This window comes from Albidovulum aestuarii (assembly GCF_029961185.1).
Classification (GTDB): Bacteria; Pseudomonadota; Alphaproteobacteria; order Rhodobacterales; family Rhodobacteraceae; genus Albidovulum; species Albidovulum aestuarii.
The window spans coordinates 163,660-277,709 of sequence record NZ_JASBQQ010000003.1 but is presented as its reverse complement, the minus strand read 5'-3'; the positions used below and the strand labels follow the sequence as shown (position 1 = coordinate 277,709).

The window sequence follows — 114,050 nt, the reverse complement described above, 5'->3', positions numbered from 1 at the left end:
CGGCATGTATGACATGTCCTCCTTCGGCAAGATCCGGGTCGAGGGGCGTGATGCCGAGGCCTATCTGAACCACATCTCGGGCGCCGATATGTCGGTGGCGCCCGGCAAGATCGTCTATACCCAGTTCTTGAACAGGACGGGCGGGATCGAGGCCGACGTGACCGTCACGCGGCTTTCGGAAACCGCCTATCTGGTCGTCACTCCCGCCGTGACCCGGCCCAAGGATCAAGCCTGGATGCGCCGACATATCGGCGAGTTCAGCGTCGTCCTGACCGATGTGACGGCTGGCGAAGGCGTGCTGGCGGTGATGGGCCCGAATGCCCGCAAACTGATGCAGGCCGTGAGCCCCAACGACTTCTCGAACGAGGTGAACCCCTTCGGCACGGCGCAGGAGATCGAGCTTGGCATGGGCCTCGCCCGCGTACATCGCGTGTCCTATGTCGGCGAGCTGGGTTGGGAGATCTATGTCTCTGCCGACATGTGCGGTCATGCGTTCGAGACGCTCTGGGAAGCGGGGCAAGGCATGGGTCTGAAGCTCTGCGGCATGCACATGATGGATAGCTGCCGGATCGAGAAGGCGTTCCGCCATTTCGGCCATGACATCACCTGCGAGGATCATGTTCTGGAGGCGGGGCTTGGTTTTGCAGTGAAGACCGCGAAACCCGATTTCATCGGCCGCGACGCGGTGCTGCGGAAGAAGGAGGCGGGGTTTGAAAAGCGTCTGGTGCAGTTCCGGCTCACCGAACCCGGCGTGATGGTCTATCACAACGAACCTCTGATCCGCGATGGCAAGATCGTGAGTTGCCTCTCGTCGGGTGCCTATGGCCATCATCTGGGGGCCGCCATCGGCATGGGTTATGTGCCGTGCAAGGGCGAAAGTGCAGCCGATGTGCTGGCATCGAGCTATGAGGTCGAGGTGGCGGGCCGCCGGGTAAAGGCGGAAGCCTCGCTGGCGCCGATGTACGACCCGAAATCCGAACGCGTGCGGATGTGAATGAGCGGCCGGGGGTTTTCCACCCCCGGACCCCCGGAGAGTATTTCTGAACAGAAGAAGCCAATGGCTTTTAGGGAGAGCGGCAATGTCGGATGAGGCCATGAATTGCGAGCCGCGGCGCGCGGCACGGGCAGGCGGACGCGAGGCGCGGCGGGCGGCACGGGCAGCACCGCTGTCGGATGCGATCCGCCCGGTGCGGGCGGGTATGTCGGGCGGCCAGTACAAGCCGCTGACCGAGGCCGGGGTGGAGAAGATCCATCAGGCGGCTTTGGAGGCGCTGGAGGTGATCGGCCTGTCACAGGCCCCGGAATCGGGCGTGAAGGCAATGACCGAAGCAGGCGCCATTCAGGGCGATGACGGCCGCCTGCGGTTCCCCCGTGCGCTGGTGGAGGACATGCTGGCGGTCGCGGCGCGCGACATCACGCTGCATGCTCGCGATCCGAAACATGACCTGCATCTGTCGGGTTCCAAGGTGCACTACGGCACTGCGGGAGCGGCCGTGCATATCGTCGACCCGGTGACGCTGGACTATCGCGAGTCGACCGCGCAGGACCTTTACGACGCGGCGCGGCTGGTGGACAATCTCGACAACATCCATTTCTACCAGCGGACCATGGTCTGCCGCGATGTGGTCGACAATCAGGAGATGGACCTTAACACGCTTTACGGCTCGCTCGCGGGCACGAAGAAGCATGTCGGCACCTCCTTCAGCGATCCTTCCCATGTCGCCAAGTGTTTCGACCTCATTCACATGGTCGCGGGCGGCGAGGAGAAGTGGTTGGAGCGGCCCTTCGTCAGTAACTCCAACTGTTTCGTCGTGCCGCCGATGAAGTTTGCCGAGGAAAGCTGCGTGGTGATGGAGGATTGCATCCGTCGCGGCATGCCGGTGCTGCTGCTCTCGGCCGGTCAGGCCGGCGCCACGGCCCCTGCCCCAATCGCGCTGACCATCGTGCAAGCGGTGGCCGAATGCCTTGCCGGTGTGGTCTACGTCAATGCCGTGAAGAAGGGGGCGCCCGCGATCTTCGGCACCTGGCCCTTCGTTTCCGACTTGCGCACCGGTGCCATGTCGGGCGGATCGGCGGAACAGGCGCTGCTGACGGCTGGCTGCGCGCAGATGCATCGGTTCTACAACCTGCCGGGGGGCGCGGCCTCGGGCATCTCGGATTCGAAACTGCCGGACATGCAGGCAGGCTGGGAACAGGGCATCACCAACTCGCTCGCCGGCCTTGCCGGGCTCAATATGTGTTACGAGGCGGTGGGCATGCATGCCTCGCTTCTGGGCTTCTGCCTCGAAAGCCTGATCCTTGGCGACGACCTTCTGGGGCAGGCCATGCGGCTCGTGCGCGGGATCGATGTGACCGAGGATTCGACCTCCATCGAGGCGATGAAACAGGTCTGCATGGGCGGGCCGGGTCACTACCTAGGCTCGGATCAGACGCTGCAACTGATGCAGACCGAATACATCTACCCGACCGTCGCCAACCGGATGAGCCCGAAGGAATGGAACGAGGCGGGAAAGCCGCTGTTGCTGGACGCGGCGATTGCCCGGAAGAACGAGATCCTGTCCAAGGCGGGGAATGTGATCGATCCCGAAATCGACCGGGCGATCCGGGCGAAATACAACATCTACTTCCGGTAGGACGATGAAAATTCTGGAACGTCTGGGCCAGTTTTACATTGGCGGCGAATGGGTTTTGCCCGGCGCCGGGGCAACCCGGCTGGCGGTGGAGAACCCCGCGATAGAGGAAATTCTGGGTGAGGTCGCCATCGGCTCGGCCATGGATGCCGACCGGGCGATCATGGCGGCGCGGGCGGCTTTTCCGGCCTTCTCGGCCCTGCCTGCCGCCGACCGCATCGCGCTTCTGAAGCGGGTGCATGAGGTTTATCTTGCCCGCGCTGAAGACCTCGCGCAGGCGATGTCGGCCGAGATGGGCGCACCTATCGGCTTTGCCCGCGCGGCACAGGTCTGGGCGGGCGACGTGCATCTGGCCGCGACCATCGAGGCCGCTGATCGCTTCCACTGGGAAGAGAAACGCGGCACGACGCTGATTCAGCGCGAGGCCATCGGCGTGGTGGGCCTCATCACGCCCTGGAACTGGCCAATGAACCAGATCGTCTGCAAGGTGGCGCCCGCTTTGGTTGCTGGCTGCACCATGGTCCTGAAGCCCTCGGAAATTGCGCCCCTTTCAGGTCTGGTCTTCGCCGAGATCATGAACGAGGCAGGCGTGCCCGCCGGGGTCTTCAACCTAGTGAACGGCGACGGGCCGGGCGTGGGGTCGCGGCTTTCCTCGCACCCGGAGGTCGACATGGTATCCTTCACCGGTTCCACGCGGGCCGGGATCATGGTCGCTGAGGCGGCGGCGCCGACGGTCAAGCGCGTGGCGCAGGAACTGGGCGGCAAGTCGGCCAATATAATCCTCGCTTCCGCCGATCTTAAAGCGGCGGTCGAGGGCGGCGTTGACGCGTGCATGTCGAACACAGGCCAAAGCTGTGACGCGCCGACTCGGATGTTCGTGCCACGCGCGGTCGAGAAAGAAGCCTTGGCGATCGCAAAGGCCAAGTGCGAGAGCCTGCGCGTCGGCGACCCGGCCGATCCGGAAACCGCGATCGGGCCGGTCGTCAGCCGGGCGCAATACAAGAAGATTCAGGGGCTGATGGAGACCGGCATTGACGAGGGCGCGATTCTGGTCGCCGGTGGGACGGGGCGGCCAGACGGTATGAACCGGGGCCATTACGTGCGCCCCACGATCTTTGGCGGCGTCACCCCGGACATGGCCATCGCGCGCGAGGAAATCTTTGGCCCGGTTCTGGCGATCCTGCCCTATGACAGCGTCGACGAGGCCGTCGCGATGGCCAATGACAGTGTCTACGGCCTCGGCGGCTATGTGCAGGGCGAGCTGACCGAGGCCCGCGCGGTGGCGCGGCGTCTGCGCACCGGACAGGTGCAGATCAACTACCCCGACTGGGACACGTTCGCCCCCTTCGGCGGCTACAAACAATCTGGCAATGGCCGTGAATATGCCGACTGGGGCATACACGACTTCTGCGAGGTCAAGGGCATCATCGGATACGGCGCCTGAGGCGCTTACGGAGGAACAAACATGCATTACGGATATATCGGCCTCGGCAATCTCGGAGCGGCCTGCGCGGGCTGCCTGCTGAAGGCGGGCTTCAAGGTCACGGTCACCGACCTGAAGAAGGAACTGGCCGAACCCCTGATCGCGGCAGGCGCGACATGGGCCGACAGCGCGGCCGAGGTCGCGGCGAATGTCGATCACGTCATCACCTGTCTGCCCTCTCCGGCCGTCACCGAAAAGGTGCTGGCGCAGATCCTGCCCAAGATGAAGAAGGGGGCGACCTGGATCGAGATGTCCACGCTCGGTCGCGACGACGTGCTGGCCTTCGCGAAAGTGGCCGAAGCGCATGGCATCAAAATGCTGGAACTGCCCGTCACCGGCGGCGTCCACCTCGCCTATCGCGGCGAGATCACCATGCTGCCGGGCGGCGACAAGGAGACCGTCGATATGCACTGGAAGGCGTTCGAGGCGATGGGCAATCGGGTCTTCCACATGGGACCCTTGGGGTCGTCCTCGATCATCAAGGTCATCACCAACATGCTGGCCTTCATCCACCTCAAGGCCTGCGGCGAGGCGCTTATGTTGGCCAAGCGCGGCGGGCTCGATCTCGGGCAGGCCTGGCATGCCATCGCGGCGTCGTCGGGCAATTCCTTTGTCCATGAGACCGAGGGCGCGCTGATCCTCAACGGCTCCTACGACATCGCCTTCAACATCGACCTCGCGCTGAAGGACCTTGGCTTTGCGCTCGGCTTCGGCAAGGAGTTCGGCGTTCCGCTGGAACTGGCCAGCATGACCAACCAGACCTATATCGCCGCCAAGGCGGCCTATGGCGGTGAGGCGCAATCGCCGATGATCGCGAAATTGCTCGAAGATCAGTTGGGCACCGATCTGCGCGCGCCGGGCTTCCCCGCACGGCTGGAATGACCGCAAAACGACATTGACCCGTCGCGGAACGGGATGAACACAGACCCCGCCTGAGGCATCAGGGCGGGGTGCTTTGCATGAGGAGAGCATGGACGGGTTTGACTATATCATCGTCGGCGCGGGTTCGGCGGGCTCAGTACTGGCCGAGCGGCTGTCAGCGAACGGGCGGCACCGGGTTCTGGTGCTTGAGGCGGGAGGCACCGACCGGCGGTTCTACGTCCATCTGCCCCTTGGCTACGGCAAGCTCTTCTTCGATCCGGCCGTGAACTGGATGTACCGGACGGAACCCGATCCCGGTCTTGCAGGCAATCAGGATTTCTGGCCGCGCGGCAAGATCCTTGGCGGGTCGTCGTCGATCAACGCGATGGTCTGGATAAGGGGCCATCAGAGCGACTATGACGACTGGTCAGACGCCGCCGGGTCCGGCTGGGGCTGGGAGGCCGCGCGCGCGGCCTACCGCGCGATCGAGGACAACGAGGCAGGCGGTAATGACGTTCGCGGCACGGGCGGCCCCTTGTTCATCTCGGCCAATCGCACGGACCTGCATCCGCTGGTCGAAAGCTATATCGGCGCGGCCGAGGCCGCTGGTCTGCCCCGCAACGCCGATTTCAACGGCGCGGAACAGGAAGGCGTCGGCGTCTACCAGATGACGATCCACAAAGCACGGCGCAACTCTGCCGCACGCGCCTTCCTGCGCCCCGCAATGAAGCGCCCGAATGTAACGGTCCTTACCCATGCCCATGTCGCCCGCGTCCTCTTCGAAGGGCGTCGGGCTGTCGGAGTCGAGTACCGCAAAGGCGGGAAGCTGCATCAGGCCCGTGCCGGGCGCGAGGTGATCCTGTCGGGCGGCGCAATCAACTCGCCGCAGCTTCTGATGCTTTCGGGTGTCGGTCCGGCTGCGCATCTGAAGGATCACGGGATTGAGGTAATCGCCGACAACGCCCAGATCGGCCAGAACCTGAACGATCATCAGGGCATTAACTACACCTGGCGGATGAATGTTCCGACCTATAACGACATCCTGCGGCCCTGGTGGGGCAAGATGCTGGTGGGCATGAAGTATTTCATGGGCGGCAGGGGACCGCTCGCGAAGTCGATCAACCATGCGGGCGGGTTCTTCCGTACCTCGCCCGACCTGTCGCGCCCGAATATGCAACTATACTTTCAGGCGTTTTCCACCCTCATCCCCCGGGTGGGGGAACGGCCCCTGCTGACGCCCGACCCGTTTTCGGGTCTCTCCATCGGGCTGTCGAACTGCCGCCCGACCAGCCGGGGCGAGATCACGCTCAACTCCTCCGATCCCTTTGCGGCCCCGAAGATCGTCGCCAATGCGTTCTCGACCAACCACGACGTCGAAGAGATGCTCCTGGCGGTGAAGTACCTTCGGAAGATCGCCGATCAGGAACCGATGCGTTCACTCATCGCCGAGGAATTACGGCCGGGGCCCGAGGTCATGACCGACGAAGACCTCATCGCCGATTTCCGCGCCCGGTCGGGAACGGTGTTCCACCCCTCCTGCACGGTGCGGATGGGCAGCGATCCGGCGACCTCAGCTGTAGACCCGGATCTGAAGGTGCGGGGCGTCGAGGGGCTGCGCGTCTGCGACGCTTCGGTCTTTCCAACGCTCATCGGCGGCAATACCAATGCGCCGTCGATTCTGACCGGCTGGATGGGGTCCGACCGCATCCTGAAGGGCGCAAGCTAGGGGAAACGCATGACCTATCTTCTCGGCGTCGATACCGGCGGCACTTACACCGACGCGGTGATCCTGAATGAGGGCGAGGATCGCGTCATCGCCTCGGCGAAATCGCTGACCACCCGGCCCGACCTGTCGCTGGGCGTCGGTCGTGCGATTGATGCCGCGATCGAGAAGGCGGGCGTGAAGGCCACCGAAATCGCCATGGTCTCGCTCTCTACCACTTTGGCCACCAATGCGTTGGTCGAGGGTCAGGGCGGGCGCGTGGCGCTGGTGTTCATCGGCTTCGAGGAAAGCGAGCTTGCCCGCGCCGGGCTGACCGACTCCCTGAAGGGCGATCCGGTGATCCGGCTTGCGGGTGGCCACAACCACGGCGGCGGCGAAGTTGCGCCGCTTGACCTTGCAGCACTTGAGGCCGGGCTGGACGCGCTCGGCCCCGACATAACCGGCTTTGCGGTCGCCTCCAGTTTCGCAACCCGCAACCCGGCGCATGAAACCGCCGCCCGCGACCTGATCCGCGAAAAGACCGGCAAGCCTGTCACCTGTTCGAACGAGCTTTCCGCCGGGCTGAACGGGCCCCGCCGGGCCCTTACGGCGGTGCTGAACGCCCGCCTCATCGGCATGATCGACCGGCTGATCTCGGCCTGCGAGGCGCATATGGCAAGCCTTGGCATCGACGCGCCCCTGATGGTCGTGCGCGGCGACGGGGCGTTGGTATCGGCCGGCCTCGCCCGCGATCGGCCGATCGAGACCATCCTGTCCGGCCCCGCCGCCTCCATCGCCGGGGCAAGCTGGCTGACCGGCGAAACCGATGCCTTGGTTTCGGATATAGGCGGCACCACGACCGATGTCTGCCTTCTGAAAGATGGCAAGCCGATGATCGACCCGATGGGCGCACGGGTGGGTGAGTTCCGCACCATGGTCGAGGCGGTGGCGATGCGGACAACGGGCCTTGGCGGCGACAGCGAGGTCCACCTGATCGAGGGTCTGCAAACCAGCCTGCGCCTGGGCCCCCGGCGTCTGGTTCCCGTGGCGCTCGCCGCCCGCGATTATCCCGAACTGGTCCATGAGGCGCTCGATACATGGCTGTCGATGGATGCGGTCGGAGAACATGACGGGCGCTTCGCCCTCCCGATGTGGCGCGACACCCCGCCCGAGGGGCTTTCGGGGCGCGAGGCGGCGGTGGTGGAGCGGCTGCTGGCCGGTCCGCGCCGCATCGCCGATTGCGTGCGCACAAGGCTGGAACTTCCGGCACTCACCCGCCTTGTTCAGCGCGGCCATGTGATGCTGTCGGGGGTAACGCCTTCTGATGCCGCCCATGTGCTGGGTCGCCTTGACAGCTGGGACGCGACCGCCGCGCGCAAGGCCGTCACCCTTTTCGCCCGCCGCCGTAACGGACGCGGCGACCGCATCGCGGCGGGGCCAGAGGATCTGGCGCAGGCGATCATCGACCAGCTTACCGCGCAGACCGTCGATTGCCTCTTGGAGGCTGCCTTTGCCGAGGACAGCCGCGACTGGAACGAGGCGCCAGAGATCCTTGCCCGTCATCCGCTGATGAAGGCGGGGCTCGATGGCCATTCCGGAATCGTGAAGGTGCAGACAAGCCTCGGCGTTCCAGTGATCGGGCTCGGCGCCTCGGCACCATCCTACTATGGCGCGGTGGGCGACCGCATCGGCAGCCGCATGGTCCTGCCCGAACATGCGGGCGTGGCGAACGCCATCGGCGCAGTTGTCGGCCAGATCGCCATGCATGCCGAAGGCATCGTCACCAGCCCCGGTCCCGGCCTCTTTTCCGCCCACCTGCCCGATGGTCCGCAGCGTTTCAACGACCGCGACAAGGCCATCGCCGTGCTGGAGGCAGCGCTCGTCGGGGATGCCGAATCCCGCGCACGGCAGGCCGGGGTGGAAAAAGTCCGCCTGACCGTCGACCGGAACATTTCCGAAATCGAGATCGAAGGCCAGCCAATGTTCATCGAAGCCCGCCTGCGGGTGACCGCGCAGGGCCGCCCGAGGATCGCCACTGGTTAACCCCCGGTGATGTCTCCGGCTTCACAATCGATTGGTTGGTGCAGTCAACGCACGCAGAACAGTGTCAGGTGAACGCCATCGCCGTCACTCGATCAACCGTTCCGCTGCCTCGATATAAGTCAGTTCGTGATCGAACCGACCCTTCGCCAGAAACTCCAGTACCTCGGCGATCACCATTGGATTGTTCATCATGAACGTGTGGGTGACCGGCAGGACGATATGGTCGTTCATCCCGCCAATGCGTGTGCTGTCGACGCTGACCTTGCCATCATCCTCTCCCGCGATCAGCGCCGAATAGATCGGGTTCAGCGACGTGTTCCCGGCAATCACCCCAAGGTCGAACTGCACTGCGGGCAGAGCATTGGGAACGCTTGCAGGCCCGGTCCCCAATTCCAGCCCTGCCGGACCATTGATCCACTGGAAAGGGCCGAGATCGCCGAAGGTGTCTACCAGTTCGGACCCGTGATTGGGCGGCGCCATCATTACCACCCGCCCCATATCGCCGGGCCGGTGGTCCGCCAGCCACGCCCGGACCAGAATTCCGCCCATCGAATGGGTCACAAAATGAACCCTTTCGTCACCACACTCTGCCACTGCCGGACCGACATAGGCGTCCACCAGCGTTTCAATCGGTGCCTCGGTCGAGGGGTAGTCGACATTGAGCACCCGATATCCGGCCCGTCCGAGCGCGCCCTCCATCACAGCAAGCGAGGTGTCGCTGCGGGCAAGACCATGCAACAGGACCACGCAATCGGCCCGCGCGGCATGCGGGACGAGGGTCAGGCAGGCGAGAATGAGGTATCTCAACATGAACCAGACATAGGAAATCGCCGCGCCCGATGCGAGAGGCCTTGCCCCAAAGCCGACGTCGCGTCACTCTGCGCCGGATGAAAGCTCGTTCGCCCCGTCTCGCAACCCGTGCCATCATCCTGCATGAGGGCCGACTTCTGCTCGTCAACGCCTATGCCGGGCGGCGCTCCGACCTCTGGTGTGCACCGGGCGGCGGGGTCGAACCGGGCAGTTCTCTGCCCGAAAATCTCGTCCGCGAGGTTCATGAGGAATGCGGGCTGACCATCGCGGTCGGCCCTCTGGCGCTGGTCAATGAGTTCCACGATCCGCGCACCGGCTTTCACCAAGTCGACCTCTTTTTTCGGTGCAATGTGATCAGCGGTCAGATCGACCCGGGCTGGTCCGATCCGTCGCGCGTCGTCCATACCCGCCGCTTCTTCGCCCCCGCCGAACTGGCCTCGATCCGGTTGAAACCCGACAGCCTGCCGCGCATCGCCTTTGGTCCGGTTGGTCCTGCAGAATACGATCCGCTGGAAGTGATCGTGGCATAGGCTGCGTTATCGCAACGTGTGACAGCTCCATGCCTGGTCGGCTGCATTCGTCGAAACTGTGCTATGCCTTACGCGCTGCAATGGCGACCCCACCCAGCACCATAAGCGCGGAAATCGCGAAACGCAGGGTCAAAACCTCATCCAGAAAAACTATACCGCCCAGAAGCGCGAGCACCGGCACGGTCAGTTGCGCCACCGCCCCGCGCGTCGCGCCAAGCAGGGGCAGAACGCGGTACCAGAGCGCATAACCAAGCCCCGAGGTGATCGCGCCGGAAATGATCGCCAGAACGATCCCATTGAAGCTGGTCACGGTTGTTCCGACCGGCAAGACCGGCATCAGGGCAAGTGCCACCGGAACCGCGAGAAGAAAGTTCCACGCCGTCGCGCCAAGCGGATCGTCTGATCCACGCGCCGAGAGCGAATAGAGCCCCCAGCCGATCCCCGCGGCCGCCATAAGACCCGAATGCATTATGCTGGAATTGGCCCCCGATCCCGGAGCGAGAAGATATAGCAAGCCAAGGAAGGCCAGCCCTGCCCCGATCCAGCGCCTTAGTGGAACCCTTTCCCGCGCAACCAGCGCGCCAACGAACATCGTCACCTGCACCATCCCGAACAGGATTAACGCCCCGGCTCCGGCATCGAGCGCGCCATAGGCGAGCGAGAAGCCGAAAAGATAGAGAAGCAGCGACAAGGCCCCGGCCACACGCCCCTGCCAGCCCGGCCACAGCGCACGGCCACCGCCGGCCTGGCGCAGCCCGATCATCACCGCGAGGATCGTCGCACCCGCCACGAGCCGGACAACGGCAAAAAGCACCGGGTCGATCAGCCCCGACCCGACCCCCATCCGGTTCAGCACCGAATTCGCGGCAAAGGCGGTCATCGTCAGGAAGGTCAGGAAGAACAGGGACATACGCATGGCTACACCACGGCGATCCGGCCGCCAACTCCCTTCCTTCGGCGTGGGACATTTCGTTCGACAGCGGCCTGAAACAAAACCGCGCAAGTGCTGCGGCAAGGCAAAAAAGGCCAGGTGAAATCGAGCCGTGACAGGATCTAGTCTGGCAAAGAAAAGGGGCCCCGCATTGGGGCCCCTTCGATGTTCCGTATGGGAACGGCGTAATTACATCATGCCGCCCATGCCGCCCATGCCGCCCATATCGGGCATGCCGCCGCCAGCGCCCTTCGGCTCCGGCTTGTCGGCGACCATGGCTTCGGTGGTGATCAGGAGGCCGGCGATCGAAGCCGCGTCTTCCAGTGCCGTCCGGGTAACCTTGGCCGGGTCGATCACGCCGAACTTGAACATGTCGCCATATTCTTCGGTCTGAGCGTTGAAGCCAAAGTTCTTGTCCTTCGACTCGCGCACCTTGCCGGCCACGACAGCGCCATCGACACCGGCGTTTTCAGCGATCTGGCGCAGCGGCGCTTCCAGTGCGCGGCGGACGATCACAATGCCCGCATCCTGATCGGCATTCGCGCCCTTCAGGCCGTCAAGCGACTTGCCAGCCTGCACGAGTGCAACGCCGCCACCGACGATCACGCCTTCCTGAACGGCCGCACGGGTCGCGTTCAGCGCGTCATCGACGCGGTCCTTGCGCTCTTTCACTTCGACCTCGGTCATGCCGCCGACGCGGATTACAGCGACGCCACCGGCGAGCTTGGCAACACGCTCCTGCAGCTTCTCGCGATCGTAATCAGAGGTGGTTTCCTCGATCTGGGTGCGGATCTGGCTGACGCGGGCTTCAATCTCGGCCTTCTCACCGGCGCCATCGACGATGGTGGTGTTGTCCTTCGAGATCGAGACCTTCTTGGCGCGGCCGAGCATGTCCATGCCGACATTTTCAAGCTTCATGCCGAGGTCTTCCGAGATGACCTGACCGCCGGTCAGGATCGCGATGTCTTGCAGCATGGCCTTGCGGCGATCGCCGAAACCCGGCGCCTTGACGGCGGCGATCTTCAGGCCGCCACGCAGCTTGTTGACGACGAGCGTGGCGAGGGCTTCACCTTCCACGTCTTCCGCGATGATCAGAAGAGGCTTCTGCGACTGGATCACCTGCTCAAGCAGCGGAACCATCGGCTGAAGCGAGGACAGCTTCTTCTCGTGCAGCAGGATCATGCAGTCTTCGAGATCTGCAATCATCTTGTCCGGGTTGGTCACGAAGTAGGGCGACAGGTAGCCGCGGTCGAACTGCATGCCTTCGACGACTTCGGTTTCGGTCTCAAGACCCTTGTTCTCTTCGACGGTGATGACACCCTCGTTGCCGACCTTCTGCATCGCATCGGCGATCTGGCGGCCGATTTCGGCTTCGCCGTTGGCCGAGATGGTGCCGACCTGAGCGACTTCAGCCGAGTCCGAAACCGGACGGGCGGCAGCCTTGATCGCCTCGACGACCTTGGCGGTGGCGAGGTCGATGCCGCGCTTGAGGTCCATCGGGTTCATGCCGGCGGCAACCGATTTCATGCCTTCACGGACGATGGCCTGGGCCAGAACCGTGGCGGTGGTGGTGCCGTCACCGGCCTCGTCATTGGTGCGCGAAGCGACTTCCTTCACCATCTGCGCGCCCATGTTCTCGAACTTGTCCGAAAGCTCGATTTCCTTGGCGACGGTCACGCCGTCCTTGGTGATGCGGGGCGCACCGAAGGATTTGTCGATCACGACGTTGCGGCCTTTCGGGCCCAGCGTCACCTTCACCGCATCGGCGAGGATGTTGACGCCGCGCAGCATACGGTCGCGGGCATCGGTGTTGAACTTGACGTCCTTAGCAGCCATTTTGCTTGCTCCTGGTTGTCTGAGTGGATTTCGAAGTCAGCGGTGGTCTCAGGCGATGATGCCGAGAATGTCGCTTTCCTTCATGATCAGCATTTCGGTGCCGTCGACGGTCACTTCCGTGCCCGACCACTTGCCGAAAAGGATGCGGTCGCCGGCCTTGACCGACGGTGCGATCAGCTCGCCCGAATCCTTGCGCGCGCCTTCGCCAACGGCGACGACTTCGCCTTCGGCCGGTTTTTCCTTCGCGCTGTCGGGGATGATCAGACCGCCCTTGGTCTTTTCGTCGCTTTCCACGCGCTTGACCAGCACGCGGTCATGAAGCGGTTTGAATGCCATCTGGTAACTCTCCCTATGGGTTCCAGGTTTGAACAGGATTAGCACTCGCCTGAAGTGAGTGCTAACGGAGTGTAGTTAGGTCCCGTCCCGCCCCGAGTCAACTCCCGCATTGCGTAAAAATGCCACCCCGTCGGCATGGCTTTGCCTCAGGTGCCGTGCAAAGATGCCCGAACACTGGCCATTGAACCGCGCAAAGTGACAAGCACATGACACGAACCGCCATTTTCTGCTTCCTTTTGGTTTTTTCGGGCACCGCCGTCCATGCCGAATGCTCCGGCACCAGCCTTTTCCGGACCATGCCGCCGGAGGACCGGGCGGCGTTGGACGCTCGCGTGGCCGACCTGCCCTATGCACGCGGCAATTCCTGGATTGCCAGCCGTGGCGACGAGAGTGTCCGGCTCGTCGGCACCTATCATCTTGACGATCCGCGCCATGACGCGGTTTTCGACCGGTTGACGACGGATATCGACCGGGCGTCAGTCGTACTGGTCGAGGCAGGGCCAGAAGAAGAGGCACATCTGAAGTCTGAAATGACGAGTAATCCAGCCCTGCTGTTCAGGACCGAGGGCCCGACTTTGCCCGAGCAATTGCCCGAGGCGGATTGGCAGGCGCTCAATGTTGCAATGAACGCCCGCGGCGTTCCCGGTTTTCTCGTGGCCAAGATGCAGCCCTGGTACGTGTCGATGATGCTTGGCATCCCACCTTGCGCGATGGAAGAGGTCAATTCCGGCAAGAAAGGGCTCGATGCCCGCATCATTGACCACGCCGCGGAGAAAGGCATTCCGGTCCGGGCGCTCGAACCCTATGACACGATCTTCCATCTGTTCGCAGGAATGAGCGAGGATGCGAAGCTGGAGATGATCCGCGCCGGCCTTGCCATGGACGCACAGGCCGAAGACTACGGCGCGACGCTCTCGGAAGCGTATTTCGCCGAGGACGTGCGCCTGACATGGGAAATTGGTCGGCTCGCCTCATACAAACTGCCGGGCCAGACCCCGGAACAGGTGGATGCCGACATGGCCGAGATGGAAGAGGCCCTGATGTTCAGCCGCAACCGCGCCTGGATACCGGTGATCGAGGCCGCAGCGCAGGAGGGTCCGGTCTTTGCGGCCTTCGGCGCGCTGCACCTGTCGGGCGACGACGGCGTTCTGGCGCTTCTGGAACGCGAGGGGTTTACCATCGAGCGGGTGCCATTCTGAACCCGGCGCGATTCATCGGAGAGCCCCGCCCCGCGACCCGATGCCTCTGGTTCGTCCCCGTGACAAGCGCGGAAACAGCGCCTATAAGGCGCGCGATTTCAATTTCCCTGACGGATGACGCACATGATCAAGGTCTTCGGCCACAAATCCCCCGACACCGATTCCACCGGTTCGCCCATCATCTGGGCCTGGTACCTGACCGAGGTGAAGGGCACCCCCGCGACCCCAGTCCTGCTCGGCGAACCGAACACCGAAGCCGCCTTCGTGCTGAAGCACTGGGACCTGCCGAAGCCCGCGATCATCGCCGATGTTTCGGCGGGCGAGGATTGCGTGGTTGTGGACACCAACAATCCAGCCGAATTGCCCGGCTCGATCAATGACGCCAATGTTATCCAGATCATCGACCACCACCTTCTGGCCGGTGGCCTGAAGACCAAGGGACCGATCGACATCACCATCCGTCCGCTGGCCTGCACCGCGACGATCATGTTCGACTTGATGGGTGCGGATGCGGCGAAGATGCCCGAGAAGATCAAGGGTGCGATGCTGTCCTGCATCCTCTCCGACACGCTTGAATTCCGCTCGCCCACCACCACGCCGCATGACCGGGCAGTCGCCGAGACATTGGCAGGCGAGTTGGGGGTGTCGATTGCGGATTATGCCGCCGAACTTTTCGCCGCGAAATCCGATGTCTCCGCCTTCTCCGACGCCGAACTCCTTCGCATGGATTCGAAAGAATATAACGTCGCCGGCAAGGAACTGCGCGTTTCGGTGCTGGAGACGACCGCACCCAAGGTCGTTCTTGACCGCAAGGACAGCCTGATGGCCTCGATGGTCGATGTCGCGAAAGAGGATGGCGCCGATCAGGTGCTGCTGTTTGTTGTCGACATCCTGAAAGAGGAAGCGACGCTGCTGGTGCCGAACGATCTGGTGAAGCAGATGGCCGAAGCCTCCTTCGGCGCCAGCGTCAGCGGCGACACGGTCGTCCTGCCCGGCATCATGAGCCGCAAGAAACAGATCATCCCGGCGCTGAAACTTTAAGTGACCGGCAAACGTTGTGTTGGGGCGCCTCCGGGCGCCCTTACTTTTTCCGACCCCGGTCTGTAACAAGGCCCAAAGCAGAGGAGACGCCAATGGCCCGCATCGTCCAATCCCTTTCCGAAATCGGTGCCCAGTATGACGCGCTCTTTTGTGACCTCTGGGGCTGCGTGCATGACGGTCTGAGGCCCTTCCCCGCTGCAGTCGCGGCGCTTCAGGCCTACCGCGCGCAGGGCGGCAAGGTGGTTCTGGTCACCAACTCTCCCCGCCCTCGCGCCGGGGTGGCTGTGCAACTCGACCAGATCGGTGTGCCGCGCGACGCATGGGACACCATCGCCACGTCGGGCGATTCAGCCCGGTCGGCCATGTTTCGCGGCGTCGTCGGCCACAAGGTCCACTTCATCGGCAATCCCGAAACCGACAGTGGCTTTTTCGAGCCGCTGAGAATCCTCGACAATCCCGAGAAGATCGAGATCGTGCCGCTCGAAGAGGCCGAGGGCATCGTCTGCACCGGCCCGCGCGACCCGCTGGCTGATCCGTCCGTCTACCGGCCGGAGTTTCTTTACGCCAAGACCAAGGGGCTGAAACTCCTTTGCGCCAATCCCGACATCGTTGTCGACCGGGGTGAGCGCCGGGAGTGGTGTGCCGGGGCCCTGGCGCAACTTTACACCGAGATGGGCGGTGAGAGCCTTTACTTTGGCAAACCCCATCCGCCGATCTACGACCTCGCCCGACGGCGGCTGACAGCGCTGGACGGCAGGGTGATCGACGACAGCCGCATCCTCGCCGTCGGCGACGGAATCGGTACCGATATTAAGGGTGGAATGGGCGAAGGCATCGACACGCTCTTCATCACAGGCGGTCTTGAAGCGGCGCGTTTCGGTACGGATGTGGAAAGCCCCGATCCTGCAATGCTGGACGACTGGCTGCAGGGGGTGGAGATGGAACCGACCTACAATATCGGCCGCCTGCGATAGATTATGACCAGACAGCAACAATCTTTCGATCCAGAGCCGAAAACAGTTAAATAATTACCGACCGACATTGCGTGAGGGCCGCGCTTGTCTTATGCTGCACTGCAACATGAGCTTTCAGGATTCGGGATGATGCTGGATAACCAACCGCGCGGAACGATCTGTATCGAGGATCTGGAGATCGGGATGACCCGTTATCTTCAGAAGACGATCACCGACCGCGATATCGAGATGTTCGCCGAGGTCTCGACCGACCACAATCCGGTGCATCTGGACGACGATTATGCCCGCGATACGATCTTCGAGGGCCGCATCGCCCATGGCATGCTGACGGCGGGGCTTATTTCGGCGGTGATCGGCGAACAGCTTCCCGGCCATGGCACCGTCTATCTGGGTCAGAGCCTCAAATTCATGGCGCCCGTCCGCCCCGGAGACACGGTCTATGCCGAGGTCAAGGTTCTGGCCATTGATCACGCCCGTCGCCGCGTGACCCTTGAAACCCATTGCGCGGTGGGCGATACGGTCGTTCTGAAGGGCGAGGCGCTGGTACTGGCGCCAAGCCGCAAGTTCGACTGAAGCGGCGGGCGCTCCCGCCCGACGGGGGCCGATGCAGAGGCATTTCCACTGGACAGGATTGACGGATGCCGACCGGGGCGCTTCGGTCGCGATGGGCAATTTCGACGGCGTTCACCTTGGCCATCAGGCCGTGATCGGTCAGGCGCGCCGTCCCGGCGCATCCCTTGGCATCGTCACCTTCGAACCCCATCCACGCCAGTACTTCGCGCCAACTGCCCCTGCCTTCCGGCTAATGAACGCCGAGGCGCGGACCCACCGGCTGGAAAAGCTGGGCGTCGATCAGCTTTACGAACTGCCTTTTGACGAAGTCCTGTCGGGTATGACGGCAGAAGAATTCGTCAGCGATGTTCTGGTCGCCGGGCTTGGCGTCTCCCACGTCACGGTCGGGGCTGATTTCTGCTTCGGCAAGGGCCGCAAGGGCAATATCGACACATTGCGCCGCGCAGGTCAGGAACACGGGTTCAGCGTTACCATCGCCGAACTTGTGGCCTTCGAGGGTGTCGAGGTGTCCTCCACAGCGATCCGCACGGCTTTGGCCGAGGGTCGCCCGCGCGATGCCGCAGCAATGCTCGGCCACTGGCACCGGATCGAGGGCGAGGTGCTGCATGGCGACAAACGGGGCCGCGATCTGGGATTTCCGACCGCAAATATGGGTGTCGCCGGCCTACACCTGCCAAAGCTTGGTGTCTACGCGGTCAAGATCGACATTCTCACCGGCCCGCATCAGGGAACCTATGATGGCGCGGCGAGCCTTGGTGTGCGGCCCATGTTCGGGGAAAACACGCCCAATCTCGAAAGCTTCCTCTTCGATTTCGAAGGCGACCTCTACGGCGAACACCTGTCCGTCGCGCTGGTTGACTATCTGCGGCCCGAGATGAAATTCGACGGGTTGGACGCGCTGGTCACGCAGATGCAGGCCGACTGCGACAGGGCGCGGGAGATACTTGCTACAACCTGACACCGATTGACACATCGGCGCAAAGAAGAGAACGTATGGGGAACAAAAGGAAACCGATGCCTAATTCGACCGCCGTTTTCGCGCCGCTAACACACGACCTCGTGGCCGATTTCATACGGCTCTTTGGTCCGCAGGGGGCCTGTTACGGCTGCTGGTGCACGTATTTCCGGCTGCGCCCAAAAGAGCGGGCCGAGATGGTCGGGGACGACAAGCGCGCATTCATGGAGGCGCGCATCAGACGCGGCCCGCCGCCTGGGCTTCTCGCGTATCTCGACAGCGAACCTGTTGGCTGGATGCAGATCGGCCCACGCGCCGATGTGCCGGAGTGGAACAATCCGCGCCGCTCGACCACCCCGCTGCCGGACGGCCCCGCCGACGATCACGCAGTCTGGGCAATCTCGTGTTTCTTCTACGCGCGCCGCGTGCGCGGACAGGGCCTGTCACGGGCCTTCGTCGCCGAAGGCATCCGCTACGCAAAGGAAAACGGCGCGCGGATGCTGGAGGCGAGTCCCATCGATCAGGCCAAACACTCCAAGTCGGTCGGACTCTTCGTCGGCTCCACCTCCACCTTTCGCCATGCCGGGTTCGAGAAGGTCGCGCGCACCAAACCCGGGCGGCCGCTGATGCGGTTGATACTCTGACCCCTTCCCTTTTGCCTGCCGCTCCGCCAAAGTCGCGCGCCATGAAACACGACATCCCCCGCGACGGCCTCAGGCCCGAATTCTGGAAGCGCCCGCTTTCCTCGCTGACCCCGCGGGAGTGGGAGGCATTGTGCGACGGCTGCGGAAAATGCTGCCTGAACAAGCTGGAGGATGCCGATACCGGCGAGGTCTATTTCACCCGAATCTCGTGCCGCCTGCTTGACGATCAGACCTGCCGTTGCGGCCAGTACGAGAACCGCAAGACATTCGTCCCGGAATGCGTCGTGCTGACACCGAAGACGATCGGCAAGGTCGCCTACTGGATGCCGTCGACCTGCGCCTACCGGCTGCTTTATGAGGGCAAGGACCTTCCCGAATGGCATCCGCTGATCTCCGGCGACGCCGAGAGCGTCCATGAGGCCGGCCAGTCGATCCGGGGCTGGACCCTGCCGGAATTCGAAGTCCCCGAAGAGGACTGGGAAGACCATATCATCGAGGATCTGTGATGGAATTCGCCTCTGACAACGCCTCGGGCGCCGCGCCCGAGATCATCGACGCCGTGAGCCGGATCAATGCAGGCTATGCACCGTCATATGGCACCGATCCGGCGATGGAGCGTGTGCGCGGACTGATCCGCGAGACTTTCGAAGCGCCTCAGGCCGCCGTCCATCTGGTCGCCACTGGCACCACGGCCAATTCGCTGTCGCTCGCCTGCCTCTGCCCGCCCTGGGGCGCCGTCTATGCCCATGCCGAGGCGCATGTGGAGATGGACGAATGCGGCGCGCCGGAATTCTATATCGGTGGCGGCAAGATCGCCCGCATCGGCGGCAGGGATGGAAAGCTTGCCCCGGCCGACCTGCGTCGCGCGATCGAGAAGACTCCGCACGGCTTTGTCCATTCGGTTCAGCGCGGCGCGGTAACGCTGACCAATACGACCGAGGCAGGCACGGTTTACACAGCTGCCGAAATCGCCGCCCTGACCGCGGTCGCAAAGGAATATGGCCTGCCAACCCATCTCGACGGCGCGCGCTTTGCCAATGCGGTCGTTGCGACCGGGGCGACCCCTGCCGAGATGACGTGGAAAGCCGGCGTCGACATTCTGTCGTTCGGCGGCACCAAGAATGGCTGTCTCGGCGTCGAGGCGGTGGTGATCTTCGATCCAGCCAAGGCCTGGGAGTTCGAGTTGCGTCGCAAACGCGGCGGGCATCTCTTTTCCAAGCATCGCTATCTTTCGGCACAAATGGAGGCCTATCTGACCGACGGCTTGTGGCTGAAACTCGCGCAAACGGCGAACGTCCGCGCGGCGGCGCTGGAACAGGCGGTTCTGAAGATCCCCGGTGCCCGCCTGATGCATCCGCGCGAGGCGAATATCCTCTTCGCCTACCTGCCGCGCAGCATACATCGGCGCGCGATGGACGCCGGCGCGCGTTATTATCTCTGGCCGTTCGACCAATCACTGGAGGGGCCTGACGACAGTCCCGTCAGCGCCAGATTTGTCGCATCATGGTGCACGACCGAGGCAGAGATCGAGACCTTCGCGAGGCTTCTTGCCCGCTGAGTGCAGTGCCATCAAAGTGACCGAACACTTGGCAGTACTGGTCCTGATGGCCAATAAATCACCCTAGCGTCTTGCAGACTTGATCGCGTTCAGAACGGCAACGATCTCGCGGTCACGTTGGGCGGCCATCTCCTCGAAATGCCGCCCGGCAGCAATTTCATTGCAGCCATCCACCATGCGGTTGCGCAACTCCTGCGTCAGTTCGGGCGCTTCCAGCCGGGTCCAGGGCCATTTCAGTGCCGGTCCGAACTGGTCGAGATTGGTGGCCATGCCGCCCTCGCCGCAGGCGACATGAAAAGCCATGCACTGACCCTGCACCGCCATACGGGGTGCGGGACCGTTCATCAGGGCATTGTCGATATCCTCAGGCGTTGCCTCGCCATTGGCGACCATGTGAAGTGCTTCACGCCAAAGCGCCTCTTGCAGCCGGGTCGCGACAAAGCCAGGGATTTCCTTTTTCATGATCAGCGGCGCCTTGCCCGCGATCCGGTAGAATTCTGCCGCCCATTGGACTGCGGCTGGATCGGTCTGCTTGCCGCCAATGATCTCTACCAAAGGCAGCAGGTATGGCGGGTTGAACGGATGGCCGATAACGGTCCGTTCGGGCGTCGGGCAGTCCTTCTGGATATCCGTCATCATCAGGCCCGAAGTAGATGAGGCGATGACGCAGTCTTTTGGCGCGACCTCCCCCAGCCGACGGTAGAGCGCCTGTTTCAGATCCAGACGCTCCGGCGCGCTTTCCTGAATGAATTGGGCGTCCCGGACAGCGGCATCCAGATCGGTCGTCACTGTCAGCCGGTCCCGCGATGCGCCTTTGGCCAGACCCAGAGCCTCAAGGCTGATCCAGCCGGTGTCGATCACAGCCATGAGCGCCGCGCGCTCGGCGTCACCATGGATATAGGCGGTGACATCGTACCCGCGCGCCAGGAAATGTGCGGCCCAGCCGCCACCGATGGGCCCGGCGCCAAGCGTTGTGATGCGCGTTACGGAGGAGGGATCGGGATACATCTATTTCCCCTTGAATACGGGATCGCGACGTTCGACGAAGGCGGCGACACCTTCCTTGGCGTCTTCCGATGTCAGCATCTTGCGGTAGGTCGGCAAATCACCTGTCCGCATATGGGCGAAGGCGGCCTCAAGCGGCTTGCACTCAATCTCGCGCTGCACTTCCTTGACTGACTGCATAGCCAGCGGGGCCGACCACGCAATCTGGTCCGCCCATTCGCGGGCGGCGTCCATCAACTGGTCCTTCGGCACAACCTTGTTGATCAGTCCGTAATGGGCGGCCTCGTCGGCCTTCATGCGGCGGCCAAGAAGGAACATCTCCATCGCGATGTTGTGGGGGATGCGGCGCGGCAGGCGTTGCAGGGCACCGGCATCGGGGACGATGCCCAATGGCATCTCGGGCAGGCCAAATTCGACGTGCTCGGCGGCGATGATCAGGTCGCAGGACAGCGCGATCTCAAAACCCCCGCCGATGGCGAGGCCGTTCAGGGCGCAGATGACCGGCTTGTTCAGTTTCCAGTTCTCGGTCAGCCCGGCAAAGCCGCCATCGCCGTAATCCTCCTCCCACCAGTTATCGAGCTCCATCTCGCCCTTGTTCAGCGCCTTCAGGTCCCAGCCGGCGGAGAAGATCTTTTCACCAGCCCCGGTCAGGATCGCACACCAGAGCTCGGGGTCATCGCGCAGTTCGGCAAAGGCGCGGCCCATATCCTTGCTCATCTCGATATCGATGGCATTGACCTTGGGCTTGTTCAGCGTGACTTCCAAGACCCGCCCCCTGCGGGTGGTTTCGACATGGGACATGGGGTTTCCTTACGAGAATGCGGGGATGACTTCGTTGATGAACAGCTCAAGCGAGCGTTTCTGTTCCGGCAGGCCGAGGCCGAGGCTGGCGTAGTAGATGAACTCATCCACTCCGATTGCCTCATATTGCTTGAGCTTGGCGATCACCTCGTCGGGCGTGCCGAACATCAGGTTATTGTGCAGCATCTTCGGGTCGTATTCGGCGCGGTTGCCGAGGTCTTCGAAGGGGATCTGTTTCGGGAAACCGTCCTTCACATCGCCGAGATTCTTGAACAGGTTCTCGAACTGGCCAAGCTGACGCTGGGCGGCGCGGACCGGGACCATCCAGTCCTCTTTCCGGTCATAAAGGGCCGTGTGGCGCATCATCGCCATCACCGGGCGCTTGGCGCCGGGATGGGCCGCCATCGCATCGTTGAGGCGCCCCATATAGGTCTCGGCCTCGTCCATTCCCCGCGTCAGCGGCCAGGACATGATGTTGCAGCCCTCGCGCACCGCGTAATCATAGGTGATGGGGGCCCGGGCGGCGACCCAGACGGGCACCTCTTTCTGAACCGGCTTTGGCACGGCGGTGGAGGTCGGGAAGGACCAGAACTCGCCCTTGTGTTCGTAATCGCCTTTCCAGAGTTCCCGCACACAGGGCAGCATCTCCTGCATGTAGCGCCAGGCGTCGGACTGTTTCAGCCCCGGCGCCATGCGGTCAAACTCGCGCTGATAGGCGCCCGAGCCGATGCCAAACTCCAGCCGCCCGCCCGAGATGAGGTCGACGAAACCGGCCTCGCCGGCCAGCTTGATCGGGTGCCAGTAAGCGGCGACGGCAACGGCGGTGCCCAGGCGGATGTCATTTGTATGCTCGGCCCACCAGGCGAGGATCGAGAAGGGGTTGGGGGCGATGGTCATTTCCAGTGCGTGATGCTCGGCGGCCCAAACGATATTGAATCCGCCCCGGTCGGCCATCTGCACCATGTCAAGCGTGTGACGCGCGACATCCTTCATATCGAGCGATCCGTCCATCCGCTCCATGTTGATCGCCAGCTGGAATTTCATCCCGTCCCTCCCCGGATCCTGATCAATTGCAGTGTTCGCTGCTTATCTGACCGCAGGTATCGGAATTTCGACGCTGGACGCTTTTTTTCGCCACAGCCTCCATCGAGAAACGACGTCAGTGACCACCGGCGAACACATCGCTCGGGCCGGTTACCAACCCGTATCCTAATATTGCAAAAGCGGTCTCATCGGAGCGCGGCAGACAAAAAGCGCCAGCAGCCGGATAAAAGCAATGGATCCCTGCCCCCCGAAGAGGGAACGGACCCACTATACTTTTCCTAAGATTTGGCTCCGGCGGTAGGGATCGAACCTACGACCAATTGATTAACAGTCAACTGCTCTACCGCTGAGCTACGCCGGAACACCGGCGCGATATAGCAAGCACCGTCAGGGGCGTCCAGTGGGTATTGATACAAAAATTCGCTGCCCCTCACCGGATTGCGAAGCTGGCGCTGAACGATAGCTCTCCATCCGGCTGGACAAGATTTCTCTCTGTCAGGTCAATGAGATGAGCAAAGGTATTGCGCGCGGCCGCTCGCATCAGGGGCGCTGCTGTATCGGTGTAGACCCTGGCAGCGACAGTCGTGGCATCGGCCGGGCCATCAAGGAGCGCCTTGCGGATCGCCGCTTCGCGTTCACGGCGATGGATCATCAGCTCCGAAATCCGAGCCCTTGCATCCGGTATCGGGGCGCCGTGACCAGAATGCAGACGGCGTGGCGCAAGATCCGCCAGCTTGTCGAGCGACGCCATATAGGCCCGCATATCCCCATCGGGAGGCGATACCAGAGAAGAGGCCCACCCCATTACGTGATCGCCACTAAATATCACCTCACCCCATTGGAAACACATATGGTTTGCGAAATGCCCCGGTGTATGCCACGCCCTGAGCGCCCAATCGGGGCCGAATACCTCCTCGCCATCGGCGAGCACTTCGTCCGGTACGAATTGCGCATCCACCCCCTCGCCGCCTTCAAGCGTACCGGTGGCCGCCAGACGCTCCATCAACGGGGTACGCCCGGACAGCGCATCGCCGAAAGCCAGCACCGGAGCGCCGGTTGCGGTGGCGAGCGGCCGAGCCAAAGGCGAATGATCAAGATGAGCGTGGGTGACGAAAATATGGGCGATCGTCTCTCCCGGCGCAAGCGCGCCGAGAAGAGCGGAAAGATGCGCTGCATTGGCAGGTCCGGGATCGATCACGGCAACCTTGCCTTCACCAACGATGTAGCTGTTCGTCCCGTGGAGCGTCATCGGTGATGGGTTGGGCGCAATCACGCGCCGCAGCCCCGGCTCCAGCAGGTCAGACACGCCGTGGCCTATGGGGATTTTCCCGCCATCCGTCATCTTCCGCTTTTTCTCCCTGCATGGCGCCGCTAGGGTCGGCACATGATCTTCACCTGGACAAAGCGCTTTCTGCCACGGGGGCTTTACGGCCGGGCGGCGCTTATCCTCATCCTGCCTATCGTTATTATTCAGGCTGTCGTGTCCATAGCCTTCATTCAACGCCATTTCGAAGGCGTCACCCGGCAGATGACGCGCAATGTTGTCAACGAAATAGCATTTCTGGACGATCGCATGGCGGATGCGGTCGATCCGGTCGCAGCCGCGGCTGAACTTGAGGGCTACGGCACCGCATTGTCGATGGAATTCGTAATCCCTCCGCCGGCCGACGCACCGACCAAGGATACGCGGCTTTTTTATGACCTTTCAGGGCGGGTTGTCGTCGAGACATTGCGGCAGGCGTTTGACTCAATACGTGCGATCGATCTGACCAATCTGAGAGAAGTCAGATTGGTGATGGACGGGCCACACGGCGCTTTCGGAATCACCTTTGACCGGCGCCGCGTTTCGGCCAGCAACCCGCATCAGTTGCTCGTCCTGATGGTCGTCACAGGTCTTTTGATGACGCTTATCGCGGTTCTTTTTCTGCGCAATCAACTGCGCCCGATCCGGCGCTTGGCGCGGGCCGCCGAGGCATTCGGCAAGGGGCGCGTCCTGCCGTATCGGCCGACAGGCGCGATAGAGGTTCGTTCGGCAGGGAATGCCTTTCTCGACATGCGCGCACGGATCGAACGGCAGATCGAGCAACGAACGCTTCTTCTGTCCGGGGTGAGCCATGACCTCAGAACGCCATTGACCCGTCTCAAACTCAGCCTTTCCCTTCTGGACCCGGATCCGGAAGTCGACGCGATGAAACGGGATATCGCCGATATGGAGCGGCTTCTCGACGCGTTTCTGGCATTCGTTCGCGGCGACGCGTTGGAGGAAGAACCGGTGATGACCGACCCGGTTCCGTTCATCCGAACCGTCGTCGAGGATGCGCGACGGGCGGGTCAGGCGGTGACATTGCACAGCGTGAAAGGGTCGGGTCAGGCGCCGCTTCGGACCGATGCAATTCGGCGCGCGTTGGATAACCTGATCGGCAACGCCGTACGGTATGGCACGCGGGCGGAACTTTCGCTTGAGGTGCTCGATCGCTCAATCCGGATCACGGTCGAGGATGACGGTCCGGGGATCGCCCGGGAACGCCGGGACGAAGCGCTGAGACCGTTCACGCGGCTTGACGATTCGCGCAATCAGGATCGCGGCAGCGGTGTCGGCCTCGGACTGGCGATCACCGCAGACATTGCCCGCAGCCACGGTGGCACATTGCGGCTGCGCGACAGCGAACGTCTTGGCGGTTTGAAGGCGGAACTGGTCCTGGCACGCTAGGCAAATCAGCGCAGCCCCTGCGGATGCGACTGCAACCGGGTGGAACTCGGCATACCCACGGCTAAGTCGCGTCGTCCACGCTCGACAAACCGACCTGGGCGGGTTCATTGCGGGCGACGTTCATTGCAACGGACACGCAGGCGTCAGCTTTACCGCGCCGTCGCCTCTTTCAGAAAGGCGATCAGGTCAGCCCGATCCTCTGCCCCGGTTATCCGCTGCATCGGCATCTTTGACCCTGGAATGAAGTGATCCGGACCGAGGTCGAACAACTGATCCACAGTCTCGTCACTCCAGACGATATCCCCGCGGTCAAGCCGTTCGGAATAGGGATAGCCCGCCACCGACCCCGCCTTTCGCCCGAAAAGCCCGTGCAGCGTGGGCCCGGCCCGCCGCCCGCCATCGGGGCCGAGCGCGTGGCAGATGGAGCATTTGCGCTGGAACTGCCGCTCGCCGTTCGACATCTCTTCGGGCGGGGTCAGGAAGCTCTGTCCATCGTCCTCGATCTTCACCCCGTCGAGATCGTCGACCGGCCAGCTATACATCGCATTGTCCAGCCCACCGGCATGGATATTCGCCCCGTCAGGCGAAAAGGCCAAGGCCCAGACAGGCCCCTTCAGCGTCGCCCGGAAATCGTCGGCGATCCGCCATTCGTCCGTATCGAGCATCATTATGTATCCTTCGGCATCACCGACGGCGATCCGCTGCCTGCCTGCGTGATGCGCCAATGCCAGGATCGGTCGCCGGTCGAGCGTGTAGTCCCCGATCACCTCGCCCCCCGGCAGGGCCAGCACCCGTGTGCCGCCATCGACGGCGCCATAGGCGAGCCATGACCCGTCCGCCGCCATAGCCAATGCATTGACCCCGAAGCCGTGATGGACAAGCTGGCCAAGGGCTTCACCCGTATCCGTATTCCAGACCCGGATCGTCCCATCCGCCGAGGCCGTGTAAAGCCGCCGTCCATCGGGCGAGAACACCACGTCATTGACGCTGCCCCGGTGCCCCTCGATTACCGCAGGCGGGGCATCGCCTGCCAGGGGCCAGATCCGCGCCGTCCCGTCCCAACTGGCCGAGGCAACCCGTGAGCCATCGGGCGATAGTGCGAGCCGCACCACCTTTCCAAGATGACGGCCGAGGACATGCCCCCCGTCGCCATCCCAGAGCCGCAAGGAAAAATCATCCCCGGCCGAAACGGCCCTCCCCTCACCCAGATAGACCACGGCGTTGACAGCCGCCTCGTGGCCCTCCAGCCATTCAGGCACTCCTCCCTGCCAGACCCCCACTGAATTGTCGAAACTCGCGGTCACGATGGTGCCGTCCTCGCCCACCGCGATCCCCTTGACGGGGCCGCCATGACCCTTGAGCGTGAAGAAATCCTGCGCGGAGGCGCAGCCGAGCGTGGCGGTCCACAGGACCGCCGCCAAGACGCCGCAGGTTTCACCCCTTCGCCACATGGCCGGACAGCCCCCGAGCTTCGCGCTGCCAGCAAGTATAGCTGCATCCCCGCCCGTCCGGTCAATCCTGCGCCGCACCGGGCTTGTCCTTCATCAGCGGAAAGGCGAAGCTTTGCTTGACCACGCGCGAGGAGAGGCACTGTCATGATCCCGGTTTTCGACGGCCACAACGACTTCCTCCTGCGTCTTCTGGACAATCCCCAAGACCGTGAAACCATTTGGCTCAAGGGCAATGGCAAGGGCCATCTCGACCTGCCTCGGATGAAGGCAGGCGGCTTCGCGGGCGGGTTCTTCGCAGTCTACATCCCGTCTCATGACGAGGACGACACGACGGACTACGAAGCGCTGATGAACAATCCGCCCTACGACCTCGACCTGCCGAAACCCATCGGCGCGGCGGTGGCGCAGCCGGTCGCGGCCGCCAAGATCGGGCATCTGATGTGGATGGAACGGACCGGAAAATTGACCATCTGCCGCAGCGTTGCGGATATCCGCGCCGCGATGGCGGCGGGGCGCATCGCCGCCATCCTGCATTTCGAAGGGGCAGAAGCCGTTGGCGAGGATCTCGACGCGCTGCACGTGTGGCATGGCGTGGGTCTCCGTTCGGTCGGGCCGGTCTGGTCGCGGCCGACGATCTTCGGTCATGGTGTTCCGTTCCGTTTCCCCGGCTCGCCCGATACCGGCGATGGACTGACCGAGACGGGAAAGCGGCTCATCAGGGAATGCAACGCGCTGAAGATCATGATCGACCTCAGCCATCTGAACGAAAAGGGCTTCAACGACATCGCCGCGATCTCGGATGCGCCCCTCGTCGCCACCCATTCCAACGCCTACGCCGTCACCCCGTCCACCCGCAACCTGACGGACCGCCAGCTCGCGATGATCCGGGAAAGCGACGGTATGGTCGGCCTCAACTTCGGCACGGTTTTTCTGAATCCGGACGGCAGGAATACCTCCTTCGAGGGCTGGGACCCGCTGCTGCGGCATCTCGACCATCTTGTGGAACATCTCGGTGAAACCCGCGTCGGATTTGGTTCGGATTTCGATGGGGTGTCCGTGCCAAAGGCACTTGGCGATGCGGCGGGCCTGCCCCGTCTGATCGAAGCACTAAAGGCGCATGGCTATGACGAGGCCCTGATCACGAGGATCGCGCATGAAAACTGGCTTAGGGTGCTTGAACGGACATGGGGCGGATGAGCCTGCCAATTCTCGACAATCCAGCTGCGCGCAGGCTGTTTCTGCACCGACACGCGCTGATCGAGCCGCCGACGGGACCGGCGAAGGGCGATGACCTTCTGTCGCTCATCCACCGGCTGGGTTTCGTGCAGGTCGACAGCATCAACACGGTCGAACGCGCGCATCACATGATCCTCTGGTCGCGGCGGCAGAGCTACCGGCCAAGAAACCTCGCGGTCCTTCTGGAAAAGGACCGCTCGCTTTTCGAACACTGGACCCATGATGCCTCGGTCATTCCGGCCGATTTCTTTCCCTATTGGAAACTGCGCTTTAGCCGCGATGCCGCCCGCATCCGCGCCCGCTGGGCCAATTGGCACGGATCGGAGTTTCACGCCAAGATCGAGGATGTGCGGGCCCATGTGCGTGAAAACGGCTGTTGCGGGTCAGGCGATGTGGGCGAGGACGAGAAGCGTGGCAAAGGCGGCTGGTGGGAATGGCACCCGTCTAAAACGGCACTCGAATATCTCTGGCGGTCTGGGGAATTGTCGATCTGCCACCGAAAAAACTTCGCCAAGATCTACGACCTGACGGAACGCGTCCTGCCCGACCACCACGCCCTGCCGAGTCCGGGTGAAGCTGAGACCGTGGACTGGGCCTGCAACGCGGCACTCGACCGGCTGGGATTTGCGACATCGGGTGAAATCGCGGCGTTCTTGGACCTGATCACACCGGTCGAGGCCAAGGACTGGTGCGCTTCGGCACTGAAACGCGGCGAAATCGAAGAAATCCAGATCGAAGGCGCTGAGGGCGCGTTGCGCCGCTCCTTCGCCCGGCCCGGCCTTGCTGAAGAGGCGACGACGGTGCCGGAGCCGCCAAACCGCATCCGCATCCTGTCGCCTTTCGATCCGGCTCTGCGCGACCGCAAAAGGGCCGAGCGGCTCTTCGGCTTCTACTACCGGATCGAGGTTTTCGTGCCGGAGCCCAAGCGGCAATACGGCTACTACGTCTTCCCGGTGATGGAGCGCGACCGGCTGATCGGCCGGATCGACGCGAAGTGCCAGCGGGGGGAAGGTGTGCTTGCCATCCGCGCGTTCTGGCCGGAACCGGGCATCAGCATGGGCGCAGGACGATTGGCGCGGCTTGAGGCGGAACTCACCCGCCTCGGCCAGTTCACCGATTGCCGCAACCTCAGCTTCGCCGACGGGTGGCTGCGCGGCTGAGTGCCCGAAACCGACGCCAAACGAGGTCGGCAACGGAACAGACGCAGCGCCCGCCCACCGCCCAGTCTGCGCCCAAAGGGAGGCGCGGATGGAACGGGAAATCAGCTACCGGACGGGCGTCGGGCTCGTGCTGTTCGCCGCCGTGCTCTGGTCGCTCATGGGGCTCGCGATCCGCATGTTGGGCGATGCAGGAACCTGGCAGGTGCTCTTTTACCGCTCGCTCGGCATGGCCCCGGTCCTGTTTCTGACGGTCACGATCCGATCGGGCGGCCATCCTATCGCCCGGATCCGCACGGCAGGCCTGCCCGGTGTGATCGGCGGCACGGGGCTCGTCTTCGCCTTCGCGGGCGCGATCTATGCGATTCAGGCCACCACGGTCGCCAATGCCGTCTTCCTCTTCGCCGCAGCACCCCTCTTCACCGCCATCATGGCCTGGCTCGTACTGAAGGAACCGGTACGCCGCGCCACCTGGGGCGCCATCGCACTCGCCGGGATCGGCATGTTCGTGATGGTGCGCGAGGGGCTCGCCATCGGCGCGGGCTGGGGCAACCTTGCGGCCATCGCTTCGGCTGCGGGGTTTTCGGCCTTCACCATCGCCCTGCGCTGGGGCCGGGTCGCCAACATGCTGCCGTCAGTCCTGATCGGCGGGGTCCTGTCAGTGATCGTCGCAGGTGCCGTCATCGCCGCGCGCGGTGAAAGCTTCGCCCTGCCCCCCCGCTCCATCGCCATCGCGATGTTGATGGGGGCCGCCCTTCTGGCTTTGGGCCTGTCGATCTACACCGTCGGCAGCCGGGTGGTCGGGGCAGCCGAGCTTGGCCTTCTGGCCATGGTCGAGGTGATGCTGGCTCCGGTCTGGGTCTGGCTGATCCTCGCCGAAAGCGCAAGCACCGGAACCTTCGTCGGCGGAGCCATCCTGCTTGCCGCCATTGCCTTCAATGCCGCCACCGGCATGCGCCACAGACCGCCTGCCATAACTACATAGAACCGTCCTGGCTCACTATCCGCCTCACGCGGTAGCAGCCCCAATCACCGACGATACGGCCCGCCCGAGTGCATCGAGCGCATCCGAAAGCTCCGCTTCCGAGGCGATGAACGGCGGCGCCAGGAGGACGTGATCGCCATGCTTGCCATCGCGCGTCCCCGGCATCGGGTAACAGATCAGTCCCTCCGCAAAAGCGGCCTTTTTCAGTTTCCCGGCGACCCCCAGCTTTGGATCGAAGGGTGTTTTGGTATCGCGGTCGGCGACGAATTCCAGCCCCCAGAACATGCCGCGTCCGCGGATATCCCCGACATGCGGATGCTGGGCAAACCGCGCACGGAGCTGTTCGCCAAGGTACATTCCCCGTTCACGCGCCTGCGCCACCAATCCCCGGTCGAGAAGCTCCCGCACCACCGCCAGACCCGCCGCTGCGGCGACCGGATGGCCGATATAAGTATGCCCGTGCTGGAAGAACCCCGTACCGCCCGCGATCGTGTCGTAAACACCGGACGAACACAGCATGGCCCCGATCGGCTGATACCCCGCGCCAAGCCCCTTGGCGATGCAGAGGATATCGGGGGCGATGCCCTCGGCCTCGCAGGCGAACAGATGACCGGTCCGCCCCATCCCGCACATAACCTCGTCGAGGATCAGGAGAACCCCGTACTTGTCGCAGATCTCGCGGATGCGCGTGAAATAACCGGGCGCGGGCGGCACTGCGCCCATGGTTGCGCCCACGACCGGCTCGGCCATGAACGCCATGACCGTATCCGGCCCCAGCCGCAGGATTTCTTTCTCCAATTCCTGCGCGGCCCGATACCCGTAGTCCTCCGGCGTTTCATCCTCTGCCCTCTCGACATATTCGTAACAGGGCGCAATGTGGCTCACCTCGATCAGAAGTGGCGCGAATTGCTGGCGCCGCCATTCGTTGCCGCCTGCCGCAAGCGCGCCAAGCGTATTGCCGTGGTAGCTTTGCCGCCGTGCGATCAGGTGGCGGCGCTGCGGCTCGCCCCGCTCGACGAAGTACTGGCGCGCGAGTTTGATCGCCGCTTCGGTCGCTTCGGACCCTCCCGAAACGAAATAAACCCGGTCAAGGTCACCCGGCGCATTCGCGATCAGTAGATCGGCAAGCTCTTCGGCGGGCCCCGAGGTGAAGAACCCGGTATGGGCGAAGGCAAGCTGGTCGACCTGATCCTTGATCGCCTGTTTGACCCGCTCGTTCGAATGACCAAGACAGGACACCGCAGCGCCCCCCGACCCATCGAAATAGCGCATTCCGCTTGAGTCGATCAGAAAGCACCCATCACCGCCGGTCGCGGTAGGAAAGGTGCCATGACAATGGCGGGGGAAAACGTGGCTCATACCGTGTTCCTTTCGGTCTGTTGGCCAAGAGATGTGATCAGTGCGGCGACGGATGCGGCATTCGACGCATGGGGCGTGCCGGTTGCATCCGTCAGGCTGTTTTCGAAACCGACCCTCAGATCGCCACCCAGTGCATTTGCTACGCGCAGGCATTCATGCTCGTGCGCACCGAAAGCGCACAGCATCCAGCGGTGCCCGGTCGGCAGTTGCGCGTAAAAGGGGGGCAGATCGGCCGGGCTGGACATCTGCCAGACGCTGTAGCGCCCAAGGACGAGAATGACGCTGGTCTGATCCGGTCGCACAATGCCCTTCGACGTCCAGTCGGTTAGCAGGCGGATATCCTCGGCATCGTAGAGGATATGCTGGATCTCCGTCCCGGCAGCCGCGCAGGTGCCGTAAACCCTGTCGGCAAGATCCGGCTCCCGCGAGACCTCGCGGATCGAAAGGCTGACCCATTCGGGCTGCAAGTCGGCGAGGGTGGCGAGCTGATCCCCGACCGAGAAGATCCCTGCCGATTCCGTCGTCACCTGAACGCGCATCGTTGGCACCGCTTGGGCCAGCTCCGCCAGCGTTTCGCGGTATCGGCCCGGATCGAGCGAATGAACGCCCTGATCGTCGCGGATATGCAGGTGCAGGGCCGCCGCGCCGGCGGCATGGCAAGCGCGGGCGGTCTCAACGATATCGGGAAGCGTAACCGGCAGTGCCGGATGGTCCGCCGGTGTCCGCCGCGCGCCCGTGGGTGCCACCATGATGAAAGCCGGTGCCATCACCCTACCCCTTCATTCTCAAGCCGTCCGGATCGAAAACCGGACCATTGACCACACGCGCAGCAAAGTTCTGCCCCGCGATGTCGATCAGGACCTTTGTTCCATCGGCAAGCGGGTCTCGGATATGCGCAAGCGCAACAGGCTTCCCCACCCGGTATCCGTACGCGCAGGAACTGGTCTGGCCTATTATAGCACCGCCCAAAGCGACGGGCTCGTGACCAAGCGCCACAGCATCACCATCGTCCAGAACCAGCGACACGATCCTGGGTTTCACCCCTCGCGCGCGGCGGTCCTCCAGCGCGTCCGAGCCGATGAAACCGCCCGACTTCCGCGTCGCGAAGTCAAGCCCGGCCTCGATCGGTGAGACATCGCTGTCGAGCTCATGACCCATCGCGCGAAAGCCCTTCTCGACCCGCATGGATGTCTGCGCGTAAAGGCCCGCCGGTGTTGCCCCTGCTGCCACCAAAGCCGCGTAGATGATCGCGGCGTTTTCCGCCTTGGAGGTGATCTCCCACCCCGCCTCGCCGACATAGGACATCCGGGCTGCGCGCACATGTTTGCCCGCGATATGGGCGGGGCCGACCTTAAAATACCCCAGATCGTTCAATTCAGGCGCGCCGCATTGCGAAACGATCCGCGCCGCCTCGGGGCCCATGAGCGACAGGACGGCGTAGTCTTCGGTGCTGTCGGCCAGGTCTACGTCGAAGCCCTCGGCATGGCGCCGGAACCAGGCGAGGTCGCGTTTGATGGAGGCTGCACCGGTGAACATGCGATAGTGGTCCGCCGCGATCCGCTGTGCGGTGATATCGGCCTCGAACGTACCACGGTCATTCAGAACGGCGGAATAGATCACCGATCCCGGCGCGCAGTTCATGTGCCCCGCGCAGGTCTTCATCAGGAAGGCCTCGGCATCCGGCCCCGTGATCTCGATCTTGCCGAAGGGCGAGGCGTCAAAGATCGCGGCGCCTTCATGCGCTGCCCGCACCTCGGCGGCGACGTTCTCAAACCAGTCTGGTCGCTCAAAGGTCAGGCGCGGCTCGGCCGTCTTATGGAAATAGAGCGGGCGCTCCCAGCCGAAGAATTGCCCGAAATGTGCCCCGGCACGTCGGTACTCGGCATCGAGCGGCAGTCTGCGCAGATCACGGGCAGTCTTCAGTTGTTTGCCCGGATAGGCGATGTCGTAGTGGGTTCCGAGGATCTCGGGCGCCCGCGCCATCAGATTCTCGACCGAGTTGAAGACCGGTGCGAAGCGTTTGGCATCGGCTTCGGTCAGGTCATAGGCAGTGCGACCATGCACGATGCAATGCGCGAGGTTCATGCCCGCGCCGCCGCCCGAGGCAAGCCCGACCGAATTCATGCCGCAGCCGAAGAAAAGTCCCCGTGTCTCAGCCGCCTCGCCCAGCATGAAGGTACCATCCGGCGTGAAGCTCTCCGGTCCGTTCAGAAGCATCTTCACCTCGGCCGTCTCCAGTGCCGGCAACCGGTGCAACGCGTTGACCATCATCGGTTCGAAATGGTCCCAATCCTCGGGCAACAGCCCGAACTGGAAGCTTTGATCGAGAACACCGGGGGCGATGGGTTTACCCATCGGCTCAAAGCAGCCGACGAGCAGGCCGCCGCTGTCATCGCGGATGTACAGGTGGCTGTCATGGTCCGACAGGGTCGGCATGTTGCCGGTGATGCCGTCGATGGGCTTTGTCAGCAGGTAGAAATGCTCGCAGGCCAGAAGCGGCCCCTCGGCCCCGGCCATCGCCGCCACCTCTCTCGACCAGAGCCCCGCGCAGATCGCTATGGCGTCGCACATGATCACGCCCCGGCTTGTCTCCACCCCGCGCACCCGGCCGCGTTCGGTCAGGATGCCGGTCACCCCGGTACCTTCAAAGATCGCCGCGCCGAGACCGCGGGCAGCCTTGACCAAAGCCGCGCAGACATCGGACGGGCTGACACGCCCGTCCTGCGGCGACCAGACCGCGCCGAGCACGTCATCGGCATTCATCAGCGGCCAGCGTTCCTTCGCCTCACCCGCACTGACCGGGCGCACCTCGATCCCGAAGGCACGGGCCAGCGCCTCCTGCCGCCTGATATGGGTCAGGCGATCAGGCGTCGTGGCGATCGACAGCGATCCCTTCTGGATCCAGCCGACGCTCTGGCCCGTCTCCTTTTCCAACTGGCTGTAGAGGTCGACCGAATACTGGATCATCCGCGTCAGGTTGCGCGAGTGGCGCAACGCGCGGACCTGTGCTGCGGAATGCCAGGTGGTGCCCGATGTCAGCTTGTTGCGTTCCAGCAGGATTGCATCACCCACCCCCATCTTGGCCAGATGGTAGAGCGTCGAACAGCCCATGATGCCGCCGCCGATCACGACGACCGAGGCGTGGGCTGGAAGAGGCTTGGACATGGTGCTTCCCGTCACATGGGCTGGCCGCAATCAATCGGCCACCCAAGCATTTGAGAAATCACATTGCTGGTCAATGTCAGCCAAAAATAACATATGATATTATCAATCGGTCAGGAAACGGGCACGAATCGAATGGACCCAACGCTAAGAACCAGAACGATTTCAAGGCTTAAGGAAGTCACACCGGCACTTTCGCCGCGCCTGAAAACAGTCGCGAAATACATTCTCGATAATCCGGCGGAGTTCGGATTGGACTCGATCCGCGAAACCGCCCGGAAATCGGGCGTCAGCACATTCACACTTGTCCGGATGGCGCATCAGATGGGGTTCGCAGGCTATGATGATATGCGCGAACCGTTCCGTCATGCGCTGGTATCGTCGACCGAGGATGTGGACGGTCGGGAATGGGTCGATGCCCTGCGGGAAAACGGCCCAACAGGCGTCACCCATGCCACCGCGACCCTGAACTCTCTGGCCGTGGTTCAAAGGTCGTTGCAGCGCCAGTCGACCGAGAAACTGGAACGGGTCGCGGAGCTGCTGCTGCAAGCTCGGACGGTCTATGTGACCGCGATGCGGGCCAGCTACGGGCTTGCATTCCATTTTCACTACATCGCAAAAATGGCTTTGAAATCCATACAATTAGCCCCAAGTCACGTCGGCAGCGCGATTGACGAACTGAGCGATGCGGGACCGGGGGATGTCGTGCTCGCGGTGACCTTCACGCCCTATTCGCGGGAAACGATCGAGGCGGCGATGTTCGCCAAGTCGCGCGGCGCGACCGTGGTGTTCGTCACCGATTCCGAAGTGGTCGCCCCGCATTTCAAACCCGATATCTCGCTTCTGGTTTCGACCAACAGCACACACCATTTCGCGTGCAATTCAGGGGCCATGGCGGTTCTGGAAATCCTGCTCGCGATGATCTTCCAAGGCGGCGACCAGACGACAGAAACGCGAATCAAGAAATACGAGGATTTGCGGGTCGACCATAACGCCTACTGGGTCGCGCAAAAAAAACATTAGTTTTCAGATGACAAGAGGCGATCAGGTACGCAACCCTCAGCCATATAACGTGTGACCAACCACGATCTTACTCAACTCGGAGGACCTCATGACATTGAACAAGCTATTGTTCGGTATGGCCGCTGCTGCCGCAGTTTCGTTTGCTGCGGGGGCTTCAGCCCAGGAACAGCGTTTCATCACGATCGGGACTGGCGGCGTCACCGGCGTCTACTATCCGACAGGGGGCGCCATCTGCCGTCTGGTCAACAAGGACCGCAAGGAACACGGCATCCGCTGCTCGGTCGAATCCACGGGTGGCTCCGTCTACAACGCCCGCACGATCCGGCAGGCAGAACTCGATTTCGGCGTGGTCCAGTCGGACGTCCAGTCGGCTTCGATCGCAGGCACCGGCGCCTTCGCGGAAGATGGTCCCTACCCGGAACTCCGCTCGCTCTTCTCAGTCCATCCCGAACCGCTGCACGTCATGGCGCGGGCTGATGCGGGGATCAACACGACGGCTGACTTCAAGGGCAAGAAGGTCAACATCGCCAACCCCGGCTCGGGGACGCGGGTGCTGGCGGAAACGCTTCTGCAATACGAAGGGATCAGCACATCAGACTTCGCACTCACGGCAGAGCTTAAGTCGTCGGAACAGTCAGCCGCACTTTGCGATGGCAATATCGACGCGACGATCTGGGCAGCGGGTCTGCCGAATGGTTCCAGCCAGGAAGCCACCTCGACCTGTGACGTGAAGATCATTCCGCTCACCGGCCCGGGCATCGACACTCTTCTGGCCGAAAACCCCGCCTATGCGAAGGCGACCATTCCGGGCGGCATGTATCCGGGCAACGCTGACGACATCCCCTCCTGGGGTCCGAAGGCAACCATCGTGACGTCGGCGAACGTGCCCGATGACGTGGTCTATGCCGTGGTCAAGGCGATATTCGAAAACTTCGATGATTTCAAGCAGTTGCACCCGGCCTTCGGAAGCTTGGTCGAGTCCGAGATGATCAAGGACGGTCTGACCGCGCCGCTGCATCCGGGCGCCGAGAAGTACTACAAGGAACGCGGCTGGATGTAAGCCCGCCATATGAACTTAAGAGGCCGCAATCCCGGTTATCGGGGTTGCGGCATATTGACGGTTCAGTACGCGGAGGGCGGACATGACTGACAAGGTGACAGGAACCAGCGAACTGGAAGACCTCGTCGCGCAGGCGGATTCCGGCGGTCGCAATCCCGATCAGCTTTATGCCCGACGCCTGCTCTGGTGGACGCCGCTGATCTGGTCGCTGTTCCAGCTCTGGATCGCCTCACCCCTGCCCTTCCTTCTGGGCGTCGGCCTTTGGAACGACACCCAGACCCGCGCCATTCACCTTGGCTTTGCGGTTCTGCTCGCCTTTCTTCTGTTCCCTGCCTTCAAATCCAGCCCGCGCAACCATATTCCGGTACTCACCTGGATCACGGCAATCGTCGCGGCGGCAGCAGCATCCTACCAGTGGTGGGACTATTCCGGTGTCGCGGCGCGCACCGGCATTCCCAACACCACCGACCTCATCATGGCCGGCATTGGCATCGTCCTGCTGATGGAGGCCGCGCGGCGGTCGCTCGGCTTCCCGCTGATGGGTGTGGCTTTGTTCTTCCTCGCGTACGTCTTCTTCGGATCGTGGGACGGCCTGCCCGAGGTCGTGCGCTGGAAAGGCGCGTCCTTTGAAAAGGCGATGAGCCACCTGATGCTGACGACCGAGGGCGTCTATGGCGTGGCGCTCGGCGTGTCGTCCGGCTTTGTCTTTCTTTTCGTTCTGTTCGGCGCGCTTTTGAACAAGGCGGGTGCCGGCAACTACTTCCTGCAACTCGCCTTTGCTGCACTTGGCCATTTGCGCGGCGGACCGGCAAAGGCCGCCGTCATCGCCTCGGCGGCGACGGGACTGATTTCCGGCTCCTCCATCGCCAACGTGGTAACGACCGGTACCTTCACCATCCCGCTGATGAAGAAGGTCGGTTTCCCGGCCACCAAGGCGGGCGCGGTCGAGGTTTCCTCCTCGGTCAACGGCGTGCTGACGCCGCCCGTCATGGGCGCGGTCGCTTTCCTCATGACCGAATATGTCGGCGTCTCCTATGTCGAGGTCGTCAAGACCGCCATCGTCCCGGCAGCGATTTCCTATATCGCGCTCATCTACATCGTCCATCTCGAGGCGCTGAAGATGAAGCTGCCCGGCACCAGCAAAATGCACCCGGTGAAGTTCATGCTAGGCGCAGTCTTTATGATCGCAATCTCGATCATCATCGCGGGTGGAACGCTCTGGCTTTGCGGTTTCATCGTCCGCGTCCTGAACACCGCGCTTGGCGATCCGTCGATCTGGGTCATCCTCGTACTGATCGCGGTGTCCTATGTGGCGGCGCTTGCCTATGCCGCCCGCCAGCCGGATCTGGAGATGAGCCTTGAATCGATGGAGCATCTGCCGCCGACCAAGGAAATCTTCAAGACCGGCATCCACTACATCATGCCGATCCTGCTTCTGATGTATCTTTTGATGATCGAGCGGAAATCGCCCGGCGCTTCGGCCTTCTGGTCGGCGATCTTCATGCTGATCATCTTGGCGACGCAGCACCCGATCAAGGCGTTCTTCCGCAAGACTGCCGACGTGATGGACGAGGCGAAACGGGGAGTCGTAGAGATCGCCGAAGGGCTCATCGACGGCGCGCGCAACATGGTCGGTCTTGCGGCCGCCATGGGTGTCGCGGGTATCATCGTTGGGGCCGTCACTCTGACCGGGATCGGTCAGGTCATGGCGGAATTCGTCGAATTCCTGTCCGGCGGCAACCTGATGGCGATGCTCTTCTTCGTCGCCCTCATCTCGATCATCCTCGGCATGGGCCTGCCGACGACGGCCAACTATATCGTCGTGTCGTCGCTCATGGCCGGTGTTGTGGTCGAGCTTGGCGCGCAATCGGGGCTGATCGTACCGCTGATCGCGGTGCATATGTTCGTCTTCTATTTCGGCATCATGGCCGATGTGACACCGCCCGTTGGCCTTGCGAGCTTCGCGGCCGCCGCGATTTCCGGGGCGGACCCACTGAAGACCGGTTTCCAGGCCTTCTTCTACTCGATTCGAACGGCGCTTCTGCCGTTCCTCTTCGTCTTCAACACCGACCTTCTGCTGATCAATGTCGGTCCAGCCCATGCTGTGGTGGTCTTCATCGTGGCGACAATTGCGATGCTGCTCTTCGCCGCAGCGACGATGAACTACTTCATCGTGCCCTCGAAACTGTGGGAAAGCGCGATCCTGCTGCTGGTGGCGCTCATGCTCTTCCGGCCCGGCTTCTTCATGGATCAGATCACCCCGAAATTCGAGGCACGCCCGGGCATCGAACTCTTTGAGCGGGCCGAACAAGCCGGAGATGGCACATCAATACGTGTCCGAATGATGGGGGAAGACCTTTATGGCGATCCGGTCGATGCCAGGTACCTCTTGCCCCTCGGGGCGGCAGGAGCCGACGGCCAGACCCGTCTGATGGATGCGGCCGGTATCGAGTTCCGCGAGGAAGACGGCAAGATCTTTGTCGACAACCTGAATTTCGGCGGGACGGCTGAACAGCTTGGCATCGACTTCGACTGGGAGGTTGCTGAACTTGAAGTCTCGGCGAACCGGATGCGCAAGGAGATCTTCTACATCCCGGCATTCATCCTCCTCGCCGGTGTCGCGTTCATGCAGCGTCGGCGAAAGCTTGCGCTGGAAGCCCAAGGAGTTGCGGTATGACCAATACAGTTCTGGTTGCGATCGACCTCTCTCATCCCGAGCATCATGCCGACATTCTGACACAGGCCCAGAAACTGGCCGGGGTGGACGGCGCGTCGCTGGCGGTGGTGACCGTCATTCCGGATTTCGGCATGAGCATCGTGGGCACCTATTTCAGCGAGGACGCTGAAAAGCGCGCGCTGAAGGAGGCGGCGACATCGCTTCATGCCGCGATAGCGGGATGCCTTGGCGCGCCGGAGGACAAGAACATCACCCATATCGTCCGGCACGGCACGGCCTATCAGGAAATTCTTGCCACCGCCGACGAGGTGGACGCCAGCCTCATCGTGATCGGCGCGCATCGCCCGGATTTCCGCGACTATTTCCTGGGGCCGAACGCCGCACGGGTGGTGCGCCACGCCAAGTGTTCGGTCTATGTGATCAGAAGCTGACGACGGCTTCGCCGGGATAGATCCAGTCCTGCTTTTCCGGCTCGCTAAACGGCGCGCCCAGCGCTGGTCAGGCTTTTGCGCCGGTGTCGCGACCGGGCGGGGCGACCGACCCCCTCATGCGGACATGGGCGGCCAGTTCCTCGCTCGGCACGGACCGGCCGTGATCGACCATCTCGACCAGCGCCCGCGCCGCCCGCCGCCCCATCTCCCGGTGGGGCACATGCACGGTGGTCAGCGCCGGATCGACGAGGCTTGCCAGTTCGATATCGTCGAACCCCGTGACCGACACATCGCGCGGCACGTCAAGGCTAAGCTCACGGGCCTTCTTCATGGCGCCGACAGCCAGAACGTCGTTTCCACACATGACCGCGGTCGGTGGGCTATCCGATGTCATCAGCGTCTCGAAGGCCTCCGCGCCGGTCTCGATCGCATAGGTGGTTTCGATCACGGTAACCGCATCCTCACCGAGCCCAGCCAGAGCAACCGCATCGCGAATCCCGGCCAGCCGCAGCCGCGCGCGGTCGTTGCCGCGCGTCATCGCCGAGATGACACCGATGCGGCGATGACCCATCCCGATGACAGTATCGGCGAGGGCCTGCATGGACCGGCGATTGTCGAAACCGACCGACGGCAGCGGCGCGCCCGGGTCGAAACTCCACGCGACCAGAACCGGGATGTTCTGCGCCTGAAGGTAGTCCAGGATGGCCGGATCGCGGTCATGGCCGATCAGCAACAGGCCATCGGCCCCGCGCGCTATGAGCGCACGGATCTGTTCCTCTTCAATGTCCGACCGGTAGGACGAACTTGCCACCAGAAGCGTAAAGCCGCTTTCCCGCAGCCCCTCCTGAAAGGCCTGCAGCCCCCGCGCAAAGACCGCGTTTTCCATGGTCGGAATAATCGCACCGATCGTATTGGTGCGCCGCGCCGCCATGACCCGGGCGCCGAAATTCGGCGTGTACCCAAGTTCTTGAACGGCTTTCATCACCCGCTCCCGCGTGCTGTCGATGACGCGTTCGGGCGTGTTCAGGCACCGGGACACCGTCGCCGTGGAAACGCCTGCCGCCTGCGCAACATCGTTCAATGTGGGGGCGGAACGCGGAAATGTCATAACTTGCCCGACAGATGCAACGATGGGTGCCGTTGTTTCATGCTCAAAAAGTAATCTGCCCGGGCAGTCAATGTAAAGGCTTGCATTCACGCAATGTAAGCGCTTACATTGTTAGCAGAATCATTCCGACAGGAGTCTCACAATGTTTCTCGTCGCCTCTCTCGTCATGTTCGTGGTCTTTACCGCCAACGTCACGCTGGGCGCAGCGACTGGAAATGCCTTCCTGAGCGATGTCGGGGAAATGCTGGTTCTGTTCGCCGCGTCGGTGCTGTTCGTCGCGGCCATTCTGAAACGGGAAGCCGCACAGAAAGCCAAAACCGGCGGCTGACAGTCCAACGGGAGGACGAGATTTGGATAAAGACCGCAAGGAAGTGGAATCGGCCGAACGCCGCAATTTCCTGAAACTCACGGCAAGCGGAGGCTTTACCGCCGCTGTGGTCGCCGGGGCCGGGGGGACGCTCTGGTCATCCGAGGCCGTGGCCCAGACAGCCAATGAAGAGAAAGAGCGCGAGGCGGCGGCCGAGCACATCATGACTCTGGCGACGGCTTATGTTCTGACGGCAGACCGCAGCTATCCGATCATGCAGCTCGATCTCAAGGAGAACATCCAGAACGCCACCGACGGCAAGGTCTATGTTAAACTCGCGCCGGGTGGCCAGCTGGGTGCCGGTGGTGCGCTGGCTCAGGGCGTGCAAACCGGCACGATCCAGTGCGCGCAGCATTCGCTGTCGAACTTCGCGCCGTTTGCCAGCGTGGTCGACCTGATCAATCTGCCCTACTTCTGCGGGTCAAACCAACGCTTCGAGAACCTCATTTCTTCCGAGGCCTGGAAGGCCGAAGTCAATCCGAAGGTCGAGGCTTCGGGCTTCAAGGCTCTGTTCTATGTCAACATCGATCCGCGCGTCGTCGCGATGCGGAAAGGCGGGGCCGGACCGGTCCTGTCGCCATCCGACCTGTCGGGCGTCAAGTTCCGGGTGCCGGGGTCCGAAATGCTTCAGCAGTACTACCGGATGGTCGGTGCCAACCCGACACCGGTCGCCTGGGGTGAAACACCGTCGGCGATCAAGCAGGGTGTCGCCGATGCGCTCGACCCGGCCGTGGGCGCACTCTACGTCTTCGGCTTCAAGGACATCCTGAGCCACGTCACCTTCACCCAGGCGGTGCCGGACAGCCAGATCTATTCGATGAATCTTGAATGGTTCAACGGCCTGCCGGGCGACGTACAGGAAGGCATCATGTTCGCGGGCTCGATCACCCGCCAACAGAACCTCGCCAAAGTGCCCGCAGCGCGCAACTACGCGATGTCGGAACTCCGCAAGGCCGGCGTGGAATTCCATACACTCTCGGCAGATCAGCTTGCCGAATGGCAGGAGGCTGGCGGCTACCAGCGTCCCGAATGGGACAAGTTCAAGACCGATCTGGCCGGGTCGATGGATATTTTCGCCAAGCTCGAAGAGGCGGCGAACACCCAGGGACGGTTCTACGTCCACGACGCCTGACCACCAACATGATGCCGGACCGGCGCCATAGGCGCCGGTCCGGTCCGGGCCAATATCCAACAGACAGCGACCGGGACAAAGCGCCAGCGCGCCTGAGGCCGCTGGCGAGGGGAGGAGTACATGCCGCGCATTCTTGATGCCCTCAACCGCAATGCGGAGCGATGGGCGCTGCTTGTCTTCTACGTGATGCTTGTGATCACGATGTTCATCGAGGTGCTCCGGCGCGAGATCCTGTCCTATTCCTCGATCTGGGGCGAGGAAATCGTGCGCTATTCCTTCATCTACCTCGCCTGGATCGGCGCGGCCTCGGCGGTGCGAGAGCGCGGCCATATCCGGATCGACGTGATCCTTCAATATGTCGGGCGGAGGGTGAAGGCGCTGCTCTACATCTTCGGTGACATCGTGATGTTCGCTGTCGCGTTGGTTGCGCTTTACTGGTCATTCGAGACGGTCATCGTTTCCGCGAAATTCGGATCGGTGACGCACGGGCTTCGCATCAGCCAGGTCTGGTTCCTGTCGGCGGTGCCGATCGGTTTCGCACTGGTCTGCTTCCGCCTCGTCCAGTCGTTCCTTCGCGACCTATCAGACCTTCGTCACGGACGTTCCGTGTACGAGGGCGACAAACTGTTCGATTGAGGGCCAGCCGATGCTTTGGAACCAAATTCAGGAACAGACCATCGAGCTTGGATGGGACTTTTACGGTCCAGTCCTTCTCTTCATCCTGCTTGTGGCGCTCGCCGTGCCTGTCTGGGCGGCGATCGGCGCGTCGGCCATCCTCATGCTGCTCATTTCGGGCGCGCTGCCTCTGTCGCTCGTCGGCGAGAGCCTTTTTCACGGGATCGACCACTTCGCACTGACAGCGGTGCCCCTCTTCATCCTGACAGGCGACGTTCTGGTCCGGACAGGCCTCAGCCGCAAGTTCCTTGATGTCGCCGAGGCGCTGACGCAATTCGCCAAGGGTGGGTTCGGTTCGGCGACGGTGCTCGTCTGCGGAATGTTCGCAGCAATTTCCGGCTCAGACGCGGCCGGTGCCGCTGCGGTCGGACGGATGACCATCGACCGGCTGGTGGAATCCGGATACCCGAGGCCCTATGCCTGCGCGCTCGTCGCTGCAGGTGCCTGCACAGGCATCCTCATCCCGCCGTCGATTGCCTACATCATTATCGGTCTAGTTCTGGGCATCTCGGCATCGACACTATTCCTCGCTGCCGTGATCCCCGGCATTGCGATCCTCGTCTCGATCCTCGCGACGAATATCATCATGAACCGGCTCTACGGCTGGGAAGGCGGCGGCAACATGGCCTTCTCGGAATGGGCCAGCCAGCTCGGAACCTCGCTCAAGTCGGGCTGGTACGCGTTCATCGTTCCCGGGATCATCTTTTACGGCATCTTCTCGGGCCGTCTGACACCCACTGAAGCCGGCGCGACCGCGGTCGTCGTCACCATCATCATGGGGTTCATCCTCGGCACGCTGAAGCTCTCGGACTTTCCCGCAATGCTCGTGAGCTCCGCCAAGGTGAACGGCGTCATACTGCCGATCATCGCGTTCTCGCTGCCGCTCGCGCAGGCGCTGGCAATCCTGGGCGTGCCGCAGGGCTTCGTCTCTGCCGCCACTTCGGTAAGCGATGAACCCTGGGTACTGATCCTGATGATGGTCGGGATTCTCATCGCGGCGGGCTGCGTGATGGAGACAACTCCGAACATCGTGATCCTTGCCCCGATCCTGAAGCCCTTGGCCGACAACATCGGCATGAACGAGATTCAGTTCTGCATCATGATGATCACAGCGCTGGGCGTCGGCTTCATCACGCCGCCCCTTGGCCTCAACCTCTTCGTTGTCTCTGGCCTCACCGGCGAGTCGATCCTCAAGATCGCGTGGCGCGCGGTGCCCTTCGTCATCTTCATGCTGATCGTCACGCTTATGATCGCCTACCTGCCGGTGATTTCAACGACGCTTCTGCCCGATATCTACAAGTAGGATTCTTCGCATGCCCCGTGAATATCTCAAGAAAGCCAGCCTGACCTCCAAGTCGGACGCCTCGGAAACCAAGAAGATCGTGCGTGCGATCCTCGACGACATCGAGGCGGGCGGTGATGCAAAAGCGATGGAATATGCCGCGAAATTCGACAAGTACGACGGGACGATCATCCTGACACCGGAAGAGATCGAGGCCGCCTGCGCGCTGGTACCGGAAAAGCTCAAGCGCGACATCCAGTTCAGCCACGACAACGTGCGCCGCTTTGCCGAGCAGCAGAAATCAACCGTCGCCAATATCGAATACGAGGTCGTGCCCGGCCTGATCGTCGGACAGAAGACGATCCCGGTCGATGCGGCGGGGTGCTATGTGCCCGGCGGGCGTTACAGCCATATCGCCAGCGCCATCATGACGGTGACCACCGCCAAGGTCGCGGGCTGCCAACATATTACCGCCTGTTCGCCGCCGCGTCCCGGCGTCGGCATCGCCCCCGCCATCGTCTATGCCGCCCATCTTTGCGGGGCGGACAAGATCATGGCGATGGGCGGAGTGCAGGGCGTTGCGGCGATGACCTTCGGCCTCTTCGGCCTGCCCAGGGCCAAGATCCTCGTCGGTCCCGGCAACCAGTTCGTGGCCGAGGCCAAGCGCATGCTCTTCGGACGCGTCGGCATCGACATGATCGCGGGCCCGACCGACAGCCTGATCCTCGCCGACAAGACGGCGGATGCCCATATCGTGGCGACCGACCTCGTCAGCCAGGCCGAGCATGGCTACAACTCGCCGGTCTGGCTCGTCACCGATGACCGCGCGTTGGCGGAAAAGGTGATGGAACTGGTCCCGACCTATATCGACGACCTGCCGGATGTTAATCGCGAAAACGCGACCGCCGCCTGGCGTGACTATGCCGAGGTGATCCTGTGCGCCGACCGCGAGGAAATGGCCGCCACCTCGGACGACTATGCGCCTGAGCATCTGACGGTGCAGGCCGAAGATCTCGATTGGTGGCTGGCGCGGTTGAGCTGCTATGGGTCGCTCTTCCTCGGTGAAGAAACGACCGTCTCCTACGGTGACAAGGCGGCAGGGACCAACCATGTGCTGCCGACCTCGGGCGCCGCCTCCTATACCGGCGGGCTCAGCGTCCACAAATACATGAAGATCGTCACATGGCAGCGGGCAACCCGCGAAGGCTCGAAACCCGTGGCCGAGGCAACCGCCCGCATCGCGCGGCTGGAGGGGATGGAGGGTCACGCCCGCGCCGCAGATGTGCGTCTGGCGAAGTATTTCCCCGATGAAGAATTCGACCTGACCGCCAATGGCTGAGCCTCATTCTTCCTCGCTGTTCGATCTCAGGGGCAAGGTCGCCTGTGTCACCGGGGCCAGTTCGGGCCTTGGTCGCCGCGCGGCCCTCGTCCTCGGGGCGGCGGGTGCAAGGGTGGTGGGCGTCGCCCGACGCGCCGACGCGCTGGCGGACTGGCAGGCCGAGGCAGCGGGCGAAACCGCCGCCGTACAGGCGGACCTCTCCGACCGCTCGGCGCTGGCCGGGATCGCGGGTGACGTGGCTGGACCGTTCGGCCCGCCCGATATCGTCGTCCATGCGGCCGGAATCAACACAAGGCAGACCGCAGACGACGTGACACCCGAAGGCTGGGACGTGACGCTGAACCTCAATCTTGCGGCACCGTTCTTCCTAAGTCAGGCGCTGGTGCCCGCGATGAAGCAGAAAGGCTGGGGGCGCATCGTCACCTTCGCCTCGCTGCAGACGACGCGCGCCTTTGCTGGCGGTTTGGCCTACGGTGCCTCCAAGGGCGGGATCGCCCAACTGACCCGTGCCATGGCCGAGGCCTGGTCACGCCATGGCATCACCGCCAACGCCATTGGCCCGGGCTTTTTCCGCACCGAACTGACCGCCCCGGTCTTCGCCGATCCCGAACGTACCGCGCGCAACGCCGCTCAGACCTGCATCGGCCGGAATGGCGAGCCGGAGGATATCGACGGCCCGCTTTTGTTCCTAAGTTCGGAAGCCTCGGCCTATGTAACCGGGCAGGTCCTCATGGTCGACGGAGGGTTCACCGCGAAATGAAAGCGCTCGTCTACGAAGCCCCCGAGACACTCGCCTACCGCGACATGCCCGACCCCACGCCCGGCCCGGACGAAGAACTGATCCGGATCGAGGCGGTCGGCATCTGCGGCTCGGACATGCATGCCTATCTTGGCCATGACGAACGGCGGCCCGCGCCCCTGATCCTCGGCCACGAAGCATCCGGCGTGATCACCGGCGGGCCGCGCGATGGCGAGCGTGTGACGATCAATCCGCTCGTGACCTGCGGCACCTGCCCGGCCTGTCAGGCGGGGCGCGATAACCTCTGCGCCAGCCGTCAGATCATCTCGATGCCGCCGCGCGAAGGCGCCTTCGCCGAGTGGGTAGCGATGCCTGCCCGCAATCTCGTCACGGTTCCGGACGACGTGTCCTTCGCCAAGGCCGCTTTGGCCGAACCGATCGGCTGTGGCTGGCATGCCGTGCGACTCGGTCGCGCCGCTTTGGGTGATGCGGCGACATCGGCACGGGCCCTTGTGCTTGGCGGCGGCGCGATAGGTCTTGGCGGCGCGCTCAGCCTTTCCGCGCAGGGCATCACGGATGTCACGGTGGTCGAACCCAACCCGACCCGCCGGACCTATCTGCGCGAGCGCTGCGGCCAGAATGCCATCGCTCCGGATCAGCTTGGCGCGGGCGATCTGTTCGACATCGTCCTTGACGGTGTGGGCTTCGCCGCGACACGCGCAACCGCGTCCAGACATACCCGACCCGGTGGCGTGATCCTCCATATCGGACTGGGCGAGAATACCGGCGGGCTGGATATCCGGCGCATGACTTTGCAGGAGATCACTTTCATCGGCACCTATACCTATACCGCTGAAGATTTCCGTCAGACCGCGGCCGCGATCTTCGACGGCCGCCTGGGGCCGCTCGACTGGCTCGACCAAAGGCCACTCAGCGACGGCGCAGCGAGTTTCGGCGAGATCCGGTCAGGCAAGTCGCCCGCACCGAAAATCATACTGACACCCGGTGCCTGACGGCACCGTTGTCCCAAGACACAAGGAGAGGCCTTTGTATAAAAAGATCCTGATCCCGATGGCGCTCGATCACGGCATCGGCATTTCCGCGATCGGCGTCGCCCGACAGCTTCTTGACGAGGGTGGAGAGATGGTTGCGCTTCATGTGTACGAAGCACCCCAGGGTTCCGTCCGGACCTATCTCGATGACGAGACGGTCAACTCGGCCTTCAAGGCCGCCCGCGCCCGGCTGGAACAGCGGGTCGCCGACCAAAAGGATGTGACCCCCGTCATTCTTGCCGGCCATACGGGACGCACGATCGCCGACTATGCGGATGAAATCGGCGCCGACTGTATCGTGATCGGATCGCACAAACCCGGTCTGAAGGACTATTTTCTGGGATCGACGGCGGCGCGGGTCGTCCGCCACGCGTCCTGTTCCGTTCATGTCTTGCGCTGAAGCCCGCCACGCGGCCAACTCGTAGCGCGTCGCGTTGCGCCACCATCAATCAGGAGACCGAAACCCGTGTCCATCGACTCCCGCATCGTAAACGACCTTGTCGCGAACGGCATATCGTTCGTGACAACGGTCCCGTGCAAACAGCTTGCCGACGTGATCGACGAGGTCGACCGGCGGCCCGAGATCATGCATGTGCCCTCGAACAAGGAAGACGAGGGCATGGGCCTCTGCGCAGGTGCCTTCATGGGCGGCAAACGGCCCGCGATCATCATGCAGAACACCGCCATCGGCGTGACGATCAACACTCTGGCGACGCTGACCCAGTTCTACCGGATGCCGCTGCCGATGCTGATTTCCTACCGTGGCGAACTGCGCGAGCCGGTCGCCTGTCAGGTGGAAATGGCGGTCCATACCAAGGCGCTTCTGGCACAGCTCAACATCCCGACCTACCACTTCCACTGGCAGAAGGATGTCGAGGAACTCGACAACATCCTGAAATACACCTTCATGTGCTCGAAACCGGTTGCGATCCTGACCGATGCCAATTTCTGGGGAGGCTATGGCGACCAATGATCCGTTCTGAAATCCTGCGCGAAATCGCCCCCGTCATCCGCGACCACCTCGTCGTCTGCAATATCGGCATCCCGAGCCAGGAACTGCACGCCATCGACGATCAGCCGACGAATTTCTATATGCTCGGCACGATGGGGCTCGCCTCATCGATCGGCCTTGGCCTTGCGCTGGCGCAGCCGAAGAAGGTCATCGCCATCGACGGCGACGGCTCGGTCCTGACCAATCTCGGAACTTTGCCGACCATCGCCAACAATTCGGCCAACAACTACATCCTGCTGATCATCGACAACGGGTCCTACGGTTCGACCGGCGACCAGCCGACCTATGCTGGCAAGAAAACATCGCTGACGGCTGTGGCCAAAGCCTGCGGTTGCGACAACGTCATCGAATGCCGGGCGGAGGACACCAAGAAGGTTCTGGAAGAGGCGCTGGCAGGCGACCGCATGACCGTGATCGTCAGCAAATGCGAAAGCGGCAATGCCAAGATGCCGGTGATCACGCTGGATCCGGTCGTCATCCGGCACCGCTTCATGGAGGCGGTGAAGGCCTGAACCATGTCTGCCGCCCGGCACATCCACTCCAGCGGCGATGCCCGCCGCCTCGCGCGGCGTCGCCTGCCATGGATGGTCTTTGACTATATCGACGGCGCGGCGGGGAACGAGACCGGCGCGGCGCGGCAACGGGCGGCGCTCGACGCGATTTGCCTGCGCCCGCGCATCCTCTGCGATGTCAGTGAACGGTCGCTGGCATCGACACTTTTCGGCAGGAAAACCGGTCGCCCCTTCGGCATCGCGCCAATGGGCATGTGCAATCTTTCAGGCCCCGGCGCCGACCTGATGCTGGCCCGGCTCGCGGCGCGTGACGCGGTGCCGCTCGGCGTCTCGACTGTCGCCTCGACCCCGATGGAACGGCTGATCGAGGTGGCCGAAGGGAACGCATGGTTCCAGCTCTATTTCAGCGGCGACGGATCTGGAACCTTCCGGCTGGTCGAACGCGCGCAGGCGGCGGGATATAAAACATTGGTTTTGACGGTCGATGTGCCCGAGGTCGGCCGCCGCCCGCGCGAGTTGCGCCACGGCTTCACCATGCCCTTCAGGATCGGACCGCGCCAGTTCGTCGACTTCGCACTGCACCCGCGCTGGTCGCTAAGCACCCTTTTCGCCGGACGCCCGCAGATGGCGAATTTCGAGATGGAGGGTTTTACCTTCGATCGCACTGAAAGCCGGGCAAAGGCTGACTGGTCCACACTGAAACGGTTGCGCGACCTCTGGCCGGGCCGGCTGGTCGTGAAAGGCGTGCTCGATCCTGAGGACGCGATGCAGCTGAAATCGGCGGGGGCCGATGCGATCCAGGTCTCCAGCCACGGCGCGCGGCAACTGGAAAGCGCACCCGCGCCAATCCACGCATTGACCGAAATCCGGGCCGCGCTCGGCGCGTCATTCCCGCTCTATTACGACAGCGGTATCCGGTCGGGGGAAGATGTGCTGAAAGCCTACGCCTCGGGCGCAAATTTCGTCTTTCTCGGGCGCATCCTGCAATTCGCCATCGCCGCCGCAGGCGAGGAAGGCCTGCATCGCCTTTGGGATGTAATCAGCGACGAACTCAGCATCGCGATGGCGCAGACCGGCATTACCGGTCTGTCGGCTTCGGAACTGGCCGGAGCGACCACGTCCGGCACGCAAAGCTGACGGATCAGACCTCTTCGACCAGAACCACGCCCGGCATCGCCTTGATCGCGCCCTTGACCTGTGGGTTGACCGGATAGTCCTGACCGGCCTCGACCTCCACCTCCTCGCCCGTGTCGCGATTGGCGATGCAGAAACTGATCGGGCCGCGGGTGCGGATCTTGGCCTCTTCCATCATCCGGGTCAGAAGCGATGCGACCGAGGTGACAGCGCCTTCGTCCTCGATATGGATGCGCAGGCCCGCGCCGCCCGCATCCGCCACCGCGCCTTCCATCGGGGTCACGCCCCGTCCGACGGGATCGAACTGGCCCTCGTTGAACCGCGCCTCAAGCGACATTACCACCTGATTGGTTCCGTCGAAGACCCGGCGGCAAGCGTCGAAATCTTCGGTGAAGAGCGCTATGCCCGCGACCTGCCCGGTCGGGTCCGAGATGTTCATGCGGAAAAACCGCGTGCCGCGTGCCGATTTGCGGTCTTGCAGGCCCGAGACGAGGACGCCCACCCGCGCCACTGCCGCGCCGTCGCGCTCGGCCTTGGCCTGCAACTCTGCAAGCGTCAGCATCCCCTTGCGCTTCAGCGCCGGGGCGTAGTCGTCCAAGGGGTGACCCGAGAGGTAGAAGCCCACCGCCTGATGTTCCTGCGCCAGTCGCTCGGCGGGCAGCCAGTCGTCGCAATTCGGCAGGCGCGGTTCAGGCAGGTCATCCCCCGCCTCGCCGAAAAGCGAGACCTGCGCCGAGGCGCGGCCTTCGTGGATCGCCGCCGAATAGGCCGAAAGCGCGTCGAGTGCGCCGAAGACCCGGGCGCGGTTGGGGTCGAGCTGATCGAAGGCCCCGGCCCGCGCCAGCATCTCCAGCGGCCGCTTGCCGATGCGCTTCAGATCCGCGCGGCGGGCGAAATCGAAGAGCGTGGCGAAGGGTTTCGCGCCGCGCGCCTCGACGATCATCTTCATTGCCTCGACGCCGACATTCTTCAGCGCACCCAAGGCATAGACGATCTGGCCATCCGCTACCGAGAACGTCGCCTCGGACCGGTTCACGCAAGGTGGCACGATGGTGATATCAAGCCCCCGCCGCACCTCCTCGGCATAGATCGAGAGCTTGTCGGTCAGATGGATATCGCAGTTCATGACGCCCGCCATGAATTCCACCGGATGGTTGGCCTTCAGCCAGGCGGTCTGATAGCTGACGACGGCATAGGCGGCGGCGTGCGATTTGTTGAAGCCGTAATTGGCGAATTTCTCAAGAAGATCAAAGACCTCTCCGGCTTTCTTCTTGTCAACGCCATTTGCGACCGACCCGTCGATGAACTTCGGCCTCTCCTTGGCCATCTCCTCGGCGATCTTCTTACCCATGGCGCGGCGCAACAGGTCGGCGCCGCCGAGCGTATAGCCCGCCATGACCTGCGCGATCTCCATCACCTGTTCCTGATAGACGATGATGCCCTGCGTCTCTTTTAGGATATGGTCGATGGAAGGGTGAATGGATTCAAGGTCTTTGAGGCCGTTCTTCACCTCGCAATAGGCCGGGATGTTCTCCATCGGGCCGGGCCGGTAAAGCGCCACGAGTGCCACGATATCCTCGATACAGGTTGGCTTCATGCGCCGGAGCGCGTCCATCATGCCCGAACTTTCCACCTGGAACACGGCCACCGTCTTCGCCGCGGCATAGAGCTTGTAGGTCGGCTCATCATCCAGGGGGACCGCGTTGATCTGGTCCTCGGCCCCTTCGGGCGGATCGTAAAGCCGCCGCCCGTCGGGAGCTTCGTGCAGATGTCGCCCGCCCGCCCGGATCAGATCGACGGCGTTCTGGATCACCGTCAGGGTCTTCAGCCCGAGAAAGTCGAACTTCACCAGCCCCGCCTGTTCGACCCATTTCATGTTGAACTGGGTCGCGGGCATGTCCGAGCGCGGATCGCGGTAGATCGGCACCAACTCGTCCAGCGGCCGGTCGCCGATGACCACCCCGGCGGCATGGGTGGAGGCATTGCGCAACAGCCCCTCGACCTTCTGGCCGTAATCCAGCAACCGCTGCACCACCTCCTCGGCCCGCGCCGCTTCGCGCAGGCGCGGCTCATCCGCCAGCGCCTTTTCGATGGAGACAGGCTTCACCCCCTCGACCGGGATCAGCTTCGACAGCCGATCCACCTGCCCATAGGGCATCTGCAAGACCCGGCCCACATCGCGCACGGCGGCCTTTGACAGCAATGCGCCGAAGGTGATGATCTGGCCCACCTTGTCGCGTCCGTAATGGTCCTGCACATAGCGGATCACCTCTTCCCGCCGGTCCATGCAGAAGTCGATGTCGAAGTCGGGCATCGACACCCTTTCCGGGTTCAGGAAGCGTTCGAACAGCAGCGAATAGCGCAGGGGGTCAAGGTCGGTGATGGTCAGAGCGTACGCCACGAGCGAGCCCGCGCCAGAGCCCCGCCCCGGCCCGACCGGAATATCGTGATCCTTGGCCCATTTGATGAAGTCGGCAACGATCAGGAAATAACCCGGGAACCCCATCTGTTCGATGATGCCCAGTTCGAAATCGAGCCGTTCCTGATACTCCTCCACGCTGACCGCATGGGGGATGACGGCAAGCCGCGCCTGAAGTCCCTCATTCGCCTGACGGCGCAGTTCCTGCACCTCGTCATCGGCGAACTTGGGAAGGATGGGCGCACGTTTATAGGCGGCGAAGGCGCAGCGTTTGGCAATCTCGACCGTGTTTTCCAGCGCCTCCGGCAGATCGGCGAACAATGCCGCCATCTCTTCCGGCGTCTTCAGGTAATGCTGCGGCGTCAGACGGCGGCGCGGTTCCTGCTGGTCGACATAAGCGCCCTCGGCGATGCAGATCAGCGCATCATGCGCCTCGTACATGTCCGGTTTCGGGAAATAGACATCGTTGGTGGCCACCAGCGGCAGGCCCAGCGCATAGGCCATCTCGACATGGCCGCGTTCGGTCAGGCGTTCGGCCTCGGTATATTGTCCGCCCTCTCCCGGATGGCGCTGCAACTCGACATAGAGCCGGTCGGGATAGGCGGCGGCAAGGCGGCGCATCAGCGCCTCAGCCTTCGGCCCCTGCCCGGCTTGCAAGAAGCGGCCAACCGGTCCGTCGGGCCCGCCGGTCAGGCAGATGATGCCATCCGAATGCGCCTCCAGCTCCTCCACCGTCACATGCGGCAGCGATCCGTCGCCGCGCAGGTAAAGGCAGGAATTGAGCTTCATCAGGTTCATGTACCCGGCTTCGTTCTGCGCCAGAAGGACAACAGGCGCGGGTGGGCGCGGGCGTTCGCCCTGCTGAACCGGATCGGCATCGAGCGAGATCTGGCAGCCGACGATGGGCTGCACCCCCGCCCCCTTCGCCAGAACCGAAAATTCCAGCGCCGCGAACATGTTGTTCGTGTCGGTAACCGCGATCGCGGGCATCTTCATCTTGTCGCAGAAGCCGACGAGTTTCTTGACCGGCACCGCTCCTTCAAGAAGCGAGTATTCGGTGTGGGTGCGAAGGTGGATGAATCGGGGAGCGGTCGCCATGGCCTGACCCTAGCCCATCGGCGACGGCCCCGGAAAGACCCAATCCGGCCGCCCCGTCACCTGCTTGCTGGCGTCTGGGCCAGCTCAACCGCAGCGGCCATCAGGAAGAGATCTCGTAGTCGCTGATCCGGCCACGGAAGTAAGCCTCGTAGCCCGACGGATAGACATAACCCACCTCACCGGTCTGCGGCACCCGCCTGCCACCGATCCACGCGTAGTCGTCAAAGCGCCCGCGCCAGTCTCGATTGACGGTGCTGCCACTCTCATCCAGTGCCGGTCGCCCGTCCGCCTCCATGGTCACGATATCGCCCGCCGCATCGAAACCGAACCGCACCCGGGCGATGCCCTCCTGTACCGTCATCCGCACCTCGGCTGCATCGGGTCCGGTCACCCGCCAGGCCAGATCCGGATTGCCTAGGATCGCATCCGGTGCCCAGGGCAGTTCGGCAAGATAGCGATAGGCCTCACCCAGTGAAACCGCATCGCCCTCGGCCTTCTTCAGCGGGATCGTCCCGAACAGCCAGACCTCCAGCCATCCCTCCGCGCCGATATAGGCATCAAGCACCCTGACCCAGACCGGTGACGCACCGGTCTGGCGTGCTTCCCAAAGGAACCCGGCCCGGCCAAGCGCCACGACCTGCCAGGCCAGAAACGACCGGAACGCCCCCCCCTTGCGGATGCGGAGTTCGCCGGCCTGGTGGAACGACGCCACCCTTGGCATCCGGTCTAGATTTGCACCGTTGCGGCGGGCAAAATCCGCGACGATCGGCGGCAATGTCGCCTCGACATCCCGGGTCGGCGCGCTGTCCTGTAACCGCCGCGCGAGGTCGAGAACATGTGCACGATGCCGCCGGCTCGCCGTGACCTGCGCCACGATCAGAGCCAAAGACACCAGCACAAGCACATAGAGCGCCGTTTCCATGCCCTACCCGGTATTCGAAACCACCCTTCGGGCGAGTATGACCGGGCGCGGGCCGCAATGCCAGTAAGGGTTACCCGACCGGTGGATTTCCTGCGATTATCTTGGAATCCAAGAAACTGCTCAGCGGTTTTTGAAAAAGGTTTAGCTTGCCTTGAGGAGGCGTTCGGCGCTTCATGGATGCAGGGAGGCGCGCGACATCCGCTTTACGCCGCATCGGGCGGATGCGCAACTGGCCGGAAAGAGGAGAAGGCGGCGGGTTCATTCGATGAACGAGATTGCGTTTCTGCTGAACGGAACGCCGGTGACCGTATCAGGCGAAAGCCCGACGCGGACTCTACTGGATTGGCTGCGTGAGGTGCGCGGGCTGACGGGTACCAAGGAAGGCTGCAACGAGGGCGATTGCGGCGCCTGCACGGTCATGGTGACCGACGCGGGCGGGACGCGCGCGCTGAATGCCTGCATCCTCTTTCTGCCGCAGCTTCACGGAAAAGCCCTCCGCACGGTCGAGGGCCTGACCGGTCCAAAGGGCGAAGTTCATCCGGTTCAGATAGCAATGGTCGAAAAGCATGGCAGCCAGTGCGGCTTCTGCACGCCGGGTTTTGTCATGTCGATGGCCGTCGCACAGAAGAACGGGGCTTCTGATTTCGACGATCAGTTGGCCGGCAATCTCTGCCGCTGCACCGGCTATGCGCCGATCATCCGCGCGGCCGAAGCCGCCGCGACCGCGCCGGTACCGGACTGGATGAATGAGAATCTGGGGGCGTTGAATGGGGATGCCGCCCCCTTCGCGCCCGCGACATCGGACGCACTCGCGGAATGGTATGAAAGCCATCCCGACGCGGTTCTTGTCGCGGGCGCGACCGATGTCGGGCTTTGGGTGACCAAGCAGCTCCGCGACCTGCCAGAGGTCGCCTTCCTTCACGCCTGCACTGATCTTCAGAAGATCGAGAAGGTGATGGGCGGCTGGCGTGTCGGCGCGGGCGTGACCATCGCGGCCCTGCGCCGTGCGATGGCGGACCCGCATCCGGCCTTCGCCGAACTTCTGCGCCGCTTCGCCTCGGAACAGGTGCGGGGCGCGGCCACCATCGGCGGCAATATCGCCAACGGCTCGCCCATCGGCGACGCGCCGCCCGCGCTCATTGCAATGGGCGCACGGCTGCATCTGCGTAAGGGGACCACACGGCGCGAGATCGCGCTGGAGGATTTCTTCCTCGACTACGGCAAGCAGGACCGCGCGAAGGGGGAGTTTGTCGAAGCGGTGACCATCCCCGACACCGCGCCGGGGCTTGCCTGCTACAAACTCTCAAAAAGGTTCGATCAGGACATTTCTGCGGTCTGCGGATGCTTCGATATCGAGCTAAACGGTTCGAAAGTTGAAAATGCCCGGATTGCATTCGGCGGTATGGCGGGTATCCCGAAACGCGCTTCGGCGGTCGAAGCCGCGCTGACAGGACGCGACTGGACACTCGCGACGATCGAGGCCGCCCTGCCCGCCTTTGCGACGGATTTCACCCCCCTGACTGACATGAGGGCGTCCGCCGCCTACCGGCTGGAGACGGCTCAGAACATGCTCCTGCGGTATTTCCATGAACGGTCGGGGAGTGCCGTTTCGGTGCTGGAGGTAGAGGCATGAGCGTCGCGAAACCCGTCACCCACGATTCCGGCCATCTCCATGTCTCGGGCACCGCGCGTTACATCGACGACGTGCCCCTGCCCGCAAACACCGCGCATCTGGCTTTCGGCCTCTCGACCGTAGCGCATGGCGAGATCGCATCGCTCGACCTCTCGGCGGTTCGTGCCGCGCCGGGCGTCATCGCGGTCTGGACCGCAGACGACCTGCCCTTTGCCAACGATGTCTCGCCCTCGATCCATGACGAACCTTTGCTGGCCACCGGCACAGTTCACTATGTCGGCCAGCCGATCTTCCTCGTCATCGCCGACAGCCACCTCGCCGCCCGGAAAGCCGCGCGCATGGGCAGGATCCAATACAAGGAACGCCCCGCGCTTCTGACCGTCGATGATGCGATGGCGGCGGGCAGCCGCTTCGAAGGCGGGCCGGTCATCTGGACCAAGGGCGATGCGGCGAAGGCCATTGCGGGCGCGCCCCGTGTGGTCGAAGGCCGGTTCGAGATGGGCGGGCAGGAACACTTCTATCTGGAAGGTCAGGCGGCCCTTGCGATGCCCGCCGAGGGTGGCGTCATCGTCCAGTCCTCGACCCAGCACCCGACCGAGATCCAGCACAAGGTGGCCGAGGCGATCGGCCTGCCGATGAACGCGGTCCGGGTCGAGATCCGCCGCATGGGCGGCGGTTTTGGCGGCAAGGAAAGCCAGGGCAATGCGCTGGCCGTGTCCTGCGCACTGGTGGCGCGGCTTCTGGGTCGCCCGGCCAAGATGCGCTATGACCGCGACGACGACATGGTCATCACCGGCAAGCGCCACGATTTCCGCATCGAATACCGTGCGGGCGTGGACGATACCGGCCGCATCCTCGGGATCGAGTTCCTGCAACTCGCCCGCTGCGGTTGGGCCATGGACCTTTCCCTGCCGGTCGCCGACCGCGCGATGCTGCATTCCGACAATGCCTACAATCTGGAACACGTTCGGATCGAAAGCCATCGTCTCAAGACCAACACCCAGTCCGCCACCGCCTATCGCGGCTTTGGCGGCCCGCAGGGGATGCTCGGGATCGAACGCGCGATGGATCATATCGCCCATCAGCTCGGGCTTGAACCGCTCGCCGTCCGCAAGGCGAATTTCTATGCCGATATGCCGGACGCCTCCGGCGGGAGTATTTCGGCCAACAAGAAGCAGACGACCCCCTACCATATGGAGGTCGAGGACTTCATCCTGAACGGGCTGGTGGCGAAGCTGGAGGCCTCGGCGGAATTTGCGTCCCGCAAGGCGGCGATTGCCAGGTGGAACGCGGAAAATGCGATCCTGAAGAAGGGCATCTCACTGACGCCGGTGAAGTTCGGCATTTCCTTCACGCTCACCCATCTCAATCAGGCAGGCGCGCTGGTGCACGTCTATTCCGATGGTTCGATCCATCTGAACCATGGCGGGACTGAGATGGGTCAGGGCCTGTTCCGCAAGGTCAGCCAGGTTGCGGCTGCCTCCTTCGGTGTCGATGTCTCCTCTATCGCGATCACCGCAACCGATACGGCGAAGGTGCCCAACACCTCGGCCACGGCGGCCTCATCGGGGTCCGACCTCAATGGCATGGCGGTCAAAGCCGCCTGCGACACGATCCGCGACCGCATGGCCGACTATCTGGCGCGCGAGCATCAGACGGTGCCCGCGAAAGTGCATTTCGAAGAGGGCAAGGTCTTTGTCGGCGGCGAGGAGATGACGTTCGCCGAGGCCGCAGCCCGCTGCTATATGGGCCGCGTCAGCCTCTCCTCCACCGGCTTTTACGCCACGCCCAAGATCACCTGGGACCGCAAGGCGGGGCGCGGGCGGCCGTTCTACTACTTTTCCTATGGCGCGGCGGTCAGCGAGGTGGTGATCGACACGCTGACGGGTGAAAACCGCATCCTGCGCGCCGATATCCTGCATGATGCCGGCGCCAGCCTGAACCCCGCGCTCGATATTGGGCAGGTGGAAGGGGCATATGTGCAGGGTGCCGGCTGGCTGACGACCGAGGAACTCGTGTGGGACGACAAGGGGCGGCTGCGCACCCATGCGCCCTCGACCTACAAGATCCCCGCCTGTTCCGACCGGCCACGCATCTTCAATGTCGCGCTCTGGGACGGGGCAAACCGTGAGGAGACAATCTACCGGTCGAAGGCCGTGGGCGAACCGCCCTTCATGCACGGGATATCTGTCTTCTCGGCGCTCTCGGATGCCTGCGCCGCCTGCGGCCCGAACTATCCCGACCTTCAGGCCCCCGCGACCGCCGAGGCGGTGCTGGCGGCGGTGAAGCGCGCCCGGGGGACGAAGCAATGAGCTTTGACCGTGAAGCACTGGCCCGCGCGGTGGCCGACCACGGCGCCGTGGTGCGGGTGGTCGTGGCCGAGATCAAGGGCTCGGCCCCGCGCGAGGCGGGTGCGGCGATGCTGGTCTGGTCGGATGGCCAGTGCGGCACGATCGGTGGCGGCGCTTTGGAATACGAAGCGGCAGCCAAGGCTCGGGTCATGCTGTCCGAAGGCCGGACCGACCGGCTCGACCGGATGCCGCTCGGCCCGGCGCTGAACCAATGCTGCGGGGGGGCGGTCGTGCTGTTGTCCGAGGTCTGGGATGCCGAAAAACTCGCCGCGCTTGGCGATGCCAGCATTCTGGCGCGGCCTCGGCCCGGCACTTCGGGCGACATGCCGCTTTCCGTGCGCCGCATTCTCAACCGTGCACGCGGTGAGGGCTTCCGGCCTGTGCCGCGCATCCTGCATGGCTGGATGGTGGAGCCGGTCACCGCGCCCATGCGCGACATCTGGATCTGGGGCGCGGGCCATGTCGGCCGGGCGCTGGTTTCTGTCCTCGCCCCCCTGCCCGGCCTGCGCCTGACCTGGATCGACACCGATGCCGCGCGGTTTCCGGAGGTGCCGGAAGGCGTCGTGCAAAGGATCGCCGCCAATCCGGCCGAACTGGTGGCGGACGCGCCCTCTCATGCCGAACATCTGGTCCTGACCTTCAGCCATGCGCTCGATCTGGAGATTTGCCACCAGCTTCTCGGCCACGGATTTGGCAGGGCCGGGCTGATCGGATCGGCGACGAAATGGGCGCGGTTCCGGTCGCGGCTGAAGGCCCTTGGCCACGGGGAAGGCCAGATCGACCGCATCCGCTGCCCGATCGGCGACCCAAGTCTCGGAAAGCACCCGCAGGCAATCGCCGTGGGTGTCGCCACCGAACTACTGAACGAAAAAACCGCCCAGAACTCACATAAGGAACGCGCGGGATGACGGGGGAAATTCTTCTCGATATCAATGGGATAAGTAAATCTTATCCCGGGGTGAAAGCGAACGAGGATGTCTCGTTCAAGATCGGCGTCGGAGAGGTTCACGCGCTCTTGGGTGAAAACGGCGCGGGCAAGTCGACGCTGGTCAAGATGATCTACGGGCTGGTCAAACCCGACGAGGGGCGGATGACGTTGCGCGGCAAAGCCTTCGCACCGACCGCGCCGAGCATGGCGCGCGAACTGGGCGTCGCGATGGTGTTCCAACATTTCTCGCTCTTCGAGGCGCTGAACGTCGCCGAGAATGTCGCCCTTGGTATGGAAAACCCGCCCCCGATGCGCGAGCTTGCCGCACGCATCCGGGCGGTCAGCGAGGAATACGGGCTGCCCCTGGACCCGTCGCGCATGGTCGGCGACCTGTCGGCCGGGGAGCGTCAGCGGGTCGAGATCGTCCGCTGCCTGCTGCAGGACCCGAAGCTGCTGATCATGGACGAGCCGACAAGCGTGCTGACGCCGCAGGAGGTGGAGATCCTGTTCCGGACGCTCCGGCAATTGTCGGCGGAGGGCACGGCGATCCTCTATATATCGCATAAGCTTGAGGAAATCCGGACGCTCTGCGATGCCGCCACGATCCTTCGTCGCGGCAAGGTCGTCGGCACCGCCGATCCGAAACAGTCCACGGCGCGGGAACTCGCCGAACTGATGGTCGGCGCAACCCTGACACCGCCCGAACGCAAGGCTGCCGACAAGGGCGAGGTGGTCCTTGGCGTGACAGACCTCTCGGTCGACTCGCCGATCCCGTTCGGCACGTCGCTGAAGAATGTCAGCTTCACCGTCGCACGGGGTGAAGTGCTTGGCATCGCCGGTGTTGCCGGCAACGGGCAGGACGAATTGTTGCTGGCGCTGTCGGGTGAGTTGAAGAGCGCACCGGACAAGGTGCGGCTGAACGGCCATGCGGCGGGCGATTACGGCCCGAGCGAACGGCGCAATGCCGGTCTGGTGGCCGCCCCCGAAGACCGCTATGGCCATGCCGCCGCGCCGGATATGTCCCTAGTGGAAAACGCTTTCCTCAGCGGATATCTGCGGCGCAACCTGTCGAACAAGGGCTTCATCGACTGGCCCGCAACCCGCGCCTTCGCCGATGAGGTCATTGCCACCTATGACGTCCGCACACCCGGCAACCATGTCGCCGCCCGGGCATTGTCGGGCGGCAACCTGCAGAAATTCCTGATCGGGCGCGAACTTGACCAGACCCCGGAAGTCATCGTCATCAACCAGCCCACCTGGGGCGTTGATGCCGCCGCTGCGGCGGCGATCCGGCAGGCGATCCTGAACCGCGCGGCGGAAGGTGCCGGGGTCGTGGTGATCAGCCAGGACCTCGATGAGCTTCTGGAAATCGCGGACATGTTCGCGGTGTTGAACGAGGGACGGCTCTCGAAGCCACGCCCGGTGAAGGGCCTGACGATCGACGAGATCGGGCTGATGATGGGCGGCGCCCACGGAATGGAGGTCGCGCATCATGCTGAGGCTTGAGAAACGTCCAACACCCTCGCAATTCTGGCAATACGGTACGCCGATCGTCGCCGTCCTCCTGACGATGATCGTGGGCGGCATCCTCTTTGCCATGCTCGGCAAGGACCCCATCGCGGTGATCCGGACGATCTTCTGGGACCCGATCTTTGGCGAGTTTGCCTTCTACCTGCGCGGCCAGTTGCTGGTGAAGGCGGGGCCGCTGATCCTGATCGCCATCGGCCTTGCACTCGGTTTCCGGGCGGGCATCTGGAATATCGGCGCGGAAGGTCAGTACATCATGGGCGCTGTGATCGGCGCTTCGGTGGGGCTGGCGGTCTATCCGACCGAAACCCGGCTGATCTATCCGGTAATGGTGATCGCGGGGGCGCTTGGCGGCTGGCTCTGGGCGATGATCCCGGCGATCCTGAAGACGCGGTTCAACACCAATGAGATCCTCGTCTCGCTGATGCTGGTCTATGTGGCCGAAACGATCCTCGCCAAGGCCGCGACCGGCTTCCTGCGCAACCCGGACGGCGCGGGCTTCCCCGGCAGCCGCAACTTTTCATCCTACAAGGCAGCATCGAACCCGGAACTGATTGCGGGCAGCGGGCTGCATTGGGGTGGCGTCGCGGCTTTGGTGACGGCGATCCTCGTCTATATCCTTCTGCAACGCCATATCCTCGGCTTCCAGATCAAGCTGGCCGGTCAGGCGCCGCGCGCGGCCCGGTTCCACGGGGTCAACCCCACAAGGCTCGTTGTCTTCTGCATGGGGGTCTCGGGTGCGCTGGCAGGTCTTGCGGGGCTTTTCGAGGTGACCGGGCCCGCAGGCCAGATCTCCATCGACTTCAACTCGGGCTATGGCTTCACCGCGATCATCGTGGCCTTCCTCGGACGGCTCAATCCGATCGGCATCGTCTTTGCCGGGCTCCTGATGGCGCTGACCTATGTCGGGGGTGAGATGGCCGCGACCAATCTCGGCCTGCCTTCGGCGGCAATCCAGGTCTTCCAGGGAATGCTCTTATTCTTCCTGCTCGGGGTGGACGTGCTGTCCAACTACCGCATCCGCATGTTCATGGGGGCCAAGTGATGGATTTCGGATCAATTAACCCGGCCGTTCTGATTGCCTCGCTGATGGTGGCGGCGGTTCCGATCATGCTGGCCGCGCTCGGCGAGCTGATCGTCGAGAAATCGGGCGTCCTGAACCTCGGGGTCGAGGGGATGATGATTATCGGCGCCATTGCCGGATTCATCGTGGCGGTCAATACCGGCAGCCCGGTCATCGGCTTCATCGGCGGCGCGGTCGCCGGTGCGGCGCTCAGCCTCGTCTTCGCCTTCCTGACCCAGTTCCTCCTGACCAATCAGGTGGCAACCGGTCTAGCGCTGACGCTCTTCGGCCTCGGCCTCTCCTCTCTCGCGGGGCAAGGCTACAACGGGATCAAGCCGCCGCCCACGAATGCCGTACCCTTCGGCCCCCTGGCCGATATCCCCTTCCTCGGCCGGGTTCTCTTTGCCCATGACTGGATGGTCTATTTCTCCATCCTGATGGTCGCCGTCACCTGGTATGTGCTGAAATCCACGCGCCTCGGCCTCATCATCCGCGCGGTCGGCGAAAACCATGAGGCCGCACATTCGCTGGGCTACAAGGTCACCCGCGTCCGCATCGGCTGCATCATGTTCGGGGGCGCCATGGCCGGAATGGGCGGGGCCTATATCAGCCTTGTCCGCGTGCCCCAATGGGTCGACGGCATCACCTCCGGCGCGGGCTGGATCGCGCTCGCGATCGTGGTCTTTGCCAGCTGGCGGCCCTGGCGGGTACTCATCGGCGCCTATCTCTTCGGCGGCATCACGGTTCTGCAGCTCAATCTGCAGGCTGCTGGTTCTGCCATCCCTGTCGAGTACTTGTCGATGGCGCCCTATCTGGTAACCATCCTTGTGCTGGTCATCATGTCCTCTGGCCGTGGAAAGGCGTCTCTGAACGCGCCTGCAAGCCTTGGTCAGAATTTCCACGCCTCGCATTGAGGCCAACCATCGGGGCGCGAAGCCCCACCAACCGGGAGTGTAATATGAAAAGAAGACATCTACTTGCCTCTGCAGCGCTCGGCCTCGGCCTTGCCTTCAGCGGCGCGGCCAATGCCCAGATGGACAAGGTCAAGGCCTGCTTCGTCTATGTCGGCCCCGTCGGCGACGGCGGCTGGACCTATCAGCACGATGTCGGCCGTCAGGATGTGGAGGCCGCCTTCGGCGACAGGGTTGAAACCGCGTTTCAGGAAAACGTGCCGGAAGGTGCCGATGCCGAACGCGTGCTGACCCAGATGGCGCTGTCGGGCTGCAACATCATCTTCACCACCTCCTTCGGCTACATGGACCCGACCAATGCGGTCGCCGCCAAGTTCCCGAACGTGATGTTCGAACATGCCACGGGCTACAAGCGCGATCATCCGAACGTCTCCACCTACAACGCCCGCTTCTATGAGGGCCGCGCGGTGCAGGGCACGATCGCGGGCCGCATGACCAAGACAAACAAGATTGGCTACATCGCCTCCTTCCCGATCCCCGAAGTGGTGATGGGCATCAACTCCTATTACCTGCACGCCAAGAAGGTGAACCCGGATGTCGAACTGACCGTGGTCTGGGCCTATACCTGGTTCGACCCGGCGAAAGAGGCCGATGCCGCCAAAGCGATGATCGAGCAGGGCGTGGACGTGATCGCCGCCCACACCGACTCGACCGCACCTCTGGCCGAGGCCGCCAAGTCTAACGGTGCCGTGATCGGCTTCGGTCAGGCTTCCGACATGTCGGAATACGCGCCCTCGCCGCGCGTCTCGTCGATCATCGACAACTGGGGTCCCTACTATGTGAAGCGGGTAGGCCAGCTTCTCGACGGCACCTATGAGTCCGGTGATGCATGGGAAGGTATTTCGGGCGGCGAAGTGCTGATCGGCGACATCACGGACGCGGTTCCGGCCGAGGTGAAGGCCGAAGCGGAAGCGATGCGCGACGCCATCGCGGCGGGCAGCTACCACCCGTTCACCGGCCCGATCAACAAGCAGGACGGCTCGGCCTGGCTGGCTGAAGGCCAGACCGCACCGGATGGCGATCTTCTCGGCATGGGCTTCTATGTTGAAGGCATCACCGGCGAAATTCCGAAGTAATTCCGGGAATTTCGGCCTGAACGTCAGACCCCGCGCCACCCGGCGCGGGGTTTTTCTTTTCGTTGCGTGAAATTGACACAGATCATTATCATATTCCATTTTCATTATATGTGTGTGCTATCAGGCTGCCCAAAATGGCCAGCCGATGCTCTGGGAGGAGCAGGAAATGGCACATATCGTCGTTCTGGGGGCCGGGCTTGGCGGCTCCATCATGGCCTATGAACTGGCCGACCAGATCCGGCCAGAGGATCGGATCACCATTGTCACCAAGGACCCCCTCTATCACTTCGTCCCGTCCAATCCATGGATCGCGGTCGGCTGGCGCAAGCGAGACGACATCACGGTCGACCTGACCCAGCCGCTGAACAGAAAGGGGATCGACTTCAAGCCAGTCGCGGCGGAAAAACTGCATCCTGAAGAAAACCGGCTCGACCTCGTGGACGGCACTTCCATCGACTACGATTACCTGATCATCGCAACCGGGCCTGAACTTGCTTTCGACGAGATCGAGGGCCTCGGCCCGCATGGTGGCCATACCCAGTCGATCTGCCATGTCGACCATGCTGAGATGGCCGCTGAAAAGTTCGAAGCCTTCTGCAAGAACCCCGGCCCGATCATCGTCGGCGCGGTGCAGGGCGCGTCCTGCTACGGTCCGGCCTACGAATTCACCTTCATCCTGGAAACCGAACTCCGCCGCCGCAAGATCCGCGACAAGGTGCCGATGACCTTCGTGACGTCCGAACCCTATATCGGCCATCTTGGCCTGGACGGGGTGGGCGACACCAAGGGCCTTCTCGAAGGCGAGATGCGTGGCAAACACATCAAATGGATGACCTCGGCCCGCGTGAAGAAGGTCGAGGACGGCAAAATGGTGGTCGAGGAGATCGCCGAGGACGGATCGGTCAAGGCGGAAAAGGCCCTGCCCTTCGGTTTCGCAATGATGCTGCCCGCGTTCCGCGGCATCAAGGCCGTGTCCGGTATTGAGGGCCTGTCGAACCCGCGCGGCTTCACCATCGTCGACCAGCACCAGCGCAATCCGAAATACCCCAACATCTTCGCTGTCGGCGTCTGCGTCGCGATCCCGCCGATGGGGCCGACGCCCGTGCCCTGCGGCGTGCCCAAGACCGGCTTCATGATTGAATCCATGGTGACCGCGACGGCCCACAACCTCGGGCAGGTTCTGCGCGGGCAGGAACCCGACAATGTCGGCACCTGGAACGCCGTCTGCCTCGCCGATTTCGGCGATGGCGGCGTGGCCTTCGTCGCCCAGCCGCAGATTCCGCCGCGCAACGTCAACTGGTCGTCGTCGGGCAAATGGGTCCATCTGGCAAAGATCGGGTTCGAGAAATACTTCATCCGCAAGGTTAAGAAGGGCACGTCCGAGCCCTACTACGAAAAAGCCATGATGAAGATGCTCGGCATCGACAAGCTGAAAGAGGTCCACAAGGGCTGAAGCCCCGACCCGGCTTGACTCGCAGCGCCCCCTCGCCTAAACCCGCCCGGATCCCGGAAGTGACAAAACTTCCGGTCCCCGGAATGTCAGGGGATCGCCACCAGTCAGCGCGTTGCGCCCACTGGTGCGTTTTGCGTTTGGACGCTCCTGTCGCTATGTCAGGGGCAATGAAGTCAAAAGGCCAAGGAGGGCCATATGTTCGAGAACCTGTCAGAACGCCTTGGCGGCGTCTTCGACCGGCTGACGAAACAGGGCGCCCTCTCTGAGGACGACGTCAAAACCGCGCTCCGCGAGGTCCGCGTGGCGCTGCTGGAGGCCGACGTCTCGCTGCCCGTCGCGCGCGATTTCATCAAGGCGGTGGAGGGCAAGGCCACCGGCGCCGCCGTCACCAAATCGATCACCCCCGGCCAGCAGGTCGTCAAGATCGTCCATGACGCGCTGATCGACGTCCTTCGCGGTGCCGAAGATCCCGGCACGCTGAAAATCGACAACCCGCCCGCCCCGATCCTGATGGTCGGCCTTCAGGGTGGCGGCAAGACCACCACCACCGCCAAGCTCGCCAAACGCCTGAAGGAACGCGAGAAGAAGCGCGTCCTCATGGCCTCGCTCGACACCAACCGCCCGGCGGCGATGGAGCAGCTTGCAATCCTCGGGACACAAATCGGCGTCGATACACTGCCGATCGTCAAGGGCGAAAGCGCCGTCCAGATCGCCAAGCGTGCGAAGCAGCAGGCGACGCTCGGCGGCTACGACGTCTACATGCTCGACACCGCCGGCCGGTTGCAGATCGATCAGGTCCTGATGGACGAGGTGGCCGAGGTCGCCGCCGTCACCAAGCCCCGCGAAACGCTTCTCGTCGTCGATGGCCTGACCGGTCAGGTCGCCGTCGAGGTCGCGCAGGAATTCGACGCCAAGGTCGGCATCACCGGCGTCGTCCTGACCCGGATGGACGGCGACGGCCGCGGCGGTGCCGCGCTTTCGATGCGCGCGGTCACCGGCAAGCCGATCCGCTTCGTTGGCTTGGGCGAAAAGATGGACGCCCTTGAGACCTTCGAGGCCGAGCGCGTCGCGGGCCGCATCCTCGGCATGGGCGACATCGTGGCCCTTGTCGAAAAGGCGCAGGCGACCTTGGAGGCCGAACAGGCCGAGCGCATGGCCAAGCGCTTCGCCAAGGGCCTTTTCAACATGAACGACCTCAAGTCCCAGCTTGAACAGATGATCAAGATGGGCGGCATGCAGGGCATGATGGGCATGCTGCCCGGCATGGGCAAGGCCGCGAAACAGATGGAGGCGGCGGGTTTCGACGACTCCATCCTCCGCCGCCAGATCGCGCTCATCGGCTCAATGACCAAGAAAGAGCGCGCCAATCCCGCCCTCCTGCAGGCCAGCCGCAAGAAGCGCATCGCCGCCGGTGCGGGGCTTGAGGTCAGCGAACTCAACCAGCTTCTGAAGATGCACCGCCAGATGGCGGACATGATGAAGAAGATGGGCAAGGGCGGCATGATGAAACAGGCCATCAGGCAGATGATGGGGAAAGGCGGCATGCCCGACCCCTCGAAGATGAGCCCGGCCGAGATGGAAGCCATGGCCAAGGGCATGCAGGAAGGCATCGGCGGCGGCAAGCTGCCGGGCGGCATGGGTCTGCCGGGCGGTCTTGGCGGCATGAAGCTGCCCTCGGGGCTTTCGGGCCTCGGCGGTCTGGGCAAGAAGAAGTGATCGCAGCGCGGACATATCGGCGCCAAGCGCGGGTGGCCCCCCACCCCCATCCCCTCCCCACGAGGGGGAGGGGAGCCGCGTCCGCCCGCTGTCATGACGACCGGCATCGACACTCCGGGAGCCTCCCCTCCCCCTCGTGGGGAGGGGATGGGGGTGGGGGGACCACGTCCGGTTTCTCGACCGCGCTCTCCCGGCATGCCCGCACCCAAGGCGGTACCGCATGATTCCTCCGAACCTTCACACCGACCGCCTCACCCTCCGCGCCCCCAAACTCGCAGATTTCGAGCATTGGGCGGCATTCTTCGCCTCCCCCCGCTCGATCCACGAACGGGGCATGATGGGCCGGGAAGAGGCGTGGAAGAAATGGGCCGCCGATGTGGCGCTCTGGCAGCTCAAGGGCTACGGCGCCTTCGGCCTCGATGACCGTGAAACCGGCGCTTATGTCGGCGAGGTCGGCATCTATGAATTCATGGGTTATCCCGAACCCGAGCTTGGCTGGTTCACCGTGCCAGAGGCAGAGGGCAAGGGTTACGCCGCCGAGGCCGCCCGAGCCGTCATGGTATGGGCGCGCAAGAGCTTCGGCTGGGACCGCCTGATCAACATCATCGACCCGGCCAATGACCGCTCCATCGCGCTCGGGCTGAAGCTTGGCGGCACAATAGACCCCACGATCCCCGGCACCGATCCCGGCGACGTGGTGATCGTACACGACATCAGGGGGCTCGCATGACCCCGCATCTGGCCGACACGCCCGTCCTGACCACAGACCGCCTCACGCTCCGCGCGCCCGCGCCGCAGGACTGGCCCGCCTTTTCCGCCTTCCTCGCCACCCCCCGCTCGCAGTTCGTGCGCGACGGCGAGTTGGACGAGGGCAAGAAATGGCGTGCGTTCGGCCACCTCATCGGCCATTGGGTGATGCGCGGCTTTGGCATGTTCATCTTCACGGCCAAGGGCGCGGACAAGGTGCTGGGCATGGCCGGGCCATGGTTCCCCGCAGGCTGGCCGGAAACCGAAATCGGCTGGGCGGTCTGGTCAGCCGGGGCCGAAGGCAAAGGTTATGCCTGCGAGGCCGCAATCGCCGCCCGCGCCCATGCCTTTGATACACTCGGCTGGGACACCGCCGTCAGCTACGTGGTGCCGGAGAACACCCGCTCCATCGCGCTCGCCGAACGCATGGGCGCCGTCCGCGACGACAAGGCCACCCATCCCGGCGGCGACAAGACCTGCTACGTCTACCGCCACCCGGCTCCGGAGGCGCGCGCATGATTCGCCCATGGGAACAGCCCCCGACCGGCCCGGCCGCCGCGCTAGCAGGCGCGCTTTCCGCCCTGATCCCGGTGATCGAGACCGCGCGGCTCCGCCTCCGCGCCCCACGCATCTGCGATTTCGACGACTGGGCGGCGATCGAATGCGACGAACGCGGGCGTTACATCGGCGGGCCGATGTCGCGTGAGGATGCCTGGCTCGACTTCACCCAGGCGACCGCGACCTGGCTCCTGCGCGGGCACGGGCTCTGGACCGTCGAGGGGAAGGCCGACGGCGCGCTCCTTGGCTTCGTCCTTCTCGGGTTCGAACCCGGCGACCGCGAGCCGGAGCTTGGCTATCTCTTCTCCGCTGCGGCCGAGGGCAAGGGCCTTGCGCACGAGGCCGCGCTGGCGGCCCGTGCCCATGCCTTCGGCGCGCTCGGTTGGGACACGCAGGTCAGCTATATCGACCATGGCAATGACCGCTCCGTCCGGCTTGCCGAACGGCTCGGCGCCACCCGCGACCACGCGGCCGAGGCCGCCTTCGACGAGCCAGTCCTCGTCTACCGCCACCGCCGGGAGGGAAACGCATGACCCGACCTGCTTCTTCATTGCCGAAATACCCCGGGGTCCGGGGCAGCGCCCCGGCGCTGCGGTCCCGCATCACTGTCGGGACAGTGTCGGGACGGATGCCATACGCCTGCCATACAGCCGCCAGACGCCCTTTCGCCCATATCGGAGGTCCGCATGAGTGATCCCACGACCCTTGCCGCGTCCTTGCTGAAGGGCCACCGCGAGAGCATCGACCGGCTCGACGCAATCCTCGTCTACACGCTGGCCGAGCGGTTCAAGCACACCCAGGCGGTGGGTCGGCTGAAGGCCGAACACGACCTGCCCGCCTCCGATCCCCTGCGTGAAAGCCAGCAGATCGAGCGGTTGCAGCGCATGGCGCTGGAGGCCGATCTCGACCCCGAATTCGCCAAGAAATTCCTGAACTTCATCATATCGGAAGTCATCAGGCATCACGAGAAACTGCAGAAATAACCAAGGAATAACAGGCACGTGCCTGTTTCAAAGCCAAGTAAAGGAGACATTCAAATGGCTATGAAAATCCGCCTCGCCCGTGGGGGCTCCAAGAAGCGTCCGTTCTATTCGATCGTCGCAGCCGACAGCCGCATGCCGCGCGACGGCCGCTTCCTCGAAAAGCTCGGCACCTACAACCCGCTGCTGCCGAAGGACTCCGAAGACCGCGTGAAGATGGACATGGAGCGCGTGCAGCACTGGCTGTCCAAAGGCGCCCAGCCGACTGACCGCATCGCCCGCATGCTAGAAGCCGCCGGCGTCAAGGAAAAAGCCACCCGCGCCAACATGAAAAAAGCCGAGCCGGGCGACAAGGCCAAGAAGCGCGCCGAAGAAAAGGCCGCGAAGTCGGCCAAGGCATCTGAAGCCGCTGCCGCCCCTGCTGAAGCCCCGGCCGAAGAGGCTGCGGCCGACGAAGCTGCGTCCGAATAAGGCGCTGAAAAGACATGCTGATCGGCTTTTTCCTGCGCCGGATCGTCACCCTCACGCTGTGTGCGGGGTCGTTCTGGCTGGGTATGAAGACCGATCGCATACTGGTCCCGAAACCGGCCGCCACCACGGTGGCGGCCGAGTGTCCGGAGGTGACAGATGGCAACTGACCGTATCTGCGTCGGCGCCATTGGCGGCGCCTTCGGCGTCAGGGGTGAGGTGCGGCTGAAAAGCTATTGCGCCCAACCCGAGGCGATTGCCGCTTACGCGCCTCTCTGGACCGAGGACGGCAAACGCAGCTTTACCCTCCGCATCACCCGCAGCATCAATAACGGTTTCGCCGCGCGCCTCTCGGGCGTCTCAACCAAGGAAGAGGCCGACGCCCTGCGCGGAACAGACCTCTATGCCGACCGGTCGATGCTGCCCAACCTGCCGGATGACGAGTTCTACCATGCCGATCTGATCGGACTCGAGGTCTATGACACCGGCGGCGCCAAGCTCGGCACACTCCGCGCGGTCCACAATCATGGCGCGGGCGATATTCTGGAAATCTTCACGCCGGGCCGGAAGACCGCGCTCCTTCTGCCCTTCACCCGCGCTGTCGTCCCGACCGTAGACCTGACGACTGGCCGGATCATCGCGGACCCGCCGGAGGAGACGGAGTGACGGGCGAAGATAAACCCAAATCCCACGGGCGGCTGTCCGTCTCGGCCTCTCTCAAACCCCGTGACCTGATGGCGGAAACCCCACGCCTTAAAGGTGCATGGACCGCCCGTATCATCACGCTTTTCCCGGAGGCCTTTCCGGGCACGCTCGGCCTTTCGCTGACCGGAAAGGCGCTGGTGGCCGGACTCTGGCATCTGGAGACGATTCCGCTCCGCCCCTTCGGCATTGGCAAGCACCGCAATGTCGACGACACGCCGGCAGGTGGCGGCGCGGGCATGGTGCTGCGCGCCGATGTGGTGGGCGCGGCTTTCGATCAGGCAGCCATCGGCACACCGCCCGACCGTGCAAAATGGCCGGTCGTGTACCTGTCGCCGCGCGGCAAACCCTTCGATCAGGCGATGGCCCGCCGCTGGGCAACCACGCAAGGCATCACGATGCTTGCGGGCCGGTTCGAGGGCGTCGACCAGCGTGTGCTCGATCACTACGCGGTCGAGGAGGTGAGCCTCGGCGACTTCGTCCTGACCGGCGGTGAGATCGCCGCGCAGGCATTGCTGGATGCAGTCGTGCGGCTTCTGCCCGGTGTCCTCGGCAACGCGGCCTCCACGGAAGAGGAAAGCCACTCCCACGGCCTTCTGGAGCATCCGCAATACACCCGCCCGGCAGTCTGGGAGGGACGCGAGATCCCGCCCGTCCTCACCTCGGGCAATCACGCCGAAGTCGAGAAATGGCGGCGGGCGGAGGCGGAACGGCTGACGCGGGAAAGGCGGCCGGATCTATGGGCGGCGACAAAAGCTAAATCCGAACGATAGCTACCAAGCGTCAGCAACGTGGACGACGCTGACGTTGGAGGCCTACTCAATCTGGGGCCGGACAGAAGGCGCTGCCGTTCGGACGATGCTGCATTCACTCAAATTCACAGATCGGCTAGGATCGGTAGATTGCTCCAATTGGGTGGGCCGGTTCAGTCTTTGTGCACCATGGGTTTGGGCCTTGCGGTCGGCGAGACCGCTCCGGATGGCGAATATGGCCACATTTTCGCGGAGATGGCTTCGATGAGCATCAAAACTCACGACTACGAAAAACACGCGGACGCATTTGCTGACCTCGAGATGCAAGGGACACAATACCTGGCCTTTCGCGACATACCCATGCTGATTGATGAGTACGCAAGTTCCGTCGCATCCGTGCTCGATTATGGCTGTGGCGCGGGGCGCTCGACACGATTTCTGAAGCGCCTTGGCTACGATGCGGTCGGCGTGGACATCAGTCACGATATGCTCAGGCAAGCTCGCTCCAGAGATGAGGCGGGTGAGTATCACCATGTTCCCAGTGGACGCCTACCATTCGAAGACTCCGCTTTCGATCTGATCTTCGCCAGCTACGTGTTCCTGGAAGTCTCGCGCATCGCAGAGATCGAGAATATCCTGAAGGAACTGAAGCGGGTTTTGAGAAAAGATGGAATAATAATCCTTGTGACCTCCTCGACAGAAGCGACCGAAGGGAACTGGGTATCATTGTCTTACGCTTTTCCCGAGAATGACAAATTGCTTCAAAGCGGCGACACGGTGAAACTGTTGATCCAAGGGATAGACGTCGTCTTGTACGACTATTTCTGGACTGAGGAGGATTACGTCGGAGCCGCCCGCCGCGCCGGCCTCGACGTTGCCAAGCTTCACAAACCGCTCGGTCGAACTGGCGAAGGAATAGAGTGGCGCGACGAAACGAAGATGTCACCGATTGCGATATACGTCCTCGGGACTTCATCGTTGATGCAGTAGCCATGTGAGAGTTACAAGCATCCTCGGACGGGGCTGCTCCGCCACGCACGACTGTCGTGGAAGGGCTCCAAGCAGACTCATAGTGCTGGTGCACCACGCTCCCCTTGACCCACCCGTTCGCCCCCACTATACCCCGCCCGTCCGGGGCTCAATCGAGTCGGCCGGGCCTGTTGTCTGTTCGCCCATGCCCTTTGTTTTCTTCGGCTGGGGCGGCGAGCGGCGGCAAGAACAAGGAACGATGACCTGATCTCCGGCGGGCGCGGCATGCGGACCCGATGAAGACACGGAGCTCTGAGGCGCGAACACCATCGCGGAACCACCGCGAGCACATTGAAAGGATCACGCGATGAACCTGATCGCGCAACTGGAGGCCGAGCAGATCGCCGCGCTCGGCAAGTCCATCCCGGACTTCAAGGCGGGCGACACCGTCCGTGTCGGCTACAAGGTGACGGAAGGCACGCGTTCGCGCGTCCAGATGTACGAAGGCGTCTGCATCGCCCGCAAGGGTGGCGACACGATTGCCGCCTCGTTTACCGTCCGCAAGATTTCCTTCGGCGAAGGCGTCGAGCGCGTCTTCCCGCTTTACTCGACCAACATCGACTCGATCGAGGTCGTGCGCCGCGGCCGCGTCCGCCGCGCCAAGCTCTACTACCTGCGCGACCGTCGTGGTAAATCCGCCCGGATCGCCGAAGTCACCAATTACAAGCCCAAAGCCGAAGCGTGAGGAGCGGGACCATGAAAAAAGACATCCATCCCGACTACCACATGATCGAGGTCAAGCTGACCGACGGCTCCACCTTCCAGGTTCGCTCGACCTGGGGCAAGGAAGGCGACTCCATGTCGCTCGACATCGATCCCTCGGTGCATCCGGCCTGGACCGGCGGTTCGGCCAAGCTGATGGATACCGGCGGCCGCGTGTCGAAGTTCAAGAACAAGTACGCGGGCCTCGGATTCTGAGCCCCTTGCGCTTCCCAAGAGTGGGGGCGCAACATATAGTAGAGGCGCGCTGGGGACGGCGCGCCTTTTTGATTCCGGGAACACGGAACGAGATACAGGGACAGACACGTGGCGCATATCATCGTCGTGGGCAACGAAAAGGGCGGGTCGGGGAAATCGACGACCTGCATGCATGTGGCGACGGCCTTGGCGCGGATGGGACACAAGGTTGGCGCGCTCGACCTCGACCTGCGGCAGCGCAGCTTCGGCCGTTACGTCGAAAACCGCCGCGCTTTCGCCCGGAAAGAGGGGCTGGACCTGCCGATCCCGGACTACCGCGACCTGCCCGAGGTGGATCAGTCGACGCTCGCCGCCGGTGAGAACGTCTATGACCGTCGCCTCTCTGCCGCCGTCGCCGGGCTGGAGAAGGATGCCGAGTTCATCATCATCGACTGCCCCGGATCGCATACGCGCCTTAGCCAGGTCGCCCATTCGCTGGCCGACACGCTGATCACGCCGCTGAACGACAGCTTCATTGATTTCGACCTTCTGGCGCGTGTCGATCCCGATACCAGCCGGGTCATCGGCCCGTCGATCTATTCTGAAATGGTGTGGCATGCCCGCCAGTTGCGCGCCCGCGCCGGGTTGAAGCCCATCGACTGGATCGTGCTGAGGAACCGTCTTGGCGCGCAGCAGATGCACAACAAGCGCAAGGTCGGCGGCGCACTTGAGCAATTGTCCAAGCGGATCGGCTTCCGCGTAGCGCCCGGATTTTCCGAGCGCGTCATCTTCCGCGAGCTGTTCCCGCGGGGTCTCACGCTTCTCGATCTGAAGGATGTGGGGGTGGAGAAGCTCAACATCTCCAACGTGGCCGCGCGGCAGGAAGTGCGTGATCTGGTTCGCGAATTGAACCTGCCGGGTGTAACGGTCAATTTCTGACCGTTACCATGTTCAGAATATCAGCTGTGGTCAGGCGATCTGACGGGCCTGACGGACGAAGAGCGGCGGGCGCGCCGTCGTCACCGGGCGGCGGGTCCGGTTAACTTCGCTGCCCATGGTCACGAGGCGGCTTTCGAACGCGTCCTGCTTGTCGGAACGGTTGCGGAACAAGCGGCTTAGAATGGCGTTTGCGAGTTTCATCTTCCTGTCCTGCCTTTTAGCGTGCGCCCCGTAAGTGAAGTCTTTGCCGCGCACCGTGTCCGAAAAGTGGCGCGTTGTGGGATATTCAGGGGATTTCTCGCGACAGTTGAGGCGATTGCACACGTTGCATCCCTAATACGCCCTCCCGCCCCCGGACTGGGGGCGGAGAGGAATCAATCGCCCGAAGGTCAGGTTCTGAGGACGCGGTAGACCGCCGGAATCACAAGGACGGTCAGCAGCGTCGACGATGCGAGCCCGAAGAGGAGCGAGATGGCGAGGCCCTGAAAGATCGGATCGGTCAGGATCACCGCCGCGCCGATCATCGCCGCAAGCGCGGTCAGAAGGATCGGTTTGAACCGGATCGCGCCGGCCTCGATCAGGATCTCGGTCAGCGGCCTATCGCGGTTCGGGGCGTGGCGGATGAAATCGACAAGAAGGATGGAGTTCCGCACGATGATCCCCGCAAGCGCGATGAAGCCGATCATCGACGTCGCAGAGAACGGCGCACCAAAGGCCCAGTGACCACCGAGGATGCCGATGAAGGTCAGCGGGATCGGCGTCAGGATCACCAGCGGCACCTTGAACGATCCGAACTGCGCGACGACGAGGATGTAGATGCCCAGAAGCGCCACGCCAAAGGCCGCGCCCATGTCGCGGAAGGTGACCCAGGTGACCTCCCACTCCCCGTCCCAGAGAAGCGTTGGTCCGGTTTCGTCCTCGGGCTGTCCATGGAGCGAAATGTCCGGTTTCGGCAATCCGGTCCAGTCCTGCGCATCAAGCGCATCCTGCACGGCGAGCATTCCGTACAAGGGGGCCTCGAAATCGCCCGCCAGTTCGGCTGTCACCATCTCGGCCTCACGGCCGTTGTGGCGGAAGACCGGGAAAGAAGCGGTTTCCTCGGTCACTTCGACAACGTCGCCCAGTTCGACCACGCCGCGAGCGCCCGGAAGCACGTTCGCCGGGATAGGCGTCGTGAGGAACGTCTCGTCAAGCGTGCGCTCACCCTTGGGCCGTTCGACCCGGATCGGGATCGGTTGGCGACCCTCGCCGCGATGGGAATAACCGATGGTCGTGCCGCCGTTCAGGATTGCGATCGTATCAAAGACATCGGATTCCTGGACCTGGAAGAACTCGGCATTGTCGGTCGAGATCGTCGCGCGCAGCCGCCGTGCGGGCTGCCCGTATGAATTGTCTACGTCAACGATGAACGGGACCGAACGGAACGCGTCTTCGACCTTTTCAGCAACCTGCCTGCGTGTTTCGGGGTCCGGTCCATAGATCTCGGCCAGAAGCGTGGCCAGCACCGGTGGGCCCGGCGGTGGCTCAACGGTTTTCAGTGACGTGCCCTCAGGCACCGGCAGCGCCATGATCCGTTCGCGGATTTCCAGCGCGATATCGTGGCTTGTCCGGTCGCGTTCACCCTTGGGCAACAGGTTGATCGCGACCTCGCCCATTTCGGGCATGGACCGCAGGTAGGAATGCCGCACAAGACCGTTGAAGTTGAAGGGCGCCGCTGTTCCGGCATGGGTCTGGACCGACCGCACCTCGGGCAGGTCCAGCACCGCGCGGGCAACTGCCTGCGCCACGGCATCGGTCGCCTCGACCGACGATCCTTCGGGCAGGTCGATGGTGACTTGCAACTCCGACTTGTTGTCGAAGGGCAGAAGCTTGACCGTCACATCCTTGGTATAGAAGAGCGCAAGCGAACCGAAGGTCAGGACAAGCACCGCCCCGATGAACCCCCAGCTGCGCGCCTTCGACGCGAGGATAGGCTTCGCCACCGCCGAATAGGCGCGGCCGAGCGGCCCGCCCTGCCCTTCCTCATGGCCGTGGGTCGCAGCCTTGCCTGCGACCTTCAGCATCAGCCAGGGCGTGACCATGACCGCAACAAAGAAGGAAAAGATCATCGCGGCAGAGGCGTTGGCCGGGATGGGCGACATATAGGGACCCATCAGGCCCGAAACGAAGAGCATCGGAAGAAGCGCGGCGACCACGGTCAGCGTCGCGACGATGGTCGGGTTGCCGACCTCTGCCACGGCGTCGATGGCCGCTGTCCGGCGGTCGCGCCCGTCCTTCATCCCCCAGTGCCGGGCGATGTTCTCGATCACCACGATGGCGTCGTCGACGAGGATACCGATGGAGAAGATCAGCGCGAAAAGCGAGACGCGGTTGAGCGTGTAGCCCATGAGCCAGGAGGCGAAGAGCGTCAGCAGGATCGTGACCGGGATGACGACGGCGACCACGACCGCCTCGCGCCGACCGATGGCAAGCCAGACCAGCGCGATGATCGACACCGTGGCGAGCGCGAGGTGATAGAGCAGTTCGTTCGCCTTCTCATTCGCGCTTTCACCGTAATCGCGGGTGACCTCGACCTCGATATCATGCGGGATCAGCCTGCCGTCCAGAGCATGCGCCCTGTGCAGGATTGCCTCGGCCACGGTAACGGCGTTGGAGCCTGCCCGCTTGGCGACGGCGAGCGTCACGGAGGGACGGAGGACAAGTCCGGATTCGGTCTTGGTGACGGTCGCGACGCGGAGCTCCTCGGCCCCTGAGACAAAGCTGACATCGGCAACGTCGCGGACATAGACCGGACGTCCGTCGCGCGTGGTCATCAGAAGATTGCCGATCTCCTGCGGAGAGGACAGGGTTTCGCCCGCAATGACCTCGATCTGCTGGCCCTGATCGCGGATATTGCCCACGGGGAATGCGCGGTTCGCGCCCTGCACCTTGCCCGCAAGCTGTTGCAGCGTGACGCCGTAAAGCGCCAGCCGTGCCGGATCGGGCGCGATGCGGATGCGTTCAGATGTCTCGCCGACGATATAGGTCAGGCCCACATCCGGGATCTTGGCGATCTCGGTCCGCAGTTCGCGGGCGATGCGGGTCAGGTCATTTGCGCTGATCCGGTCGGCGGCCGCTTCGGTCGGCGAGAGCGTCAGCGACAGGATGGCCACATCGTCGATGCCACGCCCGATGATCTGGGGTTCCGGCACACCGACGGGAATGCGATCCATGTTCGCGCGCACCTTGTCATGGACCCGCAGCACCGCCGCGTCAGACGAGGTGCCGACAAGAAAGCGCGCCGTGACCATGACCTGATCATCGCGGCTTTGCGAATAGACATGCTCGACCCCGTCGATGCCCTTGACGATGGTCTCCAAGGGTTCGGTGATCAGCTTGACCGCATCGGCGGCCTTCAGCCCGTCGGCGCGCACCATGATATCGACCATGGGCACCGAGATCTGCGGCTCTTCCTCGCGCGGCAGCGAGACGAGCGCGACGAGGCCGAAGACAAAGGCGGCAAGCAGGAAAAGCGGCGTCAGCGGCGAACCGATGAAGGCGCGGGTCAGACCACCCGCGATGCCAAGTTTGGTGGCGTCGCTCATGGCGTGACCACTATATCGCCAGCAGCGAGGCCCGAGAGGATCTCGACCATTTCTGCACTGTCGGTCACGACGGTTTCACCGGTGACGACAGCGCGCTCAGCCTCGTGCTCGGCCTCGCTGACGGTCACGAAATCGATGCCCGAGCGGGTCAAAACGGCCGCTACGGGAACAAGCAAGGCCTCGCGCTCGCTGACCGGCAGTTCAACCAAAACGCGGGCATTGACATAGGCCGTAGCGAGACCGGCGACTTCGACATCTGCCGTCACGCGACCGTTGTCGATTTGGGGGTAAAGTTTGGCAATACGGCCTTCGTTTTCACCGCTGTCAGTGGTGATGCGGATCGCATCGCCTTCGGCCAGAGCGGTCGCGTGACGTTCCGGCACAGAAAGACGCAGGAAAAACCCGCCCCCACCAATGGTTGCCACGGGTTCGCCGGGCAGGACCACCGCACCCGGTGTGACAGGAACAGTCAGAACCTTTCCCGCAGCGGGGGCCAAGACACGCCCTTCGGTCGCCTGCTGGACCGAGATGTCGCGCTGTGCCTCGGTTGCGGTGATCTGACCGCGCACCACATCGACCGCCGTGCGCAGTTGATCCAGCCGCTGTACCGTCGCCACGCCGCGTTCCACCAGCGTCTCACCGCGCTTAAGCTCTGTTTCCGCCGTCTCAAGCTGGGCTTTCAAAGCCGAAATCTGGGCATCATAGGCGGCGATCTGAAACTCGATCTTGTCGTCATGGACGACCGCGATCTCCTGCCCCTCGGTCACTGTGTCGCCCTCGCTGACCGAGAGCGATCGGATGGTGCCGCCGATGCGCGCGCGGGCAGGAATCGTCTCCTTCGTCTCGATCCGGCCGTAGACGGCTTTCCATTCGGGAAGCATCACGGGCGAAAGCGTCACCGTCTCGGACAAGGCCGGTCCGGCAACCACAAGGAAAGTGACGAACAAAAGCGCGCGCATCGGAATGCCTTTCAGAATGCTGTGCCGGGCTTGATCCCCAGCTTGCGGAAGATCGAGGCCGCCGGACAGAAACCGGTAAAGGCCGATTGCAGCATGTTCACACCGATAAAGACGGTGAACCAGACAAAGTAGGACGAAACCCAGACGGTCAGCGCCACCGAAAGCAGGACCATGATACCGGCAAAAGCAAGAACAGAGCGATCGAGAGTCATAGTGCACCTCAAATGTTTCTTTCACATTCACATTTATGAATGTATTTTCCGAATTGCAAGATATTCCGGCCCCTGCCTGTCGGAATATTCGCGGCGTGTAATATAAGTTTCGACGATCATAGCCCTTCCCGCTCCGACCCACTCGCTTTGCATATGCTGGCACATCGGACATCCACGCTCTTTGACCAGCATCATGTCACGGCCCTTGAAAATGCCGGGTATGGCCGAGATCGAGATTCACCCGGACCCCATTCACGCGCCTCACGCGTTAGGCTATATGCCGCGGATGAGCCAGAACCCGCCCAACCTCCGCCCCGACCTCGCGCCGAAGCCCGTCTTCGACAGCCCTGCCCGTCCCGGCCAGCCCCGGATCGGCATGGTCTCGCTCGGCTGCCCAAAAGCGCTCGTGGACAGCGAGCGCATCCTGACGCGCCTGCGCGCCGAAGGTTACGCGATCAGCCCCGACTACCGGGGAGCGGATGCGGTCATCGTCAATACCTGCGGCTTTCTCGACAGCGCCAAAGCCGAGAGCCTTGAGGCGATTGGCGAGGCACTGACGGAAAACGGCCGCGTCATCGTCACCGGCTGCCTCGGGGCTGAGCCCGACTATATAACCGGTGCCCACCCTTCGGTTCTGGCCGTAACCGGCCCGCATCAATACGAACAGGTGCTGGATGCGGTGCATGTGGCCGTGCCACCCGCGCCCGATCCCTTCGTGGACCTTCTGCCTGCGGCGGGGGTGAAGCTGACACCCCGCCACTACAGCTATCTGAAGATCTCCGAGGGCTGTAACCACAAATGCCGTTTCTGCATTATCCCTGATATGCGTGGACGGCTCGTCTCGCGTCCCGCCCACGCGGTCATCCGCGAGGCCGAGAAGCTGGTCGAGGCGGGTGTGCGCGAACTCTTGGTGATCAGCCAGGATACCTCAGCCTACGGGCTGGACCTGAAACATGCAGAAAAAAATGGCCACCGCGCGCACATCACCGATCTTGCCCGCGATCTTGGGTCGCTCGGCGCTTGGATCCGGTTGCACTACGTCTATCCCTACCCCCATGTGCGCGACCTCATTCCGCTGATGGCAGAGGGGCTGATCCTGCCCTATCTCGACATCCCGTTCCAACATGCCCATCCCGACACGCTGAAGCGGATGGCGCGGCCTGCGGCGGCGGCGAAGACGCTGGACGAAATCGCCGCGTGGCGCGCCGTCTGCCCGGACATCACGCTGCGGTCAACCTTCATCGTCGGCTATCCCGGCGAGACGGAAGAAGAGTTCCAGACCCTGCTCGACTGGATGGACGAGGCGCAACTCGACCGGGTCGGCTGCTTTCAGTACGAAAACGTGGACGGCGCGCGGTCGAATGCTCTGCCCGATCATGTTCCCGACGAAGTCAAGCAGGACCGCTGGGAACGGTTCATGGAAAAGGCGCAGGCGATTTCCGAGGCGAAGCTCGCGGCCAAGGTCGGCACCCGGATTGAGGTGATCGTCGATACGGTGGGCGATGAGGGCGCGACCTGCCGCACCAAAGCGGACGCGCCGGAAATCGACGGTAATCTTTTTATCGACGAGGATTTCGCGGCCCTCTCCCCCGGAGATATCCTGACCATCGAGGTCGAGGAGGCCAGTGAATACGACCTGTGGGGACGGCGGCTCTAACACACAATAATGTCTAAAAATGGTGACGGAGCCTGACCACGACCGCTTCGGTTGCAGACTGCCGCGAAATCCTCACGATTCCGTGATCAAGAATCAGATCGGCCGGAGTATCGTTCGCCTGCGCGGCATAAGACCGTGGCATTCAATGGGGAACGAAATGCAAATTTCTCGCAGTTTTCTGGTGATCGGGTCACTGTATCTTTTGCTCGGTATTCTCATCGGTATGTATATGGGCGGTTCGGGCGATCATTCGCTGGCACCGCTGCATGCCCATATCAACCTGCTCGGCTTCGCGCTGATGACCGTCTTCGGGATCATATACAGGATAATCCCGGCCATGGCGGGCACGACGCTCGCCAAGGCTCATTTCTGGCTGCACCAGATCGGCGCCTTGATTCTTCTAGTGATGCTGTGGCTGCTCTTCTCCGGCAAGATTACTGAGGCGGCAATGGCGCCTCTGGCGCCCATAGCAGAGTTGATGGTCCTGCTCGGCACCGGCACTTTTGCCTTCAATTTGTGGAAAAGCACCTGACAACGGAAAACCCGCCGCCGGGGAGCACGGCGACGGGTTTCTCGCATCACGTCGGATGTCTCGCGTGCTGCGGGCCACCCACCCAAGCACCGTAGACCAAGACTATCACGACATCCAAGGGCCGCCGATACCGGTATCCCCTACCCCAAAAGGATAATCAGCCACGCGAACCCGCCCGCAAGTGCGGTCAGCGCCACCGCCGCCGAACCGCAATCCTTGGCCTTGCCCGCATGGGGATTGCGTTCGGGTGAGGCCAGATCGACGATCTCCTCAATCGCGGTATTGAAGAGTTCGGCCGCAAGAATGATTAGCCCAAGCGCGACGATCAGCGCCCGTTCGCCCGCAGTCAGGTCCAGCCAGAAGGCAAGTCCGGCCGAAAGGACATTCACAACAACCCACTGGCGTAAAGATTTCTCGGTCGCCCAGGCCGATGCGAAACCCTGCCATGACCAAGTGGCGGTGTTCACAAAGCGCCGCAACTCCGCAGCAATGTCCAAAGCCATCGCCTCCTCCCGTCTGTTCGCAGGCGAGACTACCGGTGGCGCACCAGCATCGCCAGCTTTGCGGGTGCTGCGTCGCTGGACTGAGTTGTTGGGATTGACGGAAATGCCACAGGCCGGGCCGATCAGCTCCTTTCGGCCAGATAGGCCCGGACCGCGGCAGTCACATGGCGGAAGCGGTCGCCTCCCAGCTTTACGCCACCATACCAGCGGGTGACGACGACGATGTGGTTGGTCAGCCCTTCGCGCTCCAGCATCCGCAGGATGACAGCACCCGCGCCCGCTTCGCCGTCATCGTTCTTCAGCGGCTCCGGCTGGCCATCCGTCTCGAACAGCACGGCCCAGCTGTTATGCGTCGCCTTCGCGAATTTCTTGATCGTCGTCAGATCGCGGATGAAGGCATCCGCCGCAGCGCGATCTGCGACCGGCCCACCGGACACGGCATAACGCGAGCCCCGATCCGAAATGATGTTTTCAATAATCCGCATGGCGCCTCCGGCCCCGATGTATCGGGGAAACCTGCGCCGGGAAAGGGCGGTTTCAGACCAAACCGCGCAGGCCTTCGAGGATCGCCCGGTTGGCGCACCAGTCAGGCGCACAATCGGCCAGCCGGTCATGGCCCGGTTCACGGCGGACCGCTGGCCCCTCGTGGCAATCGCGGCAGAAGGCGAGAATTTCGCGGAAATCTTCAGCGGTCAGCATGCCCGATTGAATCGCCCGACCGATATCGACGCCGTGGCGGCGGGTTTCGGCATCGGTCAGGAAATAGGGCATATCCGGTCGAACCCCCGTGCGATGGGTCTTGAATCTGACAACCTCGCTCATAGCGGCGTTCCTCTCGCAGCGATGCTCCTGCCAGCAAGATCGCCACGCAACGGGGTTAAATGCCTTGATCCAGATCAAGCCGTTCGACGTAGCCTTGCCCCCGCCAATACGACAAAGGGTTCAGCGAAGCGTCGCCAGTGTCCGGCGCACCGTATCGATCCGGCTGGCATTGGGCGGATGGGTTCCGAGGAACCGGTTGCCCGGATCGGGAATGCGCGTGAAGAAAGCGGCCCCGCGTTCCGGGTCGTATCCGGCCTGCCAGGCCAGGATCGTCCCCAACGCATCCGCCTCCAGTTCGTAATCCTTGGCATAACGCCGCGCACCAAGCGTGCCGCCGATCTGCTGCGCTTCCCTGATAGCCGTATCGCCACCACCGGTGAGCGCCGTCAGCCCGCCAAGGATCAGCGCCCCTGTCATCGCCTCCTGCTGCTGCCTTGGCAGATGATCTGCAATGTGATGCGCGGCCTCGTGGCCCATGACAAAGGCCAGTTCGTCGGTATTGCGGGCATCCGCGATCAGGGCCAGCGTGAAGGCGACGATCGGGCGGCCGGAGCGATCCACAGTCTGAAAGGCGTTCGGCGGCTGGCCGGGCCGGTCATCAACGACGATCTGGAAATCGCAATTCGCGCGGGCCTGCCGCGCGCGGCATTCCCGCTCGATCACCGGTTCCATACGGGTCACGACTGAAACGAAATTGTGTGCCGCGACCTCGGGTCCGAGCGCCGGTCCTGACGTTACTGGCGGCGGGCCCGATACCGGTGCGACCGGCCCCTGTTCCACACATGCCGCGAGTGCAAGGAATACGATGACAAGTGACTTCTTCATGTGCCTCTCCGGGCCCTTTGACTGCGTCGATCCGCCTGCCTCAGGATAACGCTCCACCGTACCCGACGGAAGGGGCACCCAACCACCTCTCCGGGTCGTGATAGCTTGGGGGCCATTGAGCCTGCCTGCGCCCCGCGCTAGTGTGATCCCATGTTCACCATCGAGCACGATTTCGACGCTACCGTCATTACCCTCGTCGATGAGGGCAGCACGCATCTGGAAGAGGATGTGACCATTCAGGGCTTTGCCGAATGCGTCACGATCGAGCAATACGATGCGCGCAGGGACGAGGTTTGCAAGATCGTGATGTCGATGGCGCAGGTGCGCGAACTGGCCGCCGCGCTCAACCTGCCGGAAGGCGTCTATCGGCTGAAGCCGAAGGGCTGAGGCTCAGCCGCCGAACCACTGAGACCAGAGGCCGGCCGCCCAGAACATCAGCGACAGCGTGATCATTAAAAGGCCGATGCCGAACTTGTCGCGCATCGCGAAGACGATCGGGTCGTAATCCTGTTTGCCGAGCCAGCCGAGCAGAACCATGCGGATCAGCCAGACTGCCATCGGGATCATCGCAACCCAGAGAAGCCATGTGGTCGGGTAAAGCTCCTGCCCCTGTTCGCTGACCGAATAGAGGAAGAAGATCAGGAGCGCCCCGAAGATACCGAGCCCCGCGACATTGAGAAGATCGCTCCGGTCCTTGCGGCCATAGCCGCGTCCGGGCAGCGGATCATCATTGGTGGCAAGCGTAAGTTCGGTCAGCCGCTTCACGCAGCCGAGCGTAATGAAGATCGGGAAGATGAAGATCAGCATATAGACGGAGACATCGACCTCGCCCGCCGCCGCGCCGGCAACGACCCTGATCGTATAGAGCGCCGCAAGAGTTGCCACATCGACCCAGCGCATTCGTTTAAGCTTCAGCGAATAGGCCAGCGACGTGATCATATAAAGGACAACAACCCCGAAGAATGCCCAGTTCAGCGACACGGCAACACCGAGCGCCAGAACGGCAAGCAGGCCGAACGTGGCCATGCCGACCACGATGGGCACATCACCACTGGCAAACGGGCGGCGGCATTTCGTCGGATGCAGGCGGTCTGCTTCCAGATCGAGCAGATCGTTGACGATATATATAGAGGAGGCTGCGGCGGAAAACGCGACGATACCCCAGAGAATCGGCACCAGGGTTTCCAGATCGAAGCGGTGCGCCGCGATCATCGCGAGAACCAGAAGCACGTTCTTGACCCATTGATGGGGCCGCAGAGCTTTGAAAAGTGCCCGCCAGCACCATCCGCCCGGCATCTCGACGACGTTGTGCCCTCGCGCCGTAAGTTCACGGGCCGATGCGACACCTCCGACGACGAGGGCATTTTCCGACTGTTCCCAGACCGGCAGATCGACCGCCGAATCTCCGGCATAGTCGAATCCCCTTGCGCCATAGGCCGCCACCAAAGTCTCGGCCTTCTTCTTCCCCTTCAGGTTGATTTTACCATCGGATGCAAAAATCTGGTCCGACAGGCCATAATCGGCCGCGAGTTGTTCGACGAGGCGCTTGTCGGAGGCCGAGGCCAGAACAACTTCGCGACCCGCCATGCGCGACTGCAAAGCCAGATCGGCGATCTCGGGATTGACCGGCAGAAGATCGGTGCGAATGGGTGCGATCGCGACAAGTTCGGATTTCAGCCGCGCCGGATCGCGGAAATACAAGGCCGCGGCCCGTAGCGTGGCGACCGGATCACGCCCCAACCCCGCCCAGAAGGTTTCGAAGAGCATGTCTGTCCTCAGGAACGTCCCATCGACATCGAGGACGAGCGGCTTAACTTCCGTCATCTGGGGAAACTCATCCTTTCACGGCGAATACACAACCGTCGGTCACCAGTTCCGGCGGCGTCACGCAAAGCCCCCGCGCCACGGTCCAGGCGGCCAGCACTTTTGGGACATAGGCCCGCGTTTCGGCATAGGGCGGCACGCCGCCATTCGATTTCACGGCATTCTCGCCCGCGTTATAGGCCGCCAGCACCATAAGGGGATCTCGGTTGAACTCTTTCATCAGCCAGTCGAGGTAGGCGACGCCCCCTTTGATATTCTGCACCGGATCGGAACTGTCTGACACGCCGAACCGATCCGCCGTGGCCGGAATAAGCTGCATGAGGCCGACCGCGCCCGCCGACGACACGGCATTGGACCGGCCCGCGCTTTCTATGCCTATGACAGCCAGGACCAGCGCTGGCGAGACATCAGTTCCGATCGTCGCCTTCAATATCTCGGTGCCGTGGACGGTCGCGATATCCTGCAGATGTTGCAAACGCGGAGAAGGAACAGCCGTGCCGCCCGGCCCCTGTACTAGCGCCGCAACGGCCTTGGGGAACCGCCCGTCCGCATCCGCCAAGGCAGGTGACACGGTTTCCCAGTACCAGTCATACTTGGATGGCGATGCTGGCGCCGACGGGCGAAGCCCCGGAGCAGCTCCTCCATGCGGGATCGGTTTTTCCGCAGGCGGCAGCGGCCCGGCGGCAAGCCGACGTGCCTGTTCCGCTGGGTCGATCTGAACGGTGATGCGCTTTCCCGCGCTCGCCTTCGGTGCACCGATACGCTTGAAGGTAAAGTCAGGATAGCCCGCTGGCGGTTCCTCCGCCGCAGCCATTCCTGCCGCGAGCACCACCGCTACGCACCACGGCAGCACCCTCGAAACGATGCCCTGCATCATGCTGCTCATCTGCCTGACCACTCTTTTTGCGCGCCCTTTTTCTCAGAATCCGCGTCCGAGAGCCAGTCTTTAGAGGTCACGCTCCGGTGTTTCAGAATCGAATCGTCCTTTAGGCAACAACAATAGGGTCGGCGGGCACGGGTTTGATCACGCAGAAACCCAGAAAAACACCGGAAAACGCCTCCAAACGCAAAAACGTTAAGGCAACTATAAAATGTACGAAGGCTGCCCAACTCCTGCCACGTTTGAACAGCCAGATATGCCCATCCCGCGTTGGTCTGGGACTGGCAAAAGAGCCACAACAACAGACTGGCCGCGGATGTGAAACGGGCGAAAATTACGGAGAGAAAAATGAAACTGTTCAAGCTTAAGAAGTTCCATAACGAAGAAGACGGCGCTGTGACCGTTGACTGGGTCGTGCTGACCGCTGCTGTCGTCGGCCTCGGCGTTGCCGCGCTCGCCGCCGTCAAGAAGGGCACCGGCAAACTCACCGGCGAAATCAACAGCTACCTTTCCAAGCAGACGATCTCGACCACGTTCTAAGACCTGGCCGAATAGTCACGTAGAAGCCGCGCCCATGAGGCGCGGCTTTTTCGTTGACCCAAACGTACCGCACCGGGCCTTAGTAACAGCGAAGCTGGGTGATACGTATTTCCTGCAACAGTACGGGTCCTGCTCGAGGGCGTGATTTCAACCTGAACGGTCTTCGCAACTCCCGCTCCGATTGATCCGAAATCAGAAACATTCCCGATCGGCTGTTTACGAAGTCAGTCATAAAAGCACGGAAATGTACTGTCGTCGCCCTAGTTGGGTCACGATTCGCAGGCAAAAAACCCTTACGCCGCGACGGTGTCGGGAACTGGCAATGGCCCTCCGACTTACAACACGGTTCGCGGATGAACCTGAAGAGCGAACCAAACGGAGAGAAAAATGAAACTGTTCAAGCTTAAGAAGTTCCATAACGAAGAAGACGGCGCTGTGACCGTTGACTGGGTCGTGCTGACCGCTGCTGTCGTCGGCCTCGGCGTTGCCGCGCTCGCCGCCGTCAAGAAGGGCACCGGCAAACTCACCGGCGAAATCAACAGCTACCTTTCCAAGCAGACGATCTCGACCACGTTCTAAGACCTGGCCGAATAGTCACGTAGAAGCCGCGCCCATGAGGCGCGGCTTTTTCGTTTACGAATCGGAAACGCGTCGTTTCCAATCGGAACGTCCATCGCGCGAAAATGAACGACATGTGCCGCAATCGTGCCATCTTGCGGGCGTTAGCTGGCTATCAGGGAAGACAAAAAGTCATGGGCTTTTACGCACCGGCGGAATTGGCCCGGTAAAGAACGGAGCGAATGATGAAAGTCATGAGGTTATTTTCACGGTTCCGCGCAGAAGAATCCGGCGCCGTAACCGTAGACTGGGTTGTTTTGACCGCAGCTGTCTGCGCATTGGTTGGCATTGCGATGGCCGGTCTTCGCGGCAACATGACCAGTATCGGTCAGCAGGTCGAAGACCATCTTTCGGCCGCGACGATCACCACCACGTTCTGAATTGCGGATCACTGATCGCGCTGCCTGCTGAACGGCTGCGTTACGGCGTCCCTCCGGGGCGCCGAACGGCATTCGGAGCACGGTATCGGCTGAATGTTTCTCAAACCGGCAAGATTCCACTACCCGGGCTCGCTTTGACCACCATTTCGCCGTATTCCATTCCGATATTCCGCGATAAGGAGGCGGCAAACCCGTTGGCTGCGCCATGGGGACTGTTGCCTAATCTACGAAAGGACGCGCCATGCGGTTGGTATTTGGTTTGGTTTTGGTCGTCGGCATCGCGCTGGCGAGTTTCGCCGTTTACATGGCCCAGGGCTTCATCGAACAGACACAGGCCGAACGTGACCGACTTGCGGCGGAACAGGCGCGTGCGACCCCGCTGGTAAATGTCGTCGTGGCCAAGAGGCCGATGAAATATGGTGACCGGTTCACCCGCGACGACCTTGAAATCATCAGGTGGCAGGCCGACAAGGTTCCGGCGGGGGCGTTCAACACCGTTGTTGCTCCTCAGAGTGGTGACAAGTCGATCCTGCCGGTCTTTTGGGAAGGTGAAACCCGGCCGCGTGCTGCCCTGCGCAGCTACGAACCGTTTGAACCGATCCTTGGCGCAAAGATTACCGAACCGGGCATCGATGCGGGCATCAACGCGAACCTCTCCGCCGGCATGCGTGCCTTCACCATCAATGTGGACGTGACCTCGGGCGTGTCGGGCTTTTTGCGGCCAGGTGATCGCGTGGATGTCTATTGGAGCGGTACGATCGGCGGTCAAGACGTGACCAAACTAATCGACGAAGCGGTGCGGCTTATTGCCATAAACCAGAGTGCCGATGCCGATCGCAGCGAAGAGACTATGATCGCCGAAACTGTGACCATCGAAGCGACACCGCAGCAGGTTGCGGCCTTCGCTCTGGCGCAGCGAACGGGCCGTCTCACGCTCTCGCTGGTTGGAACCGGCGACAGTGCTGAGGTGGGCGTGGTCGAGATCAACCGCAACGCGCTTCTCGGTATTGTCGAGGCCGCGCCGGAAGAAGTCGTAGAGGAAAAGAAGCCCTGCACCATTCGCACCAATAAGGGTGGAGAAGTGGTCGAGGTGGAAATCCCCTGCACGAACTGACCCGTTCCACCTTCCAGCATCATCCGCGCCGACCACTTCATATGGTGGTCGGCGCAATCTTTTGTCGCAACCACTTCCTAGTGTTGCTCATGGTCCACATAAAGAGACCTGCGCAAACAGTTGATTATTGCAATAAAACGCCACGTCACGCATTCTGGCGGCAATTGGGTACAAATAACCCTTCCTAGAGGCGTGATCGGAAAGGCAGGTCACATGTATATAAGAACAGTAGTATCGGCAGGGATGTTGGGCGCTTCGCTCACCATGACCGCCATTCCAGCCGCCAATGCGGAAACCCTTAAGATTGTTACGGGTTCCGTGTCGAGCGCGCTTTCAGTACCGATGAACCGCGCTGTCGTTGTTGAAGCGGACGAACCATTTGCAGAACTTTCGATCGCCAACCCGGGCATTGCGGATATCTCCACTCTGTCTGACAAATCGATCTATATTCTCGGCAAGGCGCCGGGTCGCACGACGCTGACCCTGCTTGCACCGGATGGCCGTCTCATCACCAATGTGGACGTTCAGGTCTCGCTCGACGTGGCGGAATTCAAGGAACGCCTCCAGCAGATCCTGCCGGGCGAGCAGATCGAGGTCCGCACCGCAAATGACGGCATCGTTCTGTCAGGTACGGTTTCATCGACGATGAAACTCGACCGCGCACTTGATCTGGCTCAGCGTTACGCGCCTGATCGGGTTTCCAACCTGATGATGGTCGGAGGCGTTCAGCAGGTCATGCTGAAGGTCCGCATTGCTGAAATGAGCCGCTCGGTTTCCAAGGCACTCAATGGCGGTCTCACTGCCGGCGGTTCGACCTCGGATCTGAATGCGTCCACCGGTCTCGGCAGTGGTTTCCTTGTGCCGGGCGGGGGCGGAGCGACCGATCTCGCCTTGTCGGCGACAGCAATCGGTCAGGCCACGGTCGGTTTCACCTTGGGCAGTTTCGAGTTTGATGTGTTGCTTGAGGCCCTTGAATCGAAGGGTCTTGTCAGAACGTTGTCTGAACCCAACCTGACGACGCTCTCAGGTCAGGAAGCATACTTCCTCGCTGGTGGCGAAGTGCCTATTCCAGTGTCATCTGAAGACAATCAGGTCACTGTCGAATATAAACCTTTCGGCGTGGAGTTGGCGTTCACCCCACGGGTTGTCGACGGCGACGTGATTAACCTGATGATCAACACGGCCGTATCAGCCATCGACACCACTCAGACGTTCGACTTGGGCGATATCAACCTGCCTACATTCAGCCGGCGCGAAGCGGAAACAACCGTCGAGATGCGCGATGGTGAAAGCTTTGCCATCGCTGGCTTGCTGCAGGACGATTTCAGGGACCTGAACAGTCAGGTGCCTTGGCTGGGTGACCTGCCTGTCCTCGGGGCACTGTTCCGCAGCGCGGACTACAAACGCAACCAGTCGGAACTTGTGATCATCGTCACACCCCATCTGGTAAGCCCGACCCGCGGCGAAGCTCTGGCATTGCCTACGGATCGTGTCAGACCGCCTTCAGAAGCCGAGCTGTTCCTCTTTGGCAAAACGGCCTCCAGCAGCGGAAAAGGCGCTGTTGGCGAGGTCGCCAAGCAGGACTATTCCGGTTCCTACGGCTACGTGATGGAGTAAGACGATGCAAAAGCACATAAGCCTTCTCCTTCTCTCGGTCGGCCTTGCAGGATTGGCGGGCTGTTCGAAGGAAACCAATATCGCCCGCGCCTTCTATTCCGAGGCAGGTTCCGAAATCGAAACGGGTGATTTCGGCAATTCGACGATGAACAACACGCTCGTTCAGTCCGGTGAACGGTCCTATGTCATGGACTTGACCCGTCGATTTGCTTCGGACGTGCCGAACACCGTCAACTTTGCCTTCGACAGCGCAAGGCTGGATGGCGAGGCACAGGCAGCCCTGATGCAGCAGGCAAACTGGATCCGGCAATTCCCGGAAATCCGGTTCCGTGTCTACGGACATACCGACCTTGTCGGCAGCAATGCTTACAACAAGTCCTTGGGCCTGCGGCGCGCAAACGCGGTTGTCGCGTTCCTCTCCAGCCAGGGCATCAGCCGCTCGCGGCTTGAGGCGGTCGCCTCGTTTGGCGAAACGCAGCCTCTGGTCTACGTCCAGACCGAAGAACGCCGTAACCGCCGCACCGTTACAGAAGTATCGGGATTTGTTGAGAAAAACCCGGCATTGCTGAACGGTAAATACGCGGCGGTGATTTGGCGCGAATATGTCACGAGCGCACAGCCGCCGCACACCCAGGCAGATGTGTCTGGTTCATCAGGTGCCGCAACCGGCGGTTAAGTACCTCAGAATTGTTTCCAACTTTGGGCGGTCTTTGGCAACAAAGGCCGCCCAATTCTTTTGATCGTCTCCATTGAACGCATAATTACGATCTTTTAGCCCAAATCTTGCCACCATTATCGGGGAGTTTCTGAACCTGAAAGTAATGGCCCGGCATGAGAGTCGGGCGGGGTGGACCATGTTGGGGCTTGCGCGATTCGGACGGAAGCCGGCGCTGAAAACGCACCAACCCCCGTCCCCCTGTTGAAAAGGACGGATGTGAATGAGCAGCGTAGCAGCCCTGCAGCCAGAGCCGGCACCGATCACCGCGTGCACAATCTCGCGCGACGTCAGCAACTTCGATCTTCTTATCGAAGACATGGAAGCAGAGCTTGGTGAAAGCTGGGGCGACCTGACCTTCGACGACGCGATCGTGTTCCTCGGGCAGCCGGATTCAAAGGCGCTCGAGTTCGTTGCCATTGCGGTCGACGCCCAGGACGAAAGCGATCTCGCCCGGATCTCCGGCATCATCACCACCGCCAAGACCAAGGGCGTCAAGGTCATCCTGATCGCCGATGAGGTCAGCCCCATCGCGCTGCATCAGCTCCTGAAGCTCGGCGCCGATGATTTCGTTCCCTACCCCCTTCCGGAAAACGCGCTGCACGAAGCCATCGAGCGGCTCAACCGGGCCCCCGCTCCCGATCCGGTGATCGAGGCCGGGCAAGCCTCGCCAAAATTCAAGCCCAAGGGTGATCGCGACGGCGTCATTCTCCCGATCCACGGGCTGGCCGGTGGTACGGGCGCTACGACGATGGCGGTCAACCTCGCCTGGGAACTTGCCAACGTCCAGAAGGAAAACGGCCCGCGCGTCTGCCTTCTCGACTTCGACTTTCAGACCGGCTCGGTCTCGACCTATCTTGACCTGCCACGTCGCGAGGCCGTCTACGAGATGCTCTCGGACACCGCATCGATCGACAATGTCAGCTTCCTTCAGTCCCTTCTGACGTTCAATGACAAGCTGCACATCATGACCGCGCCGTCGGAAATGCTGCCGCTCGACATCGTCACGTCCGAGGACATCAACCGCGTACTCGACGTCGCCCGCGCGAATTTCGACTTCGTCGTCGTCGATATGCCGCGCACGGTCGTCCAATGGACCGAAGCGGTACTTGGCCAGTCGCATGTCTATTTCGCGATGATGGAGCTCGACATGCGCTCGGCCCAGAACACACTCAGGATGATCCGTGCACTGAAGGCAGAAGAGCTGCCCTATGAAAAGCTGCGCTATGTTCTGAACCGGGCTCCGAAATTCACCGATCTGTCCGGCAAGGGCCGTGTCAAACGACTGGCCGAAAGCCTCGACATCACGATCGAATTGCAATTGCCCGACGGCTCCAAGCAGGTCACCGAATCCAACGACCACGGCCTGCCGCTCGCCGAAACCGCGGCGAAGAACCCGCTGCGCAAGGAAATCGCCAAGCTGGCGCAGTCGATCTACCAGCTCAACAAGGCCGCCGAGGCCGGAAGCGCCTAAAAACGGGAGCGCGCCATGTTTTCTCGCTACAAGAAGCCCAACCAACCCGGTGCAGCCCCGGCCGCAGCCGCCACGCAGACCGCTGCCCCGGCAGCAGCACAGAGCGCCAACGCAGGGCGCCCTGTGGTCGCGCGCCGCGCCGGGCCCGATACGCCAGCGGTATCGGCCGCCGCCGACAAGGAGAAGAAGCGCAAGGAGCGCATGGGCGAGTTGAAGGTCGAACTGCACAAGAGCCTGCTCGACAACCTCAACCTCGGAGCGCTTGAACACGCGTCAGAATCCGAACTGCGGCAGGAGATTATCGCGATCTCCACCGAAGCTCTGGAATCGATGAGCGTCGTCCTGAACAAGGACGAGCGCACAAGTCTTTTTCAGGAACTCTATCACGAGGTCATGGGCCTCGGTCCGCTGGAACCGCTGCTGCAAGACGACTCGGTCAACGACATTCTCGTCAACGGGCCGCAGCAGATCTTCATCGAACGGGACGGCAAGCTTGAACTGAGCCACATCACGTTCAAAGACGAACGCCACCTTCTTCGAATCATTGACAAAATCGTGTCGGCCGTCGGTCGCCGTGTCGATGAATCGAACCCCTATTGCGACGCTCGCCTTGCCGATGGGTCGCGTTTCAACTGTATGGTTCCGCCGATCGCGGTAGATGGCTCGCTCGTCTCCATCCGTAAGTTCAAGAAGGACAAGCTCGCCATCGACGACCTTGTCCGCTTTGGCGCTTTCACCGAAGAAATGGCCGCCTATCTACAGGCTGCAGTCGCCACGCGTCTCAACGTTATCGTTTCGGGCGGTACCGGTTCGGGTAAGACGACCACCCTCAACGCGCTGTCGTCCTTCATCGACAACGCCGAGCGCATCCTGACGATCGAGGACACGGCGGAACTTCAGCTTCAGCAGGTCCATGTCGGCCGAATGGAAAGCCGCCCCGCCAACGTCGAAGGCAAGGGCGCTGTCACCCAGCGCGACTGTCTGAGGAACGCGCTGCGGATGCGTCCTGACCGCATCATCGTTGGTGAAACCCGCGGCGAGGAAGTCATCGACATGCTGCAGGCCATGAACACCGGTCATGACGGGTCGATGACCACGATCCACGCGAACTCTGCCCGCGACGGTATCAGCCGTCTGGAAAACATGGTCGCCATGGCCGGCATTGAAATGCCGATCAAGGCCGTGCGCTCGCAGATCGCCTCGGCCGTGAACCTTATCGTGCAGGCCTCGCGCCTTCAGGACGGGTCGCGCCGCATGACCTCGATCACCGAAATCACCGGGATGGAGGGCGACGTCATCTCGATGCAGGAAATCTTCCGCTACGAACGGCTGGGTCTGGCCGCCGATGGCAAGATTGTCGGCCGCTTCACCGCGACCGGTGTGCGTTCCGCCTATTCGGATCGCTTCCGGGCCTGGGGTTACGACCTGCCGGCCACCATCTATGAACCTGTCGCGGCGGAGTAACGAACATGATCATCAGCCCGACACCCATTATCTATGGACTTGTCTTCCTTGCGGTCCTGATGCTCGTGAACGGCATCTATCTGGTCGTCTTCGGCAAATCGATTTCGCTCAATTCCCGTGTCAACCGGCGGCTGGAACTGCTGGAAAAAGGCGGGCAGCGCGAACAGGTGCTCGAGCAACTCCGCAAGGAGGCGAGCCAGCATCTGAAAGCCAAGGGCATCCCGCTCTACTCACTGCTTGCGACCAAGGCCCAGAAAGCCAACATCGCCTTCTCGCCCCGTGCGATCATCGCCTTGATGATGCTCATGTCGGTCGTGGCCTTCATTGGTCTCATGATCGGGACCTCGGCCTCGACACCGGTGCGTATCGCAGTGGCCCTCGCAATGGGTATCGGCGGGGTCTATTTCTGGATCCATCGCCGCGCCAAGAAGCGGATGGACATGGTCGAGGAACAACTCCCCGATGCAGTCGAGCTGATGGTGCGTTCACTGCGCGTCGGCCACCCGTTTTCCTCGGCGATCCAGATCGTTTCCAAGGAAGTACCTGATCCGCTGGGTACCGAGTTCGGCTTGATCGCGGACGAAAGCGCCTACGGCCGTGAGGTTTCGGACTCGCTGAAGGAACTCGCGGAGCGCATGGACATGCAGGACTTGCGCTTCCTCGCCGTGGCCGTGACGATCCAGCAGCAGTCGGGCGGTAACCTGGCAGAGATCCTCGACGGCCTTGCAAAGGTCATTCGCGCCCGCTTCCGACTGTTCCGCCGCGTCCGCGCCATCACCGCCGAGGCGAAATGGTCCGGCGTATTCCTGTCCGCCTTCCCATTGGTGGTTCTCGCCGTCATTCAGATCCTGAAGCCGGACTATTTTGACACCGTGAAGGACACTGCGGCATTCGTACCGGCGGCGCTCATCGTCTTCGTGTTTCTCGGGATCAACATCATCTTCATGAAGATGATGGTGAACATCAAGGTCTGAGGGGGCCTCGCTCATGCTGACTGCAATCAACGACCTGCTCATCGAAAAGATGGGGCCGCTTGGCCCGCTCTTCGCGGTCGCGATCCTTGGCGTCCTCCTCATCGCCGTTACGCTCCCGGTGATGCTGAAGAAGCAGAAGGACCCTTATGCCAAGCTGAAAGAAACCTCAAAGCCGGTAGCGACAAGTCGTGGGTTCGAGAAGAAATCCCTGCGTTCGTCGAACCGTAACGACAAGCTCGACAAGTTCGCCAACTTCCTCGAACCGAAGAGCGAGGAAGAAATGAGCACGTCGCGCCTGAAGATGACACGGGCGGGCTATCGCGGTCGCGACGCGGTGCGCAAGTTCCACGCCATTCAGTTCATTCTCGGCATCGTGTTCCTGGTCATTGGCGTCGTCTACGCGATCGTCGCCTCGGCAACGGGCGAGATCACCACAACCACGCTGGTTCTGGCGGTCGTCATGCCAGGTGCCATCGGCTATTATCTGCCGAGATACTGGATCGAGCGGCGGATTCAGACTCGGCAAGAAGAAATCCAGAACGGTTTTCCCGATGCGCTCGACATGCTTCTCGTATGCGTCGAGGCCGGCCAATCGCTCGACCAGGGGATCATTCGTGTTTCCAAGGAACTTCGCACCGGCTATCCGGCACTGGCGGAAGAATTCGAGATCGTCGCCCAGGAAATCAAGGCCGGTAAGGAAAAGACCAGCGTTCTGCGTGCCTTTGCGGAACGTTCGGGGGTGTCCGATGTTGCGTCTTTCGTGACCGTGATGATCCAGTCTCAGACATTCGGTACGTCGATTGCCGAAGCGCTGCGGGTCTATGCGTCCGAAATGCGCGACAAGCGTGTGATGCGTGCCGAAGAGGCCGCAAACAAGCTTCCGACCAAAATGACGCTTGGTACGATGATGTTCACGGTCCCGCCACTGCTGATCATCCTTGTTGGTCCCTCCGTTTACGATATGTTGCAGCTGTTCGCCAACTTCCGCCCCTGAGGCCATGACAGCACGCAATATCGGATCTTTAGCCCTGATCGGACTTATGGCCGCCTGTCAATCGACAGGCGGCCTTCCCGCTAAGGACGCCTCACCTTTTGCACCGACGGGCGCGGTGCGGGGCGAAGACGCGGTGGATGGTCTGATCGTGGGTCACCGGCTGATGGCCGTGGGTGAATATGAGCTTGCGCTCAAGGCGTACTACCGCGCTGCGGGTGTTCACGGCCTCAATGTCGATACGCTTTCTGCAATCGGGTCGGCCAATCTCCGGCTCGGTCGCCTAGGTCAGGCCGAACGCGCCCTGCGCCGGGCCATTGACGAGGACGAAACCTTCGTTCCGGCCTGGAACAATCTTGGCGTCGTACTGATGGAAACGGGCCAGGTTTCAGAGGCCAGCCGCGTCTTTCAAACAGCCTTCGCGCTTGATAGTGGCCGATCGGACTCCATCCGCGAGAATCTGCGTCTTTCACTCGCAATACTTGAGAAACCGACCTATGATGCGCCCGACGACAGCGAATTCACGCTGGTGAGACGCGGCCACGGGCGATACCTGCTTCTCACGAAGAACTGAGGTCAAAGCAGCAAAGGACGCAGCAAATGCGCCACCCGATCCTGACGCCTTTGTGCATACTCGGCGCAATATCTCTGTCGGCATGCGAGAAAAACTCCGATGCCGAAGTCAAACGCGCCATTGAGGATGTCAACGTCATCGACGAGAGCAATCTCAACGACCTGATGCTTACGGTAGCTGACCCGAACGAGGCGGTGGCCTATTTTGCCAAAACAGCAAAGCAGCATCCCGAGCGTATGGACATCAGACGCGGCCTTGCCAAATCGCTGATCCGGGCCAAAAAACCGACTGAGGCCGCGCTTGTCTGGAAACAGGTGATCGACAGCCCGGAAGGCACGAATGAAGACCGCGTCAGCTATGCCGATGCGCTTATTCGCGCCAACGAGTGGCGGCAGGCCGAAGCCGCACTCAATGCAATTCCGCCGACTCATGAGACCTTCGACCGTTACCGTCTTGAAGCCATGGTTGCGGATGCAAACAAGAAATGGACCAAGGCAGACAGTTTCTACGAGACCGCCTTTGGTCTGACAGCCAAACCGGCTGGTGTCCTGAATAACTGGGGCTATTCAAAGTTAACGCGCGGCGACTTCCCCGCTGCCGAACGGCTGTTCACCGAAGCATTGACCTATGACGGTTCGAACTTCACGACTAAGAACAACCTCGTTCTGGCCCGAGCAGCGCAGCGTAAATACGATCTTCCCATCATCAGCATGACCCAGCAGGAACAAGCCGAGTTGCTTTACACGGCCGCCCTGACCGCGATCAAGCAGGGCGATGTCACGATCGGCAAGGGCCTTCTGGAAGACGCGGTGGAAACCAGCCCCCGCCATTTCGAGCAGGCAGCCCGCGCGCTCGAAACCCTGAATGCCACCGTGATCAAGGGCTGAATCCATGCTCAATCCGTATGACGGCACCGAGGCGGTGACCTTCGCCTACCAAGTTTTCCTTGTGCTCTGCCTTCCGGTCTGTGCCTGGGTTGCCTGGTCTGACCTCAAGTTCATGAAGATCCCCAACAAGGCGGTCTACACATTGGCCGCCATTTTTGCGGTCGCCGGCCTCCTGCTCATTCCCTTCGATATATGGGTGTGGCGCTGGCTCAGCCTTGTGGTCGTCCTTGTGATCGGCTTTGTGTTGAACGCAGTGGCCGGCGTCGGCGCCGGTGACGTGAAATTCGCCTCTGCGGCTGCGCCGTTCTTCTTTCAGCGTCTGGACCACGCCCATCTGATCGTGATCCTGCTGGCAGCTTTCCTTCTCGGCGCATTCGCGACGCACCGCCTTTTAAGGGCAATCCCGGCGGTACGGGCGATGACACCCGACTGGATATCCTGGACACACAAGAAGTTCCCGATGGGACTTGCGCTGGTGGGCACCCTTCTCGCCTATCTGACGCTGCTGGCCTTTCCGACGCTTCAGGGAGCAACCGGCTGAGTCAGGATATAAAGCGGGGTGCGCCTGACCTCGCGGAGAGTCCAGCCGCCTTCATCGATCGATTCCAACATTGATGCCCGCAGCGATTGCGACATCGGGCAGAGTGGCACCGCCACGTAGTCTGCGTTTTCGATCCCCGGCGCACCGCCATAATACCACGGGGCCGCACCCTTCACCGGGCGGAAGTCGCCGAACATCCAGTAAGCCGAATATAGGTCTGTGCCCATGACGGCCGATCCGGCATAGCCTGCCGCCTCAAGATCATCCGTGACCAGTTCAAACCAGGCAGAGATCCCGCTTTCCAGACCGCAATCGGCCAATGTCTCGCCGTTCAGCGTCACCGGATCCTTGCGGTCGGCGTCCTCGCGATAGATCTCAAAAGGGTCTCCGGGCAGATCGTAGGGCAGGAACCGGTCGATCGTGTAAAGACGCTCGCGGAAGGTCATGATGTCGTCATGCGCAGGGAGCCTAGACATCAGCGGCACGGTCCCCTCGGTCTCAGCCGCAAGATGACGCCATGGGCTAAAGGCCAGATTGATCGCCGACGGGGCCCCGAACGCCAGCGCCAGCGCGCCGGTATAGGTCAAGGCAACGCGCATGTCCCAGCCGAACCCGTTGGTGACCACGCCTTCCGGCCGCAGCAGAAATGCAAACAAGGCAACAAGATAGAGCCATTGCGGATCGTTACCGAAATTCTGGTAGGCGACATAGAAAAAGCCGGGCATCAGGATCAGCATCGCCAGGCCTTCCACAGACCGCCCCGCCTGCCGCAAAAAGATCACCGCCGCAATCAGGGTCAGCGATCCGCCCATGTACAGGGGATCGGCGACCACGCCTCCGAAATCCATCCCCGCCGACGGGCGCGAGTCGCCAAGCGCCACGGTCAGCAGGTCCCGCACATATGCAAGCCAGAAATCAAAGCCGGAAAACGCGGTAAAGAGCGCCATAACCGTCAATCCAGACAAGACCGCCGAGGCCAGCATGGCGAAGTTGCGCCGCGCGAGGATCGCAATCAGCATGCCGGGCCCGAGGGCGACGACATAGGTGACCTTTGTCAGCACCAGCGCCGCCAGGCCGATTCCGATCAGCATACCGTCCAGCCATGGCCGGGGGCGATCGTGCGGGGCCAGAACCGCAAGCGGGATAATGATATAGCTGACCGCCCAGGCCCATCGGTTGTAGTGCATCGAAATCGAGATCGCGCTTTGCGCCTCACCATGGACCAGCGCGAGGCACAGAAGCATGACGAAACCGCCATAGGCATAGGGCCAGAACCCTGTCAGGCGGCTGGTTGCCACGCGCAAAACCGGCAGCAGCAAAACCGCCGCAACCAGAATCTGGGAATAGAAAATCGCATGCCCCAGACCCGCGCCTGCCTTGACGAAAACCGCCATGGGCGCAAGCGCCAGAACCCCGATCGGTGTCATGAAATCGAGATGCGGCCACTGCCCGTCGGCCATGCGAAGCACCAGCTCGGCCAGATGCATAGTATCGCCCTCGTGCTTGCCGAGGTAGAACGCGCCTTTCAGGATCGGTGCCGTGCCGAGGATCGCAATCAGCACAATCAGGAACGCCGTCAGGCGGGCGGTGCTCGATCTGCCCATTTGCGCCTCTATCCGTAAATTGTTTCCATTTTTTAGCCACATTAGCGCGTCAGAGTGCCCATGTGAATCCCATGCGGCAACCGGCCGGACGATAAATCGCGTCCACGGCTGCCGTGTTGAACCGCGGTCGTAGAAGGTCCCACAGAATGAACATGCAGGTGCCCAACGTCATTGCGCCTATCCCGCCCAAATCGTTGGCGGAAACCGGTCTCTCGACCGTGATGATGCGGGATCTACTCTTGAAAACGATCTTCCGCATGAATCTGGAATTTGTCTCCGAGATTTCCCGTCAGATCGCCCTGCCGATACCCGCGACCCAGGAACTGATCGATCTGGCACGCGTCCAGAAGCTGGTTCAGGCGACCGGTACGTTGCATGCGACCTCGGGCGGGGAAATGGGCTATCAACTGACCGACAGCGGCAAGGCACGCGCGCTCGACGCGCTCGGACAATCAGAATACTACGGTGCCATGCCGGTGCCGCTGGAAGTCTACCGCGAGCAGGTCCGCAAGCAGTCCATCCGAAACGTACAGATGACCCGTCAGCAGCTTACCAGCGCCATGGGGCACCTGATCCTGCCGGATGAACTCCTCGACCATCTCGGACCCGCCGTCGGCGCCGGTCGCTCCATCCTGATGTACGGCCCGCCGGGCAACGGTAAATCCTCAATCTCGAACGGTATCCGCGATGCGATCGGCGACAAGATCTATGTCCCGAGGGCCATCGAATATGCCGGTCAGGTCATTACCGTCTACGACCCGATCGTGCATTCGGCCGCCGAACAGTCGGTCGATGACCCGAACAGCCTGCGCCGGTCCTCCAACCGCTTCGACAACCGTTATGTGCTCTGCGAACGGCCGACCGTGATCACCGGCGGTGAACTGTCGCTCGACATGCTCGACCTCACCTACAACCCGACGGCACGGACCTACACCGCGTCGCTGCAAATGAAGGCCACCGGCGGCGTCTTCATCATCGACGACCTCGGCCGTCAGGCGGAACCGCCGCAGAAAATCGTCAACCGCTGGATCGTGCCGCTGGAAGAAAACCGCGACATTCTCGCCCTGCAATCGGGTGAAAAGTTCGAAGTGCCCTTCGACACGCTGGTGATCTTCTCCACCAACTTCCACCCGAACGAGATCTTCGACAAGGCCGCCCTGCGCCGGATCTTCTTCAAGATCAAGATCGACGGTCCGAACCAGGAGATCTTCCTCAAGATCTTCGCGATGGTGGCCAAGAAGAAGAAGATGCCGCTCGATGAAAAGGCGCTTTTGCACCTCCTGAAGGTCAAATACCCGACCATCGACAACATCTATGCAAACTATCAGCCGATCTTCCTGATCGATCAGATGATCGCGATCTGCAACTTCGAGGGCATCCCCTATCAGATGACGCCTGAACTGATTGACCGCGCCTGGGCCAACATGTTCGTCCGCGACGAAAAGATCGTTCACTGATGATGCGTGGGGTGGGTATAGCGGGGTCGGGGCGCGCGGCCCGCAGCTTCCTGTCGCGTTTGCATAAGGCCGGAATTCAGGTCGGTGCCTGCGGTCTTTCGCCTGCGATCGAAGGCATGACCGAAGATGATGTCGGTTTTGCCGCAGGCTTACGGACGCTAATCATCGTGCCACGAGATATCAACGAAACCGAGGCGCTGCTCTTTGAACGCCAGGGTCTTGTCAAAGGTACACCCGGCCTGAAAACCATCGTCATCGCCGCGACCCTGTCGCCGCGCTATGTCCGGGCTTTGCGCGGGCGAATTTCCGACACCATTGCGCTTGTCGACGCACCGTTTTCGGGCACACCGCGTGCGGCCGAGGAAGGCCGGCTTACGTTCTTTCTTGGCGGTCCGAAGGAAGACATCACGCAACTTATGCCACTCTTCGACCTTCTGGGGCGGCAAGTGGTGCGGATGGGTGGCTTCGGGACCGCGATGGCCGCGAAGGTCATGAACGACTTCCTCGCCGCGTCTTCGAACGCGATGACGCGGCTGGCGCTTGACTGGGCCGAGGCGCAGGGCATCGACGAGGCCCGATTGCTTGACATGTCGGGACACCTGCTGGAGGGCATGACCATGCCGGGTTATGATCTGATGGAGGGCGGCGGCGACGACGACAGTGTCTCGGCACTGGTCCGCGATGTCGAAAACGCGCTTGATACCGCGCTGACCGGTGCACATCTGATGCCGCCACGCTCGATGGAAAAGATTTTCCGGGGCATGAAGGCACGCGCGCTTCACTAGTTGCGAAGGTTCCGCTGGTGCCTAGACTGGCGCCATGCGTGTCCTGCCCTCCCCCTTTGCCGAATGGTTTTCCGCGCGCGGATGGACAATCCACCCGCATCAGCAGGCATTGCTCGACCGCGCTGCCGACCCGGCATTGCTGCTCATCGCTCCGACCGGCGGTGGCAAGACGCTGGCGGGCTTCCTGCCGACGCTGGCCGACCTTGCGGATGGCACGCATCGGGGCCTGCACACCCTCTACATCTCACCATTGAAGGCGCTGGCTGCCGATATCCGACGCAACCTGACCGGCCCTGTGACCGAGATGGACCTGCCGATCCGGATCGAGGACCGGACCGGCGACACCTCCTACACCAAACGCCGCCGTCAGCGCGCCGACCCGCCGCATATCCTGCTGACGACACCGGAGAGCTTGGCGCTTCTCCTGAGTTACGAGGATGCCCCGCATATCTTCGCAGGGCTCAGCCGGGTCATTGTCGATGAGGTCCACGCGCTCGCGGAATCGAAGCGTGGCGACCAGCTCATGCTGTCGCTCGCCCGGTTGAGCACCCTTGCCCCGGGCCTGCGGCGCGTCGGCCTTTCGGCCACGGTCGAAGACCCGGCTGCCATCGCCCGTTTCCTTGCCCACCACCCGGACCCTTGCGAGATCATTCACGCCGATCCCGGCCCCGATCCCGATGTCGCCATGCTGGAATCGGAAGGTCCACCCCCGTGGTCCGGTGGCGGCGGTCGCTATGCCATCCCCGAGGTGCTGGCCGAAATCAGCCGCCACCGCACGACGCTGATCTTCCACAACACCCGCGCACAGGCGGAACTTTTCTTCCGCGACCTGTGGCTGGCCAACGACGAAGGCCTGCCCATTGGCATCCACCACGGCTCGCTGTCACGCGAGGCGCGCGAGAAGGTCGAGGCGGCGATGGTGACAGGTGATCTGCGCGCCGTGGTCTGCACGGGGTCCTTGGACCTTGGCATCGACTGGGGCGATGTGGACCTCGTGATCCAAGTCGGTGCGCCGAAAAACGTCAAGCGGCTGGTGCAAAGGATCGGCCGGGCCAATCACCGCTACAACGCACCGTCGAAGGCGCTGCTGGTGCCCGCCAACCGGTGGGAGGTGGTTGAATGTCAGGCCGCGCTGGAGGCGGTGAAGGACCATGACCTTGACGGCGACCCGCGTGGGCCGGGCCCCCGGGATGTGCTTTGTCAGCATATCCTGATCGCCGCCTGTTCCGGCCCTTTCGATGCCGACGCCGTCTATGCCGAAGTCACGACCGCGGGGCCCTATGCCGCCCTCACCCGCCCCGATTTCGACGCCTGCCTCGATTTCTGCGCGACCGGGGGCTATGCGCTGAAAGCCTACGACCGCTGGCAGCGGCTGATGCTCAGGGGCGGACTCTGGACCCTGCGCGACCCGCGCGCCACGCGCGACATCCGCATGAATATCGGCACGATTACCGATGCCGAGATGGTCGAGGTCCGCTGGCAGAACCGGCTGGGCGGCCAACCCTTGGGCGAGGTTGAGGAAAGCTTCGCCTCAAAACTTGCCCCGGGCGACACGTTCCTGATTGGCGGAAAAATTGTGCGCTATGTGGGCCTGCGCGAAATGGCGCTGGAAGTCGCGCCTGCCCCCGGACGCGAGCCGAAGATCGCGGTCTATTCGGGCACCAAATTCTCCACCTCGACCCAACTTTCCCACCGCATCCTGCGGATGCTCAGGCAGGAAAGCTGGCCCGACCTGCCTGACCATACGGCAGACTGGCTGGCGCTTCAGCGCGATATGTCCCGTCTGCCCCAGCTTGACCGGTTGCTGATCGAGACCTTTCCCGCCGAGGGCCGCGCCCATCTTTGTGCCTATGGCTTCATGGGCAAGAACGCGCAGGTGACTCTGGGACTGCTGCTGACAAAGGCCATGGAGGATGCGGGGCTGAACCCGCTGGGCTTTGTCGCCACCGATTACGCGACGCTGATCTGGGGGCTGGATCCGGTGCCCGATCCGGCGGCTTTGTTTGACCGGGCACGGTTGCGCGATGGACTGGAGGGCTGGCTTGCAGGCAATGCGGTGATGAAACGCACATTCCGCAACGTGGCGCTGGTCGCGGGGCTGATTGCCCGCAACCTGCCCGGCGCGCGAAAATCCGGGCGGCAGGCGACGTTTTCCTCCGATATCCTTTATGACACTTTGCACCGCTATGACCCCGACCATCTGCTGATGCAGGTCACACTGGAAGAGGCGATGCGCGGGCTGGTCGGGTTTGGCCGGATCGAGGACATGCTGGACAGGGTTGGGAACCGCATCGACCACCTTGCCCTGCCCCGTGTCACCCCCTTCGCCGCGCCCCTGTTCCTTGAGCACGGCAAGGTGCCCGTTGAGGGTGCCGCGCGCGAGCGGCTGATGGAGGAAACGGCGGCACAGCTGATGGCGGAGGCCGGACTTGGCTGAAAGCGGCCGGGGGTACTACCCCCGGACCCCCGGGGTATTTCGGCAATGAAGAAGATGGGATTGCGTTCCAGGCTCAGGCAGGGCAGGACCAAGGCATGAACGGACATGATTTCTTCCTTTGCGGCGCGGCATTGTCCGCCCTTCCCTCGGGTGCGCTCTGGTGGCCGTCCGAGGCATGTCTGGTGGTGTCCGACCTGCATCTCGGCCGCTCGGAACGTTACGCCCGGCGGGCGGGGGCGTTGCTGCCGCCCTATGAGGTGGAAGAGACGCTGACGCGGCTCGATGCCGATATCGCGGCAACCGGCGCTTCGACTGTGGTCTGCCTTGGCGATACATTCGACGACCTTCAAGCGGCGGAACTGGATGAGGCCCATGCGCTCTGGCTGGCCCGCCTCATGGCCGGGCGGCGCTGGGTCTGGATCGAAGGCAATCACGATCCGGGGCCAGTGGGTTTGGGGGGCGAGCACCGGGCCGAACTGGTGCTGGGACCGCTGACTTTCCGGCATAGCGCGGTGGCAGGGGCGGCGGGTGAGGTTTCGGGGCATTACCATCCGAAGGCGCGCATCGCCGGGCAATCGCGACGCTGTTTTCTGGCCGATGCCGCGCGGCTGATCCTGCCCGCCTATGGCACCTTTACGGGCGGGCTTTACAGTGACGATGCCGCGCTGTCCGGCTTGATGCAACCCGGAGCCGTCGCGATCCTGACCGGGCGCGCCGCGCGCCCCATTCCAATGCCACGCAGAAAGGAACCCGCATGACTGAGACGCTGGCCCCCGAGCGCGACGCCAAGGTAAGGGAGAGTTTCGCCCGCCAGCGGCTGATGACGACATTCGGCGCCGAGATTACCGCTTTGTCCCCGGGCCATTGTGAGATCACCGCGCCGATCCTGCCGCTGGCCCGGCAGCAGCACGATGTCGGCCATGCCGGTCTGACTTTCGCCCTGGGCGATACGGCGGCGGGTTATGCCGCGCTGACGCTGATGGCCGACGGGGCAGAGGTGATGACGGCTGAGATGAAGGTCAACCTATTGGCCCCCGCGAAGGGTGACCGGCTGATAGCGACCGGCCGCGTCGTCAAAGCCGGGCGGCGCCTGTCGGTCGTGACGGCCGAGGTAGAGGCAGAGGTGGCGGGTGAACGCCGCCTCATCGCAGTGCTTCAGGGAACGATGGTCCCGGTCTGACGGCTCAGGCGGTCAGCCCTTCCGGCTCGGCCAGCCCATTGGCGCGGCAGCAGGCCGTCAGCGTATTGGCCAGCAGGCAGGCGATGGTCATCGGACCGACACCACCCGGCACCGGGGTGATCGCGCCCGCAACGGCGGCACAGCTTTCGTATTCCACATCGCCCACGAGCTTTTTCTTACCGTCGCGTTCAATCCGGTTGATACCCACATCAATCACAGTCGCGCCCGGCTTGACCCAGTCGCCCGGGATCATCTCCGGCCGGCCCACGGCGGCGACGAGGATATCAGCGCGTCGGCAAACCTCGGCCAGATCCTTGGTGCGGCTGTGGGCGATGGTGACAGTGCAGCTGTCGCCCAGCAGCAGTTGCGCCATCGGCTTGCCGACAATGTTGGAGCGGCCGACGACGACCGCATCAAGGCCGGAAAGCGAGCCATGATGGTCGCGCAGCATCATCAGGCAGCCGAGCGGCGTGCAGGGCACCATCGATTTCTGCCCGGTGCCGAGAAGACCCACATTCGAGATATGGAACCCGTCGACATCCTTCGCCGGATCGATGGAGTTGATCACCAGATCGGAATTGAGATGCCCCGGCAGCGGCAGTTGAACGAGAATGCCATGCACCGCCGGGTCGTTGTTCAGATTGTCGATCAGCGCCAGCAGATCGGCCTCGGACGTGTCGGCGTCGAGCTTGTGTTCATAGGAATTCATCCCCGCCTCGACGGTCGATTTGCCCTTGGAGCGGACATAGACTTCAGAGGCCGGGTCCTCGCCCACCAGCACGACCGCAAGGCCCGGCGTGATTCCGTTTGTTTCCTTCAGCCGTGCGACGTGCTCTGCCACCCTGGCCCGCACATTGGCCGCAAATTCCTTGCCGTCGATCACCTTGGCGCTCATACCCGCTTCCTTCCGTTGCTCTTGCCGCCGGGCCTGTGCCAGACGGATTGCGCCCCGGCAAGGGCGCAAGACGTGCGGCCGGGCGGGGTTCGATGCCCCGCCCGGACGCCCCTGTTCTTAGAAGAGACCTTCGACGTTGCCTTCGTCGTTGATCCGGATCGTTTCGGCCGCAGGCGTGCGCGGCAGGCCCGGCATGGTCATGATCTCACCGCAGATCGCGACGATGAAGCCCGCACCGGCCGACAGACGCACTTCGCGAACCGGAACCGAGTGGCCGGTGGGTGCGCCACGGCGGTTCGGATCGGTGGTGAAGCTGTACTGGGTCTTCGCCATGCAGACCGGCAGGTTGCCATATCCGGCCTCCTCCCAGACCTTCAGCTGATCGCGGATCGACTTGTCTGCCAGAACCTCATCGGCGTGGTAGATGCGCTTGGCGATGGTCTCTATCTTCTGGAAAAGCGGCATGTCGTCGGGATAGAGCGGTGCGAAATTGGCGCTGCCCGACTCGGCGAGTTGCACGACCTTGTGGGCCAGTGCCTCGGTGCCTTCCGACCCCTTGGCCCAGTGCTGGCAGAGGATCGCTTCCGACCCCTGCTGTGCGACGTAGTCCTTCACGGCCTGCACTTCGGCATCGGTATCCGAGTAGAAGTGGTTGATCGCCACAACGACCGGAACGCCGAAGCCCTTCACGTTGGCGATGTGACGGCCGAGGTTCGGGCAGCCCTTCTTGACGGCGTCCACGTTCTCGTTGTTGAGGTCGGCCTTGGCCACCCCGCCGTTCATCTTCATCGCGCGCACCGTGGCGACGATGACCGCGGCGGCGGGCTTGAGGCCAGCTTTGCGGCACTTGATGTCAAAGAACTTTTCAGCGCCAAGGTCCGCGCCGAAGCCGGCTTCGGTGACGACGTATTCACCAAGCTTCAAGGCGGTCTTGGTCGCGATGACCGAGTTGCAGCCATGGGCGATGTTGGCGAACGGGCCACCATGAACGAAGGCGGGGTTGTTTTCCAGCGTCTGCACAAGGTTTGGCTGCATCGCGTCCTTCAGAAGCACGGTCATTGCGCCGTCGGCCTTGATATCGCGGCAATAGATCGGCGTCTTGTCGCGGCGATAGGCGACGACGATGCGACCGAGCCGCTCCTGCAGATCCTCAAGGTTTTTCGACAGGCAAAGGATCGCCATGACTTCCGAAGCCACAGTGATGTCAAAGCCGGTCTGGCGCGGGAAGCCGTTCGACACACCACCGAGCGACACGACCGTGTCGCGCAGCGCGCGGTCGTTCATGTCCATGACGCGGCGCCAGGCCACGCGGCGTTCGTCGATGCCCAGCTCGTTGCCCCAGTAGATGTGGTTGTCGATCATCGCCGACAGGAGGTTGTGGGCTGACGTGATCGCGTGGAAGTCACCGGTGAAGTGGAGGTTCATCTCCTCCATCGGCACGACCTGCGCGTAACCGCCACCGGCCGCGCCACCCTTCATGCCGAAGTTCGGCCCGAGTGAAGCTTCGCGGATACAGATGACCGCCTTCTTGCCGATCCGGTTCAAGCCGTCGCCAAGGCCAACGGTGGTTGTGGTCTTGCCCTCGCCCGCGGGCGTCGGGTTGATCGCAGTCACGAGGATCAGCTTGCCGTCCTTCTTGCCCTCAAGCGAGGTGATGAAGTCCTGGCTGACCTTCGCCTTGTCGTGGCCGTAGGGCAGAAGGTGCTCGGTCGGAATGCCCAGCTTGTCGCCGATCTCCTGGATCGGGCGCTTTTTTGCCTCGCGGGCAATTTCGATATCGGATTTGAAAGCCATCAGTCACATCTCTCCCTGTCGGCGGCTGCCGGGTGATCGGTCCCCCGGGATATAGACCCCGACCGACATTGTGTACGGTTGAATTCCGACATTTTCCCGGGCGGAATCGCCAGTCTGGGCGGTGCAGGTTTCTAATCGGAAACCGCTTCGGGTGCCGATTCCGCCATTTTTGGCCGGTCGGTTCCGCTGGCCAACCACGCACGCTGATCGGGAACGTGCAGCCTGAGACGGTCGCCGATCACGAGACCGCCGGGCCGTTCCACCCATGCGGTCACACCCCGCTTGCCCTCGGCCGCTTCCTTGAAATCACGCCCCTGCCCCGGTCGCGCTTTTCCAATCGTCAACGCCGGAAAGCGGCAGGGCCGGTTCTGCATGTCGACGACCAAAGTCGTGCCGTTTTCAGATTGAAGACGCGACGACGGCGGGACATGGCTGAAATCGAGTATGCCGGACAGAACTATCGAAGCGCCGAGCCATGCTGGGTCGATTGCATCGACCCCGAGCGTCGCGGCGATTTCAGCCAGTTCCTCGGCGCTGACAACCGACACCTGCCGGACATTGCGGATCTCGGTGTTTTTCGGGTGCTGGCTCACCACGCGGGAACAGGACTGCCGTGTCACGCCGGAATGGAAATCGCCCGCAAAGCCCTCCCAGCCAAGCGGCATCTGGTCGAGCGCGCGTGTTTCGATGGCAGCCTCTTTGCGATGCGGCACATAGCCGAGCCAGGTGACGGTCGCATGATGTTCTGTCGGGATGAGAGCGGGCATGGTGGGTCCTTTGACATACGTTCTGCGCAGTCTATCGACCGTAGACAGTTACAACAACATGCCCGGACGGCGCTGCCCGTTTCAGACTGTCAGAACGAAAAACACCCGCCGGAACGGGAAAAGGACGGAGCCGTCAGCCTCAACCGGATACGCCGACCCCAGAGCGTGATCGTAGCGTTTGATGAAGGCAGCGGTTTCTTCGTCGTCCAGGTGCTCCAGATAGGGGCGCATCGCGGTGGACTGCGTGAAACGGCGAACCGGATGGGCACCATCTGCCGGTTCCAGCCGCTGGACATAGTCGGTCTCCCAGACGGTGACGCGGCCAAGCGGCGATAGAAGACGGTGATACTCCACGGGCGGGGAAACCGGCGCCACCCAGCCTTTCAGGTCAAACCGGTCGGGAAACATCTCGGCCGCGAAATCGCGCAGGAAACGGTGCGACGGCGCACCATATTGCCGGGGCATCTGCACCGCGAGCATCCCACCCGGGATCAGCACCGATGCAAGACGTGGAAACAGGGTGGCATGATCGGGTAGCCAGTGCATAGCGGCATTGGAAAATATGAGCGCGGTGGCGCTGTCCGGTTGCCACTGGGCGGCATCAGCCTCGCTCAATTTTTGGTAGCAACCGCATTTTTCGGCAGCCGCCAGCATGGCGGGGGACATGTCGATGCCAAAAAGCCGTCGTCCCGTGAACCGTTCCGCCAGCGTTGGCCCGGCAGCGCCGTTGCCGCAGCCGAGGTCGACGACATCTCCAACCGGAAGGTCACCGACCTGCGCCAGAAGATCGAGCGCGGGGCGCAGGCGAAGGTCACCAAACCGTGCATAGGCGTCGGGGTTCCAGTCGCTCACCCTTGCCATCGCAGCCCCTTTCGCGCGTTGTTCAGGCCGACGGCTCCGGTTCCAGCCCGCCGCCTTTTGGCGTCTTCGGCTTCTTGGTCTTCGGGATCGCGGTCAGCGACGGCGCGGGGCTGCCTGTATCCGGGCTGTCATCGCTATCGTCACCGCTCTTCGGCGCATCGCCGCGGATGACCCGCATCATGTCCTCGCCGGTCAGCGTCTCGAATTCCAACAGGCCCTGGGCGAGGTTTTCCATCTCGTCCCAGTGATCCTTGAGGATCTTCTTGGCGCGGTCATAGGCCTCATCCACCAGACGCCGCACTTCCTGATCGATCAGTTCGCGGCTTTCGGCCGAGGCGTTCCACGAAGATTGCGCGCCAAGGAAGCTTTCCTGCGTCGCGGTGTAGTTGATGTTGCCGAGCTTGTCCGACATGCCCCACTGGCTGACCATCGCCGTGGCGAGGTTCGTCACATGCTGGATATCGCTGTAGGCACCGTTGGTGACATTCTCGGGGCCAAAGACCAGTTCTTCGGCCGCCTTGCCGCCCATGGCAGAGGCGAGTTTCGACAGGGCCGCCTCACGCGTCAGGCTCAGCTTGTCGCGTTCGGGCAGGTAGAAGGTAACGCCCAAAGCCCGGCCACGCGGGATGATCGTCACCTTGTGGACCGGATCGTGCTGCGGCACATGGATGCCGACGATAGCGTGGCCAGCCTCGTGATAGGCGGTCAACTTCTTTTCGTCCTCGGTCATGACCATGGACCGGCGCTCCGGCCCCATCATGACCTTGTCCTTGGCCTTCTCGAAATCGTCGAGCGTCACGAACCGCTTGCCCACACGCGCCGCCAGCAGGGCGGCTTCGTTTACAAGGTTGGCAAGGTCGGCACCCGAGAACCCCGGCGTGCCCCGCGCGATGATGCGCAGGTCGACATCGGGGCCAAGCGGCACCTTGCGGGCATGTACGCCGAGGATCTTTTCGCGGCCCTTGATATCGGGGTTCGGCACCTGAACCTGACGGTCGAAACGACCGGGGCGCAGCAGCGCCGGGTCAAGCACGTCGGGCCGGTTGGTCGCCGCCACGATGATGATGCCCTCATTGGCCTCGAACCCGTCCATCTCGACCAAGAGCTGGTTCAGCGTCTGTTCGCGCTCGTCATTGCCGCCGCCATAGCCAACACCCCGGCTCCGGCCCACGGCGTCGATCTCGTCGATGAAGACGATGCAGGGCGCGTTTTTCTTGGCCTGTTCGAACATGTCGCGGACACGGGACGCACCGACACCCACGAACATTTCGACAAAGTCGGAACCCGAGATGGTGAAGAAGGGCACACCCGCCTCACCCGCGATGGCGCGGGCCAGAAGCGTCTTACCGGTGCCCGGAGGGCCGACCAGCAGCGCGCCTTTCGGGATCTTGCCGCCGAGGCGCGAGAATTTCTGCGGGTTGCGCAGGAATTCGACGATCTCTTCCAGTTCTTCCTTGGCCTCGTCGATGCCGGCAACGTCGTCGAACGTCACCCGGCCATGCTTTTCGGTCAGCAGCTTCGCGCGGGACTTGCCAAAGCCCATGGCACCACCGCGTCCGCCGCCCTGCATCCGGTTCATGAAGAAGATCCAGATGCCGATCAGGACGAGGAATGGGAGCCACAGCGACAGAACCGAGAAGAAGCCAGACTGCTCCTGCCGCTCGGCCTTCACACTGATGTCTTTTTCGATCAGCCGCTCGACCAGTTCCTCACCCTCGGGCTTGATCGTGACCCAGGTCGTGCCGTCCTTGGTCTGGACCTGCACCTGCTCGCCATCGATCACGACAGCGCTGACCTCGTTCGCATCGACCTTCGCGAGGAAGTCGGAATAGCTCAGCGTCCGCGAGTTCATCGTCGACTGTCCGTTGCCGAACAGATTGAACAACGCCAGGATCAAAAGAAACAGCACGACCCAGAAGGCGATGTTGCGCGCGTTACCCACGGGAATCCTCCACACGTATTTCTGCCGCTACGGCGCACCGTGCGGGTTCCCCTCTAAAATAGAGATAAAGGGGCCGGGTTCAATGCGATATCAGGAATGAGTGAAAGCCTGCGACGATTTCCGCCACCCAGCCGTTCGAAAATCCGGCCAATGGGGCCGAAATCAGGGTTTCGTCGCGCCAAATGGCGGGTGAAACGATAAGCGCCGCCCGCGAAAATCCTGTCTCGCGCCAGTCCGGGCATTGCCTGAGTCCCTCCGCCCCCAGCGCCCGGACGGTCAATCCGGTCTCATGCGGCCCTGTCAGCCGCCAGCGATTGTCCCAGATCGCATCGGTCGGGCTTTCCAGCCCGTTCACGGCCTTGGGTTCACGGGTCAGGCGGACGTCATTGCCCCGCACCGCCAGCTTACAACCGCAAAGCGTGGCGTCCCGCCGTTCCCGGACCGCAGCCTTCAGCCGCTGAACGGCGTCGCCGCGGGGCGCGTAGTCGGCACCGGAAAGCCATTGCAGCGCCGTGATCAGCAACCGTCTTGCCACCTCCGGCGCAAGGCGAAGGAAATTCTCACGATCGAAAACAACCTCGCCGCCAGCTTCGCAGGCAATCCGACCGGCCGCTGCCGCTGTCGCCTCCGCCACCACCTGTCTCGCCTCGGCCAGATTTTCCGCAACGGTAGCAAGGTCCGAGACGGTTACCCCGAGCGGGGTGAGCGACCCAAGCACCTTGCGCGCCTTAACCCGTGTGTAGCGATCATCCTCGTTCGTCGGGTCCTCGACCCAATTCACCCCACGAGCGGTCAGAAGGTCGCGAAGCGATTTGCGCGTCACTCCAAGCAGCGGGCGAATCCAGACGATACCCGCGTCGCTCCAATGGGGCCGCATTCCTGAAAGCCCGTCGATCCCTGCCGCCCGCGCCAGCCCCATCAGCACGCATTCCGCCTGATCGTCCGCCGTATGGCCCGTTGCAACATGGGTAATACCAATTTCGCGGGCCCAGCCGGTGATCAGCCGGTACCGCGCCCGCCGTGCCGCATCCTGCAGGTTTCCCTCGATCCCGGCATGGTTCCAAACCAATGTCTGGTGCGGCACACCAAGCGTTTTGCAGAATCGCGCGACCATCCGCGCCTCCTCCGCCGCCTCGGGCCTCAGCCGGTGATCGACGGTGACAGCCACCACCGGCGGACCACCTTCGGCAGCCCAGTCGGCGGCAAGGCAGAGAAGCGCCATGGAATCGCCGCCACCGGAAACGGCAACGCCGAGCCTGTCGGGCAGGCTCGGCGTAAAAGCCTCTCGGAAGGCGGCGGACTGCGCCTCGGGCGTCACTGGCAGGCGAGCGCCTGCATGGCGGTCGAGGCCTCAACCGCTTCCGGCGCGGTCGGGAACCGCACACCGACCTCGCCCAATGTCACGCAGGCTTCCTGTGTCTGGCCCAGTACTCCAAGGGCGGCACCAAGTTTCAGAAGCGACGCAGGCGCGCGCGGCCCGTCCGGTGCGCCGGAAAAGGCATTGAGGTAAGCCCGCGCCGCGTTCGACGTATCGCCCAACTGCAACAGGGCCTCACCGCGCAGGAACTGCGCCTCGCCAGTGAGTGGCCCACCCGGATAGTTCGTGGTGAAGGCCGAGAACTTGTCTGCCGCGCCCTGATAGTCACCGGAATCGAGCGCCGCCTTGGCGGCATCGAAATCGGCCTGTTCGCTCATCGCAAGCTCCGGCGCAGCGCCGGTAGTGGTGGCAGGCAGAGTCGTGACGGCGGGCAAGGCCGCCCCCGCGCCCGTTCCACCGCCAAGGCTCTGGGTGATCGGCAAGTTGGCCGGATCACAGCCCTCTTCCAACTCACAAATACGGAATTCCAGATCGC

Annotated in this window: 109 protein-coding genes and 1 tRNA gene (2 of these 110 only partly in view); 76 read left to right on the top strand and 34 right to left on the bottom strand. The window is 62.7% G+C overall.

What is annotated here, in order from left to right:
• The 6 genes from QKW60_RS09425 to QKW60_RS09400 all read left to right on the top strand — a co-directional run.
• Positions 1–994, top strand: the 3' portion of a protein-coding gene (locus QKW60_RS09425; RefSeq protein ID WP_282368266.1) for a GcvT family protein. 1,451 nt of this gene lie to the left of the window's left edge; the window shows 994 of its 2,445 coding nt (coding positions 1,452–2,445); its start codon lies beyond the left edge, outside the window; the stop codon is at positions 992–994.
• 85 nt (positions 995–1,079) lie between these two features.
• Positions 1,080–2,633 carry a trimethylamine methyltransferase family protein gene (locus QKW60_RS09420; protein ID WP_282368265.1) on the top strand — a complete coding sequence of 518 codons (1,554 nt, stop codon included), beginning with the start codon at positions 1,080–1,082 and terminating at the stop codon, positions 2,631–2,633.
• A gap of 4 nt (positions 2,634–2,637) precedes the next feature.
• Positions 2,638–4,074, top strand: coding sequence for an aldehyde dehydrogenase family protein (locus QKW60_RS09415; RefSeq protein ID WP_282368264.1), 1,437 nt, complete (start codon positions 2,638–2,640; stop codon positions 4,072–4,074).
• 21 nt (positions 4,075–4,095) lie between these two features.
• Entirely contained in the window at positions 4,096–4,995 is a 900-nt protein-coding gene (locus tag QKW60_RS09410; RefSeq protein ID WP_282368263.1) for an NAD(P)-dependent oxidoreductase, read from the top strand.
• A gap of 88 nt (positions 4,996–5,083) precedes the next feature.
• Positions 5,084–6,700 carry a GMC family oxidoreductase gene (locus tag QKW60_RS09405; protein ID WP_282368262.1) on the top strand — a complete coding sequence of 539 codons (1,617 nt, stop codon included), beginning with the start codon at positions 5,084–5,086 and terminating at the stop codon, positions 6,698–6,700.
• Positions 6,701–6,709: 9 nt separating this feature from the next.
• Entirely contained in the window at positions 6,710–8,719 is a 2,010-nt protein-coding gene (locus QKW60_RS09400) for a hydantoinase/oxoprolinase family protein (RefSeq protein ID WP_282368261.1), read from the top strand.
• A gap of 84 nt (positions 8,720–8,803) precedes the next feature.
• On the opposite strand, the gene QKW60_RS09395 is transcribed toward QKW60_RS09400, so the two are convergent.
• On the bottom strand, positions 8,804–9,529 hold the full coding sequence (locus tag QKW60_RS09395) for an alpha/beta fold hydrolase (protein WP_282368260.1): 726 nt from the start codon (positions 9,527–9,529) through the stop codon (positions 8,804–8,806).
• Between the two features lie 29 nt (positions 9,530–9,558).
• Between QKW60_RS09395 and QKW60_RS09390 the strand changes: the two genes are divergently transcribed.
• Positions 9,559–10,059 carry an NUDIX domain-containing protein gene (locus QKW60_RS09390; protein ID WP_282368258.1) on the top strand — a complete coding sequence of 167 codons (501 nt, stop codon included), beginning with the start codon at positions 9,559–9,561 and terminating at the stop codon, positions 10,057–10,059.
• Positions 10,060–10,120: 61 nt separating this feature from the next.
• Here the strand turns inward: QKW60_RS09390 and QKW60_RS09385 are convergent, their stop codons facing one another.
• The 3 genes from QKW60_RS09385 to groES form a co-directional block, all read right to left on the bottom strand.
• A complete protein-coding gene (locus QKW60_RS09385) occupies positions 10,121–10,975 on the bottom strand; it encodes a DMT family transporter (RefSeq protein WP_336619160.1) in 855 nt (284 codons plus the stop codon).
• Between the two features lie 204 nt (positions 10,976–11,179).
• The gene (gene groL, locus QKW60_RS09380; protein WP_282368256.1) at positions 11,180–12,826 is read right to left on the bottom strand and encodes a chaperonin GroEL; all 1,647 of its coding nucleotides are present in this window, start codon (positions 12,824–12,826) and stop codon (positions 11,180–11,182) included.
• A 48-nt stretch (positions 12,827–12,874) separates the two neighbouring features.
• Complete coding sequence (gene groES / locus QKW60_RS09375; RefSeq protein WP_105513761.1) at positions 12,875–13,162, bottom strand: co-chaperone GroES; 288 nt, start codon at positions 13,160–13,162, stop codon at positions 12,875–12,877.
• A gap of 206 nt (positions 13,163–13,368) precedes the next feature.
• Between groES and QKW60_RS09370 the strand changes: the two genes are divergently transcribed.
• The 8 genes from QKW60_RS09370 to QKW60_RS09335 all read left to right on the top strand — a co-directional run bounded on the left by QKW60_RS09370 (position 13,369) and on the right by QKW60_RS09335 (position 20,106).
• Positions 13,369–14,361 carry a TraB/GumN family protein gene (locus QKW60_RS09370; RefSeq protein WP_282368248.1) on the top strand — a complete coding sequence of 331 codons (993 nt, stop codon included), beginning with the start codon at positions 13,369–13,371 and terminating at the stop codon, positions 14,359–14,361.
• Positions 14,362–14,484: 123 nt separating this feature from the next.
• Positions 14,485–15,402, top strand: a complete 918-nt coding sequence (locus QKW60_RS09365) for a manganese-dependent inorganic pyrophosphatase (protein WP_419762668.1) — start codon at positions 14,485–14,487, stop codon at positions 15,400–15,402.
• 92 nt (positions 15,403–15,494) lie between these two features.
• Complete coding sequence (locus QKW60_RS09360; RefSeq protein ID WP_282368246.1) at positions 15,495–16,376, top strand: TIGR01459 family HAD-type hydrolase; 882 nt, start codon at positions 15,495–15,497, stop codon at positions 16,374–16,376.
• 129 nt (positions 16,377–16,505) lie between these two features.
• Positions 16,506–16,949, top strand: coding sequence for a MaoC family dehydratase (locus tag QKW60_RS09355; RefSeq protein WP_282368245.1), 444 nt, complete (start codon positions 16,506–16,508; stop codon positions 16,947–16,949).
• A 31-nt stretch (positions 16,950–16,980) separates the two neighbouring features.
• On the top strand, positions 16,981–17,907 hold the full coding sequence (locus QKW60_RS09350; protein WP_282368244.1) for a bifunctional riboflavin kinase/FAD synthetase: 927 nt from the start codon (positions 16,981–16,983) through the stop codon (positions 17,905–17,907).
• Positions 17,908–17,963: 56 nt separating this feature from the next.
• Complete coding sequence (locus tag QKW60_RS09345; protein WP_282368242.1) at positions 17,964–18,548, top strand: GNAT family N-acetyltransferase; 585 nt, start codon at positions 17,964–17,966, stop codon at positions 18,546–18,548.
• A gap of 41 nt (positions 18,549–18,589) precedes the next feature.
• Positions 18,590–19,054, top strand: a complete 465-nt coding sequence (locus tag QKW60_RS09340) for a YcgN family cysteine cluster protein (RefSeq protein ID WP_282368240.1) — start codon at positions 18,590–18,592, stop codon at positions 19,052–19,054.
• A complete protein-coding gene (locus tag QKW60_RS09335) occupies positions 19,054–20,106 on the top strand; it encodes a threonine aldolase family protein (protein WP_282368239.1) in 1,053 nt (350 codons plus the stop codon). Before QKW60_RS09340 ends, QKW60_RS09335 begins: the two co-directional genes overlap by 1 nt.
• Positions 20,107–20,169: 63 nt before the next feature.
• Here the strand turns inward: QKW60_RS09335 and QKW60_RS09330 are convergent, their stop codons facing one another.
• From QKW60_RS09330 to QKW60_RS09310, 5 genes are all read right to left on the bottom strand, one after another.
• Entirely contained in the window at positions 20,170–21,114 is a 945-nt protein-coding gene (locus QKW60_RS09330) for a 3-hydroxyacyl-CoA dehydrogenase NAD-binding domain-containing protein (RefSeq protein WP_282368237.1), read from the bottom strand.
• The gene (locus QKW60_RS09325; protein ID WP_282368235.1) at positions 21,115–21,912 is read right to left on the bottom strand and encodes a carnitinyl-CoA dehydratase; all 798 of its coding nucleotides are present in this window, start codon (positions 21,910–21,912) and stop codon (positions 21,115–21,117) included. It abuts the gene before it with no gap.
• A gap of 9 nt (positions 21,913–21,921) precedes the next feature.
• Positions 21,922–22,956, bottom strand: a complete 1,035-nt coding sequence (locus tag QKW60_RS09320; protein ID WP_282368233.1) for an LLM class flavin-dependent oxidoreductase — start codon at positions 22,954–22,956, stop codon at positions 21,922–21,924.
• Between the two features lie 286 nt (positions 22,957–23,242).
• Positions 23,243–23,317, bottom strand: a tRNA-Asn gene (locus tag QKW60_RS09315).
• 69 nt (positions 23,318–23,386) lie between these two features.
• Positions 23,387–24,298 carry an MBL fold metallo-hydrolase gene (locus QKW60_RS09310; protein WP_282368231.1) on the bottom strand — a complete coding sequence of 304 codons (912 nt, stop codon included), beginning with the start codon at positions 24,296–24,298 and terminating at the stop codon, positions 23,387–23,389.
• 42 nt (positions 24,299–24,340) lie between these two features.
• Between QKW60_RS09310 and QKW60_RS09305 the strand changes: the two genes are divergently transcribed.
• The gene (locus QKW60_RS09305) at positions 24,341–25,666 is read left to right on the top strand and encodes an ATP-binding protein (protein ID WP_282368229.1); all 1,326 of its coding nucleotides are present in this window, start codon (positions 24,341–24,343) and stop codon (positions 25,664–25,666) included.
• A gap of 149 nt (positions 25,667–25,815) precedes the next feature.
• On the opposite strand, the gene QKW60_RS09300 is transcribed toward QKW60_RS09305, so the two are convergent.
• Positions 25,816–27,117 carry a c-type cytochrome gene (locus QKW60_RS09300; protein ID WP_419762674.1) on the bottom strand — a complete coding sequence of 434 codons (1,302 nt, stop codon included), beginning with the start codon at positions 27,115–27,117 and terminating at the stop codon, positions 25,816–25,818.
• Between the two features lie 144 nt (positions 27,118–27,261).
• Here QKW60_RS09300 and QKW60_RS09295 point away from each other — a divergent pair, with 144 nt between their 5' ends.
• The 3 genes from QKW60_RS09295 (at position 27,262) to QKW60_RS09285 (ending at position 30,495) form a co-directional block, all read left to right on the top strand.
• Entirely contained in the window at positions 27,262–28,314 is a 1,053-nt protein-coding gene (locus tag QKW60_RS09295) for a dipeptidase (RefSeq protein WP_282368225.1), read from the top strand.
• Positions 28,311–29,513, top strand: coding sequence for a winged helix-turn-helix domain-containing protein (locus tag QKW60_RS09290; RefSeq protein ID WP_282368223.1), 1,203 nt, complete (start codon positions 28,311–28,313; stop codon positions 29,511–29,513). Before QKW60_RS09295 ends, QKW60_RS09290 begins: the two co-directional genes overlap by 4 nt.
• A gap of 88 nt (positions 29,514–29,601) precedes the next feature.
• Positions 29,602–30,495 (top strand): DMT family transporter, encoded by an 894-nt coding sequence (locus QKW60_RS09285; RefSeq protein WP_282368221.1) that lies wholly within the window; start codon positions 29,602–29,604, stop codon positions 30,493–30,495.
• A 24-nt stretch (positions 30,496–30,519) separates the two neighbouring features.
• On the opposite strand, the gene QKW60_RS09280 is transcribed toward QKW60_RS09285, so the two are convergent.
• Genes QKW60_RS09280 through QKW60_RS09270 form a run of 3 tightly spaced genes read right to left on the bottom strand, consistent with a single transcriptional unit; the run spans position 30,520 to position 35,019 of the window.
• Entirely contained in the window at positions 30,520–31,854 is a 1,335-nt protein-coding gene (locus tag QKW60_RS09280) for an aspartate aminotransferase family protein (RefSeq protein ID WP_282368220.1), read from the bottom strand.
• Positions 31,851–32,621, bottom strand: a complete 771-nt coding sequence (locus QKW60_RS09275; RefSeq protein ID WP_282368219.1) for a beta-keto acid cleavage family enzyme — start codon at positions 32,619–32,621, stop codon at positions 31,851–31,853. Before QKW60_RS09275 ends, QKW60_RS09280 begins: the two co-directional genes overlap by 4 nt.
• Positions 32,622–32,625: 4 nt before the next feature.
• Positions 32,626–35,019: a GcvT family protein gene (locus tag QKW60_RS09270; protein WP_282368218.1), complete on the bottom strand. Its 2,394-nt coding sequence runs from the start codon at positions 35,017–35,019 to the stop codon at positions 32,626–32,628.
• Between the two features lie 93 nt (positions 35,020–35,112).
• Here QKW60_RS09270 and QKW60_RS09265 point away from each other — a divergent pair, with 93 nt between their 5' ends.
• The 4 genes from QKW60_RS09265 (at position 35,113) to QKW60_RS09250 (ending at position 40,207) form a co-directional block, all read left to right on the top strand.
• The gene (locus QKW60_RS09265; RefSeq protein ID WP_336619159.1) at positions 35,113–36,039 is read left to right on the top strand and encodes a MurR/RpiR family transcriptional regulator; all 927 of its coding nucleotides are present in this window, start codon (positions 35,113–35,115) and stop codon (positions 36,037–36,039) included.
• A gap of 88 nt (positions 36,040–36,127) precedes the next feature.
• The gene (locus tag QKW60_RS09260) at positions 36,128–37,099 is read left to right on the top strand and encodes a TAXI family TRAP transporter solute-binding subunit (protein WP_282368214.1); all 972 of its coding nucleotides are present in this window, start codon (positions 36,128–36,130) and stop codon (positions 37,097–37,099) included.
• 82 nt (positions 37,100–37,181) lie between these two features.
• Complete coding sequence (locus tag QKW60_RS09255; RefSeq protein WP_282368212.1) at positions 37,182–39,776, top strand: TRAP transporter permease; 2,595 nt, start codon at positions 37,182–37,184, stop codon at positions 39,774–39,776.
• A complete protein-coding gene (locus tag QKW60_RS09250; protein WP_282368211.1) occupies positions 39,773–40,207 on the top strand; it encodes a universal stress protein in 435 nt (144 codons plus the stop codon). The genes QKW60_RS09255 and QKW60_RS09250 overlap by 4 nt, the downstream gene beginning before the upstream one ends.
• Before the next feature lie 67 nt (positions 40,208–40,274).
• Here the strand turns inward: QKW60_RS09250 and QKW60_RS09245 are convergent, their stop codons facing one another.
• Positions 40,275–41,315 carry a LacI family DNA-binding transcriptional regulator gene (locus tag QKW60_RS09245; RefSeq protein ID WP_282368210.1) on the bottom strand — a complete coding sequence of 347 codons (1,041 nt, stop codon included), beginning with the start codon at positions 41,313–41,315 and terminating at the stop codon, positions 40,275–40,277.
• Between the two features lie 142 nt (positions 41,316–41,457).
• Between QKW60_RS09245 and QKW60_RS09240 the strand changes: the two genes are divergently transcribed.
• From QKW60_RS09240 to QKW60_RS09190, 11 genes are all read left to right on the top strand, one after another.
• A complete protein-coding gene (locus tag QKW60_RS09240; RefSeq protein WP_282368209.1) occupies positions 41,458–41,643 on the top strand; it encodes a hypothetical protein in 186 nt (61 codons plus the stop codon).
• A gap of 22 nt (positions 41,644–41,665) precedes the next feature.
• On the top strand, positions 41,666–42,814 hold the full coding sequence (locus tag QKW60_RS09235; protein WP_282368208.1) for a TRAP transporter substrate-binding protein: 1,149 nt from the start codon (positions 41,666–41,668) through the stop codon (positions 42,812–42,814).
• Positions 42,815–42,934: 120 nt separating this feature from the next.
• Positions 42,935–43,450, top strand: a complete 516-nt coding sequence (locus tag QKW60_RS09230; RefSeq protein WP_263741586.1) for a TRAP transporter small permease — start codon at positions 42,935–42,937, stop codon at positions 43,448–43,450.
• A gap of 10 nt (positions 43,451–43,460) precedes the next feature.
• Entirely contained in the window at positions 43,461–44,792 is a 1,332-nt protein-coding gene (locus QKW60_RS09225) for a TRAP transporter large permease (protein ID WP_282368207.1), read from the top strand.
• A gap of 10 nt (positions 44,793–44,802) precedes the next feature.
• Positions 44,803–46,110 (top strand): histidinol dehydrogenase, encoded by a 1,308-nt coding sequence (gene hisD, locus QKW60_RS09220; RefSeq protein ID WP_282368206.1) that lies wholly within the window; start codon positions 44,803–44,805, stop codon positions 46,108–46,110.
• A complete protein-coding gene (locus QKW60_RS09215) occupies positions 46,103–46,870 on the top strand; it encodes an SDR family NAD(P)-dependent oxidoreductase (RefSeq protein WP_282368205.1) in 768 nt (255 codons plus the stop codon). Before hisD ends, QKW60_RS09215 begins: the two co-directional genes overlap by 8 nt.
• Positions 46,867–47,862, top strand: a complete 996-nt coding sequence (locus QKW60_RS09210; protein ID WP_282368203.1) for a zinc-dependent alcohol dehydrogenase — start codon at positions 46,867–46,869, stop codon at positions 47,860–47,862. Before QKW60_RS09215 ends, QKW60_RS09210 begins: the two co-directional genes overlap by 4 nt.
• A gap of 34 nt (positions 47,863–47,896) precedes the next feature.
• Complete coding sequence (locus tag QKW60_RS09205) at positions 47,897–48,301, top strand: universal stress protein (RefSeq protein ID WP_263741581.1); 405 nt, start codon at positions 47,897–47,899, stop codon at positions 48,299–48,301.
• 66 nt (positions 48,302–48,367) lie between these two features.
• Complete coding sequence (gene comD, locus QKW60_RS09200) at positions 48,368–48,874, top strand: sulfopyruvate decarboxylase subunit alpha (protein WP_282368199.1); 507 nt, start codon at positions 48,368–48,370, stop codon at positions 48,872–48,874.
• Positions 48,871–49,425 (top strand): sulfopyruvate decarboxylase subunit beta, encoded by a 555-nt coding sequence (gene comE / locus QKW60_RS09195; RefSeq protein ID WP_282368198.1) that lies wholly within the window; start codon positions 48,871–48,873, stop codon positions 49,423–49,425. The genes comD and comE overlap by 4 nt, the downstream gene beginning before the upstream one ends.
• Positions 49,426–49,428: 3 nt before the next feature.
• Complete coding sequence (locus tag QKW60_RS09190) at positions 49,429–50,562, top strand: alpha-hydroxy acid oxidase (protein ID WP_282368197.1); 1,134 nt, start codon at positions 49,429–49,431, stop codon at positions 50,560–50,562.
• 4 nt (positions 50,563–50,566) lie between these two features.
• On the opposite strand, the gene dnaE is transcribed toward QKW60_RS09190, so the two are convergent.
• Positions 50,567–54,076, bottom strand: coding sequence for a DNA polymerase III subunit alpha (gene dnaE, locus QKW60_RS09185; RefSeq protein WP_282368195.1), 3,510 nt, complete (start codon positions 54,074–54,076; stop codon positions 50,567–50,569).
• 100 nt (positions 54,077–54,176) lie between these two features.
• A complete protein-coding gene (locus QKW60_RS09180; RefSeq protein WP_282368193.1) occupies positions 54,177–54,998 on the bottom strand; it encodes a DUF6544 family protein in 822 nt (273 codons plus the stop codon).
• A 265-nt stretch (positions 54,999–55,263) separates the two neighbouring features.
• Here QKW60_RS09180 and xdhA point away from each other — a divergent pair, with 265 nt between their 5' ends.
• The 21 genes from xdhA (at position 55,264) to QKW60_RS09075 (ending at position 74,788) form a co-directional block, all read left to right on the top strand.
• Complete coding sequence (gene xdhA / locus QKW60_RS09175; protein WP_282368192.1) at positions 55,264–56,631, top strand: xanthine dehydrogenase small subunit; 1,368 nt, start codon at positions 55,264–55,266, stop codon at positions 56,629–56,631.
• The gene (gene xdhB, locus QKW60_RS09170; RefSeq protein ID WP_282368191.1) at positions 56,628–58,943 is read left to right on the top strand and encodes a xanthine dehydrogenase molybdopterin binding subunit; all 2,316 of its coding nucleotides are present in this window, start codon (positions 56,628–56,630) and stop codon (positions 58,941–58,943) included. Before xdhA ends, xdhB begins: the two co-directional genes overlap by 4 nt.
• Positions 58,940–59,890 (top strand): xanthine dehydrogenase accessory protein XdhC, encoded by a 951-nt coding sequence (gene xdhC, locus QKW60_RS09165; protein WP_282368190.1) that lies wholly within the window; start codon positions 58,940–58,942, stop codon positions 59,888–59,890. The genes xdhB and xdhC overlap by 4 nt, the downstream gene beginning before the upstream one ends.
• A complete protein-coding gene (locus tag QKW60_RS09160) occupies positions 59,887–61,416 on the top strand; it encodes an ABC transporter ATP-binding protein (protein WP_282368189.1) in 1,530 nt (509 codons plus the stop codon). The genes xdhC and QKW60_RS09160 overlap by 4 nt, the downstream gene beginning before the upstream one ends.
• A complete protein-coding gene (locus QKW60_RS09155; RefSeq protein WP_282368187.1) occupies positions 61,403–62,482 on the top strand; it encodes an ABC transporter permease in 1,080 nt (359 codons plus the stop codon). Before QKW60_RS09160 ends, QKW60_RS09155 begins: the two co-directional genes overlap by 14 nt.
• Positions 62,482–63,414 carry an ABC transporter permease gene (locus QKW60_RS09150; RefSeq protein ID WP_282368185.1) on the top strand — a complete coding sequence of 311 codons (933 nt, stop codon included), beginning with the start codon at positions 62,482–62,484 and terminating at the stop codon, positions 63,412–63,414. Before QKW60_RS09155 ends, QKW60_RS09150 begins: the two co-directional genes overlap by 1 nt.
• Positions 63,415–63,458: 44 nt before the next feature.
• Positions 63,459–64,547 (top strand): BMP family ABC transporter substrate-binding protein, encoded by a 1,089-nt coding sequence (locus QKW60_RS09145; protein WP_282368183.1) that lies wholly within the window; start codon positions 63,459–63,461, stop codon positions 64,545–64,547.
• 166 nt (positions 64,548–64,713) lie between these two features.
• Positions 64,714–66,000 (top strand): NAD(P)/FAD-dependent oxidoreductase, encoded by a 1,287-nt coding sequence (locus QKW60_RS09140; RefSeq protein WP_282368182.1) that lies wholly within the window; start codon positions 64,714–64,716, stop codon positions 65,998–66,000.
• A 195-nt stretch (positions 66,001–66,195) separates the two neighbouring features.
• A complete protein-coding gene (gene ffh / locus QKW60_RS09135; RefSeq protein ID WP_282368180.1) occupies positions 66,196–67,716 on the top strand; it encodes a signal recognition particle protein in 1,521 nt (506 codons plus the stop codon).
• Between the two features lie 220 nt (positions 67,717–67,936).
• Positions 67,937–68,446 (top strand): GNAT family N-acetyltransferase, encoded by a 510-nt coding sequence (locus tag QKW60_RS09130; protein WP_282368178.1) that lies wholly within the window; start codon positions 67,937–67,939, stop codon positions 68,444–68,446.
• The gene (locus QKW60_RS09125) at positions 68,443–68,982 is read left to right on the top strand and encodes a GNAT family N-acetyltransferase (RefSeq protein ID WP_282368177.1); all 540 of its coding nucleotides are present in this window, start codon (positions 68,443–68,445) and stop codon (positions 68,980–68,982) included. Before QKW60_RS09130 ends, QKW60_RS09125 begins: the two co-directional genes overlap by 4 nt.
• Positions 68,979–69,554: a GNAT family N-acetyltransferase gene (locus QKW60_RS09120; protein ID WP_282368174.1), complete on the top strand. Its 576-nt coding sequence runs from the start codon at positions 68,979–68,981 to the stop codon at positions 69,552–69,554. Before QKW60_RS09125 ends, QKW60_RS09120 begins: the two co-directional genes overlap by 4 nt.
• A gap of 153 nt (positions 69,555–69,707) precedes the next feature.
• Positions 69,708–70,004 carry a chorismate mutase gene (locus QKW60_RS09115; RefSeq protein WP_282368172.1) on the top strand — a complete coding sequence of 99 codons (297 nt, stop codon included), beginning with the start codon at positions 69,708–69,710 and terminating at the stop codon, positions 70,002–70,004.
• Positions 70,005–70,058: 54 nt separating this feature from the next.
• Positions 70,059–70,472 carry a 30S ribosomal protein S16 gene (gene rpsP / locus QKW60_RS09110; RefSeq protein ID WP_282368170.1) on the top strand — a complete coding sequence of 138 codons (414 nt, stop codon included), beginning with the start codon at positions 70,059–70,061 and terminating at the stop codon, positions 70,470–70,472.
• A gap of 14 nt (positions 70,473–70,486) precedes the next feature.
• Positions 70,487–70,639, top strand: coding sequence for a hypothetical protein (locus QKW60_RS09105; protein WP_282368168.1), 153 nt, complete (start codon positions 70,487–70,489; stop codon positions 70,637–70,639).
• Positions 70,629–71,135 (top strand): ribosome maturation factor RimM, encoded by a 507-nt coding sequence (rimM, locus tag QKW60_RS09100; RefSeq protein WP_282368167.1) that lies wholly within the window; start codon positions 70,629–70,631, stop codon positions 71,133–71,135. The genes QKW60_RS09105 and rimM overlap by 11 nt, the downstream gene beginning before the upstream one ends.
• Positions 71,136–71,203: 68 nt before the next feature.
• On the top strand, positions 71,204–71,944 hold the full coding sequence (gene trmD / locus QKW60_RS09095; RefSeq protein ID WP_282368670.1) for a tRNA (guanosine(37)-N1)-methyltransferase TrmD: 741 nt from the start codon (positions 71,204–71,206) through the stop codon (positions 71,942–71,944).
• Positions 71,945–72,187: 243 nt separating this feature from the next.
• Complete coding sequence (locus tag QKW60_RS09090) at positions 72,188–72,913, top strand: class I SAM-dependent methyltransferase (RefSeq protein WP_282368166.1); 726 nt, start codon at positions 72,188–72,190, stop codon at positions 72,911–72,913.
• Positions 72,914–73,259: 346 nt separating this feature from the next.
• Positions 73,260–73,637, top strand: a complete 378-nt coding sequence (gene rplS / locus QKW60_RS09085; protein WP_282368165.1) for a 50S ribosomal protein L19 — start codon at positions 73,260–73,262, stop codon at positions 73,635–73,637.
• Between the two features lie 11 nt (positions 73,638–73,648).
• The gene (gene rpmE / locus QKW60_RS09080; RefSeq protein ID WP_282368164.1) at positions 73,649–73,870 is read left to right on the top strand and encodes a 50S ribosomal protein L31; all 222 of its coding nucleotides are present in this window, start codon (positions 73,649–73,651) and stop codon (positions 73,868–73,870) included.
• Positions 73,871–73,978: 108 nt separating this feature from the next.
• Positions 73,979–74,788, top strand: coding sequence for a division plane positioning ATPase MipZ (locus QKW60_RS09075; RefSeq protein ID WP_282368162.1), 810 nt, complete (start codon positions 73,979–73,981; stop codon positions 74,786–74,788).
• Between the two features lie 30 nt (positions 74,789–74,818).
• On the opposite strand, the gene QKW60_RS09070 is transcribed toward QKW60_RS09075, so the two are convergent.
• The 4 genes from QKW60_RS09070 to QKW60_RS09055 all read right to left on the bottom strand — a co-directional run bounded on the left by QKW60_RS09070 (position 74,819) and on the right by QKW60_RS09055 (position 79,543).
• On the bottom strand, positions 74,819–74,989 hold the full coding sequence (locus QKW60_RS09070) for a hypothetical protein (protein ID WP_282368161.1): 171 nt from the start codon (positions 74,987–74,989) through the stop codon (positions 74,819–74,821).
• Positions 74,990–75,177: 188 nt separating this feature from the next.
• Positions 75,178–78,372 (bottom strand): efflux RND transporter permease subunit, encoded by a 3,195-nt coding sequence (locus QKW60_RS09065; protein WP_282368160.1) that lies wholly within the window; start codon positions 78,370–78,372, stop codon positions 75,178–75,180.
• On the bottom strand, positions 78,369–79,331 hold the full coding sequence (locus QKW60_RS09060; protein ID WP_282368159.1) for an efflux RND transporter periplasmic adaptor subunit: 963 nt from the start codon (positions 79,329–79,331) through the stop codon (positions 78,369–78,371). The genes QKW60_RS09065 and QKW60_RS09060 overlap by 4 nt, the downstream gene beginning before the upstream one ends.
• Positions 79,332–79,342: 11 nt before the next feature.
• Entirely contained in the window at positions 79,343–79,543 is a 201-nt protein-coding gene (locus QKW60_RS09055; protein WP_263738848.1) for a YgaP family membrane protein, read from the bottom strand.
• A 286-nt stretch (positions 79,544–79,829) separates the two neighbouring features.
• On the opposite strand from QKW60_RS09055, the gene rimO reads away from it, so the two are divergent.
• Together rimO and QKW60_RS09045 are read left to right on the top strand one after the other, a co-directional pair.
• The gene (gene rimO / locus QKW60_RS09050) at positions 79,830–81,200 is read left to right on the top strand and encodes a 30S ribosomal protein S12 methylthiotransferase RimO (RefSeq protein WP_282368669.1); all 1,371 of its coding nucleotides are present in this window, start codon (positions 79,830–79,832) and stop codon (positions 81,198–81,200) included.
• Between the two features lie 82 nt (positions 81,201–81,282).
• On the top strand, positions 81,283–81,732 hold the full coding sequence (locus QKW60_RS09045; RefSeq protein ID WP_282368158.1) for a hypothetical protein: 450 nt from the start codon (positions 81,283–81,285) through the stop codon (positions 81,730–81,732).
• Between the two features lie 140 nt (positions 81,733–81,872).
• On the opposite strand, the gene QKW60_RS09040 is transcribed toward QKW60_RS09045, so the two are convergent.
• The 4 genes from QKW60_RS09040 to QKW60_RS09025 all read right to left on the bottom strand — a co-directional run bounded on the left by QKW60_RS09040 (position 81,873) and on the right by QKW60_RS09025 (position 83,882).
• Positions 81,873–82,235 carry a diacylglycerol kinase gene (locus QKW60_RS09040; RefSeq protein WP_282368157.1) on the bottom strand — a complete coding sequence of 121 codons (363 nt, stop codon included), beginning with the start codon at positions 82,233–82,235 and terminating at the stop codon, positions 81,873–81,875.
• Between the two features lie 122 nt (positions 82,236–82,357).
• Entirely contained in the window at positions 82,358–82,720 is a 363-nt protein-coding gene (locus QKW60_RS09035) for a YigZ family protein (protein WP_282368156.1), read from the bottom strand.
• Between the two features lie 52 nt (positions 82,721–82,772).
• Positions 82,773–83,057: a DUF6455 family protein gene (locus tag QKW60_RS09030; RefSeq protein WP_282368155.1), complete on the bottom strand. Its 285-nt coding sequence runs from the start codon at positions 83,055–83,057 to the stop codon at positions 82,773–82,775.
• A gap of 120 nt (positions 83,058–83,177) precedes the next feature.
• Complete coding sequence (locus QKW60_RS09025; RefSeq protein ID WP_282368154.1) at positions 83,178–83,882, bottom strand: M48 family metallopeptidase; 705 nt, start codon at positions 83,880–83,882, stop codon at positions 83,178–83,180.
• A gap of 150 nt (positions 83,883–84,032) precedes the next feature.
• Between QKW60_RS09025 and QKW60_RS09020 the strand changes: the two genes are divergently transcribed.
• Positions 84,033–84,269 (top strand): hypothetical protein, encoded by a 237-nt coding sequence (locus QKW60_RS09020; RefSeq protein ID WP_282368153.1) that lies wholly within the window; start codon positions 84,033–84,035, stop codon positions 84,267–84,269.
• Between the two features lie 3 nt (positions 84,270–84,272).
• On the opposite strand, the gene QKW60_RS09015 is transcribed toward QKW60_RS09020, so the two are convergent.
• Positions 84,273–85,706, bottom strand: coding sequence for a UbiA family prenyltransferase (locus QKW60_RS09015; protein ID WP_282368152.1), 1,434 nt, complete (start codon positions 85,704–85,706; stop codon positions 84,273–84,275).
• 10 nt (positions 85,707–85,716) lie between these two features.
• Positions 85,717–86,592: a lytic transglycosylase domain-containing protein gene (locus QKW60_RS09010; RefSeq protein WP_419762667.1), complete on the bottom strand. Its 876-nt coding sequence runs from the start codon at positions 86,590–86,592 to the stop codon at positions 85,717–85,719.
• Between the two features lie 342 nt (positions 86,593–86,934).
• Between QKW60_RS09010 and QKW60_RS09005 the strand changes: the two genes are divergently transcribed.
• The 13 genes from QKW60_RS09005 to QKW60_RS08945 all read left to right on the top strand — a co-directional run bounded on the left by QKW60_RS09005 (position 86,935) and on the right by QKW60_RS08945 (position 98,475).
• On the top strand, positions 86,935–87,126 hold the full coding sequence (locus QKW60_RS09005; protein ID WP_282368151.1) for a hypothetical protein: 192 nt from the start codon (positions 86,935–86,937) through the stop codon (positions 87,124–87,126).
• Positions 87,127–87,513: 387 nt separating this feature from the next.
• Entirely contained in the window at positions 87,514–87,705 is a 192-nt protein-coding gene (locus QKW60_RS09000) for a hypothetical protein (RefSeq protein WP_282368151.1), read from the top strand.
• A gap of 233 nt (positions 87,706–87,938) precedes the next feature.
• Positions 87,939–88,124, top strand: a complete 186-nt coding sequence (locus QKW60_RS08995) for a Flp family type IVb pilin (protein WP_282368150.1) — start codon at positions 87,939–87,941, stop codon at positions 88,122–88,124.
• A 241-nt stretch (positions 88,125–88,365) separates the two neighbouring features.
• The gene (cpaB, locus tag QKW60_RS08990; RefSeq protein ID WP_282368149.1) at positions 88,366–89,238 is read left to right on the top strand and encodes a Flp pilus assembly protein CpaB; all 873 of its coding nucleotides are present in this window, start codon (positions 88,366–88,368) and stop codon (positions 89,236–89,238) included.
• Between the two features lie 213 nt (positions 89,239–89,451).
• The gene (locus QKW60_RS08985) at positions 89,452–90,855 is read left to right on the top strand and encodes a type II and III secretion system protein family protein (protein ID WP_282368148.1); all 1,404 of its coding nucleotides are present in this window, start codon (positions 89,452–89,454) and stop codon (positions 90,853–90,855) included.
• 4 nt (positions 90,856–90,859) lie between these two features.
• Complete coding sequence (locus QKW60_RS08980; RefSeq protein ID WP_282368147.1) at positions 90,860–91,531, top strand: OmpA family protein; 672 nt, start codon at positions 90,860–90,862, stop codon at positions 91,529–91,531.
• A 262-nt stretch (positions 91,532–91,793) separates the two neighbouring features.
• On the top strand, positions 91,794–93,044 hold the full coding sequence (locus QKW60_RS08975; protein ID WP_282368146.1) for a CpaE/TadZ family protein: 1,251 nt from the start codon (positions 91,794–91,796) through the stop codon (positions 93,042–93,044).
• A gap of 15 nt (positions 93,045–93,059) precedes the next feature.
• Positions 93,060–94,508 carry a TadA family conjugal transfer-associated ATPase gene (locus QKW60_RS08970; protein WP_282368145.1) on the top strand — a complete coding sequence of 483 codons (1,449 nt, stop codon included), beginning with the start codon at positions 93,060–93,062 and terminating at the stop codon, positions 94,506–94,508.
• A 5-nt stretch (positions 94,509–94,513) separates the two neighbouring features.
• Positions 94,514–95,482 carry a type II secretion system F family protein gene (locus QKW60_RS08965; protein ID WP_282368144.1) on the top strand — a complete coding sequence of 323 codons (969 nt, stop codon included), beginning with the start codon at positions 94,514–94,516 and terminating at the stop codon, positions 95,480–95,482.
• Between the two features lie 13 nt (positions 95,483–95,495).
• Entirely contained in the window at positions 95,496–96,476 is a 981-nt protein-coding gene (locus tag QKW60_RS08960) for a type II secretion system F family protein (RefSeq protein ID WP_282368142.1), read from the top strand.
• A 4-nt stretch (positions 96,477–96,480) separates the two neighbouring features.
• Positions 96,481–97,047 (top strand): tetratricopeptide repeat protein, encoded by a 567-nt coding sequence (locus QKW60_RS08955; protein ID WP_282368140.1) that lies wholly within the window; start codon positions 96,481–96,483, stop codon positions 97,045–97,047.
• 26 nt (positions 97,048–97,073) lie between these two features.
• The gene (locus QKW60_RS08950; RefSeq protein WP_282368138.1) at positions 97,074–97,934 is read left to right on the top strand and encodes a tetratricopeptide repeat protein; all 861 of its coding nucleotides are present in this window, start codon (positions 97,074–97,076) and stop codon (positions 97,932–97,934) included.
• Positions 97,935–97,938: 4 nt separating this feature from the next.
• On the top strand, positions 97,939–98,475 hold the full coding sequence (locus QKW60_RS08945; RefSeq protein WP_282368137.1) for a prepilin peptidase: 537 nt from the start codon (positions 97,939–97,941) through the stop codon (positions 98,473–98,475).
• Here QKW60_RS08945 and QKW60_RS08940 read toward each other — a convergent pair.
• Positions 98,457–100,079 carry a hypothetical protein gene (locus tag QKW60_RS08940; protein WP_282368135.1) on the bottom strand — a complete coding sequence of 541 codons (1,623 nt, stop codon included), beginning with the start codon at positions 100,077–100,079 and terminating at the stop codon, positions 98,457–98,459. The two genes, QKW60_RS08945 and QKW60_RS08940, sit on opposite strands and share 19 nt — an antisense overlap.
• A gap of 146 nt (positions 100,080–100,225) precedes the next feature.
• On the opposite strand from QKW60_RS08940, the gene QKW60_RS08935 reads away from it, so the two are divergent.
• From QKW60_RS08935 to QKW60_RS08915, 5 genes are all read left to right on the top strand, one after another.
• Positions 100,226–101,536 (top strand): ATPase, encoded by a 1,311-nt coding sequence (locus tag QKW60_RS08935; protein WP_282368133.1) that lies wholly within the window; start codon positions 100,226–100,228, stop codon positions 101,534–101,536.
• Positions 101,536–102,321 (top strand): NAD(P)-binding domain-containing protein, encoded by a 786-nt coding sequence (locus QKW60_RS08930; protein ID WP_282368131.1) that lies wholly within the window; start codon positions 101,536–101,538, stop codon positions 102,319–102,321. Before QKW60_RS08935 ends, QKW60_RS08930 begins: the two co-directional genes overlap by 1 nt.
• 34 nt (positions 102,322–102,355) lie before the next feature.
• Positions 102,356–104,758, top strand: a complete 2,403-nt coding sequence (locus tag QKW60_RS08925) for a ligase-associated DNA damage response DEXH box helicase (protein WP_282368129.1) — start codon at positions 102,356–102,358, stop codon at positions 104,756–104,758.
• A 95-nt stretch (positions 104,759–104,853) separates the two neighbouring features.
• A complete protein-coding gene (pdeM, locus tag QKW60_RS08920) occupies positions 104,854–105,516 on the top strand; it encodes a ligase-associated DNA damage response endonuclease PdeM (protein WP_282368127.1) in 663 nt (220 codons plus the stop codon).
• On the top strand, positions 105,513–105,938 hold the full coding sequence (locus QKW60_RS08915) for a PaaI family thioesterase (protein ID WP_282368126.1): 426 nt from the start codon (positions 105,513–105,515) through the stop codon (positions 105,936–105,938). Before pdeM ends, QKW60_RS08915 begins: the two co-directional genes overlap by 4 nt.
• A gap of 4 nt (positions 105,939–105,942) precedes the next feature.
• On the opposite strand, the gene folD is transcribed toward QKW60_RS08915, so the two are convergent.
• The 7 genes from folD to ybgF form a co-directional block, all read right to left on the bottom strand.
• Positions 105,943–106,833 (bottom strand): bifunctional methylenetetrahydrofolate dehydrogenase/methenyltetrahydrofolate cyclohydrolase FolD, encoded by an 891-nt coding sequence (gene folD / locus QKW60_RS08910; RefSeq protein WP_282368124.1) that lies wholly within the window; start codon positions 106,831–106,833, stop codon positions 105,943–105,945.
• A 117-nt stretch (positions 106,834–106,950) separates the two neighbouring features.
• Positions 106,951–108,627: a formate--tetrahydrofolate ligase gene (locus QKW60_RS08905; RefSeq protein WP_282368122.1), complete on the bottom strand. Its 1,677-nt coding sequence runs from the start codon at positions 108,625–108,627 to the stop codon at positions 106,951–106,953.
• 131 nt (positions 108,628–108,758) lie between these two features.
• Positions 108,759–109,394 carry an MOSC domain-containing protein gene (locus tag QKW60_RS08900; protein ID WP_282368120.1) on the bottom strand — a complete coding sequence of 212 codons (636 nt, stop codon included), beginning with the start codon at positions 109,392–109,394 and terminating at the stop codon, positions 108,759–108,761.
• An 81-nt stretch (positions 109,395–109,475) separates the two neighbouring features.
• Complete coding sequence (locus QKW60_RS08895; protein ID WP_282368118.1) at positions 109,476–110,255, bottom strand: methyltransferase domain-containing protein; 780 nt, start codon at positions 110,253–110,255, stop codon at positions 109,476–109,478.
• 22 nt (positions 110,256–110,277) lie between these two features.
• Positions 110,278–112,197, bottom strand: coding sequence for an ATP-dependent zinc metalloprotease FtsH (gene ftsH, locus QKW60_RS08890; protein WP_282368116.1), 1,920 nt, complete (start codon positions 112,195–112,197; stop codon positions 110,278–110,280).
• A 79-nt stretch (positions 112,198–112,276) separates the two neighbouring features.
• Positions 112,277–113,515 (bottom strand): tRNA lysidine(34) synthetase TilS, encoded by a 1,239-nt coding sequence (tilS, locus tag QKW60_RS08885; protein ID WP_282368113.1) that lies wholly within the window; start codon positions 113,513–113,515, stop codon positions 112,277–112,279.
• On the bottom strand, positions 113,512–114,050 hold the 3' portion of the coding sequence (gene ybgF / locus QKW60_RS08880; RefSeq protein ID WP_282368111.1) for a tol-pal system protein YbgF. It continues 301 nt past the right edge of the window; the window shows 539 of its 840 coding nt (coding positions 302–840); its start codon lies beyond the right edge, outside the window; it ends in the stop codon at positions 113,512–113,514. Before ybgF ends, tilS begins: the two co-directional genes overlap by 4 nt.

Excerpts from the sequence above, each read along its gene's own strand:
- QKW60_RS08915 (WP_282368126.1), top strand. The coding sequence starts at position 105,513 with ATGACTGAGACGCTGGCCCCCGAGCGCGACGCCAAGGTAAGGGAGAGT.
- folD (WP_282368124.1), bottom strand. The coding sequence starts at position 106,833 with ATGAGCGCCAAGGTGATCGACGGCAAGGAATTTGCGGCCAATGTGCGG.
- QKW60_RS09305 (WP_282368229.1), top strand. The coding sequence starts at position 24,341 with ATGATCTTCACCTGGACAAAGCGCTTTCTGCCACGGGGGCTTTACGGC.
- xdhB (WP_282368191.1), top strand. The coding sequence starts at position 56,628 with ATGAGCGTCGCGAAACCCGTCACCCACGATTCCGGCCATCTCCATGTC.
- QKW60_RS09320 (WP_282368233.1), bottom strand. The coding sequence starts at position 22,956 with ATGAAATTCCAGCTGGCGATCAACATGGAGCGGATGGACGGATCGCTC.
- QKW60_RS09215 (WP_282368205.1), top strand. The coding sequence starts at position 46,103 with ATGGCTGAGCCTCATTCTTCCTCGCTGTTCGATCTCAGGGGCAAGGTC.
- xdhA (WP_282368192.1), top strand. The coding sequence starts at position 55,264 with ATGAACGAGATTGCGTTTCTGCTGAACGGAACGCCGGTGACCGTATCA.
- QKW60_RS09370 (WP_282368248.1), top strand. The coding sequence starts at position 13,369 with ATGACACGAACCGCCATTTTCTGCTTCCTTTTGGTTTTTTCGGGCACC.
- QKW60_RS09210 (WP_282368203.1), top strand. The coding sequence starts at position 46,867 with ATGAAAGCGCTCGTCTACGAAGCCCCCGAGACACTCGCCTACCGCGAC.
- QKW60_RS09040 (WP_282368157.1), bottom strand. The coding sequence starts at position 82,235 with ATGGCTTTGGACATTGCTGCGGAGTTGCGGCGCTTTGTGAACACCGCC.
- groL (WP_282368256.1), bottom strand. The coding sequence starts at position 12,826 with ATGGCTGCTAAGGACGTCAAGTTCAACACCGATGCCCGCGACCGTATG.
- QKW60_RS08960 (WP_282368142.1), top strand. The coding sequence starts at position 95,496 with ATGCTGACTGCAATCAACGACCTGCTCATCGAAAAGATGGGGCCGCTT.
- QKW60_RS09070 (WP_282368161.1), bottom strand. The coding sequence starts at position 74,989 with ATGAAACTCGCAAACGCCATTCTAAGCCGCTTGTTCCGCAACCGTTCC.
- ffh (WP_282368180.1), top strand. The coding sequence starts at position 66,196 with ATGTTCGAGAACCTGTCAGAACGCCTTGGCGGCGTCTTCGACCGGCTG.
- QKW60_RS09275 (WP_282368219.1), bottom strand. The coding sequence starts at position 32,621 with ATGGCACCGGCTTTCATCATGGTGGCACCCACGGGCGCGCGGCGGACA.
- QKW60_RS08925 (WP_282368129.1), top strand. The coding sequence starts at position 102,356 with ATGCGTGTCCTGCCCTCCCCCTTTGCCGAATGGTTTTCCGCGCGCGGA.
- QKW60_RS09325 (WP_282368235.1), bottom strand. The coding sequence starts at position 21,912 with ATGTCCCATGTCGAAACCACCCGCAGGGGGCGGGTCTTGGAAGTCACG.
- QKW60_RS09000 (WP_282368151.1), top strand. The coding sequence starts at position 87,514 with ATGAAACTGTTCAAGCTTAAGAAGTTCCATAACGAAGAAGACGGCGCT.
- QKW60_RS09405 (WP_282368262.1), top strand. The coding sequence starts at position 5,084 with ATGGACGGGTTTGACTATATCATCGTCGGCGCGGGTTCGGCGGGCTCA.
- groES (WP_105513761.1), bottom strand. The coding sequence starts at position 13,162 with ATGGCATTCAAACCGCTTCATGACCGCGTGCTGGTCAAGCGCGTGGAA.
- QKW60_RS09240 (WP_282368209.1), top strand. The coding sequence starts at position 41,458 with ATGTTTCTCGTCGCCTCTCTCGTCATGTTCGTGGTCTTTACCGCCAAC.
- QKW60_RS09285 (WP_282368221.1), top strand. The coding sequence starts at position 29,602 with ATGGAACGGGAAATCAGCTACCGGACGGGCGTCGGGCTCGTGCTGTTC.
- QKW60_RS09295 (WP_282368225.1), top strand. The coding sequence starts at position 27,262 with ATGATCCCGGTTTTCGACGGCCACAACGACTTCCTCCTGCGTCTTCTG.
- QKW60_RS09225 (WP_282368207.1), top strand. The coding sequence starts at position 43,461 with ATGCTTTGGAACCAAATTCAGGAACAGACCATCGAGCTTGGATGGGAC.
- QKW60_RS08980 (WP_282368147.1), top strand. The coding sequence starts at position 90,860 with ATGCAAAAGCACATAAGCCTTCTCCTTCTCTCGGTCGGCCTTGCAGGA.
- QKW60_RS09025 (WP_282368154.1), bottom strand. The coding sequence starts at position 83,882 with ATGAAGAAGTCACTTGTCATCGTATTCCTTGCACTCGCGGCATGTGTG.
- QKW60_RS08945 (WP_282368137.1), top strand. The coding sequence starts at position 97,939 with ATGCTCAATCCGTATGACGGCACCGAGGCGGTGACCTTCGCCTACCAA.
- QKW60_RS08970 (WP_282368145.1), top strand. The coding sequence starts at position 93,060 with ATGTTTTCTCGCTACAAGAAGCCCAACCAACCCGGTGCAGCCCCGGCC.
- QKW60_RS09415 (WP_282368264.1), top strand. The coding sequence starts at position 2,638 with ATGAAAATTCTGGAACGTCTGGGCCAGTTTTACATTGGCGGCGAATGG.
- QKW60_RS09150 (WP_282368185.1), top strand. The coding sequence starts at position 62,482 with ATGGATTTCGGATCAATTAACCCGGCCGTTCTGATTGCCTCGCTGATG.
- QKW60_RS09160 (WP_282368189.1), top strand. The coding sequence starts at position 59,887 with ATGACGGGGGAAATTCTTCTCGATATCAATGGGATAAGTAAATCTTAT.
- QKW60_RS09410 (WP_282368263.1), top strand. The coding sequence starts at position 4,096 with ATGCATTACGGATATATCGGCCTCGGCAATCTCGGAGCGGCCTGCGCG.
- QKW60_RS08900 (WP_282368120.1), bottom strand. The coding sequence starts at position 109,394 with ATGCCCGCTCTCATCCCGACAGAACATCATGCGACCGTCACCTGGCTC.
- rplS (WP_282368165.1), top strand. The coding sequence starts at position 73,260 with ATGAACCTGATCGCGCAACTGGAGGCCGAGCAGATCGCCGCGCTCGGC.
- QKW60_RS09010 (WP_419762667.1), bottom strand. The coding sequence starts at position 86,592 with ATGAGCAGCATGATGCAGGGCATCGTTTCGAGGGTGCTGCCGTGGTGC.
- QKW60_RS09300 (WP_419762674.1), bottom strand. The coding sequence starts at position 27,117 with ATGTGGCGAAGGGGTGAAACCTGCGGCGTCTTGGCGGCGGTCCTGTGG.
- QKW60_RS09190 (WP_282368197.1), top strand. The coding sequence starts at position 49,429 with ATGTCTGCCGCCCGGCACATCCACTCCAGCGGCGATGCCCGCCGCCTC.
- QKW60_RS09360 (WP_282368246.1), top strand. The coding sequence starts at position 15,495 with ATGGCCCGCATCGTCCAATCCCTTTCCGAAATCGGTGCCCAGTATGAC.
- QKW60_RS09390 (WP_282368258.1), top strand. The coding sequence starts at position 9,559 with ATGCGAGAGGCCTTGCCCCAAAGCCGACGTCGCGTCACTCTGCGCCGG.
- QKW60_RS08905 (WP_282368122.1), bottom strand. The coding sequence starts at position 108,627 with ATGGCTTTCAAATCCGATATCGAAATTGCCCGCGAGGCAAAAAAGCGC.
- QKW60_RS09265 (WP_336619159.1), top strand. The coding sequence starts at position 35,113 with ATGATATTATCAATCGGTCAGGAAACGGGCACGAATCGAATGGACCCA.
- QKW60_RS08955 (WP_282368140.1), top strand. The coding sequence starts at position 96,481 with ATGACAGCACGCAATATCGGATCTTTAGCCCTGATCGGACTTATGGCC.
- QKW60_RS08930 (WP_282368131.1), top strand. The coding sequence starts at position 101,536 with ATGATGCGTGGGGTGGGTATAGCGGGGTCGGGGCGCGCGGCCCGCAGC.
- QKW60_RS08995 (WP_282368150.1), top strand. The coding sequence starts at position 87,939 with ATGAGGTTATTTTCACGGTTCCGCGCAGAAGAATCCGGCGCCGTAACC.
- QKW60_RS09365 (WP_419762668.1), top strand. The coding sequence starts at position 14,485 with ATGATCAAGGTCTTCGGCCACAAATCCCCCGACACCGATTCCACCGGT.
- QKW60_RS09350 (WP_282368244.1), top strand. The coding sequence starts at position 16,981 with ATGCAGAGGCATTTCCACTGGACAGGATTGACGGATGCCGACCGGGGC.
- QKW60_RS09250 (WP_282368211.1), top strand. The coding sequence starts at position 39,773 with ATGACCAATACAGTTCTGGTTGCGATCGACCTCTCTCATCCCGAGCAT.
- cpaB (WP_282368149.1), top strand. The coding sequence starts at position 88,366 with ATGCGGTTGGTATTTGGTTTGGTTTTGGTCGTCGGCATCGCGCTGGCG.
- QKW60_RS09340 (WP_282368240.1), top strand. The coding sequence starts at position 18,590 with ATGAAACACGACATCCCCCGCGACGGCCTCAGGCCCGAATTCTGGAAG.
- QKW60_RS09230 (WP_263741586.1), top strand. The coding sequence starts at position 42,935 with ATGCCGCGCATTCTTGATGCCCTCAACCGCAATGCGGAGCGATGGGCG.
- QKW60_RS09115 (WP_282368172.1), top strand. The coding sequence starts at position 69,708 with ATGAGTGATCCCACGACCCTTGCCGCGTCCTTGCTGAAGGGCCACCGC.
- QKW60_RS08985 (WP_282368148.1), top strand. The coding sequence starts at position 89,452 with ATGTATATAAGAACAGTAGTATCGGCAGGGATGTTGGGCGCTTCGCTC.
- QKW60_RS08965 (WP_282368144.1), top strand. The coding sequence starts at position 94,514 with ATGATCATCAGCCCGACACCCATTATCTATGGACTTGTCTTCCTTGCG.
- comE (WP_282368198.1), top strand. The coding sequence starts at position 48,871 with ATGATCCGTTCTGAAATCCTGCGCGAAATCGCCCCCGTCATCCGCGAC.
- QKW60_RS09105 (WP_282368168.1), top strand. The coding sequence starts at position 70,487 with ATGCTGATCGGCTTTTTCCTGCGCCGGATCGTCACCCTCACGCTGTGT.
- hisD (WP_282368206.1), top strand. The coding sequence starts at position 44,803 with ATGCCCCGTGAATATCTCAAGAAAGCCAGCCTGACCTCCAAGTCGGAC.
- QKW60_RS09310 (WP_282368231.1), bottom strand. The coding sequence starts at position 24,298 with ATGACGGATGGCGGGAAAATCCCCATAGGCCACGGCGTGTCTGACCTG.
- QKW60_RS08940 (WP_282368135.1), bottom strand. The coding sequence starts at position 100,079 with ATGGGCAGATCGAGCACCGCCCGCCTGACGGCGTTCCTGATTGTGCTG.
- QKW60_RS09180 (WP_282368193.1), bottom strand. The coding sequence starts at position 54,998 with ATGGAAACGGCGCTCTATGTGCTTGTGCTGGTGTCTTTGGCTCTGATC.
- QKW60_RS08950 (WP_282368138.1), top strand. The coding sequence starts at position 97,074 with ATGCGCCACCCGATCCTGACGCCTTTGTGCATACTCGGCGCAATATCT.
- QKW60_RS09020 (WP_282368153.1), top strand. The coding sequence starts at position 84,033 with ATGTTCACCATCGAGCACGATTTCGACGCTACCGTCATTACCCTCGTC.
- QKW60_RS09355 (WP_282368245.1), top strand. The coding sequence starts at position 16,506 with ATGCTGGATAACCAACCGCGCGGAACGATCTGTATCGAGGATCTGGAG.
- QKW60_RS09060 (WP_282368159.1), bottom strand. The coding sequence starts at position 79,331 with ATGCGCGCGCTTTTGTTCGTCACTTTCCTTGTGGTTGCCGGACCGGCC.
- QKW60_RS09030 (WP_282368155.1), bottom strand. The coding sequence starts at position 83,057 with ATGAGCGAGGTTGTCAGATTCAAGACCCATCGCACGGGGGTTCGACCG.
- QKW60_RS09065 (WP_282368160.1), bottom strand. The coding sequence starts at position 78,372 with ATGAGCGACGCCACCAAACTTGGCATCGCGGGTGGTCTGACCCGCGCC.
- QKW60_RS09125 (WP_282368177.1), top strand. The coding sequence starts at position 68,443 with ATGACCCCGCATCTGGCCGACACGCCCGTCCTGACCACAGACCGCCTC.
- QKW60_RS09055 (WP_263738848.1), bottom strand. The coding sequence starts at position 79,543 with ATGACTCTCGATCGCTCTGTTCTTGCTTTTGCCGGTATCATGGTCCTG.
- QKW60_RS08935 (WP_282368133.1), top strand. The coding sequence starts at position 100,226 with ATGAACATGCAGGTGCCCAACGTCATTGCGCCTATCCCGCCCAAATCG.
- QKW60_RS09130 (WP_282368178.1), top strand. The coding sequence starts at position 67,937 with ATGATTCCTCCGAACCTTCACACCGACCGCCTCACCCTCCGCGCCCCC.
- QKW60_RS09330 (WP_282368237.1), bottom strand. The coding sequence starts at position 21,114 with ATGTATCCCGATCCCTCCTCCGTAACGCGCATCACAACGCTTGGCGCC.
- rpmE (WP_282368164.1), top strand. The coding sequence starts at position 73,649 with ATGAAAAAAGACATCCATCCCGACTACCACATGATCGAGGTCAAGCTG.
- QKW60_RS09090 (WP_282368166.1), top strand. The coding sequence starts at position 72,188 with ATGAGCATCAAAACTCACGACTACGAAAAACACGCGGACGCATTTGCT.
- trmD (WP_282368670.1), top strand. The coding sequence starts at position 71,204 with ATGGCGGAAACCCCACGCCTTAAAGGTGCATGGACCGCCCGTATCATC.
- QKW60_RS09245 (WP_282368210.1), bottom strand. The coding sequence starts at position 41,315 with ATGACATTTCCGCGTTCCGCCCCCACATTGAACGATGTTGCGCAGGCG.
- QKW60_RS09420 (WP_282368265.1), top strand. The coding sequence starts at position 1,080 with ATGTCGGATGAGGCCATGAATTGCGAGCCGCGGCGCGCGGCACGGGCA.
- QKW60_RS09120 (WP_282368174.1), top strand. The coding sequence starts at position 68,979 with ATGATTCGCCCATGGGAACAGCCCCCGACCGGCCCGGCCGCCGCGCTA.
- QKW60_RS09015 (WP_282368152.1), bottom strand. The coding sequence starts at position 85,706 with ATGACGGAAGTTAAGCCGCTCGTCCTCGATGTCGATGGGACGTTCCTG.
- QKW60_RS09290 (WP_282368223.1), top strand. The coding sequence starts at position 28,311 with ATGAGCCTGCCAATTCTCGACAATCCAGCTGCGCGCAGGCTGTTTCTG.
- QKW60_RS09270 (WP_282368218.1), bottom strand. The coding sequence starts at position 35,019 with ATGTCCAAGCCTCTTCCAGCCCACGCCTCGGTCGTCGTGATCGGCGGC.
- QKW60_RS09035 (WP_282368156.1), bottom strand. The coding sequence starts at position 82,720 with ATGCGGATTATTGAAAACATCATTTCGGATCGGGGCTCGCGTTATGCC.
- QKW60_RS09140 (WP_282368182.1), top strand. The coding sequence starts at position 64,714 with ATGGCACATATCGTCGTTCTGGGGGCCGGGCTTGGCGGCTCCATCATG.
- QKW60_RS09005 (WP_282368151.1), top strand. The coding sequence starts at position 86,935 with ATGAAACTGTTCAAGCTTAAGAAGTTCCATAACGAAGAAGACGGCGCT.
- QKW60_RS09145 (WP_282368183.1), top strand. The coding sequence starts at position 63,459 with ATGAAAAGAAGACATCTACTTGCCTCTGCAGCGCTCGGCCTCGGCCTT.
- QKW60_RS09395 (WP_282368260.1), bottom strand. The coding sequence starts at position 9,529 with ATGTTGAGATACCTCATTCTCGCCTGCCTGACCCTCGTCCCGCATGCC.
- rimM (WP_282368167.1), top strand. The coding sequence starts at position 70,629 with ATGGCAACTGACCGTATCTGCGTCGGCGCCATTGGCGGCGCCTTCGGC.
- QKW60_RS08975 (WP_282368146.1), top strand. The coding sequence starts at position 91,794 with ATGAGCAGCGTAGCAGCCCTGCAGCCAGAGCCGGCACCGATCACCGCG.
- QKW60_RS09400 (WP_282368261.1), top strand. The coding sequence starts at position 6,710 with ATGACCTATCTTCTCGGCGTCGATACCGGCGGCACTTACACCGACGCG.
- QKW60_RS08895 (WP_282368118.1), bottom strand. The coding sequence starts at position 110,255 with ATGGCAAGGGTGAGCGACTGGAACCCCGACGCCTATGCACGGTTTGGT.
- rimO (WP_282368669.1), top strand. The coding sequence starts at position 79,830 with ATGAGCCAGAACCCGCCCAACCTCCGCCCCGACCTCGCGCCGAAGCCC.
- rpsP (WP_282368170.1), top strand. The coding sequence starts at position 70,059 with ATGGCTATGAAAATCCGCCTCGCCCGTGGGGGCTCCAAGAAGCGTCCG.
- QKW60_RS09155 (WP_282368187.1), top strand. The coding sequence starts at position 61,403 with ATGCTGAGGCTTGAGAAACGTCCAACACCCTCGCAATTCTGGCAATAC.
- pdeM (WP_282368127.1), top strand. The coding sequence starts at position 104,854 with ATGAACGGACATGATTTCTTCCTTTGCGGCGCGGCATTGTCCGCCCTT.
- QKW60_RS09345 (WP_282368242.1), top strand. The coding sequence starts at position 17,964 with ATGCCTAATTCGACCGCCGTTTTCGCGCCGCTAACACACGACCTCGTG.
- QKW60_RS09280 (WP_282368220.1), bottom strand. The coding sequence starts at position 31,854 with ATGAGCCACGTTTTCCCCCGCCATTGTCATGGCACCTTTCCTACCGCG.
- QKW60_RS09260 (WP_282368214.1), top strand. The coding sequence starts at position 36,128 with ATGACATTGAACAAGCTATTGTTCGGTATGGCCGCTGCTGCCGCAGTT.
- QKW60_RS09255 (WP_282368212.1), top strand. The coding sequence starts at position 37,182 with ATGACTGACAAGGTGACAGGAACCAGCGAACTGGAAGACCTCGTCGCG.
- QKW60_RS09385 (WP_336619160.1), bottom strand. The coding sequence starts at position 10,975 with ATGCGTATGTCCCTGTTCTTCCTGACCTTCCTGACGATGACCGCCTTT.
- QKW60_RS09335 (WP_282368239.1), top strand. The coding sequence starts at position 19,054 with ATGGAATTCGCCTCTGACAACGCCTCGGGCGCCGCGCCCGAGATCATC.
- dnaE (WP_282368195.1), bottom strand. The coding sequence starts at position 54,076 with ATGGCGACCGCTCCCCGATTCATCCACCTTCGCACCCACACCGAATAC.
- xdhC (WP_282368190.1), top strand. The coding sequence starts at position 58,940 with ATGAGCTTTGACCGTGAAGCACTGGCCCGCGCGGTGGCCGACCACGGC.